Raw genomic sequence first — 114666 nt, forward strand, 5'->3', positions numbered from 1 at the left:
GGGCCGTAGATGGAGCAGTGAGCACGGCGATAACATTTTGCTATCTGCGCGGTGTGTCCACGCGGATCCCCGGCCTGTCGTCGGGAGTGCCGATGAATTCGATACCGTGGGCTTCGAAGTAGGCCTTGAGTTGCACGAGATACCCCTTGCGCGACTTGGGCACGCCAGAAGTTGCTTCGTATCGTTTGATGGTTGCTAGGCCAATTTCTGTGCTTGCTGCGATAACTTGGGTCGTTAATCCCAACGCCGCACGCGCGGCCCTGATTTGCTCCGATGTCAAAATTCCCACTTGCTCTTTTGACACTTTTGGCATCATATTATCCCAATGAAAAAGTTAGCAGAATCAGACTGGCGTACGGAATTCAGTCGCCTCGAGGGCGCATTCTCACCGCACACACTCAGGGCATACTACACCGACATTGCCGCCTTCGTCGACTGGTGTGAAAAACTTGAGTTAGAATGGTTGCCAACAACGTCGGAGATACTGTGCCGTCACCTCAATTGGATGGCGCATAGGGGGCTTAAGTTCACGACCATCCGCCGTCGGCTATACGCCGTCCGTCGCCTCAATATGATTATGGATGCACCGGAGTTGACGCGCGATTTGGGCGTCGACTTGACCGTGCGGCGCATCAGGCGCGCGCAGCCCAACAGACCCGGACAGGCACGCGGCCTGACGGGCGATGTGCTCAAAAGGATGATTTATGCGCAGCCTGACAATCCGTGGGGCCTCAGAAACAAGGCCATATTGTCATTGGGCTACGACTTGCTTGCGCGCCGATCCGAGATCACGGCGCTGCGGACCGACGACGTGACATGGCGCCCCGACGGGACGCTCGAAGTCATCGTGCGCAGGTCAAAGGCCGACCCGTTCGGGATGGGCCGGTTAGCGTTCACGTCGCAACGCTCGGCCGAACTGGTTGGGGAGTGGCTGGCCTGGCGCGGGCCGGAGATCGGGCCGCTGTTTTGCGGGATCTACCAAGGCGTCGCGATCGATCGCGCACTCTCAGGTGCCAGCGTGAAACTCGTTGTCAAAAACGCGGCAAGAGCCGTGGGGTATGACGAGAGTATCGTGGGCGAGTTCAGCGCCCACTCCCTGCGCGTGGGTGCGGCGCAGGATTTGCTCAAAAAGGGACATGACACTGCGGCGATCATGCGGGCGGGCGGGTGGTCAAGCGTGACCGTGTTGGGGCGGTACTTGGCTAAAGCGGAGCATAATGTGTGGGCTTAGCCGCATTATCAGATGGTGCTAGGCGCTGTGTGGTGCTGGCTTAGATCATTGTTCAGACTGGCCGTCGATCGGACCTGACGGCCATTTATTTGTAAGCGTCCGGTGTCGGCGCGGTCTCAGGCGTTTTCGGCCCGCCAGTTCCACGGCATGAGTTCATCGATGCGATTGATCTTGTGATCGGGCAGGCGCTGGAGGACCCATGTGAGCCACGCTTCGGGGTCGACGTTGTTCATCTTGGCGGTTTCGATAAGTGTATAGGCGATGGCGGCTGCCTTTCCGCCGCCGATTGACCCCATGAACAGATAATTCTTCCTGCCAAGGGCAATAGGTCTGATCGACCGCTCACAGGTATTGTTGTCCAGCTCGAGCTGCCCGTCGCTGAGATAGCCGCGCGCTTTGGGCATGCGGTTCAGCGCATATCGGATTGCTTCAGCCAGTTTGGTTTTGCCGGAGATTTTGCGCAGCTGTGCCTGCAACCAAATCTCTAACACATCAAAGACCGGCTTGGCCTTGGCCTGCCGCAGGGTGACGCGCTCTTGCGGGGATTTGCCCCGCGCCTCCTTCTCCACAGCATAGAGCTGTGCAATCTGCTTGATCGCCTGTTGGGCAATGGGAGAACCGGTGCGTTCAACCTCATCGACAAATTTGCGGCGCACATGGACTATGCAGGCCTGTTCGTCAGCCTTGCCCACGCCGAACAGGCCATTGAACCCGGCGAAGCCATCGGCATGGACCGTGCCAGTATAGCCCGCAAGATGGTTGGCGGGATGCTCGCCCTTCCGATCGACGCTGAACAGATACCAGGCGCAGGGGGGTGATGCCCCGCACCACGGACGTTCGTCCCGGACATAACTCCAGAGCCGGGCGGTTTTGGTCTTTGTTGTGTTGGCGCACACCTGCAGCTTTACAGGGGTGTCGTCTGCAAAAAGGGCCGGGCCCGCCCGAACCAGTTTACCGATATGCTCGGCCAGAGGCTCCAGCAGCGCCGTTGTGCGCCCGACCCAGTCGCTGAGCGAGGAGCGGTGCAAATCAACCCCTTCGCGGGCGTAGATCTTAGATTGCCGCTCAAGCGGCAGGTGATCGCAATATTTGCCAACCAGCATGTGCGCCACGAAGCCGGGCCCGGGTCGCCCACGCTCGATCAGGCGCGAGGGCAACGGGGCTTGGGCGAAGGCTTCACAGCAGGTGCAGGCCATACGGGGGCGGATGAACCGGCGCACGATGAAGTGACCTGGGATGTAATCCAGCTCTTGGGTGATATCTTCGCCCACCTGGCGCAGGGTGCTGCCGCAGCCAGTGCATGCCTCGCCGGGTGAGAGGACCTCATCGTGCCGATCCAGGTGATCTGGCAGGGGCTTGCGGCTATGCTGGCGTTTGTTGAGTGGGTCCTCTTCGTCGCCAGGCGACGGCTCGGTGCGTTGATCCTCTGCAGCCTGCGCGATCTCGTCGTCTTCCGGAAGATCGAGGGCCAGTTGATCAATGCCCTCTGACTTAGAACCGAAGCGCGCCTTGCGATGGCCGTGTAGCTCGGCCTTCAGCTTCTCGATTTGGTAGGCTTGAGACTGGATATGCTGGAGCATTTGTGCGCTCACAGCGCGCAGCTCGTCAGGGTCTTCGGGCAGGGATTTGAAGGCGTCCAGCATGGCGCAATCAATACCAGATCGCCCCACATGAGGGAACGCAAAATAGCGCCAAGACCCATGTTTTGTTGGGCTTTACCTCTATCCCGCGACCAGCGGTCGCCACGTCTTTTGCGGCGTCCGCCAGTCGAGCCCTTCCAGTAACATCGACAACTGCGACGAGCTCAAACTGACCTTACCTTCCTTCGCCGCGGGCCAAACAAACCGGCCCTGTTCCAGCCGCTTTGTAAACAGGCAGGCCCCTTGCGTATCCCACCAGATGATCTTCAAAAGATCACCCCGGCGACCACGAAATACAAACATGTGGCCCGAATAAAGATCCTCGGCCAAAACCTGTTCCGCCGGTGCCGCCAGCGTATTGAAACCCCGCCGCATGTCCGTGACGCCGGCCGCCAGCCAAACCCGCGTGTTGCTTGGCACCGGGATCATTGCGCCACTGCCTCGACCATCGCCACGATCGCTGACAGCGCGGTGGCACCCGCCACCAATAAACGAACACCGGGGGCAGCACCAAACCGTGACAGGTCCAGATCGCTTGAATCCGCTCAATATATTGTCTGACGTCAGCACCTGTGGGTCTGATTTGAGGATTTGAACAACGGAGGATTTCTGGTTCATCTTATCGATTAGGAGATCGAGATGATGAAGAAACCTGAAACTTCGAAGGACGCGGCTGACAAGCTGGTCAAGAACATCCGCCGCAAGACTCGCCAGACGTATTCAGCGGAGGAAAAGATCCGCATTGTCCTGGCCGGTTTGCGTGGCGAGGAAAGCATTTCTGTGCTGTGCCGGCGCGAGGGTATTGCCGAAAGCCTGTATTACAGCTGGTCGAAGGAATTTCTCGAGGCTGGCAAGCGGCGGTTGTCAGGTGATACCGCTCGTCAAGCGACGTCGCTGGAGGTGAAGGATTTGCGTTCTGAAGCCTTGGCGTTGAAGGAATGCGTGGCCGATCTCACCCTTGAAAACCGCTTGCTCAAAAAAAGTATGACAGGGGCTGGGGAGGCCCAGGAATGAGGTATCACGCATCAGAGAAGCTGGAAATCATCCGCACTGTCGAAGGGTCGCATCTGCCGACCAAGAAGACGCTTGATATGTTGGGGATCCCGCGCACCACATTTTACCGATGGTATGACCGCTACCTCGAGGGTGGGTTTGATGCCCTGGCGGATCATTCGCCACGGCCAAGATCGATTTGGAACCGCATTCCGCAAGACCGGCGCGATGATCTGATCGAGTTTGCGCTGGAACATGAGGCGCTGACCACGCGGGAGCTTGCGGTCAAATACACCGATGAGAAGCGGTATTTTATATCTGAATCATCGGCTTACCGTATATTGAAAGCGGCTGATCTGATCACGGCGCCCGATTATGTGGTGATCAAGGCAGCTGAAGAGTTTACTGACAAAACCACGGCTATCAACGAGATGTGGCAGACCGACTTCACCTACTTCAAGATTATCGGCTGGGGCTGGTATTACCTCAGCACAATTCTGGACGATTACAGTCGCTATCTCATCGCCTGGAAACTCTGCACAAACATGCGTGCCGAGGACGTGACAGACACGATCGAACTGGCCCTGACGGCATCCGGTTGCGATCAAGCAGTCTTGCGTCACAAGCCGCGTCTGCTCAGTGATAATGGCTCGTGCGACATCTCCGGCGACTTGGCGGAATGGCTGGAGGGACAAAAAATGAAGCACATCCGCAGCGCGCCCTTCCACCCGCAAACCCAAGGCAAGATCGAGCGCTGGCATCAGACAATGAAAAACCGCATCCTCTTGGAAAACTACTATCTTCCGGGCGATCTTGAGCGTCAGATCGGTGCCTTCGTCGAGTATTACAACAACCAGCGTTACCACGAGAGCCTAAACAACGTCACACCGGCCGATGTCTACTTTGGCCGCGACAAAGCCATCCTGCATGAAAGGGAAAAGATCAAAAAGCAGACGATCCACCAACGCCGCTTGCAACATCGAAAACAAGCAGCATAATCAATCACACAAACGAACCTGAGCCTCCAATGCTCAAGCCTTTCTGAAGCCCCATTTTATTTGACGGCGGACACTGAGACGATAAACGGTAACTACAAAACTTAGCTGGTTCACCGCCAAGGACCTTGGCGCAACCTGCAGGATCTGGAGATGGCCACCCTTAGCTGGGTGGATTTATTCAACAACCGGCGACTGCTTGGACCCATCAGAAGCATCCCGCCAGCAGAGGGCGAAGAGAACTTCTATGCACAGCGCGACTTGCTCGATATGGTCACGAGAGATGAAGCTGTAAGTCTCCGATGAAACCGGAGCGATTAAGTAGGCCACTTCGCCCTGATCATTCCTAAGAGACAAATTTGAACCAAGAAAATCGTGTTATGGTTGTCCACAAAAAATCCCTGGAAGATCAGGCCCACATAAAGCGCGAGCGCGGGCAGCATCCTGGACGCCGACTTACTATGCATAATTGTCGATATGACGATGATGGTAGACGCAACAAGGAGTAGAAATGCGAAGAGGGCAAACAAACCGGAGTACAGGAAGAGGGCAATGAATAGATTGTCGACAACAAAGTACTCGAGCTCCGAGCGGGAGAACATTGCAGCTTCGCCGCTACCGAACAGATATTGAAGTAAGGTAAAGCCTGCGACGCGCTCTTGCAAAACGCGCCAATGATCGAAGCGTGCCTTGAGCGAGGTTGAGTCGGTGATGCCAAGCCTTTCAAAGTCCACGAACCCGACAACGGCTGCCAGCGAAAGCGCAAGTGCGATCACCGCAAAAAGTCGGCCCAGCAGCCCACGAATGTCTCGCCCACCGAAGATCTGGCGCTGTGCCCCAAAAACGACTACAGCGGTTGCGACAACGAAAAGAATGTATCCCGAGCGGCTGAATGTGTTGAAAAGCAACCAGAGGCAAACGCCGTACATCATCAACTTCAAAAAGATCAATCGCCTTCGGGAAACGATGTCGAACAGTAACCAACAGAGAACAAAGACGAGGAACTCGGCAAAGCGTGGCGCCGAGTTGAAAAAACTTACCGCGCGCACGCTGCCGCTCGTGAACAGGACGTAGACAAGGCCAAACTCAGTCAGCAGGGCCTCGGAGAGGAACAGGTCCTGGGAAAGGACTTGCAATGTCCCAAACAAGACGCATGCGACGGTAAAGGTAGCAAACAGCGGGATGCGTTCGATCGACAGTGGAACGAACGGAAGGAAGGCAATAAAGACTCCGATACCGAACATGAAGTAGAACGCCCGCAGGGTGCGGGAGAGATCCGCCCCGTCGACCAACTGCAACAGCAATGTGGCGAGCATGCTTATCGATAGCAAAACAATGGGGAAAACGAGCATGCTCGGAAGTTGCTGCGTCCCGAACCGGCCTATGGCCAGAATATATAGGATTTGGACCAGCAAAAGAACACGAAGCGCGACCTGGACGGGAAACAGGGATCCAAGCAGAAAGTCTTGCGCAAAGGCAAGGAAGCCGCTCGCGACGACCAATAGGACAAACCAGCCCATTGAGTGAGCACCGTGGCGTATGGCCTCGGGCTGGTGTGGAAGCTGAAGAGCACTCGCGTAGGTCAAGAAGATCCCCGTATGGCATAAAGAACATCGCCGTATTCGGTCGGAACAGTCCAAAAATTCAAGTTGCGTCGCGTCAGGATAACCCCGGCCAGATGGCCGGCAACTACCGCGAACGATAGGGCTGCAGACGCACCAAGTGTGCCGAAAAAGGGTATGGCAAAAAGCATCGTCGCGACCAGGGAGAGGCTGGCGACGATCGACGTGAAGCGCGCCTCTCGATAGAGATTGGCCATTACCAGCACAGTCCCGGAATGACCGATGGCGGCCGCTATGACTTGGCCTAGAACAAGAACACGCAATTCCGCAGCGTAGCTGGCAAAGTCCGGGCCGAAGAAAGAAAGCCAGAAACCGGCGAAGGCATAGATCGACAGAAGGACCGGCGCCGTGATCGCCATGATAACCAGCGACGTCTGCTGCGCAAGACGGCGCAATACTGCAATATTTCCTGCAGAATGGGCTGCCGCCATCCTCGGCGACATTACGCTGATAACCGCAGAATTGACAATGCTGACCGTGATCGACAACCGGACCGCCACACTGAACCCTGCCACGTGCCTGGCATCTGCAAGGAAACCGAGCAATACAGAGCCGATCCATTGCATGATGATGGACGTGCTGGAGACGACGACAAGCGCGGGAGCGTCGCGCAATATCTGAATGAAGTCCCCCATGACCACCGATCTTTCGACTGTACCAAGCTGGATCGGTTGTGTCCTCCACCATTTCAGGAACGTCAGTGCGGCTAATCCCAATGTTATCCAGGTTGCGATCAACATCGCAGCGGCTGTGGCCGAGGCTCCGACGGGTTGAACCAGCGCCGCCGCGCCAAGCCCGACAACGGTGAAACCGGGAACCGTCGTGTTCTGGTACAAGACAGCGATTGTGGCGCGGTCGACGGCCTTCAGGAACTCTGTGAACAAGCCAAGCAAGGCAAGCGCGGGCAGGCCAAGCCCAAGCAACACGATGCTTGTACTTGTATGATCTCCTCCAAAGCGGGCTTCCGCGAACGGAGCGAAGACCAGCGCGAAGAGCCCCGCAAAGGAAATCGACAGCGCAGTCGTGAGGATTATCCTCACGCGCACCGCACGCGACACCTGCTCAGGTGTCCCGCTGTCGTGCAGAGCAGCAACCTCGCGCAGCCCAGACAACTCACTGCCGAGGCGCGACACCGTCGCAAGAATGGTCATGATGGAATATCCGAAAAGGAATATCCCTGCCTCCACGGCCCCAGTCAACCAGGTGATGGCCAACATCAAGACAAGATTCGCACCTGCACCAAGGATGCGGACGAGTGCAGTCAAGGAGAACCGCTTCAGCATGAGGTCATTTCGACGGCACCCGGCGTGGCGCGCCGCTGCTCAGCGTCGGCGTCGCAGCAAAGGGAAAAAGTGCGATCTCCGTCAGGGCCGGAAAAACGCCGATCCTGGGCGCTAGGCCCAGCATGAATGCTGTGAAGCCCGGCAGTCCCAGCAGACGTTGCAGACCGTGGCGCGCCTGGGCGTCGGCAATTGGGGCAAGAGCTGGATGTGTCGGAGCAAGAGCCCGAATTGCCCTGATCCGGGTCTGTTGACGCCGCCAGAGTGTTCCATTCCGCCCGAAAAGACGGGCAATGCGTTTCATGGTATGTGTTCGTGCGCCGGTCACGTTTCTACCGTGCTGGCGATAACTACCTAGCGGCGCATCCAGAAAAACGACATCGCCAAGCTTGCAGGCAGCGGCAATGATCCAGACCTCGTGGGCGACAAGACTGGGGTCGATCTCTCGGACGGCGCGTGCGAGTTTTGATGTGCCGACCATCGTATGGCCGATTGCAGGGTTGCGAAAGATGAATGCCACCGGATCGCGCCCCTGCAGGGGGCGAATACCCATGGGGGCCAGATACCTCTCGCGGAGCAAATTGCCCGCAGCGTCGATCAGCCTGACGTCGCTGTAGACAAGAGCCGCGTTTTGCGCGCGCAAGACGGAGATCGACCGCGAGAGCTTGTCATTGTCCCAGATATCGTCCTGGTCCGATAGTGCGAAGTATTGCGCTGTTACCTCGTGCAAGAGCAGCGATAGCGACCGCATGAGCCCAACGTTCGTCTGGTTCCGTAGGACCTTGATCCGAGGGTCCTGAGCGGCGAGCTGATTAAGCAGGGCAAAGGATTCATCCGTTGAAGCATCATCGACTGCAATCAGCCGCACCGTCACATCTGACTGTGCAAGAATGCTGGCAACTTGCTCCTGCAAGTAAGCCGCACCATTGTAGACCGGCATGACGACATCGACGGTCGGACCCGCAGCCCAGGAAGCGTCGGCAACCTGTTTGACCCCTGGGTCAATTCTGCTCATACACCCCCCCCTTCACGGTCCGACGCCAGACGATGCGGATCACGTCGGACAGGAAGATCGGGTTCAGCATGTGGAAGAACTGGTTGAGCGTTGACGCAAACGACGTCCGGTCACGCTGTTTCGACAGGAAAGCCCCCCAGAAAACCGAGGCCGGGAACTCATAGGGAAATGCCCCTGCCGGATTGAAACCGGGCACAATGGTCTTGCTGCGTCCCAAGCCCTCCAGAATGCGGGTGATCCGCGTGTCAACCTGATTGAACTGGGCGCGGTCGATCTGCTGGACAAGATAGAGGTTCACCGCCGAGGCGTAGTCGACCTTCTGCTCGCGGCAGACATCGACGAATGCGTCAAGGGTCCCTCTCTCCTCCATAAGGTCAAGATAGCATTTCACGAGGTAATAGCTTTCAATGGTAAAGCTCTTTTCGGGGAAGACGTTGTGGAACAGAATCGCGGTCAGTTCCGCGTGCGGCTGCAGCACCGGCACCGGATAGCCCGCCACATCGGCGATTTCGGTCATCCCGCGCATTCGGCGCGGATCGAGGTAGATGAAATAGTCCGTCGACGGAGAAACGTAGCAGTCAATATAGTAGACGCCGCCTTTTTTGGTCGTGTCGACAACCCCTTCGCCGCCTTCCTCGATCAGCGTGGTCTGGAGCGGAGCCGTCTCCATCCACTTGAACCCGCCGCCGGGGGCGCAGAGGTGATCGCACAAGGCCTTGTGCCGCTTGGCGTCAAAGGGGAACCAGTCGGTATCGTTCGGGGTGGAGGCAAAGGGCTTGATCGACTTGAAGAGTGTCCATTCGCCCGGGGCAGCCTCGTCGAGGCGCCGCGCCAGCTTGGCCACGACGCGGTCGGTCTCACGCCGGCGCGCCATGAGCGAAGCATGCAGTTCGATGGCCTTGGGGCCAAGAGCGACACCGCGCTTTACGCATTCATCAAGAAACAGCAGCCCGACGCGGCTCTTGAAGGCGAATTCGGTGATCTCTTCCAGATTCTCGGGGCTGGGCGTCGCGGTTCCGGTCCCGATCGGCCATCCGATGGTTTGGAAGATCAGGCGAGATTTTTCGGATTTGGTCTTCACGCGGATCTCCCGTTTTGATGGGTCCTGCGATTGTTCCGGTCCCGGGCAACAATATCACTATAAACCGACATGACGGCGGCATCGACCACCTTCGAATCTACTAGCATCAGCGCCCTTGACCGGGCATTCGCACCGAAACGGCGGCGCGGACTTTGCGGTTCATCCAGCAGATCGGACAGTGCCGCAGCAAGGGCTTTGGAATCGCCGGGAGGACAAAGGCGCCCATGGACCCCGTCGTCGATCATCTCGACCGCGCCGCCAGCCGCCGCGGCGATGGTCGCGGCACCGGACAGCAGACTTTCTATCACGACGCCCGGAAACGGGTCGGGGGACACCGATGTGTGAACAGAGATATCGGCCGACCGCAAAAGGGCGGGAATGTCCGAGCGCTCGCCAAGCAGAAGCACGCCGGCCGATGTCGCGCGGCGGCTGACCTGGTCGTGGTACTCCTCCTTGCCTTGGACGGGTCCGCCTGCAAGGGCGAAAACTGCATCGGCGCGCCGGATGGGGGAAAGCTTTTCCACTGCCTCCAGAAAAACATGCTGGCCCTTCCATGGCTCGATCCTGCCGACCATCACGACCAACCTGCCGCCTTTGGGCAGGTCATCGGGCCGGGCGCAGGTCTCCGCAGGATCACGGTCGTCGGCGATCAGGGCTGCATTTCCGAGATCATGGATCACCAGGGCGCGGTGGATCGTATGCGCGAACGGGAAGTAGTGGTCGCGTACGGCGCGCGAAACCGAGATGGAGGTGCCCGAAAGACGCGATATCATGCTGGAAAAGGCGCGGCGCAGCCGGTCGCGCTGCACGATCATTCGGATATGCCAGACCACCGGAATGCCCCGCAGGCGGGCAGCGAGGGCGGGAAGGAAATCATACAGATCGTTCACATGCACGATGTCGGGCCGCTCGCGGCCAAAGAGGCACCAGAAAAACCACAGGCTTCCCGGGGTTCGCAGAATCAGGCGGGCAACCCCCGCAATCCCGCGGCTTGTCTGCGGACGTTCAAACGGGAACAGGAAGACTGGCACGCCGGCCTCGGCATGGCTGTCGAGGATGGGCGTCGCCAGTCGCAGGGCAACAGCCACGCGGCATCCGTGCGCGGGGCGGCCCTGGTCGCGCATGTGGCGCGCCATCAGTGCAAGCACCTTGTCGGCGCCGCCAACGTCGACATTATTGGAATGGACATAAAGCACATAGGGCCGCGTGGATTCTGCCGCTACCTGATCCGCGAGCCAGTCGGCATTCTCGGCGATGGGCAGCGTGCCGTCCCGCACGGTGAAACCGAAGGCCTCGGCGATGGCGTCGTAATAGTGCAGGCGCATGCGCACGTAGTGAATGTCGAAGACATCGTCCTTCCGCGCCATCGAAACTTCCGGCTCGACGCGCAGGAACACTCGCACCTCGGGCAAGGGAATGCGACAGATCTGGGTCTGGGCATATCGCACTACCTCTTCTGGGCTCCAGCCCAGGGCGAGCCCCACATTCACCGCCACGTCGAAAAGATACCTGTCGGCGACGATCGTGCCGGCATCGCGCAGACCAAGGCGCTTGATCCACAACTGCAGCCAATAGTCGAACCAGACCATCGCAAGATAGACCCGCACCGCAAACGGATGACGCGCAGCGAGGGCGTTCTTCTGAGCGATCTCGGCGGCATAGTCGACGCGCTGCGAGGCAAGCCCCGGCTTTGGGCCGTGGCTCTTGCCTTTGCCGCGGCGGCGATCCCACACCAGCTTGAGCGCCGCGCGCACAGGCGCCATCAGATAGCTTTCCGAACCAAGCCAGACCCGCCTCGCCCGTTCGCCGCGACCTTGCAGCCGTTCGACAAGAGCATCCGACAGTGTTGTCTTGCCGCTACCGTCAGTGCCGATGATGCAGACAAGCCGATTCATTCCGTCCCCGAGGCCAGTTCAAGTACCCGCTCGGTGATCCGGTGGGCATTCAGATGATTGGGCAGGCCCGCGGGTCGCGGATTCGCAGCCCCCCGATCCACCCAGTGGACCACAGCCTGCGCGAAATCCTCCGAGGGGGCAAACTCTACCCCAACCGTGCCCGCAAGTACTTCGGGCAGGGCACCAAAGGGTGTCGAGATCACAGGCAGCCCGCAGGCAAGGGCCTCCAAGACTCCCAGCGGCAATTCGATCGCCCCCTCGGTTTCGGGCGGGGGGGTGAAGAGATACAGGTCAGCCGCCCGATAGACATCTGCGATGGCCGGCACAAATCCCCGGTCGATATGAACACCTGCCGCAAGAAGTTCCGCCATCAGGCAGGGGTCCGATTCGAAATAGGGGCTGGCAACCACGACGATATCTATGCGGTCTCCGAGCAGGGCCTTGATCTCGCACAGCCGGTCAAGACCGCGAGAGCGGCGCAGATGGCCGACATGCACCGCAAGCGGCACGCCGTCCCGCCTTCGTGCCGCCCAAACGGGGGCTTGGCCACCGTCGACAAGCCGCTCAGGCGCGATTCCGATGGGCTGCGTCAGCATACGGGCGTCGCTCGCGACCCCGGCAAGGTCGGCACGGGGGCGGTTGCACAGGATCGCATGAGCGCTCCGCCCACCGCACAGCCATCGCGGGCACGCACCAAGGTCAGGTCGGGTCGCCACCCACAGGATACGGGTACGCGACAGGCTGCGCAGAATCCGGCTGACAAGCACGGTGCGCGGCCCGGGTCCATGCGTGAAGATCGTTACCGGCGCCGGTTTCAACAGAAGCCGCGGTAAGCGCGAGAGGGCAACGGCCGGCGGGATGACGGCAACCTCATGGCCCCGGGCACGCATCCCGTCGATCAACGTCTTGGACACGACGTTAATGCCCTCGGCAGGCTCGTCGTAGTATTCGGCAACAACTGTCATGCGCATGGTGCGGCCCGTTCACTAATGATATATTCCGAGCCAGTCCCGTAGCAGGCGGCGGCGGAAATGAATGGCCAACCGCATGCGCGATGATGGCGGACTGGGACAATCGCGGCGACGCACGGCGGCGGAAAAAGGCTGGGCTGGCCCGATCCATTGCCACCTTCCGTCGCCGGCGTAAAGGTGGGCGTGACGATGCTTGCTGAGGATGGTCTTCAACTCCCAGTAATCCAGGGGGCCCTCAGGCCGGTCGTCGAACCATAGCCAGTAGCCGCCCCCGGGGGCTTGTGCAGACAATACGTCAATCCGCGCAACCTCAGTTCTCGCACCGTCAGGCTGCGCCCGGATGGCGCCCTCCAGCATGTCGAGAACACGGGGAGAGCCTTGAAGTACTGCCTTGTCTGCCAGCCGCAGGAGCGGCAGGTCGTCGGGATGGTCGGTCACCACAATGACATCGTGGCCACCATCGGAATTGGTATTGTCCTTGAGCCAGGTTTGACAGGCCCGCGCCTTTGCCTCACCCAGAAGCTCCTGCCAGCCAGGACCCGGCCGTCCGGGCGTGGCAAGGCAGGACTCGGCCCCGACAAGCACCTGCATGTGCCCAGTGTAGACATCGGGCGCGGCAGTCGCGAGGACGATCCGCGCGCCTTGCCGAGCGGTATCGCGCAGCAGGGAGATGACCGGCTGCGACAGGGTGTACGACAGCCGACGAACGGTCCGCTCTACAATCGCCTGCCGAAGGGGTGGCTCTTGCTGCCAGTACCAGTCAAGCGCGCGGCGCTTCATCCCAGCGTGCCCGCCCCCGACCCGACCCAGAGCCCGAGGAGCAACTCGCGCAAACAGGTTCAGCCGCCCGCCGGCACCCGAAAGTGACCAGGCTGACGCCAGGAAGACATGAAAGGAATTGTCCAGCACGAGGGTACCGTCGAGGTCGCAAAAGACCACCAATTGCCTTGCGATCATTCTCTGCCTCGGAAATCGAGGGACCATGGAAACCGCAGCATCACACAATCATAAAGCCGGAAATCGGCCGAGATCGCCGGTGTGGGCCGAGTTTGGGTCAAGACCGCAGTGATGATGCGCACATTGCTCGGCAGCGCCGCCTTCAGCTCAGCCACAATGCACGCGAGCGTTGCTCCGGAATCGATGGCGTCGTCGACGACAAGGACCGATTGCAGGCCTTGCCGCTCTACGGCAGCGGCTACCACCGCAATGTCCCTCCTCAGTTCATCGGTAGGAACCGAGATTGGAACCTTTTTGGTGTAACGTTCCAGCAGCGCGTCTTCGACGCCTCGGAACAAATTTGTTATTGCATAAGGCAACGACGACAAAACGATCTTGATCAGCGTCGTCTTTTTGTAGCTTGTGCTGGGGCGTCGCATCACAACAGAGATCAAGCCCGCAGGGAAATGTTCACTGATCAACCTGCCACAGAGCTCCCCCCCCGTGGCAACACCAACTAGCAGGTCTGGTCGCTCTCCCGCGTCTTTGACTAGCCCTAACAAGCGCTCCATATCCGACTGCAAAGCATCTTGATCCAGCGTCAGAATGCGCCGAGCTGCCTTGTTACCTGATTTCACGCCCATTATACAAATCCCATAAAGCAAGAGCTAGTGTAGCGGGTATGACATTTGCTACCGACTTCCTCTGATGGACCTGCTCTGACCCCCGATAACTCCTCCATCTGATGCTAGAGTCCGGCCTAAGAAGAGGATAAGACCATGAAGAGATCGTCGTTCACTGAGGAGAAGATCATCGGCATCCTGCGAGAGCAGGAAGCGGGTGCGAAGACGGCGGATCTGTGCCCCCGACACGGGATCAGCAGCGCGACGTTCTGCGCTTGGAAGGCCAAGTTCGGTGGGATGGAAGTATCCGACGCGAAGCGGCTGAAAGCGCTCGAAGAGGAGAATGCCCGACTGAAGCAGTTAATTGCGGAGTCGCGGCTTGACCACACTGCGTTGAAGGACCTTCTGTCGCGAAAGTGGTAACGCCCGCCGCCAGGAGTGAAGCCGTCGCGATTCTCGTGGAGCAACACGAGATTAGCGAGCGGCAGGTGTGTGCCTTGATCGGCGCAGACCGGACCTCAATCCAGTAATGCAGCCGACGCCCAGACGATAACGATCTGCGCGAGCGCCTTAGGGTGCTTGCATCCGATACAGTTGCTAGTTCATTCGTCCGTCAGTTTCAACTTTCCAGTCTACAATAGCAGATGTGAGTTCATCAGTTCTTACCCGATCATGCGCTCTCAACCATGCAGGTTTCAAGTTTGTCGAGTTCGTTAGTTTTCGTATGCGATCTGGATGAATTTCAAGTCCTAACAAATTGAATGGCTGCAGCAAATGTGCTGCGATTATCAATATTGTTTCTGGCATAAGTAGCGTTCGGAGCTTGCCAACTCCAGCTTCTTCAAAGGCTCGAACAATGTTCTCTATTGTATATACATGATCATAGCAGGCGTTAAATATTGCAAGCCGTTCTCCCCAGTTTGCGGCAAAGTTCAGGTCGTCAACCAAATGCTTGACATAATAGCAGGCTTTCTTGGTATCCTTCCTACCTGGAAAGACGAATAGGCCCCATTTCACCAGCTTTGCAAGACGAGTGAAATTTCCGCCCTCGCCATGACCGAAAATAACTGCGGGCCGGCAGATCACTAATTTTCGATTAGTGTCACGTTGTAGCCACGAGAGATATACACGTTCCGCGATGAGCTTTGACCAGCCATAAGCGTTTTCGGGTGTCTGCGGTGTTTGCTCCGATTTGCGGTCCTCGCCGGTACCGTAGGTGGCCATGCTGCTGACAAAGACCACATCCACCACGCCGTGCCGTTCAGCAAAGCCGGTCACCGAGATCGCGCCATTTACATTTACATCATAATATTCGTGATCCTGATATTTCGGGATCACGCACAACGCAGCCAAATCGTATATCCGCGCGATTGGCCCGTGTGTCGAAAACCCATCCAGATTGCGCACATCGGCTTTCATATAGGTGACGCCGTCCAGCCGTTCTCGCGGGTCGGCGCGGTCGATGCAGACGATGTCGTTCTCACCGGATCCATGCAGTGCACGGATAAGATGCGTTCCAATAAATCCTGCGCCACCAAAAACTATAATTTTAGAGGGCATGCTTTGGTTTTCTGACATAATTTTCATTACTCGAAGCTAGGTCATGTTGACAAAAGACGCACCCAGAGGTGGATTGAAACGATATCGATGAAGCCCAGAAAGCTTTCGGCTGTTTTGTCGTAGCGGGTGGCGACGCGACGGGCGTTCTTCAGCTTATTGAAGCATCGCTCCACAAGGTTGAGCAGGGAGTATAGCGAATGGTCAATACCGATGCGCATCCTGCGTGATTTTCGCAATGGGATTTGCGTTAGAGCGTCCCTCGCATCCATCGTTTTCCGAATATTGTCAGAGTCATAGCCTCAGTCAGCCAACAGAACTCGTGGCTAAGGCAGGTTATCAGTCATGACCAGATCGAACCCAAGGTAATCAGATGTCTTGCCTGGTGTGATCTCGGTCCTCATGGGCAGGCAGGCTGCATTGACGCGGAGGTGGATCTTGGTCGTAAAGCCACCTCTTGAGCGGCCAACACCCTGTCGCGGAGTCCCCCTTTTGCGCCCGCTGCCTGATGGTGGGCGCGAATGACGGTGCTGTCGATCATCTGAAGGGCATCAGGCACGGCCCCGCTTTGGTTCAGGGCATCCATGGTGCCCTCCCATAACCCAGCCAGCGTCCAGCGGCGGAACTGGCGATAATCGCTTGACCATTTACCAAACTCCTCGGGAAGGTCCCGCCATGGAGCGCCCGTTCGGGCGGTCCAGAAAATCCCATCAAGAACAAGGCGGTGGTTGGTCGGTTTGCGCCCATTCGGCGCCCGGACTGACAAAATGAACCGTTCAAAGAACGCCCATTCCTCGTCTGACATCAGATCTCGTGCCAAGCTGGTCTCCATCGCAGATGTCAGTTTGAATCATGCCTGCGACACGATGTGAATCCCTTTTGTCAACACCGCCTAATGGATTTTTTTGTTTACTCGAAAACTGTGGCTAAAATTAATTTATAAGGCTTGATCAGTAATTTGCGAAAGTCGTGCCTGTCCCACACATTCATACGCTTCAAAGCCTGCACATTTCGCATCGCGCAAGCTGTAGATATTATGCAGATCAGCCATATGCGGACTTTTCATATTCCTCGCTAACTTCTTGAGATCGAGCCCATAAAATTCATCCCACTCAGTCAAAACTACGACCAGATCGGCATCATGCGCCGCAATGTAGGGGTCATCATGCCAAACAACTCCTGGCAAAAGAGCTTCACCTTGAAGTCGCCCTATAATGTCCACCACTCGCACCTCAGCACCACCTTCAAGCAACGCAGGCACAATAGTAAGGCTAGAAGCATCACGCATGTCGTCAGTGTGGGGCTTGAAGGTCACGCCGAACACGGTCACGATCTTGCCAGCAAAGCTGCCATCACACATCATGCGCAGCTTTTCGACCATACGCTGCTTGACGTCATCATTCACGCGAATGACTGTCTCCACGATGGACTGTGGCGCGCGGTGCTCTCTACCGCTATTCGCCAAAGCACGCGTATCTTTTGGAAAGCACGATCCACCGTAGCCAGGACCGGCACGCAAGAATTTCTTTCCAATGCGCTCGTCCAGCCCCATGCCCTTTGATACTTCTTCCACGTCCGCACCGACCCTCTCACAAAGCGCGGCAATCTCGTTAATGAAGCTGATCTTGGTCGCCAAAAAGGCATTGGAGGCGTATTTGATCAATTCGGCCGATTCCAAATCGGTGGTGATGATCGGCACATTGCGCAATTGCAGTGAACTATACATGTGGTCCAAAATGTTGCCGGCACGCTCAGTCTGCACACCCACCACAATGCGGTCGGGCCGCATAAAATCATCAATTGCCATACCCTGGCGCAGAAATTCAGGGTTGGACGCGACATCGCATTCAGCCTGCGGATTGGCCTGCGCGATGATCTGTTTGATTTTCCGGTTTGTTCCCACGGGGACGGTCGATTTCGTGACGATGACTGCATACCCAGTCAGTGCATGCGCAACCTCTTCGACGGCGGCCATGACGTAGCTCAGGTCAGCATGGCCATCGTCGTCCTTCATCGGTGTGCCGACCGCGATGAAGATTACATCAGCGCCATCAACGGCAGACGGCAAATCTGTGCTGAATGACAAACGCCCTGCTTCCACGTTGCTCGCCAAAAGCTCTTGCAGGCCGGGCTCGTAGATCGGTACCTTGCCCTGGCGCAACATCGCGATTTTGGTAGCATTATTATCCACGCAGACCACATCATGCCCCAAATGAGACAAACCCACACCGGAGACGAGGCCGACATAGCCCGTGCCAATCACAACAATACGCATCTACTGGCCCCTCAAACTTCGCGGCTTTGAATTGCGGGCGATGCAAGATGCCCCAACTGGGCCACAAAGCTTTTTGCTGTTGCGGCCAGCCCCTCCTCGAGAGGAACATTGGCCTGCCAGTTCAGCAAGTTCAGGGCGGCAGAGGTGTCAGGCCTGCGCCGCGTTGGATCGTCAATTGGCAATGGCTTGAATGCAATCTTCGCGTTTGCACCAGTTTGGTCCAGAACGCGCTCAGCCAGTTCGAGAACGGTAAACTCTCCCTGACTTCCGATGTTGATCGGTGTCTCAGGAGCCTCAGGTAAATTCATAAGGGCAAAGAGGCCCTCAATCATGTCGTCGACATAACAAAAGGAGCGCGTCTGGGATCCGTCGCCGTATATCGTGAGATCATGGCCAAGAAGGGCTTGGACGATAAAGTTCGACACGACCCGCCCGTCGCTTGGATCCATGCGCGGCCCATAGGTGTTGAATATCCGCGCAACGCGGATGTCGACGCCCAGCTGTCTCTTGTAATCAAAAAAGAGCGTCTCGGCACATCGCTTGCCCTCGTCATAGCAAGACCTCAAACCGATTGGGTTGACGTTGCCCCAGTAACTCTCGGACTGGGGGTGAACCTCTGGATCGCCGTATACCTCAGATGTCGAGGCCTGCAGGATGCGCGCACCTCGCTTATGGGCCAGGTCAAGCATGTTGATGGCGCCAAGGACCGACGTCTTATTCGTCTTGATTGGGTCCGACTGGTATCGAGGTGGCGATGCAGGACAAGCGAGATTGTAAATTTCATCGACGTTGAGGTCGATGGGGAGCGTGATGTCGTGCTCAACGAGATCAAAGCGCTCATGGCCCATCAGGTGCGCAACATTCTCGCGGCGACCGGTGGAGAAATCATCCAGGCAAATGACACGAGCACCCTCTGCTATCAGGCGGTCGCAGAGATGCGAACCAAGAAAACCTGCCCCACCTGTCACGAGGGAGATTTTTCGATGTGTATCAGGTGTCATGCGCAAAGGATCATTTCGAAATGAAGTGAGGGGATGCGTCAGAACGCGTTGCGGTCGCCAAAGACAACGCGGGCAGTGGCAAGCAGGATCTTGATGTCATTGACCCATGTAACGTTGGACGCGTATTCGATGTCGCTGGCCACGCGCGCGGCCATCGCCCCTGTTGTTTCAGTGGGGCCTCTGAGGCCACGGATCTGGGCAAGGCCCGTGATCCCTGGCCGCACCGCGAAGCGACCAACGTAGTCTGGCATAAGAGGGACGAATGCCGCGTCGAGCGCCGTTGGGTGCGGCCTTGGCCCGATGACGGACATCGTCCCATTCAACACATTGATGAGCTGAGGCAGCTCGTCGAGGCTCGTGCGGCGCAGCACAGCCCCCACAGAAGTCACGCGGCGGTCGTTATGGACGGCTTGTTTGAAGGCGGTGCCGTCTTCGGAGACGGTCATCGTGCGAAATTTGTATATCTTGAACGCACGTTGCCCTAGCCCGTGGCGCGTCTGCGTGAAGAGAACACTGCCACGCCCGCTGAGGCGGATCGCTATGGCAATCGTAATAAGGATGGGCAGCAGAACAATGCACAGCGATCCAGCCAGAGCCACATCCATCGCCCGCTTGCCGTACCGCACGTAAAACGTCTCACGGGGAATTGCGACGACATGCGGCTCCGCCACTGCTATCGCCTCTTCCCTCTTGTGACCCCCATCCACGCCTCAGACCCCCGCGCCCGATGGCGACAAGCTCGCCGCCATCAGCGCCCGAAACTCTCCCCCAAACTCTGGGTGCGACGACTCGGCCGCAACAATCGCGCCGAGGTATCCCAAATGCGTGCCGCAGTCGTGGCGCGTACCGTCCAGCGGCAGTGCACCAACGCGCCCGCCGCGGGCCAAGATGTCAATCGCGTCGGCGAGTTGGATTTCACCGCCGCGGCCTGGGCCGAGTGCGGCGAGGACGTCAAAAATCTCTGGGTGGAACACGTAGCGCCCGATGGATGCCAGCGTTGATGGTGCCTGGCCGGGATCCGGCTTTTCAACAAGGCCAGCAATGCTCTCATCATCCGCACCTCGAATAGCGATGCCGTATTTGTGGGCCTCAGTCGGCGGCACGTCTTGCAGCAGAACCTGCGATCGGCCGCTGGCGGCGTAGGCCAAACTGAGCACCGCCGTTGGATTAGTCGCGCGCGGGCTTGGCATGATGAAGTCATCCGCCAGCAGCACCGCAAATGGCTCCTCACCCAAGGCAGGACGCGCGCAGAGCACCGCGTGACCGAGCCCCAGAGGGATGCGTTGGCGGATATAGACGGCGTGGACGTGGTCCGGCAGCGTGTCGCGCACGGCGGCGGCCAGATCGTGCTTGCCCGCCTTCTCCAAAGCCCGTTCCAATTCAGGTGCCGCGTCAAAATGATCCGCAATCGCGCGCTTGGTGCGGCCCGTCACAAAGACGAACTTTGTGATGCCGGCCGCCAGCGCCTCTTCGACCGCGTACTGGATGATTGGGCGATCTATGATCGGCAACAGCTCTTTGGGCATGGCTTTAGTCGCGGGTAAAAACCGCGTACCAAGTCCAGCCACGGGAAAGACGGCCGTGGTCACTGTAAGCGCTTTGCTCAATTCGGATCGCTTTCCAAGATTTCGAGAAGAATGGCGTGGACGAGGATGGCGTGGCCGGCCCCGTCGGGGTCGGGATCGATGCCCAAAAAATCACCGCTGCCGTGCGCCAGCGGCGGCACCGCATATTCAAAGCTGTGGGTGGTCGGGGGCGCTGTGAGGATAAAAGACTGCCAGCCGGAATTGCCAAGGTCATTAGTCGAATAGGCCAGTGCAGCGCGTGCGCCCTCGGGTCCCGACATCGTGACGGAGACGCGCACGACGTTGGCCGCGGCGTCGGCCTCAAACTCATCATCGAGCCGGATAAAGGCGCCGCCGGTTGTCCCCGTCGAGTAGAGCCCCGGCACGTGGCCGGAGATGCGCACAGCGCCGCCCTCATCCGTCATCTCGTGGCCGTGGTACGACCGAAACGCCATCGGTCGCGCGTTTGCGCCGTAAGCCACCGTCCCAACGGTCAGTGTTTCAGCCGGTGTTTCATCCGCGTCAGCCACCGCGGTGTCAGTAACATCTGCGACTTCATCCGCAGCGGGGGCAGCCGCCATCAGCACCTCATCCGGCACAATCACGGGCTCCGCCATCACCGCCTCGAGGATTTCCTGCACGGTCGTGTCAGGCTCTTCGGTGACCTGATCCCCGAAGAATGCGGCTAGGCTCGCGTCAGCGCCCTGCAGTGCCGCGTCATCCAGATTTCCGCCCAGCGTCAGCGACAAGCTATCCACGGGCTCCACCGTTTCGATGGTCGGCCCCGCGCCCAGACGCAGCGGCTCACCGAGGCGCGCACCCATTACGTTGCCGACAGCATTTCCAGTGGCCTCGTCCGAGATCCGCGCGCCCTCGGGCAGCGCAATGACGACACCCGCCCTCAGCAGATCACAATTCTCGATCGTGCTTCTATTGATGCGGCACAAATCATCCCAGCTGACAGGCACACCCGCGATCTGGCGTGCGATGGAGGCAAGTGTGTCGCCCTGCTGCACAGTATATGTCTCCTGCGCAGCAGCGGCACTGGCCATGAGTGCAACGCTCGTGGTTGCGAGGATAAGCGAGCATGTGGCAGTCTTTATCGCGTCAAATTCCCGATAAATCACAACACCGCCCCACCCAATCCCCGTTCCGTGAAATCAATCGCCCAACGCAGATGAACACTTCCGGCACGCCGGCCCCGCCCAGTCGCGCAACGGCTACCGCACGGCGCCTCGCTTGGGGCTACCCGATGTCACGCCATTCATGACACGCAAAACGATCGCGTCCCCATCCTGATCCCGCGTTGACCGCTTAGTGTCAAGTTGAAACCCTTCACGCGACGAAGTGGCACCGCAGCCGAGCCTACATATCGCAGCTTTGTCCCCGCGCAGCCCGTCCGGCAGCCCCTTCACCTCACGCCGATTGCGTCGGCGGCGGGGCCCAGTATCTATTGCCCATAATGAAATATCGGTTGCCCGGAATACGGCACAGAATGCCAGCCCCAGCCTCTCTGCCACTACCCGCGACCCATAACACGGGGGAGTTTCCTGCTGCGCCCGTGACGACGTTTGCCCCCGCCCTGCCCCGTCGAAGCCGTGTCACTTACGCGGCTCGGACCGCGACGGCCGACGTCCGGCGCCCGTTGGTGTCGTTTTAGAACTTGCGGATTGCACAAACCGTTTCAATACGATAGTATCAAAACAATACCTTTTTTGATTCACATTTACGCGCATCACGGAGGCTTCAATGATCAAGCAACTCACCATGGCGACGGCCCTCGTCACAGTCCTCGCAAGCGCAAGCTTTGCCCAGACGGCGGCCGAGTCGGCGCAGTTCGAGACTGCCATTGCATCCGCCGAGGCGGCATGTGCCAGCGGGGGCACCAGTTGCGCTGCCCTGATGGAAGTGGCCATCGCCGCTATCGTCGCGGCGCCCGTCCCCGCAGCCGCCCGGATCCAGCTGGTTGCCAGCGCCGCCGCTCGCGTCACGCAATCGCTGCCCGCAAGCATGGCATCAAATATTGTGGCCGAAATTACCGCCGCCGCCGGACGGCAGGCAACGGACGCCGCCAATAGCATCGTTGCTAGCGCGCCGCCAGCCGAACAAGCGGCAGCCCTCGCCGCCGTGCCTGCCGCGATCGAACGGGTCTCGACATCCGCGACAAACAAAGCTGCAGAGCGCCCCGAGATTGCAGCGCAAGTCGCCTCCAGCGTCATCGAGCAAATTGCGCGCGCGCCAATGACCGCGGCAGCGCGTATCGACGCCGTATCGCGCGCCGCAACCCAAGTAACGGAAGCACTGCCGGCATCCGCCTCGTCCGCAGTTGTCTCTGCCTCGATCACAGTCGTGCTCGAGGCTGCCGCCGCCGCAACGCGCTCCGTCGCCGCTGCCGCGCCGGCCAGTGAAGCGGCAGCCGTGCAGGCGGCCGTGGCGACAGGCAGTGCGACAATTCGAAATGCCGCCGCCGGTCAGGCAGCGCGGCGGCCCGATATCGCAAGCACTATTGCGTCTGTGGTCGAGGTGACAAGCCCGGCAGCGACCGGTCCCACAAATGTGCAGGGCCCCGTGTCGGTACAGGCTCCGGCGGCAAGTCCGACCTAATACGGGTCGCATCCCCTCCGCGCCCTTACACCGCGCGGGCCATACTTTGAAAATAATGAAGAGGGTCCGCCAATCGCGGACCCTTTTTGTATTGGGTCGCACTCGTCTCATTTTGCGGCGGCGTGCGCCTACCCCGAGGTGGCGCGCGGCTTCAGCGCAAAGGCTCGACGCAGGGCTACTTTGCCGCGCGCAGACCGCCTATTGCGCAGGCGCGAGGTATGTATGAGGCTGAAGCCGCGCCAACGTGTCGCCCGCGATCTGGCTAATGGCAGGGGCAGCAGTGCGTGGGATCCCGTCTTGCGCGCCAGCTTTCGTGCGCTTGCCGTACGACCGGCTAGCGCAAGTCCGTCCGGTTTCGCACCACCTTCGCGCGTTAGTTTAATCGGTGCGTTTTGGTTAAAAACCGGTCTATTTGGCGGAACATAATCATCAATAAGAATAAAATAACAAATAGACCGATAACATCCCCAATAATATGGGAGAGCATAATTAACAGGCTCGGAGGCGAGAAATTAAGTGCACTAAATCCTGCAGCACTCATCACTGACCCGAAGACGCCAGCAATCATGACTTGCTGCCAAGAGAACCTGCCAGACGACGCCCAGACGTTTTTGAAAAGACGGCACGCCAGTGTTACGGCTACATAGCAACTGATGAGCGAGACGGCTGTCCCTGAAATGTGATATCCTACTTGGCCAGCACCGTAGGCCAAGACTATCCACATCAAGACCGAACCGGGCAGTAGGTAGATAAATCCCATCCAGCCAAAGAAGAGGAAGGACAGGATCCGAACGCCATGCGGTAAGAATATCAAGCTTCCCAACTCGAAGCCTTGCGGAAACACTGTTTTCTGCACGGGTGCGATCAATAGAATTACAAGCACGAATGATCCGATATAAGCGGCCGTTACACATAGAAATGCTGGCAGAGAAAATGTCATTCAAAAGCTCCAACAAAAAAATTTAAGATAATCAAATTATTAGATATTTCTCACGGTTCAGAATTCAATAAATATTACTTTTAAGATCTCAATGCGTTAATATCGTAAAAATATCTACGCGTTTATCTATATTCCATCACGTCGACCCAACCTCTCACGAGGGGGTCCCGTATCCAGAATAATAGCCGCCGTAGTAATAGGCTTTCTTGCCTCTCCGCTCCATCGAAAGGACGGGCAGGACATGGACCCCAGCATGCATATCGCCGCGAATACGTTCTGCCGCACGCTTGACATCGCGCTGATTGGTGGCGGCATACCGCACCATCATCACGACCAGATCTGCGTAGGGCGTCAGGTAAAGCGTGTCGACCACAGGTAAAACCGGCGCCGTATCAATGACGATCGCATCGAATTCTTTTCGCAATTTATAAAGAAACTGCACGGTGCGGGTGGAGGACACCAGCGTATCTGTCGGCAAGTCAGAGCGTCCACCACCGACCAGAATATCAAGACCAGTCTCTGCCTCGTGGAAATGACATCCCGCAAGGTCAGCATCTGTCGCGCGGCCTGATAATGTATCAAGCAGCGCAGTCGACGCAGGCGCACCAATCCGGTGCGCGATGGACGGCTTGCGCAGATCAAAATCCACCAAAAGGGTTTTTGTGCCGGACAGCGCCAGCGTGCGCGCAAAGGCAATCGCGGCTGTGGTCTTGCCCTCTTCCGGCACAGCCGAGGTGAACAGATAAATCCGCCCCCCTTCGCCCGGGCGCGTAAGCCGCGCGGCCTGCCTGCGGACCTGTCGCAAGCTTTCCGAAAAGCCAGACATCGGCGCCTGCCAGATTTGCGATGTCACATCGCCTTCTTCCGGCGTCGAAATGGCAGGCACTGGCAGCGCCACCGGAGCATTCAAAAGCTCGCGCAGCTGATCCTCTGACGTCACACCGCCAATCAGGAATTCGTTGATAAAGGCCAGGCCAACGCCCACGCCGAACGAAGCCACGATCGCGAGCGCGAGGATCAGCCGGCTGTTCGGAAACGACGGATTGGACGGCATCACAGCACTTGACGCCATCACGGCATCGGAAATCTGCACATCGGCCAGGGTTTCCAACTGCCGCAGACGCCGCAGCAGGTTTTCATAGTCAATCCGTGCGGTCGCACTTTCTTGTTGCAGCCGGTAGAACATCGACAGATCGGCGGAGGGCAAGTCAGAAGCAAGAGCAGCCTCGCGCAATTCGGCGCGCGCGCGCTCTGCGACCTGCGTCAGGTCCGAAATCCCCGCCAGAGACGCGTCTCTGTCGCGCGCCGCCATCTCGCGCAGGCGGTTGTCGACGTTCGCCAATTCAGCCCGCAACGCCGCTGCATCGATCCCGCTTGCACTGGGGTCTGTCTCCAGCTGACGTTGCAATGCTTCGCGTTGTGAGGCCAGTTCAAGGACGGCTGCAGAAAGCAGGTCACTTTGGTCCGCCATAACGCCACGTCCTTCAACGATGGCGCGCAACGCCGCAGATTGCTGCCGCAACCCGTCAAGCTGCCCCTGCGCGAGCGAGAAACGGTCTCTGACCCCGATCAGGTCTTCGCGGTCGCTATTCTCGACAAAATCGGCAACCACATTTTCCAAAAACCGGTCCGCCTCGGTCTGCAACCGTTCCAGTTCTGCTTGCGCATTGTCGATGCGGGGTGCCAGAATATCGCGTGAGGCAAGGATCTGGCGGATTTTGTTTTCGACCTGCCGCGTGGTGTAGATCGAGACAAGCAGGTTGGCCAATTCTGCCGCCCTTTCAGGGTCCTGCGATGTGACCGATACCTCGACAAGATAGGTCAGGCCGCGCCGGCGCACCGCAACGGCATCGCCCACACGCCGCAAGATATCTGTCACCGCAGCGCCCGCCTCTCTTGTTGTGTCGGTCTCTATCCCGAGCCAGGCCATGACCTGCGCGCTGCGTGACACCGTCACACCAAACTCCGGATCGGACACCAGATTTGCCTCTGCGATCAAGGCTAACAGAACGTCGCTTGATTTCAGGATCGCGACCTCGCCTTCGACCTGCGCGGAAATGGCCGCGCTATTGTTCTGCGACGCAACATCTTCGGACAGAACGCCGCGATTTGGCTCGATCGAGACCAGCGCCGTTGCTGTATATTTGGGTGTGACAGCAAACAGATAGATCACAGCCAGCACAATGATGCTGGCGACAGACATGACAATCACGCGGTACTGACGGCGAAGAACACCGATGAATGCGCTGATGTCGATTTGATCATCACCGCGCGGGATGTCTTGATTTGTCATTGTCTGGTGGTCCTATCAGGGTTGTAGACTTCAAAAAATTCGGTGCTGGCGTCGCTTGTGCCGGGCGTCACGCGCAGCGCTGTCAGCCGGTCAGTGGCATAGGCGCCCGTGTCGATGCAGCTGGTCTGACCAATCGTGCGGAGCTGATCTGCAGCGAAGTGCCCAAAAACCAGACGGCCCGCGCCCTGCGACAGGGCCGTGACATCGCCAGCCACGCCCCAGGTCAGGTCAGCAGCGGTCTGGGCCTCATCTGTTTTGGCGGGGTCAAGCCCGGCATGGGTAAAGCGCCAGTCACCCGATCGCACCGCCCGTGGCGCGCGCCTCAGCGTGTCAAGATGCGTGCTTGGGATGCTTGCGCTTAAATATTGCAGCACTTTTTTGCGTGGCATCTGCAAGATGTCGGACTTGGTCAGGTAAATGCCATAGGAATTCAGCGTCGCGCCGCCGCCGTGATCCAGCCAGGCAATATTTGCCTCTGGCCGGTCGACAAAAGCGAGAAACATTTCCTCGTGATTGCCAAGAAGGGTCAAGCGGCGCACGCCTTTGGGCGCAGGCGCGGTCAGGTGATCAAGAACATGCGCGCTGTGCGGACCACGGTCGATCAGATCGCCCAAGTAAAGCAGCACCACGTCACGATAGCGGCGTTGTGTCCAATCCTGCGCAAGCACAGCCTCCAGCGCCGCCAACAAATCGCGCCGCCCATGCACGTCACCAATGGCGTAAATCGCCTCTGGCGGCTGCAAATCCTGCCAAAACGATGGCGCTATCGGCGCGGGGCGGCGTTTAAAAAAAGACATCATGTCCCTCATCCCTTCGCCCCGCGCGACAGGCTGGATGAATTTGGCGCCAGGCCAAGGACGATCACAGCCACGAATAAATAGGCGTTCGCCGGCATCTCGAGCGAGAAGTCGAGCAGCGAATGAAGACCCACGATCACGACTGCGGCAAGGGCAGCATCTGACAGATGTGACACCGGCGTCACGATCTTTGACAGGCTCCGGCGCAGCAAAGCCAGCGCGACAAGCCCCACCAAGAGGATCGGCAAACTGCCCAGAACAATGCCCAACTCGGACCACAGAGCCAGATAGGTGTTATGGGCGAGGTGCCAATCACGGTCGGGGCTGACCGGCAGGCGCTGATAGGCGCGGAATGCCTCGCCAAAATTGCCGAGCCCGACGCCAAGCAGTGGATTTGCGCGGATCATATCGAGAATGTTCAGATAAAGATCGATCCGCACGCTTGCACTGTCCGCAGTGCTCCCAAGGCGTTCTGTGACAGCACCACCATAAAGAAGTGCCACCATGATCAGGCTGAGCCCGCCAAGAATCCCCAGAGCGAGAGCCACGATGCCGGCCAATCCGGTGCGTCCAACAATCCTGCGCAGGCGCAAGATCACCACCACGCTCGCACCGACAAGTGCCACGAACAGCCCCATGCGCGACGCCGTTGCAAAGATGGCAGCAAGGCAAAGCAGCGCAACGGTTGCCAGAACAAGCGAACGCATCCTGCCCTCAAGTGGGCTCGCGCGGTGTCCGCTGCGGTGCTGCCGGCCCACGCCTGTATCGTCCGCAAGCGCGCTCGCCAAGGTCAGGCTCATCCCGATGGCAAGGAATGTTGCAAAGGAATTGCGGTTTACAAAAGGACCGGTGGCAACGCCTAAATAACTGGTCTTTTCGAAAAAAAGCCATTCCGTGCGATCAATGGTGATCAACCCGTAGACCGCGTAAAACAGAAATCCGATGACCAAGACCGTCGCATAGTCAACCGCGCGCTGGCCACGCGTCAGCGCTTGCAACAATGTCCAGCCGAGCGCGGCGTAGGATAATTGCCGGATCAGGCCATAAATGGCATCCGTGTCGGACGCAGCGCCGCCAACAAGCACGACATGCAGACACAGCCCCACCAAAAACACCAGATAAAGCGGGGCCAATCCCGGCACGCCATGGGTCAGAAAGCGGACGTGCCGGTTTGACCGCGCCAAGCTGTATGTTGCGAGTGCTGCGGCAAAAAACAGAACGCTTGCAAACATCAACCACCAATGCGGGCGAAATCCCCCAACCGCCATCGGCGCGATCACAACCACCGCCAGACAGATCGCTGCTGCCAGCCGAACAGGCCATTGCGTCCGTATCCCCGAAATCGCCTTATCCACGGATTTCTCTCCGCAGCGCGTCGAGGAACCTTTGCCGGTCGAGCGCGGGCAATGCGTCCGCGATCCGGTCCACAATGGGGCGAAGGTCTGGCACCTGCGCGTAAAGCGATGCCGCAACGGTCACGCCACGGCCAGAGCCGATCAGAACAGGCAGCTCCCTTTCCAGCAGGCCACCATTTTGCGTCAGTTCCTGCGGCGAAAAGGCAAGAAACCCGATCCGGATACGGTAGACGATCATCGCCAGATCGGTTGGTGCCAGCGTCACAGAGTGCCGCAGCATCCTGTCCACGCCAACAAGATCACCCGCCGCCAGATGCTCAAACGCCAAAACGGCGTATATCTCGGACAATTCAAGCCCTGATGCCCGTGCATGACGCGCTTGCATCGCACAATTTGCGGTAGTTTCTTGTTGTACTTCTGCGGCCTGAAAGGAAAATTGCTGCGCGGTCAAAAGAAAAAGGCAGCTCGACAACAAACGGCGCTGATGACGGCTTCCCGAGGAGACCGGCAAGACAACCGGCGGCACCGTCCAGAACACGACAGCAGACCCATTCTCATCGGGATCGACGAAGGCGGCCGAAAGCTCACGCGATGCAAGGCCCGCGCTCACGGTGCCAAGCGTCACAAGCACGACCATGGCCGTGATGGAAAGGATTACCGTCAGTAGTTTCATTAAGGCACTGTAAACTTTGTTATATTCATGTTTAATGCTTGTATTATGTGATACGAGTCAACCCGATCTAACCTTTACTACCAAAATGCAACTTAATGTCGCCCTAAAGCGACAAAGTCCGGGAGCAGCCCGATGGAACCGGTGGCGGGAATTGGTGCAGGTTTTGCACAAGCGATCCTTGGCATCGCAGACTTGCTGAAAGGGACATCAGCACCCGGCATGGTCGCGCTTGCTCTTTTTGGGGCGACAGGTGGGATGATGCTGGCAGCCCAGATCCTGTTTTGGCGCGCCTGTTCATATCCAAAAGACCTCACATATGTCCTGAAAAGAGAACAGCGCCCCATCACGCGTGCGTTGGTGACTGGCCTTCATATTCCTCTGCCAAAACGAAATTACGGGCCTGTCTCTGCGCGTCAGATGCGAGTTTGGACAGCGTTTTGTGACGAATTTCTGTACACATCCGATGCATCTGGACGCGCAGCCAGCCCGATTGATCCGGCATTGGCGCTGTCGCGCGAGGCGCTTGGTCTGCGTCTTGGGATCTGGCGAATCGTGCCGGGGACACTGGTCGGCATTGGCTTGGTTTTGACGTTTCTTGGTCTGATCGCCGCTTTGCGAGAGGCCGGCGTTTCCATCACAGCATCAGGAAGCGATCCCGATATGGTCAAAAAGGCGCTGTCCGACCTTTTGACGATCGCCAGCGCAAAATTCATCATGTCGCTGGCTGGGCTGACAGGCTCGATTGTGTTCGGCGTTTTTCTGAAGGCCTGGGAGGTGCGGCTCGAAACAATCGCCACCGCATTATCTGACGAGGTGCGAAGCCGGTTGGATGTCGTGACACCAGAGCGCACATTGCAGCAACTGCTTGCATCATCGCACCGCCTAGAGGGGCTACTCAGGACTGCGAAGATCTGATGTTTCAACGCCGCGTCATCAATGATCACGACGAGGAAGAGAGCATCTTCATCTCGATGACGGATTTGACCGTTTCGATGATGCTCTTGCTTGTTATTCTGCTTGGCTTTTTTGCGTCCCAGTTCCGTAGCGCGAGCCTTTTTGATCAAGCCGAGCAAATATCCGAGGAAGTGAGCGCCCTGCGTTTGGCGGCAGCGCAAAAAGACCGCGACATTCGCGTTTTGACGCAATCCATGGCAGCCGTGCAAGCAGCGCTGCTGACATCGCAAGCCGAACGCCTTGCCCTACAGGAAAAGCTGCTGGCAGCTGACACTGCGGCGATAGCGCAAGCTGCACGGTTCACCGAACAAATGGCAGCACAGCAGGCTGAGACCGCCGCGCTGCGATCCGAGACCACGGCGTTGGAGCAGAAAGTCGCAGGTGTCGAGGGTGAGCGTGATCGCGCGCAGTCCGCCCTTGCGCAGGCGACTGCAGAGTTTGAAGACAGCTTGACGATAGCCCTCTCAAATGCAGCGGAACTTGCGGCCCGATTGCAAACAAGCGAAGCCTTGCTTGCAGCAGAACGCGCCCGGGCTGTTGCACGCGAGGATGATCTTGCACGCGCCACCGAAGCCTTATCTGTGCAGCAGGCAAACAATCTTGCATCAGACCAGCTGCGCCTTGCGCATAACACACTTGAAAAGGAGGTCATCGCAGAGGCAGCGAAGGTTGCGGCCTTACAGTCAGAATTACAGGCACTGGAAACCTTGTTAAGCGCCGTCATACAGAGTACGATATTACTCTTGGACAATAGAGCGCCAAAGAGACCGACAGCACCTCTTTCAAAATAAAACGGCGCCACATTGCGATCCCGCCTGTCGAGCATCGGATCAAAACACAGTGGTGGGAGCCTTGGTTGGGTAAAAGACCTGTGGCAGATCACAGGACATACCCTTTGTCATGCCCTACGGCCTCATAAGCTCGATTCGGCCTGCATCAACCAGATAAGTTTCAATTTGGATCTTTATGTGGCACATGTCTTTGCTTAAGATAACAGCATTAAGCATTATGTTCAGCGCGATACGTCCCACAATGAAAAATTGAATATTACCGTGAATACCTATATGCGCGGGTAGTTAGTAAAATGATGGTGGAAGCGGTGACCAACGGCTTGAAGCGCTTAGCGGATCTGCGACAGCTTCTATTGGATATGGAGCGCGATTTTGGGCTAGACGGCCTCCCAGAGCAGGAGACCCGCTTGCTCTATGCAGTGGCTATTCAAACACGTACGAAATCAGAGGTTTCGCTGGCTGAACTGCAAGCGCATCCTTTGACGACTGACATATCGCGCAGTACCTTTTTCCGTGCACTCAAACATCTGGCAGAGTGTGGTTACATCGAAAAAACTAGTGTTGAAAAGCGCGCAGGCTACAAGCTTTTAAAGTAGCGGACTTTCTTATAATGAGCGCGGCAACAGGCGACACAGGATCCCTCGCGAACATACCAACGCGCGAAACGGCGGGTCAGAGCAGTTTACACAGAAGTATCGCAATTTTTCAGAGACACCCAGCGCCCTCCACTCTGAGGCCGCCCATCTTGCGCACATTCTGTGACGGACTGGGTCGAGCTTGAAGAACTCCCGCCTGTTTGCTGCAATCTATACGGATGATCCTCACGGCGTTGAGGTACATATGATGATGCAGGCGCAACTTCACACGCAAATTGACAGGGCGCGACAGCCATGACGCGGCCGATGGTGGTTGCGCGTCACGCCTTGGGCCAAAAGCACATTGCGTTCAAACATAGCGTCAATGTTGCGCATGACGTTGAGCCCGTTCGGCACCAAATAGCGACAACCAAAGCACGCACCGGCCCAAAAGGCGACAAAGTACTGTTGTTGTTTAAGTATTTGGTGCACCCGACTGGATTCGAACCAGTGACCTCTGCCTTCGGAGGGCAGCGCTCTATCCAGCTGAGCTACGGGTGCGGTCACATTTTCTATAGCGACCCCGCTACGGGGTCGCAATGCAAAAACATCAGCTGAACAGATCGTGGCACAGTTCCAACGCGTCGATCAGCACATCGACTTCTTCGACCGTATTATAAAGGCCGAATGACGCGCGGCAGGTCGCCGGCACGCCGATGTGATCCATCAGCGGCATCGCGCAATGCGATCCGGCACGCACCGCCACGCCCTTTTTATCCAGCACAGTGGAAATGTCATGCGCATGCGCGGCACCGTTCAGCGTGAAGGAAAAGATCGCGCCCTTGGTGTCCGACGTGCCTTGCACCTGCACCCAGTTCAGCCCGTCCAGCCGGTCGCGGGCATAATTGCGCAATTGCCGTTCATGTTCGGCGATCTTGTCCATGCCAAGGCCGGTCATGTAATCCAGCGCCACGCCCAGCCCGATCATCTGCACGATGCCGGGTGTGCCTGCCTCGAACATCATCGGCGGGTCATTCCATGTCACGCTGTCGCGCCCGACCTCGCGGATCATGTCGCCGCCCCCCATGAAAGGGCGCATTTCGGCCATCCGTTCGCGGCGCACATAAATCGCGCCGGACCCCGACGGGCCATAGAGTTTATGCCCGGTGATCGCATAGAAATCGCAGCCCAAAGCCTGCACATCCACCGGCATATGCACCGCGGCCTGTGATCCATCGACCAGCACCGGCACGCCCTTGGCATGCGCGCCTGCGGTGATCTTGGCAATATCAACCACGGTGCCCAGCACGTTGGACATATGGGTTACCGCGACCAGCTTGGTTTTCGGGCCGATGGCGTCGATCACCTTTTGCGGGTCCAGATCGCCGCGTGTGTCCACATCGACCCATTTGATCACAACGCCCTGGCGTTCACGCAGGAAATGCCACGGCACAATATTGGCGTGATGTTCCATGATCGACAGCACGATTTCATCGCCCGCTTCCATCCGTGGCATGGCCCAGCCATAGGCGACCATATTGATCCCCTCGGTGGTGCCGGAATTCATGATGATCTCGTCCTCGGACGCCGCATTCAAGAACCTCGCGATGGTGCCGCGCACGGCCTCGTATTTCTCGGTCGCAAGGTTGGATAGGTAATGCAGGCCCCGATGCACGTTGGCATATTCATGGGCATAGGCCTGCGTCACCGCATCGATCACGACCTGCGGTTTCTGCGCCGATGCACCATTGTCCAGATAAACCAATGGCTTGCCATTGACCTGCCGCGACAGGATCGGGAAATCGGCGCGGACTTTTGCGATATCTAGGGTCATATCTGACCTCCGCTTGGGGCGATGCCCAGAACTGTCAGAACGATGCCTGCGATCAGCGCAGTGCCGATCACGGCGAAAATCATCGTGGCAAGGGATTTGCCAAGGCTGTCAAAGCGATGCATCACGTTGACGAAATTGACCATGCAGCGGGTCAGGACCGCCAGCGACACCAGCCCAAAGACCGACGCGATCTGGGGGCTGATCAGCACCAGCAGGACCTGCACGGCCTCAAGCGCGACACTGATCGACTGGAACATGACGATGACGGTCACGCTGTCTTCGACTGTGCCCTGCCCGCCCATCATGCGGCCGACGTGATAGATCGTATAGACCAGCAAAAACAGAAATATGGTGATAATCATGGCATAGCTGAACGGGGTCAGCATCATGCCACCCTGCGCCATCACAGGCATCGGGGATGCGGCCTGCAACAGCGCCAGCATCAGCACGTTCAGCACCGCGACCAGCGCAAGCGCCATCCACATGTTGCCAAGGCCAAGCCGCCAGTCCAGCACCAGCCTTGCGGCTGTGGCCGGATCAATGATCGCCCCCCACAGGGCGCGCGTGGCAGATTGCATCGTGATATTCATGGTCTGCTTTCTGCTTCACGCATTGATTGCACCCAGATGATGGCAAAAGCCGCCAGCCAGAAGGCGCCGACGATATTGGTCTCGATCCCCGGTCCGATGAACCCGCGTGTCATCCCATGCAGCAAGATCGCAGGCGAGGTCGCCAGCATCGTCCAGAACAGGGCGATCCGCGCGCCAAACATCGTGCCTTTGCCGCCCAGAACCCTTGCCACCAGATGTGTGGTACCCGCCAGAAAATACAAGAACAATGGCCAGACCATCAGCCATGCCACAAATTCATAGGCAATCAACCGGTCCAGTGCCGGCACCTCGGCCCCCGGGGCAAGATCGAACCCCGCCGCCAGACGCGACAGGCGCGGCCATTGCGCGATAAAGATCAGAAAACAGGCGATCATCAGATAGGCAATCGCCCGATCCTCCCGCCTGCCCTGATCCAATATGCTGCGCATCACCGCACGCGGCGCGCGCCATGTTCGCACGATGTCGGTGGTGACTGGCATCAGGCCCGCCGCGCCAGCCAGCCTTCCAGCCGGGTCTGCAATTCCTCGGCCAGCGCCTGATCCTCGATTTCGGCCAAGGCTTCGGCAAGGAAAGACAGCGTCAGCAGGTTGCGCGCAGCCTCCATCGGCACACCGCGAGAGCGCAGATAGAACAAAGCCGTCTCGTCAATCGCCCCGGTGGTGGACCCGTGCGAACAGGCCACATCATCGGCATAGATTTCCAGTTCCGGCTTGGCCAGAAACTGGCTGTCGTCATCCAGCAGCAAGGATTGGCTGATCTGATAGCCATCGGTTTTCTGCGCGCCCTGCTTGACCAAGATCTTGCCTTGGAACACGCCAACAGCCCCGTTACGCAGCACCTTTTTGAACACCTGACGGCTTTCGCCGCGCAGCGCATCATGGGTGACGAACACGGTGTCATCATGGTGGAAATCCCCGCCGTCACCGACGCAAGCCCCCGCCACATGGGCCACGGCATCATCGCCACGCATGTCGATCACGCATTCGTTGCGCGTCAACACCCCGTTAAAGGTCAGGGTAAAGGATTTGAACACGGATTCGGCAGCCAATTGCGCGAAACAATGGGTCACGGCACGGCGTTCGTGGTCACTGCCTTGCGCGCGGATATGATGGAACTGGCCAGCATCAGCGATATCCACCTCCAGACAGGTGGACAGGCGCGCGGCACCGGGGCCGGTTTCCAGCAGGGTCAGGCTGGCACCGGCCTCGATCCGGACAAGGTTGTGCAATGTGACATCCGATGTCTCGGATTGGTGCAGATAAACCAGATGCACGGGTTTTTGCACCTTTGCCGTCGCGCGGATCACGATCCCGTCGCTGGCAATCGCGGTGTTCAGCGCCGCCAGCGGGCGTTCCACCGGATGCTGCCCGCGGCTTTCCAGCGTGCCGTACAGATCCTTGGCCCAGTGAATATCGCGCTGCGCGACATCGGCCAGACGGTGGATTTCGATCCCCGCGCCCGCCAGATCATCCGATTGCGCCGCATCAAACACACCGTCCACAAACACCAGCGCGATCCGGTCCACGCCTGCGAACAAAGGCGCTTCGCCATTGTCAAACAAGGCCGCAGGCGGCGCATCCGCCACAATCAGCGATGCAGGATCGGTATAGCGCCAATATTCATCGCGCCGCGTGGGCAGGCCCATCGCCGACAACCGCGCCAGCGCATCGCTGCGCGCCGCCGTGGCCCAAGTCGCCCCCTCGGGCAAGGTGATCCCCGCCAGCCGCGCCAGCGTTGCATCCTGTTTCAGTTTCGCCAAAGCCATCAGGCAGCCCCTGCCAGAATATCGGCATAACCGTTGTTTTCCACCTCGAGCGCCAGTTCCGGCCCGCCCGATTTGATGATTTTGCCATCCGCCAGAATATGCACGAAATCGGGTTTGATATGGTCCAGCAGGCGCTGGTAATGCGTGATCACCAGAAACGACCGGTTTTCAGACCGCAGCGCATTCACACCGTCAGCGACCAGTTTCATCGCATCGACATCCAGACCGGAATCGGTCTCGTCCAGAATGCACATTTTCGGTTCCAGCATCGCCATCTGCAGGATTTCATTGCGCTTTTTCTCGCCGCCCGAAAAGCCGACATTGACGGGGCGTTTGAGCATATCAGCGTCGATCTGCAGATCTTTCGCCTTGGCGCGGACTTCTTTCAGGAAATCTCCCGCACTCAATTCTTCCTCGCCACGCGCTTTGCGCTGCGCATTCACAGCGGTGCGCAAAAAGGTCATATTGCCGACACCGGGGATTTCAACAGGATATTGAAACGCCAAAAACAGGCCGGCTGCGGCGCGTTCTTCGGGCTCCATCTCCAGCAAATCCACACCTTCGAGCATGGCCGAACCCGCCGTGACGGAATAGCCATCCTTGCCAGACAGCACATAAGACAGGGTCGATTTGCCCGACCCGTTCGGGCCCATGATGGCATGCACCTCGCCCGGTTTGATCGACAGCGTCAGACCCTTAAGGATCGTGACATCAGCGTCAGTTTCAAGTTCGGCGTGCAAGTTATTGATTTCAAGCATATTATATTCCTTTATTCACGCGGCGTCAGCCGACCGATCCTTCAAGCGAGATCGCAACCAGCGCCTGTGCTTCCATCGCAAATTCCATCGGCAGGGCCTGCAACACTTCTTTGCAGAACCCGTTGACGACCAAGGCGACGGCTTCTTCCTCGTCCATGCCACGGCTGCGGCAATAAAATAGTTGGTCATCATCCACCTTGGATGTCGTCGCCTCGTGTTCGACCCGCGATGAATTATTCTTGACCTCGATATAAGGCACGGTATGCGCGCCGCATTGATCACCGATCAACAGGCTGTCGCATTGGGTATAATTGCGGCTATTCTTGGCCTTGGGGTGCATCGACACCAGCCCGCGATAGGTGTTCTGCGCCTTGCCAGCGCTGATGCCCTTGGACACGATCCGCGATTTGGTATTCTTGCCCAGATGGACCATCTTGGTGCCGGTATCGGCCTGCTGCATGTTGTTGGCGATGGCGATCGAATAGAATTCACCCTGACTGTCGTCACCGCGCAAAATGCAGCTGGGGTATTTCCATGTGACGGCTGATCCGGTTTCCACTTGGGTCCACATCACCTTGGCCCGGTCACCACGGCAATCGGCGCGTTTGGTGACAAAGTTATAAATCCCGCCCTTGCCGTTTTCATCGCCCGGATACCAGTTCTGCACGGTGGAATATTTCACCTCTGCATCTTCTTCGATGATGATCTCGACCACGGCGGCATGCAATTGCGCGACATCGCGCTTCGGCGCGGTGCAGCCCTCAAGATAAGAGACATAAGACCCCTTATCCGCAATGATCAGCGTGCGTTCAAACTGGCCGGTATTTTCGGCATTGATGCGGAAATAGGTGGACAATTCCATCGGGCAGCGCACGCCGGGCGGAATGTAAACGAACGATCCATCCGAAAACACGGCCGAATTCAGCGTGGCATAATAATTATCCGACTGCGGCACGACCGACCCAAGGTATTTCTTGACCAGTTCGGGATGATCGCGGATCGCCTCGGAAATCGAGCAAAAGATCACGCCGGCCTTTTTCAATTCCGCCTGAAAGGTGGTGCCGACGGAAACGCTGTCAAACACCGCATCCACGGCAACCTTGCGGCCTTCGGCAGGCATGTCTTCGGCGCCTTCAACACCGGCCAAAATAGCCTGTTCCTTCAACGGGATACCCAGCTTGGCATAGGTTGCCAAAAGCTTGGGATCGACATCATCCAAGGATTTCGGCTTAACCGCCATGCTTTTGGGACGGGCATAATAATAAATGTCCTGAAAATCGATCGGCGGATAGCTGACCATCGCCCAGGTCGGCTCATTCATCTTTTCCCAGCGCGTGAACGCCTGCAGGCGCCATTCGGTCATCCATTCGGGTTCTTCGTTCTTAGACGAAATCAGCCGCACGATATCAGGGTTTACGCCTTTGGGGGCGTAATCCATCTCGATCTCGGTTTCCCAGCCGTATTTATAATTGCCCGACAGGGCCGTGACCGCATCGACCGTGTCCTGATCGACGCCTTCTTTTACTTCGATCTTGTCCAAAGCTGTCATCTTCTTCCCCTCATGCCGCGCGCAGACGCGCCCGTTTTTCTGTCCAGGCCTGCACAAAGCGCAAAACCTGATCTTCTGTTGTCTCAAGCCCCAATGACACCCGCAGCGCACCAGCTGCAGCATCGTCATCCAGACCCAGCGCGCGCAAAACGCGGCTTTGTTTTACCTTGCCCGACGAACAGGCCGATCCCGCCGAAACAGCGTATCCCGCCAAGTCCATCGCCATGACCTGCGTTTCACCCTTCCAGCCCGATGTCACAAAACAGCTGGTGTTGGGAAGACGTGGCAGGTCTTTCCCGACAAAAATAGTGTTCTTTTCCGCAGCCTCAATGCCCATTTCTAGAATATTTCTAAACTGGGCGATTTGTTCCCAGCGGCCTGCTGCCAGATCGGCCTGTGCCGCCGCCACCGCAGCGCCCAGACCCGCGATGCCGATCACGTTCTCGGTGCCTGACCGGCGGCCCATCTCTTGGCCACCGCCCCTAAGCTGCGCATTCAGGTCATGGCCGCGCGGCAGGATCAAGGCACCAACCCCCTTGGGGCCACCGAATTTATGCGCCGACAAAAACACCATCTGCACGCCCGCCCAATCATAGGAAAACGGCACGCGACCAAAACCTTGGGTAATATCGGACACCGCCAGCCCTGCGGGCAGGTCCTGCACGATCCCCGTTTCGGAATTGGCCAGCTGCACCGTGCTGCGCGCCGCATCCACGACCTGCACCCGGCCCGCCAGCACCGGCAGCACCGGATCGACCCAGGCATGGACCGCATCATGCTCGACCAAGCTGGCCTGCAACCCGCGTCCGGCCAGCGCCAATGCCGCGGCCTCGGTCGCACCCGAGGTAAAGACAATATCGGCCGTCCCTGCCCCGACAGCCGCGGCAATCTGCGCGCGCGCACGCTCCACAATAGCTTTGGCAGCACGGCCTTCGGCATGCACGCTTGACGGATTGCCCACCGCATCCATCGCCGCAATCATCGCGGCGCGCGCCTCGGCCCGCACAGGCGTTGTGGCATTATGATCCAGATAGACCCTCATCGCGTCACGCGCGCCCAACTATCCCGGCAAGGCCCCGGATCACATCCGGGGCGCGGGCTGCCCCCCTGACAGCGCTCAATCTTCATCGACGATCTCGAACAAGGCCGGCACGGCCGGACAAGGGGCCAGCGAATTGCTGACGACATCCGACAGGCGCGCCTGATGCAGGAACACATAAACATGCGCGCTTAACCCTTCCCACAACCGGTTGGTCAGTGATTGCGCGCGACTGCCTGAGGCCCCGCCCGACGCCCCCGCCCCCTTGTGCATCGCCGATACGGTTTCATCCACAGCGCCCAAAATCTCAGCCACGCGAATCTCGGACGCGGGGCGCGACAGACGATACCCACCGCCCGGCCCGCGCACGGAATCAACTAGCCCGGAGCGGCGCAGCTTGACGAACAATTGTTCCAGATACGGCAAGGATATATCCTGCCGCTTCGATATCTCGGTCAAATTAACCAACGCATCGGCGGGCTGCAGGGCCAAATCAGCCAACGCAACCATCGCATAACGGCCTTTGGTGCTCAACTTCATGCGCGCGCGCCCCGTTCCATGCCAGCAAATACATTGACGGCGCACGGCTGCGTCATTACTTCACCGTGAACCAGACTTGGGTTAACCCATAGTTTAGAATCCTTCTAAGGTGCCTGATAGTTTTCGTCAAGATTGCTGTCGCCACCCAACCAGCGACGGAACACCGCCATGCCCGAAGTCATTTTCCCCGGACCCGAAGGGCGCCTTGAAGGGCGCTATCATCCGCAAAAGGACCGTGACGCCCCGATCGCCATCGTCCTGCATCCGCATCCGCAATTTGGCGGCACGATGAACAACCGCGTGGTTTATAACCTGCATTACGCTTTCTATAACCTCGGTTTCACCGTGCTGCGGTTCAATTTCCGCGGTGTCGGGCGCAGCCAGGGCGAATATGACCAGGGCGTGGGCGAATTGTCCGATGCGGCATCGGCGCTGGATTATCTGCAAGCGATGAACAACAATGCCAAACATTGCTGGGTCGCAGGGTTTTCCTTTGGTGCCTGGATCGGGATGCAGCTTTTAATGCGGCGGCCCGAAATCACCGGCTTCATCTCGGTCAGCCCGCCTGCGAATATGTATGATTTCAGCTTTCTGGCACCCTGCCCGGCCTCTGGCCTCGTCATCAACGGCAGCAGCGACCGGGTCGCGCCGCCGCAAGACACCGTCAATCTGGTCAACAAACTGCATGAACAAAAGGGCATCACCGTCACCCATGACGAAGTCGCCGGTGCTGGCCATTTCTTTGAAGACCCGCATATGGACCCGATGATCGACACGGTGAAAACCTATGTCCGGCGGCGTCTGACCGAAAACACGCGTTAGGCAATGGCCAACACGCCTCTGGACAAGCGTAGCGCTGCACCAGCCGACCGGATCGCAGCGCAACTGGCCTTTCTGACCGAGGCGTGCAAACTGAAATCCGTGCTGCGCGCCACAACGCTGTGCGATGGCTCACGGCGCGAAAACAGCGGCGAACACAGCTGGCATATCGCGCTTTACGCGCTGGTGCTGGGCGATCAGGCACAGGCGGATGTGAACATCGACCGCGTGATCCGGATGCTGTTGATCCACGATCTGGTGGAAATCGACGCAGGCGACATGCCGGTCCACGGCACGCATGACGCGGCGGCACAGGCGCAGATCGAACAGATCGCCGCTCGCCGCATCTTCGGTTTGCTGCCGCCCGATCAGGCACAGGATTTCCGCGCGCTCTGGGACGAATTCGAAGCGGCAGAAACCCCCGATGCGATCTTTGCCAAATCCATCGACCGCGTGCAGCCGGTGATCGCGAACCTTGAAACCGGCGGCGGCACATGGCCTGCCTATGGCGTCACCGCCGCCCAGCTTGAAACCCGCGTCGGGGCAAAGGTCGCGCGCGGCGCGCCCGCCCTATGGTCCGCGCTCAAACACCGGATCGATGCCTGGTTCGCCGCACGGGCCTCATCGTTGGAGTAAAAATATCCCGGGGTCCGCGGCTGGCCCCGGTCCATGTGGGCAACAAATCGCCAAGGCCCCTATACAAACAGCACAAGCAGGCGTAGGGCGCGTGGTTTACACTGCCCCAGAAAGCACCCGATTGATGACGACGATGATCCCGACCCTTGCTGCCGCCCTGTCCGCCCAAGGCTATACCGACCTCACACCCGTGCAGGTGGCGGTGACAGATGCAGCAGTTGCCGATCAGGATCTGCTGGTCTCGGCACAGACCGGATCGGGCAAGACGGTGGGCTTTGGCCTGGCCATCGGCCCGACCATCCTGCCCGAAGACGGGCTATTCGGCCCCGCAGGCCGCCCGCTGGCCTTGGTCATCGCGCCAACGCGTGAACTGGCCTTGCAGGTCAAACGCGAATTGCAATGGCTGTATGCCGGCACCGGCGCTGTGCTGGCCTCTTGCGTCGGCGGCATGGATTTCCGCGATGAGAAACGCAGCCTGGAACGCGGCGCGCAGATTGTCGTCGCCACGCCGGGGCGGTTGCGCGACCATATCATGCGCAACACGATCGATCTGTCCGACATCAAGGCCGTCATCCTCGATGAAGCTGACGAGATGCTGGATCTGGGCTTCCGCGAAGATCTCGAATTTATCCTCGACCAAGCCCCGCCCAGCCGCCGTACCTTGATGTTCTCGGCCACCGTACCTGCGGCTATCGCGAAACTGGCGCAATCTTATCAAAAGAACGCCGTACGCGTGGCCTCGACCTCCAAGGAAAGCCAGCACAGCGACATCGAATACCGGGCCCTGACCGTGGCCAACCACGATATCGACGCGGCCATCATCAACGTGCTGCGGTTCTACGACGCCCCCAATGCCATCGTCTTTGCCAATACCCGTGCCATGGTGACCCGCCTGACCACGCGGCTGGCCAATCGCGGTTTCGCCACAGTGGCGCTGTCGGGCGAGCTGAGCCAGACCGAGCGCACCCATGCCCTGCAAGCGATGCGTGACGGGCGTGCGCGGGTTTGTGTGGCCACCGACGTGGCCGCGCGCGGTATCGACCTGCCAAACCTTGAACTGGTGATCCACGCCGAATTGCCGACCAATGCCGAAATCCTGCTGCACCGGTCCGGGCGCACAGGCCGCGCCGGTCGCAAGGGCATTTCCGCGATGATCGTGCCTGCGAAAATGAAACGGCGCGCGCAGAACCTGCTGACATGGGGCAAGCTGCAGGCGACGTGGGCGCTGCCACCCACCGCCGATGAAGTCACCGCAAAAGACGAAGACCGCCTGCTGACCGATCCGGTCTGGTCGGAAACCTTTACCGACAGCGAACAGGAATTCGCCGCGCGCCTGCTGGCGCAACATGCGCCCGAAAAAATCGCCGCCGCCTATCTGCGCCTTTACGCAGGCAAACAATCCGCGCCAGAGGAACTGAGCGACTACAAGGACGGCCCCGCCGCCCCCGACCGCAAAGGCGATCCCGACCGCCCCCCGCGCGACCACAAATCCTTTGGGCCCTCGCGCTGGTTCCGCGTCGATGTGGGCCGCGACGGCAAGGCCGAGGCACGCTGGCTCTTGCCGATGATCTGCAAGGCCGGTGGCATCACGAAAACCGAAATCGGCGCGATCCGCATCCAGCCCGATGAAACCTTTGTCGAAATCTCCGAACCGGCCGTGGCAGGTTTTCTTGCCGCCATCGGCCCCGATATGGTGCTGGAAAATCAGGCAAAATTGTCTGCCATCGACGGCGCGCCACAGATCGGTGACCGCGGCCCGCGCACAACAAAGCGCGATTATGATACCCCCAAACCACGCCGCCACGCGCCGCAGGGTCAGGATGCGCCGCCACCATCCGCACAGGCCGATATCGCCCCGATCCAGCCGATCCCCGGTGCCGCAGACGACGATCAGGCCCGCAAACCGCGCCACAAGCCGGGTCAGAAACCCGAACGCCGCGACCACGGCGATGCGCTGGTGGCCTATGGCGCCAAGCCCGCCTATAAAGGCAAATCCGACAAGCCGCCCTATAAGGACAAATCCGACGACAAACCCGCTTGGAAAGGCAAATCCGACAGCAAGCCCCCCTATAAGGCCAAGTCGGATGACAAGCCTGCCTATAAAGGCAAATCGGACGGTAAACCCGCCTACAAGGGCAAATCGGATGATAAACCTGCGTGGAAAGGCAAATCCGACAGCAAGCCTGACGGCAAACCCGCCTGGAAAGGCAAGCCTGATGACAAAAAACCCGGCGGTTTCGCCCGCGCGGGCAAGCCGTCTTTTGGCAAGCCATCCTTTGCCAAGCCTGATGGCAAGCCACGCCCTTCGGCCACCGACACGACCAAGCGGTTCACCCCGCCCGGTGGTGCTGCCAAACCGCGCAAACCGGCAGGCAAAGCCGGCATGACTGGCCCCAAGCGCGGCAAGCCTTAATATTTCAGGGTGCGACGAGAACGGCGCGCTTGGTCGGGCGGGATGGTGAAAATCACCCTTCCGGCTGCAAAAGCGCAAACAAGCAGCAGCGACGGACCACCCAGATCGCCCATCGTCGCACAAACCCGGTGTCATGGATTTTTGCCAGCATCTGACACCGCTGGCGTTCTTTCGCGCGCGCGTTAAACTCGTGCCATGCCAGCGCTAGAGACAATCCGCAATATTGGTCCCGCTGTTGCCGCGTCACTGCGCGCGGCGGGCATCATGGATTCACAAACCCTGCAGGCAATCGGCGCGGATGCGGCTTATGCGCGCCTGCTTGCAAATGGTGCGCGGCCGCATTTCATTGCCTATTACGTTCTGCATATGGCACTGCAAGGCAGACCATGGAACGATTGCAAAGGTGCCGAAAAAGACGCGTTGCGCGCACAATTCGACAACTTGAAAGCGCGCTATTGCGACAGCGGCCAAAGCGAGCTGGAAAAGATGCTGAACCAGATCGGCGTGGTGCCGGCACAAAAAAAGCCGCCCGCGTGATGCGGACGGCCCGTAGGTCGGGGTTCACCCCGACCTGACCCGGCGAACGCCGACTTATCCGACGAGTTCGAGACCCGAAAAGAAGAAAGCGATTTCTTCGGCAGCCGTTTCCGGCGCATCCGACCCATGGACCGAGTTTTCGCCGATCGAAAGCGCGAATTCCTTGCGGATCGTGCCGGGGGCTGCATCGGCAGGGTTGGTGGCACCCATCACTTCGCGGTTCTTGGCAATGGCGTCTTCACCTTCCAAAACCTGCACAACGATAGGTTCGGAAATCATGAATTCACACAGCTCGCCAAAGAATGGCCGGTCTTTGTGAACGCCGTAAAATTGCTGCGCCTGTGCCAGTGTCAGGTGAATCCGCTTGGACGCGACAATGCGCAGGCCTGCTTCTTCGAATTTGGCAACAATCGCACCGGTCAGGTTACGCTTGGTCGCATCGGGTTTGATAATCGAGAATGTGCGCTGGATCGCCATTTTTCAGTGTCTTTCATGGTTTGGGTTGAACTGCCTGCCCACTAGCATGCGCGCCATGGCATGAAAAGGGTCGCATCCGCAGCGATAGATCATTTCCCCCGATTGACCCCGCCCTTGGGATCAGGCAAGGCAAGCGCATGTTGAAAATCTCCGATCTTACCTATTCCGTTGAAGGCCGCACATTGGTCGAAAACGCGACTGTCACCATTCCCACCGGCCACAAGGTCGGCCTTGTGGGGCGCAACGGGTCGGGCAAGACCACCCTGTTCCGCATTATCCGCGGCGAAATGGTGCTGGACACCGGCAGCGTCAGTATTCCCAAAGGCTGGAAAATCGGCGGCGTGTCCCAAGAAGTTCCCGGCAATGAAGTGTCATTGATCGACACCGTGCTGCGCGCTGATACCGAACGCGAGGCGCTGTTGGCCGAGGCCGAAACCGCCACCGACCCGTCGCGCATCGCCGAAGTGCAGACGCGTCTGGCCGATATTGACGCCTGGTCGGCAGAGGCCCGCGCCGCCACGATCCTCAAAGGTCTGGGGTTCACCCATGAAGAACAACAAATGCCCTGTTCGGCCTTTTCGGGCGGTTGGCGGATGCGGGTGGCTTTGGCCGCCGTCTTGTTCAGCGAACCTGATCTGCTCTTGTTGGACGAACCGACAAACTATCTCGATCTCGAAGGCGCGCTCTGGCTCGAAGCTTATCTCGTCAAATACCCCCACACCGTGCTGATCGTCAGCCACGACCGCGAATTGTTGAACCGGTCGGTCGGCGGCATCCTGCATCTGGAAGAAAAGGGGCTGATCTATTACACCGGCACCTATGACATGTTCGCCAAACAGCGCGCCGAAAAACGCGCGTTGATGGCCTCTGCCGCCAAGAAACAAGACGCCAAGCGCGCGCATCTGCAGGCCTTTGTGGACCGGTTCAAGGCCAAGGCGTCTAAGGCCAAACAGGCACAAAGCCGCGTCAAGATGCTGGAAAAGATGGAAACCATCCGCGCCCCCGAAGACGCCGCGCGCACCGTTTTCACCTTTCCCGAACCCGAAGAATTGTCGCCCCCCATCATCGCCACCGAAGGGGCCGCGGTGGGGTATGGCAACACAATCGTGCTGCATGACCTGAACCTGCGCATCGATCAGGACGACCGGATCGCCCTGCTGGGCCGCAACGGCGAAGGCAAATCCACCCTGTCGAAAATGCTGTCGGGGCGGCTTGATGTCGCGCGCGGCAAGATGGTGACATCGAACAAGCTGCGCATCGGGTTTTTCGCCCAGCATCAGGTCGATGAACTTTACGTCGATGAAACCCCACTCCAGCATCTGATGCGCGAACGCGCCAGTGAAGGACAGGCGCGGTTGCGCGCACGTCTGGCGGGGTTCGGCCTTGGTGCCGATCAGGCCGAAACAGAGGTCGGGCGCCTGTCAGGCGGGCAAAAGGCGCGTCTGTCGCTGCTCTTGGCGACCCTGCCCGCGCCACATCTGTTGATCTTGGACGAGCCGACCAACCACCTTGATATCGAAAGCCGCGAGGCGCTGGTCGAGGCGCTGACCGCCTATTCCGGCGCTGTGATCCTTGTCAGTCACGACATGCATCTGTTGTCGATGGTGGCCGACCGGCTGTGGCTGGTCAAGGGCGGCCATGTCACGTCCTATGACGACGATCTGGAGGCGTATCGCCGCCTGCTTTTGACGCCCGACAAGCCCGCCGAAAAGGACAAGCCCAAGGCCAAAGCCGCGCCCAAACCCACGCGCGACGAAATCCTCGCGCTGCGCGCTGATGTGCGCAAGAACGAAGAGCGTGTGACCAAGATCAACGAAATGCGCGACAAACTGGCCAAGAAACTGGCCGATCCCGCGCTTTACGAAGACACAAAGGCAGGCGAGCTGGCCACCTGGAACAAGAAATACGCCGAAGTGATGGACGGTCTGAACCGGGCCGAGGCGATGTGGATGGCCAGCCTTGAAAAGCTGGAAAAAGCGCAAAACGCATGACCGAACTGCCCGCCCTCATCGCGGCCTTCACCACGATGTTCATCATCATGGACCCCCCCGGTCTGGTGCCTGTGTTCATCGCGCTGACCCAAGGCATGAGCGCCGAACAACGCCGCGCCATCGCCGTGCGCGCCTGTATCGTGGCAGGCGTGCTGATGATCCTGTTCTTGTTCGTGGGCGAGGCGGTGCTGGGCTTTATCGGCATTTCAATGGATGCATTCCGCATTGCGGGCGGTATCCTGCTCTTTCTGACAGCGCTTGATATGCTGTTCCAGCGCAGACAGGCGCGGCGCGCGGATAATGCCGCCGAAGGTCAGGCCGAACATCAGGATGATCCGTCGGTCTTTCCGCTGGCGCTGCCCTTGATCGTGGGACCGGGGGCGATCACGACGATCATCCTGCTGGCTGGCAATGCCACATCCGCCGCCGATTTCGGCGCGATTGCAGGTGTGCTGATGGCGGTGCTGCTGATCACCTTTCTGGCCTTTCTGGTCGCCCCCACGATCGAACGGGCCTTGGGCAAGACCGGATTGAACATCGTCACCCGTGTCTTGGGCATGTTGCTGGCGGCTTTGGCGGTGCAATTCGTGCTGGACGGGCTGCGGGGCTTTGGTATCGGCGGATAAGCCCTATATGGTGCAGCATGACCACTGACCAGATCATGCAACTGACCTATCTTGTGCTGCTGGGGGCCGCCATCGGCGGGTCTGCCATCGTCGCGGGGCGCAACAACCTTGGCCGGATGGCACAACAGGCCGCGATCTGGGTGCTGATTTTCATTGGCGTGATAGGGGCTTACGGGCTGTGGGGCGACATCAGCCAGAACGTCACTCCGCGCCAGACCGCCCTGTCCGATGGCCGCATCGCCATGCCGCGCGGTACGGGCGGGCATTATTTCGTTGAAATCGCCGTGAACGACACACCGGTGCGCTTCATCGTCGATACCGGTGCCAGCCATGTCGTGCTGTCCGAACGCGACGCACGGCGCGTTGGCATTGATCCCGCAACACTGACCTATTCGGGCATGGCGATCACGGCCAATGGCGCTGTGCGCACTGCCCCCGTCACATTGGACACAATGACATTGGGCGGTATCACCGACGGCCCGGTACGGGCCGTCGTCAACGGCGGCGACATGCAAGACAGCCTGCTGGGCATGTCCTATCTGGGCCTTTATGACCGGATCGAGATTTCCGACGGCACGATGGTGCTGACAAGATGATCCGCGCGCTGACCCTGATCTTGCTGCTGGCCGCCTGCGCCCCCGCGCCACAATTGCCCAAAGATTTCGACGCAAGCTTTCCGTTTTAAAAACTTTCAAGCCTCCAGCGGGGATATTTGAACTCGGAAGATGCAAAAAAAATCCACATCTTCTTATTTCCAAAAATACTCATCTTCCTCCGCGACTTGATCTTAGATCAAGTCAGGAAAAGGGGCAAAGCCCCTATCCACCCGCACTGCGCGCGTCACGTTCCGCCTTCTTGACCCAGCGCCCATCCTCTTGCGCCCAATATTGTGCGGCGATGCCTGCATCGGTCAGGGTTTTCCATTGCAGGCGCGCCTGCGCCTTGGCGTGTTCGGCGCTGTCGAACAGGATGCAGGCGCGCGCAAGCAGCAACGCCTCCTCTGCGCTCACCGCCGCACCACCCACCGCCATCACGCAGGCGAAACCAGCGGCAGGCAGATCGCCCAGCAGGATCGGTTGATCCGCGTCATGCGGCCCGCCTGCCAGCCCGTGCGGCAGGAAATGATCGACCGGCCCCTGCCAGAGCGCCGCGTCCAGCTGCGCTAGCAGCGCGGGATCCGTGCCGCGCACCAGAACCCGCCAGCCCTGCCCGCGCGCCTTGTCCAACAGCATCGGCAGGGTCGTTTCCAGCGGCGCGCCTTGCAATTCGTAGAAAAAGACCGCGCCCATCTAAGCCTCGAAATTGTCCGCGATCAGCCGGTTCAGCGCCATGACGCCCCAGCCGGTCGCCCCCGCAGGGGCCAGTGCGGTTTCGGATTTCACATGCGCCACCCCGGCGATGTCCAGATGGCACCATGGCACGTCATCCTTGACAAAGCGTTGCAGAAATTGCGCCGCTGTGATCGCCCCCGCATACCGCCCACCCACGTTTTTCATATCCGCGATCTGCGATTTGATCAGCGCGTCATAGGGTTTGGCCAAGGGCATCCGCCATGCGCCTTCGCCTTCGGCCTCGGCGGCACGCAAAAACTGGGCGCAAAGCGCGTCATCATTTGAAAACAGCCCTGCATTTTCATGCCCCAAAGCCACCAGAATAGCGCCGGTCAGCGTGGCGAGATCGATCATCGCGCAGGGTTTGAACTTGTCTTGCGCATACCATAGCACATCGGCCAGAACGAGCCGCCCTTCTGCATCGGTGTTGATAATCTCGACACTATCGCCTTTCATGGACCGCACCACATCGCCCGGCCGCGTGGCTGATCCTGACGGCATGTTTTCCACCAGCCCCACGAGGCCCACGACATTGGCGCGCGCCTTGCGCAGGGCCAGCGTCCGCATCACGCCTGCCACAACACCTGCGCCGCCCATATCCATGGTCATTTCTTCCATGCCGGCGGCAGGTTTGATGCTGATCCCGCCGGTGTCGAACACGACGCCCTTGCCCACCAACGCAAAAGGCGCATCGCCTGCCTTGCCGCCGTTCCACGACATCACCACCACCTTGGACGGGCTGTCCGATCCCTGCCCCACGGCCAAGAGCGTGCGCATCCCGAGCCGGACCAGATCCGGCTCCTCCAGGATCTCGACATCAAGCCCTAATTCCTGCATCGCCGTCAGCCGTGCGGCGAAATCATCGGTCGTCAGCACATTGGCGGGCTCATTGGTCAGATCACGGGTAAAGAACACGCCTTCGGCGATCGCGGCCATCGGGGCTGCGGTTTTTGCCACGGATTCGGGATCGGCGACCATGAAACACACTTTGCAGGGGGCGGGCTTGTCGCCGGTTTTATGCGTGTCGAAATGATAGCCGCGCAACGCCAGCCCAAGTGCAATATCGGCCGCGCGCGGCGTTGTGCCGGCCAGCACGGTCAGATCCTGCCCGTTCTGCGCCTTGGCCAGCTGCGCGCCGGCCTTGCGCGCCTCGGCCACCGAGGGGCGGCGCGCCAGCTTGACCACGCAAAGCGCATCGGCTGCCAGCCCCGCCGGATAGCTGATCACGGCCAGATCGCCCGCCGCCATCTTGGTGAACCTGTCGCTGTGGATCAGGCGGTCCAGCGCCTTGCGCGTCAGGCTGTTGAGCTTGCGCCCGGCTGTATCCATCCGGCCATCCATATCCACGAAAACGGCGATCTTGCCCGCCGCCGTGGCGATCTGGTCAAGGTCGGTATCGGCAAATCGGATTTCTGCGGGGATGGGCATGGCGGCTCCTGTCGGGTGATGTGATCAGCGATACCTAGCCCGCAGGCCCGCCAAAGGCCAGTTAGCTGTTCAACCCGGCTCCGGCTTAGGCTAGTTTGCCGCAAGGGCAGAGCAAGAGGATCCAGCGTTTGGCACGATTTGACAGGTATATGCTGTCCCAGCTGATCATGCTGTGCGGATTTTTCGGACTGGTGCTGGTGCTGGTCTATTCGATCAACCGCGCGGTGTTGCTGTTTGACCAATTGATCGCGGATGGCCAATCGGCGGGGGTCTTTGTCGAATTTACCGCGCTGACGCTGCCATCGGTGATCCGGCTGGCGCTGCCTTTGGCGGCTTTTGCCGCCGCGATCTATGTCACCAACCGGATGACCAACGACAGCGAATTGGTCGTGGTGCAGGCGACGGGCTATTCGCTGTTCCGCATCGCGCGGCCGGTGTTGTATTTCGGGCTGATCGTGGCGCTGCTGATGTCCTTGCTGATGCATTTTCTGGTCCCGCGCAGCGCCGCGCAACTGGCCCTGCGCCAGACCGAAATCGCGCGCAACGTCACCGCCCGCCTGCTGACGCCCGGCACATTCACCGAACCGATCGCGGGTGTGACCTTTTACATCCGCGACCTGAGCCCCGACGGTGAATTGTTCGACCTGTTTTTGTCCGATACCCGCGGGATCGAGGACCAAGTCACCTATACTGCGTCGCGGGCCTTTCTGGTGCGCGAGGCGCAGGAAACCCAGCTGGTGATGATCGACGGCATGGTCCAGACCCTGCGTCTGGCCGACCAGCGGCTGTTCACCACACGCTTTGCCGAATTCTCTTATAATGTCGGGGGCTTGCTGGCCCCTGTGACACAGGCGGGGCGGCGGGCATCGCATCTGTCCACTTGGGAGCTGTTGCACCCGACACCCGCGCTTGTCGCCGAAACCGGAAGTTCCGCAGCGCGCATGATCGCGGACGGGCATGACAGGTTCAGCCAATCATTGCTGGGCATGGTGGCGGCGCTGATCGGTTTTGCCACGCTGATGGTGGGCAGCTATAGCCGGTTTGGTGTCTGGCGGCAGATCGTGGCGGCGATTGCGCTGATTGTGGTGGTCAAGGCGCTGGAAACCGCCGGGCTGAACGCAGCACGCGCCGATGCGCAGCTGTGGTTTCTGACCTATCTGCCCGGTGCCGGCGGGTTGGTCATCGTGTGGTGTTTGTTGTTCTGGGCCAGCCGGCCCTATCTGTTCAAGCGCCGCCCCAGCGCAGGGGTGCCCGCATGATCCTGCACCGCTACTTCGCGCGCCGGTTCCTGATGACCTTTCTGGGGGTGCTGGCGGTATTTTTTCTGATCATGCTGTTTCTTGATCTTGTCGAACAATCGCGCCGCTATGCCAGTGCCGAAGCGGGGTTGCGCGACCTGCTGACGCTGACGCTGCTGAATATCCCGCGTGCGATTTACGAAATCCTGCCGCTGATCATGATCCTTGCGGCGATCGGGCTGTTTTTGGGGCTGGCACGGTCATCGGAATTGGTGGTGACACGCGCAGCAGGGCGTTCGGCGCTACGCGCCATATTGGCACCTTTGGCGGTGGGGCTGTTGATCGGGATCGTTGCGGTTGCAGTGCTGAACCCCATCGTGGCGGCGACATCCAAAGAATACGAGGCCCGCGGCGGCGCCTTGCGCGGCAATGCCTCGGCCCTGTCGATCGGGTCATCCGGCTTGTGGCTGCGCCAGGGCGCCAGTGACGAACAAACCGTGATCCGCGCGGCAGGGGCCAATCTGGACGGCACGGTTCTGACCGACGTGACATTCCTGACCTTTACGCCCGATGTCGGGCCTGCGCGGCGCGTCAATGCCGCCTCGGCGGTGCTGACAGATGGTGCTTGGGTGCTGCGCAATGCCAAGGTCTGGACCTTCGGTGGCACCCTGACGCCAGAAGCAGGGGCCGTCACACAAGCCACAATGCGTATCGCGTCAACGCTGACACCCGACCAGATCCGCGACAGTTTCGGCACGCCCTCGTCGATCCCGATCTGGCAATTGCCCGCCTTTATCGACCGGCTGCGCGAGGCGGGTTTTTCCGCGCAGCGCCATCTGGTCTGGCTGCATAGTGAAATCGCACAGCCGGTATTCCTGATGGCGATGGTGATGATCGGGGCCAGTTTCACGATCCGCCACCAGCGCGGCGGGCGCACAGGGCTGGCGGTGATGACAGCCATCTTGCTGGCCTTTGTGATCTATTTTATCCGCAATTTCGCGCAGGTGCTGGGCGAGAACGGGCAATTGCCCGCCGCCTTGGCCGCATGGGCGCCACCGCTGGCGGCGATGGCGCTGTCGCTTGGCATCTTGCTGCATAACGAGGACGGCTGATGCGCTGGCTGGTCCTGATCCTGCTGCTGCTGCCGCAGGTGGCGCGCGCACAGAACGTGGCAACGCTGGTCGCGGATCATGTCACGCTATCGGCCGATGACCGGCTGATCGCCAGCGGCAATGTCGTGGCGTTTTTCGATGGCACCCGGCTGCGCGCCAGCCAGATCATCTATGACCGCAGCGCCGACCGGCTGATCATCACTGGCCCGATCACCTTGCAGGATGCGGCGGGCGATGTGCTGACCGCTGACAGTGGCGATCTGGACCCACGGCTGGAAAACGGCATCTTGCTGGGGGCGCGGATCGTGCTGGACCAGCAATTGCAACTGGCCGCCAACCAGATCGACCGGCGCGACGGGCGGTATTTGCAACTCTATCGCAGCACGGCGTCATCCTGCCGGGTCTGTGGCACCCGCGCGCCTTTGTGGGAAATCCGCGCTGAAAAGGTGACGCATGACACGCTGGAACAACAGCTATATTTCGAAAACGCCACCTTTCTTGTGCGCGGCCTGCCCTTGTTCTGGCTGCCCGCCATGCGCCTACCCGATCCGACACTGGACCGCGCGACGGGGTTCTTGATACCGCGCCAGCGCAGCACCAGCCAATTGGGCACCGGGATCAAGCTGCCCTATTTCATCACGCTGGGCGATCATGCCGATATGACCCTGTCGCCTTATGTCTCGGCGCAGACGCGCACAATGGAACTGGAACTGCGCCGCGCCTTTGCCAGCGGATCAGTGACGGTTCGCGGTGCGGTCAGCGATGACACGTTGCAAGACGATCTGCGGTCTTATCTGTTCGCCACTGGCTCGTTCAGCCTGCCCGACAACTACAAGCTGCAATTCAATGTCGAAACCGTGTCCGACAAAGCCTATCTGCTGGATTACGATTATGACGACAAAGACCGGCTGGAAAGCGGGCTGAGCCTTGTGCGCGTCACCAACACCAGTCTGAACGAATTGCGGTTCAGCTATTTCCAGACCCTGCGCGAGGTTGAAACCAACGCATCGCTGCCGCCGATCATCGGCGAGGTGCGGCGCGAGGCCCGCATGCAGCCCGGTTTTGGCGGCACGCTGAGCTATGCGACCAGCATCGATACCGCCTATCGCCCCGATACCACCGATGGCAGCGCGGGGCGTGATGTGACCCGCGCGGGCGGGCGCGCGGATTGGCGGCGCGACGTGATCTTGCCGGGCGGGTTTGTGGCCACGGCACAGACCGGCCTGCGCGGCGATATCTATCAGGTGCGCGACGACAGCGCCTATCCCGGCACCGATCTGCGCCTTGTGCCCAGCGGCTTGGCCACCTTGCGCTGGCCGCTCGCGCGGCAGGTGGGGGCGCGGCAGCGGGTGGCGCGGCATCTGATCGAACCCACGCTGACGCTCAGCTGGGCCGCGGTTCATGGCGCATCCCCCCCCAACGAGGACAGCACCCGCAGCGAATTTGACCCCGCCAACCTGTTCGATCGCAGCCGTTTCACCGGGCAGGACGCGGTCGAAACCGGCACCCAATTGGCTGCAGGGCTGACATGGACACGGCTGGGACCGGCGGGCGGCGCGTCGTCGCTAACCTTCGGGCGGGTGTTTCGCGACCGCGCGCAGCCGGATTTCACGCCCTCCTCTGGTCTGGACGGCACGGATTCGGATTGGCTGGTGTCGGGGCAATATACGACAGCGGGCGGGTTCTTGATCGAATTGCGCGGGCTGTTCGACGACGATATCGAAACCACCCGCACCGATGGCCGCGCCCGCTGGAGCAACGAGCGTCTTGCCGTCGGGGCGACCTATATCTGGCAGGGACGCGATCAGGCCGAAAACCGGTTTGACACGATTTCGGAATGGACGCTGGATAGCGGTTTCCAGCTGACCGAGACGCTGCGGATGTCGGCGGATGCGCGCTATAACGTGGCGGCTGACCGGCCGGTGCAGGCAGGCTTGGGTTTCACTTGGCAAAACGAATGTGTGACCCTCGCGGTTTCCGCCTCGCGCCGGTACACGGCATCCACTAGTGTTGATCCGACCACCACTTTTGGGCTAGTCGGATCATTGTCGGGGTTTTCCACCGGTCGGTCCGCCAAAGGCCCCGCCGCCCAATGCCGGCAATGACAAGAAAAGAGGACCGCATGCGTGCATTTTCGACTTGGACTGCCGTTCTGGCGCTGGCGCTGGGCCTTGGTCAGCCTGCGACCGCGCAGAACCAATTTGCCCCCGCGATCACGGTGAACGAACGTGTCATCACGCAATATGAGCTGACCCAGCGCATCCGCCTGCTCGAGGTGTTTGGCACCCGTGGCGATATCGCACAGGCCGCGCGTGACGCGCTGATCGCGGACCGGCTCAAGCAGCAGGAAATCGACCGCGTCGGGCTGCAGGTCCCGCCAGAGGCGATCAATGCCGCGCTGGATGAATTCGCGGGCCGTGCCGATATGGATCTGGCGCAATTCAATGCAATGTTGGCACAGAACGGCGTCGATGCCGTTACTTTGCGCGATTTTGTCAGCATCGGCGTCACATGGCGTGAATATGTCCGCGCGCGGTTCAACCGCGAGGTCACCGTGACCGATGCCGATATCGCGCGCGCGCAGGGCCAGATCGGCCGCGCCACCAGCGAGATGGAGGTCTTGCTCAACGAAATCATCATCGCCGCCCCGCCAGAGATGGCCGACCGCGCCGCACAGGCCGCCGACCAGATTGCGCAGATGCGGTCCTTTGCCGATTTCGAGGCTGCCGCGCGGCAGGTGTCGGCGCTGCCATCGCGCGACCAGGGCGGGCAGCTGGATTGGTTGCCGATTGCGAATTATCCGCCACAATTGCAAAGCCTGATCCTTGATCTGGACACTGGCGAAGTGACCGAACCGATCATGATCCCCAACGGGATCGCGCTGTTCCAGATGCGTGGCAAGCGCGAGGCCCTGCGCCCCGCCGCCGCCCCTGCCAGCATTGATTACGCCGCCTATTTCATTGCCGGTGGCCAGAGCGATGCAGCCCTGCAAATGGCCCGCGATATCGCCAATAATGTCGATACCTGTGATGATTTATACGGTGTCGCGCGCAACCGGCCCGCCGATGTGCTGGACCGCCGCACCCTGCCGCCTGCCGAGATCGCACAGGATATCGCGCTGGAACTCGCCCGGCTTGACCCGAATGAAGTATCCACCAACCTCACCCGCGATAATGGCCAGACGCTGGTGTTTTTGATGCTGTGCCAGCGCAATGCGGCCGGTGCGGCAGAAACCGACCCCGACGCGCTGCGCAACCAGATCCGCGGGCAACGCCTGACAACGCTGGCCGATGCGCTGGTCGAGGATCTGCGCGCGCAGGCTGTGATCGTCGCACGATGAAACCCATTGCGATCAGCTGCGGCGAACCGGCAGGGATCGGGCCGGAAGTCGCGGCCAAGGCCTGGGCTGCACTGCGCCATGATCTGCCGATGGTCTGGATCGGGGATCCCGCGCATCTGCCTGCTGGCACGCCGGTGCGGGTTGTGGACGACCTGAACGGCATCACCCCTGATGCAATGGCCGTGCTGGCGCGCAATTTCGGCAGCCCCGCTATCGCAGGCCAGCCCAACCCTGCCCATGCACAAGGCGTCATTGACGCGATTGCCACCGGGGTGGATCTGGTCCGCTCCGGTCAGGCCAGTGCGATCTGTACCGCGCCGATCCACAAGGCCGCGCTGATCGCGGGCGCGGGTTTCGCCTATCCGGGCCATACAGAATATCTGGCGGCATTGGCGGGGGTGGACCGCGTGGTGATGATGCTGGCCTGCGAGGGGCTGCGCGTTGTGCCAGCGACGATCCATATCTCGCTGGAGAAGGTGCCGGAAACACTGACGGCAACCTTGCTGACCGATACGATCCTGATCACCCATGCCGCCCTGCGCCGCCAGTTCGGGATTGCGGCCCCCCGCATCGCGGTGGCAGGGCTGAACCCACATGCGGGCGAGGATGGCAAGATGGGGGATGAGGAGATCACAACCATCACCCCCGTGCTGGACGCGCTGCGCGCCGAAGGCTTGGATATTTCCGGCCCCCATTCTGCCGATACGATGTTTCATGCCGCCGCCCGCGCGCGCTATGACGTGGCGATCTGCATGTATCACGATCAGGCCCTGATCCCGATCAAGACCATCGATTTCGCGGGCGGCGTGAATATCACGCTGGGCCTGCCGTTGATCCGCACCTCGCCCGATCATGGCACGGCGTTTGACATTGCGGGCCTTGGCGTCGCGGACCCTGCGTCAATGATCGCGGCGTTGCGGCAAGCCGAGAGGATGGCAAAAAACGTTGATGCCTCCGGCGGGGATCACCCTGATTTGCCGCAGGCAATTCACGGCGCTCGGAAGATGGCATGAGCGGGATTGACGATCTGCCGCCACTGCGCGAGGTGATTGCGCGCTATGACCTGGCGCCGAAGAAATCATTGGGGCAAAATTTTCTTCTGGATCTGAACCTGACCGCGCGCATCGCGCGGCTGGCAGGGGATCTGGCGGGGGCCGATGTGCTGGAGATCGGCCCCGGCCCCGGCGGGTTGACGCGCGGCTTGTTGGCGTCCGGCGCGCGCCGGGTGCTGGCGATCGAGAAAGACCCCCGCTGCCTGCCCGCCCTAGCCGAGATAGCCGCCCGCTTTCCGGGCCGTTTGCAGGTGATCGAAGGCGATGCGCTGGCGATTGATCCGCTGGAATATCTGCAAGCCCCGATCAAGGTGGCCGCCAACCTGCCCTATAATGTCGGGACAGAATTGCTGGTGCGCTGGCTGACGCCGCAGGTCTGGCCGCCGTTTTGGGATAGCCTGACGCTGATGTTCCAGCGCGAGGTCGCGGAACGCATCGTGGCCCAGCCCGGTGGCAAAGCTTACGGGCGGCTGGCGCTGCTGGCGCAATGGCGCGCGGATGCGAAAATCGTGATGAACCTGCCGCCCGAGGTATTCAGCCCGCCGCCCAAGGTGCATTCGGCGGTCGTCCATCTGACCGCCCTGCCCGCGCCGCGCTATCCCGCCGACCCGGCCGTGTTGAACATGGTAGTGGCTGCCGCGTTCAACCAGCGCCGCAAGATGCTGCGCTCGGCGCTGAAATCCGTCAGCCCCGCGATCGAGGATCATTTGCAAGAGGTCGGCATCAAGCCGACAGAACGCGCCGAACAGGTCGGGCTAGAGGCGTTTTGTGCGCTGGCGCGCAGCCTGAAAGCCGCGCGCTAGGGTCTATTCGGCAGCTTCGGGCGTTGTTGCAGCGCCGTCGCGGTTGTCGGGGCGCGGCTTGCGCGGGGCGCGGGGCTTGCGCGCACGCTGTTGCGGCTTTTCTTCGGGGGTTTCGACCAGACCCGCATCGGGGCCTTGCGCGCCCAGATCATCGGTCTCGCGCGGGTCGGGGCGCTCAACGGCAGCAGGCTGGTCATTGCCGGCTTGTTCTTGTGCCTGCATCCGGTCGTTGCGTTCCTTGTCGCGTTCGGCCTGCCGTTCGCGGTTCTGCGCTTCGAGTTCGTCGCGGCGCTGGTCAACCTCGCGCTGCGCTTCGGCCAGAAGACGGGTGTAATGTTCAGCATGCTGGGCAAAGTTTTCCGCATTCACCCGGTCATTGGACAATTGCGCATCGCGGTGCAGCTGGTTGTATTTTTCAATGATCTGCTGGGGCGTGCCGCGCACCTTGCCATCGGGTCCCGAGCTTTCGAAAACGCGGTTGATGATGTTTCCGCCCGAAGGACGTGGCGTGCGGTTCTTGTTGCGCGACCGTGACTTGGATGATCTCATTGATATGCTTTCGAGCCTTTGGCAGACCTTGCGCTGGCGCTGTATCGCGCAGCGGCGCGTCATTGATGTGGTGGCCTTGGAATGTTTTGGCAACTGATCGGAGAGAGAATAATACTCTCGTACCCATCCGATACACCGCACTAAGCATGGCAGGCCCGGCAAGACAAGTCAAAATTGCCGTCACCTGCCAGAATAGCGGCCAAGCGCCGCGATCAGGCCGCAGCTGCGCCCCAGCGCCCGGCGATCCCGCGGTCGCGTCCGTCCAGATCGGGGATCACGCGCAGGTCGGTGAACCCCGCCGCGCGCAACAGGGCGCTGACATCTGACGCCTGTGTCGGCCCGATTTCCACGATCAACCGACCGCCCGGTGCCAGATGCGCCCCTGCCCCCGCCGCGATGATCCGGTAGTACGACAGCCCGTCAGCACCGTCGGTCAGGGCCAGATGCGGCTCGTGCAGGCGCACCTCGGGTTGCAGGCCGGCCATTTCGGTTGCCGCGATATAGGGCGGGTTCGACACGATCAGATCAAAGCTGCCAGTGACGGCGGTGAACCAGTCGGACCTGACCAATGTCGCGCGCTGATCCAGCCCAAGCGCGCTGCGGTTCTGCGCCGCCACCGCCAATGCGGCATCCGACAGATCGACGCCCAGCCCTGTCGCCTGCGGACGCGCCGCCAGCAGCGACAACAAGATGCAGCCTGATCCGGTGCCAAGGTCCAGAACATGCGCGAAAGGGTCTGCCAAAGCCGCTGTCACGATGGCTTCGGTGTCAGGGCGCGGGTCCAGCACATCGGGTGTCACGATGAAGCGGTGGTCATAAAAGTCGCGGTAGCCCAGCAGATGCGACAAGGGCGCGCGCGCGGCACGGCGCGCCACGAGCGCGGCAAAATGCGCGCTATCCCCCGTCACATGCGCCCAGATCAGGCGCGATTCGTGACCGGGGTCCCCGACCCCGGCTGCGCCAAGCTGCGCATGACCCTGGTTCATGGCCGCCTGATCTGCCGCCGTCATATCCCAGAACCGCCCACCTGCGAAAAATCCGCTCACGCGCCCATCTCGGCCAAAAGCGCTGCCTGCGCTTCGGATTGCAGCGCGTCGATGATCGTATCCAGATCGCCCGCCATCACCTGCCCCAGCGAATAAAGTGTGAGGTTGATCCGGTGATCGGTCAGCCGCCCTTGGGGGAAATTATAGGTGCGGATACGCTCAGATCGGTCGCCCGACCCGACCTGCGCTTTGCGATCGGCCGATCTTTCGCCATCGATCCGCTGGCGTTCCAGATCGAACAGCCGCGTTTTCAGCACTTGCATCGCGATTTCACGGTTGCGGTGCTGCGATTTTTCCGCGCTGACCACGATCAAGCCGGTCGGGATATGCAAGATCCGCACCGCCGAATCGGTGGTGTTGACATGCTGGCCGCCCGATCCGCTGGCGCGCATCGTATCGATGCGCAGGTCATTCGGATTGATCTGGATATCAACATCCTGCGCCTCGGGCAAAACGGCGACGGTGGCGGCGGATGTATGAATGCGCCCGCCGCTTTCGGTTTCAGGCACGCGCTGGACACGGTGAACACCGCTTTCGTATTTCAGCCGGGCGAACACACCTTCACCCGCGACGCGCGCCACGACCTCCTTGATCCCGCCCAATTCGGTCTGGCTCTGCTCGAGGATCTCGAAGCGCCAGCCCATGTTTTCGGCATAGCGTTGATACATCCGCAACAGATCGCCCGCAAAAAGCGACGCCTCGTCCCCGCCGGTGCCAGGGCGGATTTCGAGCAAGGCAGGGCGCGCATCGGCGGCATCTTTCGGCAGCAGCGCCAGTTGCACGGCATGCTCGGATGCGGCCAGCGCGGCCTTCAGCTCCGGCAGCTCATCTTCGGCCAGCGCGCGCATTTCGGGGTCTTTGAGCAACGCCTGCGTATCAATCATCTGCGCCAACAGGTCCTTATAGGCGGTCACTGTGTCCACCACGGGGCGCAATTCGGCATATTCGCGCCCAAGGGCCGCGATATCCCCGCCATGGGCGGCATCCGACATCTTGGCTTCCAGAAACCGGAAACGGTCGATGATCTGTTCGATTTTGTCAGCGGCTATCATGGCGCCCCGATTGGCCGATCAAGGGGCCGTGGTCAAGGGGCCAAGCTGGTCCAGCCAATCCAGCACCCGCGCGCGGTTCACCCCCATATCCGCTTGACCAAAGGTCAGACGGCCATGGATTACCAGCAAATCGCCCTGCACCGCGACGGTTGTGTGGTCGGGAAAACCCCAGATCAGCGACCGTGTCTGATAGGTCATCATCCCCGCATCCACACTGCCCGCGATGGCCCGCGTGCGCGGTGTGGCGCGCGCGATGGTGTCAATTGCAGCCAGTACCTGCGCTGGGTCAGCGGTGATCTGGCGGACCGCCATGAACCCGCCGGTGGCCATCACATCGCCCGCAGATGCAACCGCGGCGATCTGATGCCAACGCGCAGCATCGGTCGGGGCAAGACGCACATAGGCCATCAGCCCAAGGATCACGATGCCCAGAACCACCAAGGCGCGGACCATGATGGTCAGCATCGGACAGCGCTTTGCGCCATGGCCACACAGCACAAGCATCGTGTACATTCAAAAAATAACATCACTTTTTCCTTTTGTTCCAAAGCGTTAGACAGCAAAGCTCCATCGCCACATGCGCACCGGCAATCGCCGTAGCCCCGGTGGTGTCATAAGGCGGCGAGACTTCGACAATATCACCGCCTACCATATTGATCCCCGCCAGATCGCGCAAAATCGCTGCCGCCTGCCAACTGGCCAACCCGCCCCAGACCGGCGTGCCGGTGCCAGGCGCAAAGGCCGGGTCCAATGCGTCGATGTCAAAGGTTACATAGGCCGGATGATCCGCCACGATCCCGCGCACCTCGGCCACGACATCGGCGACACCGCGTTCATGGCAGGACCGCGCATCGATGTAACGCATGCCCATATAATCATCACATTCGGTGCGGATGCCGATCTGGACCGAGCGCGCCGGGTCCACCAGACCCAGCTTGACCGCCTTGTACATGAACGTGCCATGATCAATCCGCGCCATATCATCATCGAACCACAAATCCGAATGCGCATCAAACTGGATTACCGACAGCGGCCCGTATTTTGCGGCATAGGCACGCAGGATCGGCAGGGTGATGAAATGATCGCCACCCAAGGTCACGCTGGCCGCCCCTGCGCCCAGAATCCGCGCGATATGCGCCTCGACCAGCGCCGGCACGCCCGCCACATTGGCGTAATCAAACGCCATATCGCCGTAATCTACGATGGAAAACTCCGACAAAGGATCAAACCCGTCCCAGCCATAAGGCGGATCATAGGGCTGCAAACACGACGCCTCGCGGATCGCGCGCGGACCAAAGCGCGCACCGGGGCGATGGGTGACCGCCTGATCAAACGGCACGCCCGTTACCACCAGATCAACCCCTGTCAGGTCCTTGGTATAGGCCCGGCGCAAAAACGACACCGCCCCGCCAAAGGCATTCTCGAACGCCAAACCGCGCCGGTCCTGCCGTGTAAAGGCCAGATCAACCTGCCCTTTCGCATCTTCCAAAGCCATTCTTCACACCTTCTTATTTCCAAAAATACTCCCGCCGGAGGCATCAAAGGTATCACGCGACCGGCAAGGCACGCTCGACAATGCGGGCAAAGAACGACGCACCCACAGGCGACAGCGCATCATCGAAATCATACCCCGGATGATGCAGCCCCGCCGTGTCCCCATTGCCAACAAACAGATAGGCCCCGGGGCGCTGGTGAAGCATATAGGCGAAATCCTCGGCCCCCATTTCAGGGGCGGCATCCGCAACGACATCGGCCGAAATCTCGCGCGCGACGTCGGCGGCAAAGGCGGTCTTGTCGGGATCATTGACTGTCGCAGGATAGCCGATCTCGTAATCCAGCGTCGCCGTGACGCCATAGGATGCGGCCTGCCCAGCCACGATCCCTTCCAGACGGTCCCTGACCATGGCCTGCACCGCAGGATCGAATGTGCGCACCGTGCCGTTGATATAGCCGGTATCGGGGATCACATTATCCACCGTGCCAGTGTGGATCTGCGTGACCGAGACGACCAGCTGGTCAAAGGCGAAATGGTTGCGGCTGACGATGGTCTGGATCGCGCTGACGATCCCCACGCAAGCAACCACCGGATCAGCGGTGTCATGCGGCATGGCCCCATGGCCACCGCGGCCTTTGACATGGATATGGAACGTGTCCACCGCCGCCATGATCGGGCCGGGGGTGGTGTAAAACGCCCCCACAGCCGTGCCGGGGGCATTGTGCAGGGCGTAAACCTCGGCCACGTCGAATGTATCAAGGATCCCTGCGTTAACCATCACCTCTGCACCGCCACCGGCCTCTTCGGCGGGCTGGAAAATCAGCGCGACACGGCCTGCAAAATTGCGCGTCTCGGCCAGATATTTTGCCGCCCCCAGCAGCATGGTCGTATGTCCGTCATGGCCGCAGGCATGCATCGCGCCCTTGACGGTGGATGCGTAATCCAGCCCCGTCACCTCCTCCATCGGCAGCGCATCCATATCGGCACGCAGCCCGATGGTGCGGCCCGCACCCTGCCCGTTGATGATGGCGACAATGCCGCTGGTGGCGATTCTCTCGTGGATTTCATCGACCCCGAAATCACGCAGCTTTTGCGCGACAAAGGCCGCCGTCTGGTGGCAATCGAACTGTAATTCGGGATGCGCGTGCAGGTGCCTGCGCCAGCCTGTCATCTCTGCGGTGAAATCGGCGATACGGTTGATGACGGGCATGGGATGGTGCTTTCCTTGACTTGGCAATAGGGTCAGTTGATCCCAAGTTGAAGGTGGCTGCAATGGCGCAAGATGCCCTGATCCATGACCCTGACGGCGGTATGCAGCGTCTTTTGGAAATCATGCGCCGGTTGCGCGACCCGGCCACGGGCTGTCCTTGGGATATCGTGCAGGATTTCGACACGATCGCGCCCTATACGATCGAAGAAGCCTATGAGGTCGCAGATGCCATCGCCCGCGCCGACTGGCCCGACCTCGAAGGCGAATTAGGCGATCTGTTGCTGCAAACCGTCTATCACGCGCAAATCGGGGCCGAGGCCGGGCATTTCACCTTTGATAGCGTGGTGCGCAATATCGCCGACAAGATGGTCGCGCGCCATCCGCATGTCTTTGGCGATCACAACCGCGACAAAACGGCCGACCAGCAGGTCGCCGATTGGGAAAAGATCAAGGCCGCCGAGCGCGCAGACCGCGCGCAGGGCGGTGTGCTCGACGGGGTGGCGCTTGGGCTGCCGGCGCTGATGCGCGCGGTCAAACTGCAAAAACGCGCCGCGCGGGTCGGGTTCGACTGGCCCGACACATCGCATGTGCTGGACAAGATCATCGAGGAAGCAGGCGAGCTTGTCGCCGCGCGCGACACCATGACCCAGACCGAAATCACCGATGAAATGGGCGATCTGTTATTCGTGCTGGCCAATTTGGCGCGCCATCTGGGTGTCGACCCAGAGGCGGCGCTGCGCGGCACCAATGAAAAATTCACCCGCCGTTTCAGAGGGATCGAAGCCGCATTGGCCGCACAGGGCAAAACCCCCGCCGATAGCGACCTTGCCGAAATGGATGCGCTGTGGGACGCGCAAAAGGCGCTCGAAAAGGGCCGAAAATAGCCCGACTAAAATATTCAGGTATTGACCCAAGTAAAAGAGTCGGGTTTACAGGCGCCAGTTCAACCAAGGAGTCTTCCCATGAACCTGCGTCACATCCTTTTGGCCAGCACCTGTGCCGCCATCGCCGGGCCTGCCATCGCCGATGTCAATATCTACACCACCCGTGAACCCGTCCTGATCCAGCCGGTCATGGATGCGTTCACCGCCGAAACCGGCATTGCCGTGAACCTGTCCTACATTGATGACGGTCTGGTCGAGCGTCTGACCGCCGAAGGCGCGCGTTCGCCCGCCGATCTGGTGATGACAGTCGATATCGCCAACCTTAAGCAGATCGTTGATGCCGGTGTGGTGCAGGCAGTGGAAAGCGATGTTCTGAACGCGGCGATCCCTGCCGAGCTGCGCTCGGACGAAAACCTGTGGTTCGGCCTGACCACCCGCGCGCGGATTATCTACGCCTCGAAAGACCGCGTGGCCGATGGCGAAGTCACCACCTACGAAGACCTGACCAGCGACAAATGGGAAGGTCGGATTTGTTCGCGTTCCGGCCTGAACAATTACAGCCTTGCACTTCTGTCTGCGGTGATCGCGCATAAAGGCGAAGACGGCGCGCGTGAATGGGCCGCTGGCCTGCGCGAAAATCTGGCCCGCAAGCCCGAAGGCAACGACCGCGCGCAGGTCCGCGCGATCTGGGCCGGTGAATGTGACATCAGCCTTGGCAATACCTATTACATGGGCGGCATGTTGGCCGATCCCGAACAGCAGGAATGGGCCAATTCCGTGCGCATCATTTTCCCGACATTCCAAGATGGCGGCACCCATGTGAACGTGTCCGGTGTGGCCATGACGCAATCCGCCCCCAACCGTGACGAAGCCGTGCAATTGATGGAATTCCTTGTCTCGCCAGACGCGCAGGCGATCTATGCGGAAACCAACCACGAATACCCTGTGCTGGCAGGTGCGGCGCGGTCCGAACTGGTATCCAGCTGGGGTGAATTCACGCCAGATACGGTCGATCTGAACGCACTGGCCGCGAACCGTCCGGTATCTGTGCGGATCACCGAAGAAGTGAATTTCGACGGCTAACGCCGATAAGAAAAGCTGGGGGGCTGTCGGCCCCCCAGACCCCCCCGAGGATTAACGTCAAATCGCGCTTTGCGCGAATTGACGGGCTCGGAAGATGGGGGTTTCCATTTCGATAATGTTTCGGCAGGTTTTGCCGTAACGGGGGGAATGGATGGATATTTCAACAGCAGTGGTGATTGTGACGGGCGGCGCATCCGGTCTGGGGGCGGCGACGGCGCAGGCCTTTGTGGCCGCAGGCGCGCAGGTGACGATCTTTGATCGCGATCCGGCGGGTGCAGATTTTGCAGCACAGATAGGCGCAGGATTCGCGCAGGTCGATGTCACCGATGAGGCCAGCGTGAGCGCGGGGTTGGATCAGGTCGCGGGTCTGAATGTTGTGGTTAATTGCGCAGGCATCGCCACGGCCGAAAAGACGCTGGGCCGCGATGGCCCGCACCGGCAGGACAGCTTTGCACGCACGATCGACATCAATCTTTGTGGCACGTTCAATGTCGCGCGCCTTGCCGCCGCACGCATGGCGCAGGGGGGCGTGATCATCAACACGGCCTCTGTCGCGGCGTTTGACGGGCAAAAGGGCCAGGCCGCCTATGCCGCGTCCAAGGCGGGCATCGCCGGTCTGTCCTTGCCCATGGCGCGCGATCTGGGGCGCAACGGCATCCGCGTGATGGCCATCGCACCGGGGATTTTCCGCACGCCGATGCTGGTATCACTGGGCGAAGATGTGATGGCAGGGCTGGCCAAGGATGTCATTTACCCTGCCCGTCTGGGCGATCCGGCAGAATTTGCCGCATTGGCGCGGTTCATCGTGGAATGCGATTACCTTAACGGCACCACGATCCGGCTGGACGGCGCGTTGCGGATGCCGTGATCAGCCTGCGGCTTTTTCTTCCAGCGCCAGCCATTCGTCTTCGGCATCCGACAGCTGCATCTGCCGCGCGATCAATGCATCGGTGGCCTTGGCGAATTTCACCGGATTGTCAGTGAACAGCGCCGGATCGGCGAGCAATTCTTCCAGCTTGCCGATTTCCGCTGTCAGGGTGGCGATCACCCCGGGCAGCGCGTCAAGCCGGTGTTTTTCGGTAAAGGAGAGCCCGCCGCTGGTTTTCTTTTCGGCCGGTTTGTCTTTTTTCGCCAAAGGCTTGGTGGCTGTGGCGCTTTCGGTGAAATCGCCGCCGCGCTGGTCGCGGTAATCCGTCCAACCGCCCGGATAGACGACGGCCTGCCCATTGCCTTCCATCGCGATGGTGGTCGTCGCCACGCGGTCCAGAAAATCGCGGTCGTGGCTGACCAGCAGGACCGTGCCGTCATAATCGCCCAGGATGTCCTGCAACAGATCCAGCGTTTCGATGTCCAGATCATTGGTCGGTTCGTCCAGCACCAACAGGTTGCTTTCGCGCGCCATCAGCCGTGCCAGCAACAGCCGCGCCTTTTCACCGCCCGACAGCGACCTGACCGGCGCACGCGCCTGTGCTTCGTCAAACAGAAATTCCTTGAGGTATCCCACCACATGTTTGGGTGTGCCGCGCACCATGATCTGGTCGGATTTGCCCGACACCCCCAATTCAGGGTCAGAGGCAAGGTTTTCCCACAATGTCATATCGGGGTTCAGCGCCGCACGGGTCTGGTCAAAGACCGCGATATCGAGTTTCGTGCCAAGCTTGACCTGCCCTGCATCCGGTTCAACCTGACCCAGCAACATCTTGATCAAAGTGGTTTTTCCGACACCATTGGGCCCGACAAAGGCGATCCGGTCACCGCGCTGCACAGTCAGGTCCAGCCCCTGCACAATGCTTTTGCCGTCAAAGGATTTGCTCAGACCGAAACATTCCACGACCTTGCGCCCCGATGTGGACCCGCCGTCAAACGCCATCGCCGCCGTGCCTTGACGCCGGATCTGCCCTGCCTTTTCGGCGCGCAGATCCTGCAAGGCCCGCAGACGGCCCTGGTTGCGGGTCCGGCGCGCGGAAATACCTTCGACGGCCCATCGCGCCTCGGCCTTGATCTTGCGGTTGAGTTTGTGGCGCTGCTGGTCTTCGTCTTCCCAGATCTTGTCGCGCCATTCCTCGAACGCATCGAACCCCTGTTCGGCGCGCCGCACAGCGCCACGGTCGATCCACAATGTCGCCCGCGTCAGCGCGCGCAAAAACGCGCGGTCATGGCTGATCAGCACAAAGGCGGCGCGGGTCTGCTTGAGTTCGTTTTCCAGCCAGGCGATGGCCTCGATATCCAGATGGTTGGTCGGCTCGTCCAGCAACATCAGTTCTGGGGCTTCGGCCATCAGCTTGGCAAGTGCCGCACGGCGGCGCTCCCCGCCAGATGCGGTGGCAACAGCACCGTCAGGGTCGAATTTCAGCCCTTCGGCGACCATATCAACCTTATAGGCTTCCTCTGGCGGCAGGCCAGAGGAAGCATATTCACCCAAAGTGGCGAACCCCTCCATCGTTGGGTCCTGTTCCATATAGCCGACCTGCACGCCGGGCGATGCAACGCGGGTGCCGCTGTCAGGCAGAACAAGGCCCGCCATCACCTTCATCAAAGTGGATTTGCCCGATCCGTTGCGCCCGACAAGCGCCACACGGTCGCCCGGCTGGATCACCAGCGACAGGTCGGCAAAAACAGGATCGCCGCCAAAAGTCAGGGCGATATCGGAAATCTGGAGAAGGGGTGCGCGTGCCATGCCCGCCTGCTATTGCGTGGCTTGCGCCAGCGCAAGGGGTTTCAACGCGCGCCCATCACCGCGCGCAAGGCGCGGGCGCGCGCCGGTGGCACGGCGGCGATATCAAGGCAGGTAAACACATGCAGCGTGTTCATCTGCCGGTCCACCACGGCGTGATCGCTGACCCAGCCGCCCATCGCAAGATAGGATCGCAACAGCGATGGCAGCGGGGCTGTGCCATCGCCCTGCCCGATCAGGGCCACAGTCTCGGGGGCTTTGACGCCGGGGCGCAGATGCGCAGGCCCCTGATGCTGGGCCGCCAGCCGCGCGAAACCCGTGCCATACAGTGCAGGATCGGTGCCGGTGAAACTGGTGCAGCCCATCATAATCTGCACGCCGTGGTCATCCACGAGCTGCGCAAGCGCGCCCCAGGCCACACGCACGACATCGGCGTCCAGCACATCGGCGGCAATGCAAAACCGGCCCATTTCCATCATCGGGGCTTGCTGTGCGGCCAGGCCGGACAGGTCGTAAAACTGCGCCGCATAGCTTTGCGCGACATCCGCGCCCTGTGCCATCAACATGATCCGCGCGGCGGCAACCAACCGGCCTGCCGCATCCTCGATCATCAGATGGCGGCAGCGCGCGTCAAAAGCATCGCTGTCCAGACCGGGCTTGCCGAAAAAACACGCGTGCCGCAGCTGCTGACACGCGGCCAGATCTGCAGGCGCTGTTGCCAGACGGGTGCGGTACCGGCCGATTTCGAATGCGATTGTCATGGCCTGCCTTGGCGATTGCATGCTGGTGCCCTACCTTATGCGCAACAGACGAAAAAGGAATATGACATGGATAAGATCATCAAGACGGATGCCGAATGGCGCGCACAGCTGTCCGATCTGGCCTATAAGGTCACGCGCAAACACGGGACCGAACGTGCGGGCACGCATGATGATTTCCCCAAGAATAACGGCACCTATCTGTGCATTTGCTGTGGGGCGCCCTTGTTCGACCAAAGCGCCAAATTCGAAAGCGGCACAGGCTGGCCATCGTTTTATCAGCCTATCGACCCCGCACAGGTCGAAGAATCGGTGGACCGGGGGTTTTTCATGACCCGCACCGAAGTGCATTGCGCCCGCTGCGATGCGCATCTTGGCCATGTCTTTCCTGATGGGCCGGCCCCAACCGGGCTGCGGTATTGCATGAACGGTGTCGCGCTTGGCTTTGAACCTGCGGATTAAAACCCGCCGCCCTCCGCGCCAAGAAAACTGCCCGCGTCGATCCGGCCAAACGAGCCGAGCAGCTGTTCCAGCACCCCGATATCCTCGATCCCGTCATCGGTGACACGGCGGTCCAGTTGCACGATCCGCCCGTCCTGCAACGTATAGCGGGTGACGTTGCGCACGCGCTCGGCGCTATCAAAGCGTACGGCAATGACCGTGCGGTCTACCTCTTTGGGGGCAAAAGGACCGATGCGGTCGAACTGGCTGGCGACATAATAGATCGTATCACTGCGCATCCCGCCATCCGATGTCGGCGCACCAAACAGGGTCACGACATCGGCCCGCGTAGTCTGGCCGATCTGGACCTGCGCCAATTCACGCGCAGCGGGGGCAAAACCGTTGAACCGGGTCATCGGCGTGCAGGCCGTGACTGCCACCACCGCCGCCACAAACCCAGAGACCCGCAGGCTGGCGCGCAGTTTGGTCATGTTCATATCAGGCCCCTTGCTTTGGCATCCGATGCCTTTTATCCCCCCTACAACACCACCCGCCCCTGATCAAGAATCGAAAGCAGCCTTGCCCCAGATGCCACAGTCACTCTTGCGTTTGGCCGATCTTGCCGCGTCGCGCGGGACCAGCTTTGCGCTGACCCCCGATGCGGCTGAACGCCATGCCATCGCCGATACGCTCGGGATCGTGGGGATCAAGAAACTGCGCTTTGCAGGCACGCTGACCCCGCAAGGGCGCAAGGATTGGGTGCTGAGCGCTGATTTGGGCGCGACCGTGGTGCAGGATTGCGTCGTCACCCTTGACCCCGTCACCAGCCGGATCGACGAAACATTGACCCGCCAATACCTGTCCGACCTGCCAGAGCTGACCGGCACCGAGGTTGAAATGCCCGAGGATGACACAGCCGAACCGCTGCCCGACACAATCGACCTTTACGCCGTGCTGACCGAGGCGCTGGCGCTGGCGCTGCCGCTTTATCCACGCGCAGCAGGGGCCGCATTGGAGCAAACAATCTATACCGAAAAAGGCGTCACACCGCTGACCGATGAAGCGGCCAGACCTTTCGCAGGGTTGGGCGCGCTGCGTGACAGCCTGAAAGACACCGACGACTAAAGCGCCCTTCTTTCACCATCATTGTCGTAAAAATATCCCCGCCGGAGGCATCAACTGTGGCGTAGCCACAGGCAGACCCAGGCAAATCAGGCAAAAAAGGGTTGCGCCGGGCGTTTATCGCAGTATTTAAGCGGCCTCTTTCACACTGCGTCTCGACAGGGCTGCCAGATTGGCGTAGACGCCCCCAAGATGCACAAATCAGGGCCGCGCGCCCGACTATCATAGGGTTCCGTCATGGCCGTCCAGCAGAATAAAGTTTCCAAATCCCGCCGCAACAACCGGCGCGCGCACGACTCGCTTGTCGCTGCAAATCCAAACGAATGCGACAACTGCGGTGAAATGAAGCGTCCGCATCACGTTTGCCCGTCCTGCGGCCATTACGCGACACGCGAAGTCGTCGCCTCCGTGACCGCGGTCGATCTGGACGAAGACGCAGCATAAGCTGTAACGCAGGCACAACAGCATGATACAGCGCCAGACGGGATCAGTCTCGACACCGGCCAATGTGCTTTCTGTTGATGCCATGGGTGGTGACAAAGGGCCTGCAACCGTGGTTGCGGGCCTTTCGAAGTTTCTGAACGCCACACCCGGCGCGCATGCCTTGCTGCATGGCCCCAAGGCGGAACTTGACCCCTTGGTCGCATCCCACAATATCGCGGCCCGCGTGACGGTGCATGACGCGTCCGATGTCGTAAAGATGTCGGACAAGCCCAGCCATGTGCTGCGGCATGGCAAGAAAACATCCATGTGGTCGGCGATTGACGCCGTGCGCGACGGTCAGGCCGCGGTGTGCATATCCTGCGGCAATACAGGTGGGTTGATGGCGCTGTCGATGCTGCGCCTGCGCAAGGCCGAAGGCGTGAACCGCCCTGCCATTGCCTGCCTGTGGCCATCGCGCAATCCGGCCGGTTTCAACGTGATGCTGGATGCCGGTGCCGATATTCGCGCCGATCAGGATGATTTGCTGACCTATGCGCTGATGGGGGCCGCCTATGCGCGCAACGGGCTGGATATCGCGCGCCCGCGTGTCGGCCTGCTCAACGTCGGGACCGAGGAACATAAAGGCCGCGCCGAGCTCAAGGTCGCACATGAGCTGATCGCGCGCGCCGCCGACAAGGGCGAGTTTGATTATGTCGGATTCGTCGAAGGCGGTGATCTGCCCTCCAACAAGGTGGATGTCATCGTCACCGACGGGTTCACCGGCAATGTCGCGCTGAAAACCGGCGAAGGCACCGCCACGCTGGTCAGCGAATTGTTGCGCGGCGCGATGATGGGCAATCCTTTGTCGATGCTGGGTGCCTTGCTCGCGCGCGGGTCCTTGCGCCGCCTGCGCAAACGGATCGACCCGCGGCGGGTGAATGGCGGCGTGTTTCTGGGGCTGAACCAGACCGTGATCAAAAGCCATGGCTCCGCCGATGCGACAGGCGTCGCCGCCGCGCTGCATCTGGCCTACCGGCTGGGGCAGACCGGCTTTTCTGACAAACTGGCGGCGCGGGTTGCATCCGCCGCCGCACTTGCCCAAGATCAGGGCCAAGAAAGTGCCGCCGAAGCGGGCAGCAACAACACAGGCGATTAACACGATGACACGGCGCGCAGTGGTCAGGGGCATCGGGCATTACCTGCCCGACAGGATCGTTCCCAACAGCGAGTTTGAAAAGACGCTGGACACATCCGACGAATGGATCAAAACCCGTTCAGGTATCGAAAGGCGGCATTTCGCGGCCGAAGGCCAGACCACGTCCGACCTTGCGATCCATGCCGCCAAGGCCGCGCTGGCCATGGCCCAGATCGCCCCCAATGACATTGATGCCATCGTTCTGGCAACATCGACATCCGACCTGACGTTTCCGTCCACGGCGACGATGGTGCAACATGCGATTGGAAATACCACAGGCTATGCCTTTGATATTCAAGCGGTTTGCGCAGGATTCGTTTATGCGATGTCAACCGCCAACGCGCTGATCACATCAGGCCAGGCCAATACCGTCATGGTGATTGGCGCGGAAACCTTCAGCAAGATCCTCGATTGGACCGACAGGGCCACCTGCGTGTTGTTCGGGGATGGTGCTGGCGCGCTGATCCTGTCGGCCGAAGACGGCGACGGCAGCACTGCTGACCGGGGTATCCTGTCTGTCGATCTGAATTCGGACGGCCGTTACAGGGATATGTTGTACGTTGATGGTGGTGTCTCGACCCAGACGACCGGCGTCGTGCGCATGGAAGGCCGCGAGCTGTTTCGCCATGCCGTCGAAAAACTGGCCCAGACCGCCGATACCGCCCTGCACAAAGTCGGGCTGACCGCCGATGACGTGGCCTGGGTCGTGCCGCATCAGGCCAATATCCGCATCATTCAGGCCACGGCCAAGAAACTGGGCGTCGGCATGGACCGTGTGGTCGTCACTGTACAGGACCATGGCAATACATCCGCCGCCTCGATCCCGCTGGCGCTGTCTGTTGGCGTGGCCAATGGTCAGATCAAGCGCGGTGATCTTGTCGTGACCGAGGCGATTGGCGGCGGTCTGGCATGGGGGTCGGTGGTGCTGCGCTGGTAAGATCGGAAATGGCCGATTCTGCCTTGCATAACCCTGTTCCAAGCCCTTGTTATTGACTCTGAAATTGGCCCGCGCCAATGTGGTGCGAAATCGCGGGGAAACGATCTATGGCGGATAAGACACTGACACGCATGGACCTGGCTGAAGCTGTCCATAACGAAGTGGGCCTGTCGCGCAACGACAGCGCCGATCTGGTGGAAAGCGTGCTAACGCATGTATCCGATTCGCTGGTGGCGGGGGATACGGTCAAGATTTCATCCTTTGGCACCTTTGCCGTGCGCGACAAGGCCGCCCGCGTCGGGCGCAACCCCAAGACCGGCGAGGAAGTCCCGATCCATCCGCGCCGCGTGCTGACCTTTCGGCCATCACATCTGATGAAGGATCGCGTCGCATCCGGCAATAAGTCCTGATCCATGGTGAAAGCCCGCGAAGCCTTTCGCACGATATCCGAAGTGGCGGAATGGTTGGACACGCCCACCCATGTGCTGCGCTTTTGGGAAACCAAGTTCAGCCAGATCCGCCCTGTCAAAGGGGCAGGTGGCCGGCGCTATTACCGCCCCAGCGACATGGATCTTTTGGCCGGTATCAAGCAATTGCTGCATGAAGACGGGCTGACCATCAAAGGCACCCAGAAACTGCTGCGCGACAAGGGCGTGAAATACGTCGCCATGCTGGGGCCGCGCGTGGACGGCGGATCGGATGACACGGAGCTGTCCGAGGATGCTCTGCTGGCCGACCAAGGCGATGCGGTGCCGGACCTCGACGATATGCTGCCAGATCAGATGGATCAGCTGCTTGAACCGGTGACACAGATTGTGCCGCCGCCGCTGGCCGCGCCAGCTGCACCACCGCAGCCCCTGCAAACGGCCCTGCCCTTCGATGATATCGCACAGCCGCGCCTTGCCGTCTTTCCGGCACCGCCCGACGGGTTGCCGGATGTTCCCGCCCGCCTGATCGGGCGTGCGCCGCTGCATGCGGGTGCCTTGCACGCACAGGCAGCCCGTATCGCGCCGGTGTTGGCGCGGCTTGACGCGGTCCGCGACCGGATGCGGCACGGCTGAACAGCGGTTACGCCAAAAAGATTTCGAGCCTCCGGCGGGGATATTTAGGCTCGGATGATGATGCTTTTCGGGCTTGTTCCTGCGCCAGATTCCAGTATGAACACGCCTAGTCGGGCTATAGCGCAGCCTGGTAGCGCGTCCGTCTGGGGGACGGAAGGTCGCAGGTTCGAGTCCTGCTAGCCCGACCAATACGGCGTTTCAGGACAGACCTGAAACAACACCTTTCGCCTTTGCGCGATGCGAAAGGCCGCGATAGGGAAGCAGTTTTTCCCAAACGCTTATCATCGCCCGCTTGCGTTTACGCGCAGCGGGCGTTTTGGTATCTGCAAGGGCCAAGGGGATGATTTTCATGCAAAACGGTGTTCTGGCAGACCATCAGATCCGCGCGCTGATCGCGCAGGGTGCGATCCGTGCCAGCGCCCCGATCGACGCGGGTCAGGTGCAGCCTGCCTCGCTTGATCTGCGGCTGGGGGCCATAGCCTACCGCGTGCGCGCGTCATTTCTGGCAGGGCGCAGCCGGACGGTGACCGAACGGCTGGCGGATTTCCAGATGCATGCGATTGATCTGACCGGCGGGGCCGTGCTGGAAAAAGGCTGCGTCTATGTTGTCCCCTTGATGGAAAGTCTTGCGCTGCCGGCGGGGATGACGGGGGCGGCCTCGGCGAAATCATCCATCGGGCGGCTGGATCTGCTGACACGCATCATCACCGATCACGGTGTCGAATTCGACCGCGTGCCTGCCGGATATGACGGCCCGCTCTTTGTCGAGATTTGCCCGCGGTCGTTTTCGGTCGTGGCGCAGCCCGGCCAGATGCTGAACCAGATCATCTTCCGCCAGGGCAAGACCATCATGTCCGACGAGGACCTGCGCGCATTGCATGCCACAACCCCCATCGTGTCGGGTGATCCGGTGATTTCCGATGGCTTGGGCTTTTCGGTCGATCTGCGCCCCGAGGCGGGCAATCTGGTCGGCTACCGCGCCAAGCCGCATACAGGCGTGATTGATCTGGCCAAGCTGAACCATTACGACCCCGCCGAGTTTTGGGAACCAGTGCATACCGATACCGGCTGGATCATCCTTGATCCGGGGGCGTTTTACATCCTTGTCAGCCGCGAGGCGATTGTCATCCCGCCGATGCAGGCCGCCGAAATGGCGCCCTATCTGGCGATGGTGGGCGAATTCCGCGTGCATTACGCGGGCTTTTTCGACCCCGGTTTCGGCTATGCTGCCGCAGGCGGGGCCGGATCACGCGGGGTGCTGGAGGTGCGCTGTCACGAGGCCCCTTTCGTGCTGGAACACGGGCAAGTCGTGGGGCGGCTGGTTTATGAACATATGGCCGCCCTGCCCGCAGCTTTGTACGGGCAGGCGATCCAGTCCAATTATCAAGGACAGGGGCTCAAGCTGTCCAAGCATTTCAAACCTAGCGCATGAAACGGCGCAGCAGGCGCAGGCCCTGTTGCAATTGCTTGCCCTGACCCGCGCCGGGGGCGGGTTTGTCCGCCTGCCCGCCGCCTTTGGACAGCATCTGCATCCCTTTACCGATGCCGCGGTTCATGACCTGCCGGACGACCATGTTGATCAAGCGGTTCATGTTCATCGTTACTCTCCTTCACACCAAACAGGGGCGACGGTAGCGCAGAATCGTTAATCTTCAAACAGCTCTGATTGATCAGCATCGCCGTTGTCGTCGCCCGGATCGCCCAAGGCGACCGTGCCGGGGGGCGGGCGGTTTTCCAACAGCCCAGCGGCGCGCAATTCCTTTATTCCGGGCAGGTCGCGGGCGTTTTCCAGCCCGAAATGGTCAAGGAAAGCTTGTGTCACCACAAAGGTCACGGGCCGCCCCGGTGTCATCTTGCGCCGGCCGAGCCTGATCCATTCCATCTCGATCAGCTGGTCGATGGTACCACGGCTGACACTGACGCCGCGGATTTCCTCGATCTCGGCGCGCGTCACCGGCTGGTGATAGGCAACGATGGCGAGCGTTTCGATCGCCGCGCGCGACAATTTGCGGGTTTCGACGATTTCCTTTTGCATGAGGAACCCAAGGTCCGGCGCCGTGCGGATCGCCCAGGCATCGCCGATACGCACCACATTGACGCCGCGCCCTTCGTAACGTTTGCGTAAGTACGCCAACGCCTCGGCCGGGTCGCAGCCATGCGGCATCCGCCCGATCAGGTCTTGCACGGTAACGGGGTCTGCGGTGGCGAACAGGATCGCCTCGACCATGCGTTCCTGTTCGCCCATCGGGGGCGCATCAAACAGACTGTCGTTTTGCGGTTTAGCCATGGCGCGGTTCTTTCTTGCGGATCTGGATCGGCGCGAATGTGTCGCCTTGCCGGATTTCGATCTTGCCTTCCTTGGCCAGTTCCAGTGATGCGGCAAATGTCGCCGCCGTGGTGGACCGCCTGCGTTGCGGGTCCGCGTCCCAGCCATCGGGCAGATAGCTGACGATATCGGTCCAGTCACCGGCAAAGCCGATCAGATGGCGCATCCGTTCCAGCGCCTGTTCCATCGTCATCACATGCGCGCGGTCCAGCACGAAGGGCCGGAAATCATCGCGCGTGCGGATGCGGGCGTAACCCTGCATCAGGTCCAGCAGCGTCGCGGTATAGCGGATGCGGCGCACGCGCTGCACGTCCTCGGTAATGCCGCGCGCGAAAAAATCGCGCCCCAGCTGGTCACGGGCCATCAGTTGCGCCGCCGCCTCGCGCATCGCGGACAGCCGTTCTAGCTGGAACGCCAGATGGGCGGCCAATTCTTCGCCCGATGGCCCCGCCTCGCGCGGGTCAGGCGGCAGCAACAGCCGTGATTTCAGAAACGCGAGCCAGGCCGCCATCACCAGATAATCGGCGGCCAGTTCCAGCCGCAGTGCCTTGGCCTGTTCGACAAAGGCCAGATATTGCTGCGCCAGCGCCAGAATCGAGATCTGGCGCAGATCGACCTTTTGGGTGCGCGACAGGGTCAACAGCAGATCGAGCGGCCCTTCGAAGGCACCGACATCGACAATCAGCGCCTCGGCGGCAACGCGGGCGCTGATACGGTCGGTATCTTGCTCAAATTCATCGGGCTGCATCGGACCTCACGCCATCAGCGTTTCAAATTCGGCCTCTAATGCGGTGATGTCAATCGTTTCGGGTGTCTTGCGCAGGGCGAGCGCGCGATTGGCGCGGATAACCGCCCGTGCCGACATGGCACCGGCGGCCTGTGCCACATCAGTCATCTCTCCCATATCACCATTGCAATGCAGGATCAGGTCACAGCCCGCGGCGATGGCGGCATGGCTGCGGTCGGTCACCGAACCTGCCAGCGCCTGCATCGACAGATCATCGGTCATCAGCAAGCCGTCAAACCCGATCTGGTCGCGGATCACCTGCATCATCACCGGCGATGTGGTGGCAGGCCGGTCGGGGTCAAGCGCGTCAAACACGATATGCGCGGTCATGCCCAAGGGCAGATCGCGCAATGCCTTGAATGGCGCGAAATCATGGGCGGTCAGGTCATCAACGCTGGCACTGACGCGCGGCAAGGCCAGATGGCTGTCAGCCTGCGCGCGCCCATGGCCGGGGATATGTTTGAGCACCGGCAAAACACCGCCCGCCAGCAATCCATCCGCACAGGCGCGCGCCGCAGCGATCACCGTTGGCACATCACGGCCATAAAGGCGGTTTTGCAGGAACGGATGGGTCGCATCCTCGGCCAGATCGGCCAAGGGGGCGCAATTGACGTCAATGCCGACAGACAGCAAATCATGCGCAATCAACCGGTAGCGCAGCCATTGCGCGCGCAAAGGGTCAGCAGCGCGCGCCATCTGGTCCAATGCGGGCAGGTAGTCGCGCCAATGGGGGCTGCGCATCCGCTGCACCCGCCCCCCCTCCTGGTCGATCAGAATTGGCGCCGCGCGGCCCACGGCATCGCGCAGATCGCCGGTCAGGCGGCGGATCTGGTCAGGCGTGTCGATGTTGCGTGCAAACAGGATAAAGCCGAACGGGTCAGCGTCACGGAAAAACCCGCGTTCCCACGGCGTGATGTCGAGCGCGGCTGGGCCGAAAATCGCCGCGGTCTGCATGACCTAATTGACCACAACCGCGATACATTCCGCACCTTCGGCCTGCAAGGCGGCGCAGAACCGGCGGGCATCGTCGCGGTCGGCAAAGCCGCTGGCGCGCAACCGATACCATGTGCCACTGCTTTGCGTGCTGACCTGCACGACGCGTTCACGCCCGTTCATCAGCGCACCAAAGCGGGATTCAAGCCGCGCCCATTCTTCGGCCGCCAAGGCCGGTGACGAAAACGCGCCCAATTGCACCAGATCGGTGCCAGTGGCGAAACTGACCGTGGTCACCGGCACTTCTGTGGTGCTGGCGCGGGTGATCGCAGGCGCCGGTGCCGGCGCCGGGCGCAAGGATGCAGGCCGCAGGATCGGGCGCAGCGAGACCGCAACACCCGGCACAGAGGCAGGCACACGGTCCATGGCAGCGACATCGCTGCGGGCTTCAGCCTCGGTGATTTCGGCGACCATGGCCAAAACATCCTCGACCGTGGTGCCCATGGTCTGGGCAGGCACGGCAATGGCATCGGCATCGGGCAACAGGGCCACGGGCTGCATGATTTCCTCGCCCACGTCATCAACAGCGGCCATTGGCCGGGCCTCGAGGTCTTCGCGGGCCAGGCCTGGCATCCGTGGGGCCAGCACAAGCCGGTCCTCGGGCGCTGCCGCCTCGCCCATGGCGACCAATTCATTGACGGACAAACCGACATGGCGCGCAATATCACCGCCTGGATCATCAGGCAGCACCCGCATCTCGCCTTCCATGGCGCGGACCACGGGGATGCCCGTGACATCACGCATGATCAGCTGATAACCCCAATAACCAATGCCAAAAATCAAGGACAAGGACACCAACGCGCCCGTGGCATTAACCCAGGGTTGCGCAGGTCCACTGCCCGATTGCGGGGCAAGCCCCTGCTCGTAAGTCGCCATCACTGCCTCACTGCCCGCGCCATTTGCGGCTTGTCGGGTCGTCTGCTCTGCCTTGACCGGCGGGCTGCGTTAGCGCATTTCCTCTGCCGGTGTGACGCCTAGAATACCCAAACCGTGCGAAATAACAATCGCAACAGCCCGGATCAGCGCAATTTTCGCTTGTGTTGTATCAGAATCACCCATCTGCAGGAACCGCAGGGACGCATCGTCATTGCCACGGTTCCACAAAGCATGGAAATCCGACGCCAGATCATACAGATAAAACGCGATCCTGTGGGGTTCATGGCCCTTGGCCGCGATTTCCACCAGACGCGGCCATTCGGCGATCTTGCGCGCGACGGCCAGCTCGGCCTCGTGGGTCAGACCGGACAGATCGACCGCAGCCAGCGTGGCGTCATCAACCGCGACACCGGCATCCTGCGCCTTGCGCAACACCGAATTGACCCGCGCATGGGCATATTGGACATAAAAGACAGGGTTATCCTTGGATTGTTCCAAAACCTTTGCAAAATCGAAATCCAAAGGCGCGTCATTCTTGCGCGTCAGCATGTGAAAACGGGTCACGTCAGGGCCAACCTCGTCCACCACATCGCGCAGCGTGATGAATGTTCCGGCCCGTTTCGACATCTTGAACGGCGCGCCGTTCTGGTACAGCTTCACCAATTGGGTCAGCTTGATATCCAGCGGCACCTTGCCATCCGACAACGCTGCAACTGCCGCCTTCATCCGTTTGACATAGCCACCGTGATCGGCCCCGAACACGTCGATCAGCGCATCAAAGCCGCGCTGCACCTTGTCATAATGATAGGCGATATCGGGCGCAAAATAGGTCCAGGCACCGTCCGATTTCTGCACCGGCCGGTCCACGTCATCGCCGTGGGCGGTGGATTTGAACAGGGTCTGTTCGCGCGGTTCCCAATCTTCGGGCGTCTTGCCCTTGGGGGCTTCCAGCACGCCTTGATAGATCAGGCCCTTGGCATCAAGCTCTGCAATCGCTTTCTCGATCAAGCCACTGCCGTACAATGATTTTTCGGAATAGAAACTATCCATCTCGATACCCAGCTGCGCCAGATCGGCACGGATCAGCGCCATCATCGCATCGGTCGCAAACAGGCGGACATCGTCCAGCCAGACATCTTCGCTTTGGTCCAAATACTCAGATCCGACCTTCTCCTTCAGCGCCTCGCCCACGGGGATCAGGTAATCGCCGGGATAGGACCCTTCGGGCCAGTCCACGGTCAGGTCATGCGCCTCGACATAACGCAGATAGACCGACCGCGCGAGCACATCGACCTGTGCGCCGCCATCATTGATGTAATATTCGCGCGTCACATCATAGCCTGCGTAATCGAGCAGGCTGGCCAGCGCATCGCCGAACACCGCACCACGGGTATGGCCCACATGCAACGGGCCGGTGGGGTTCGCGCTGACATATTCGACCAGCATCCGCTGCCCCTGCCCCAATCTGGACCGGCCAAAACCTTTATCCGACAGCGCCGATTTTACGATGCCCTGCCAGGCGGCAGGCACCAGATGCATGTTCAGAAATCCAGGCCCTGCAACATCGGCGCTGGCGATCAGCGGGTCCGCGGCCAGTTTCACCGCCAGCGCATCGGCGATCGCACGCGGGTTCAGGCCCGCAGGTTTGGCCAGCACCATCGCAGCATTCGTTGCCATATCGCCATGTGCGGCATCGCGGGGCGGTTCGACCGCGACGGCATCCAGCGCCAGCCCCTGCGGCAAGGCGCCATCGGCAACCATCTGGTCAAGACAGGCCAGCACACGGCCCCGCACATCAGCGAAAAGGTTCATTTTATCGGTCCATTTTTGATCCGGCAGGTGTATCACCCCCGCCGCCCGCGTCAATTCCCGTCGATCACCCCGGGTGGGATGGTTTCGCCGCCAATCAGGCGTTTGTGTTCCTGAATGGCAAAACGGTCAGTCATGCCTGCGATGTAATCGGCCACGATCCGCGCCAGCGCGGTGCGGCCCTGCGCATCGGCCACATCCTTGCGCCATTGCTTGGGCAGCTCGTCCGGGTTGTCCATGAAGAACGGGAATAATTCGTTAACCATGTTCGTGACAACGACCCGCATTTCGACCACCGCAGGCGCACGGTACATGCGGTCGAACAGGAATTGCCGGATCACTTTCAGATCGGTCCAAAGGTCGGGTGAAAACTGGATCACCATGCGCCCGGCGTGGCGGATATCATGCACCGATCTGGGGTTCAGATCGGCCAGATTGCGGCGGCTGACAGCGATCACATCCTCGACCAGCACGCCAAAGAACCGGCGCAACGCCTCGTGCCGGCGGCGGTAGTAATTCAGGCCGGGGTATTTCGCATCGACCCGCGCGAAACAATCGCGCAGGATCGGCAGGGCGGCAAGATCATCGGTGCTGAACAGTTCTGCACGAAGTCCGTCGTGCAAGTCATGGTTATTATAGGCGATATCGTCTGAAAGTGCAGCCACCTGCGCCTCGGCACTGGCATGGGTGTGCAGTTCCAGATCGTGGCGCGCATTATAGGCGGCCAGCGCATAGGGGATGTCGCCCACAACCGGCCCATTATGTTTGGCGATGCCTTCCAGCGTTTCCCATGTCAGGTTCAGCCCGTCCCATTCGGCATAATGCCGTTCCAGATCGGTGACGATCCGCAGGGCCTGCGCATTGTGGTCGAAACCGCCGTAAGGTTGCATCAGCGCATCCAGCGCCTCTTCGCCGGTATGCCCGAACGGTGTGTGGCCCAGATCATGTGCCAAGGCGACAGCCTCGGTCAGTTCCACGTTCAGCCCCAAGGTCGCGGCGATGGTGCGCGCGACCTGTGCCACCTCGATCGAATGGGTCAGGCGGGTGCGGAAATAATCGCCTTCATGTTCGATGAAGACTTGGGTCTTGTGTTTGAGCCGCCGGAAGGCCGAGGCATGGATGATCCGGTCACGGTCGCGCTGGAACGGCGAGCGAAAGGTGCTTTCTTCTTCTGCATAAAGCCTGCCGCGTGGATTGGCCGGATCGGTCGCATAGGGCGCTGTCATTTGTTTGCCTGTTGTCGGGTTTGCCTGACATGCCTATATGTCAAAGATGAACAATCCGAAAGGCGATGCAATGCTTACGCTTCCTCCCCAAGTCACGCCGCGTGCTTTTGAACGGCTGGCGGAAATTGGCGCTGCCGCGCAAGGCAAGGCCCTGCGCATCGCGGTCGAAGGCGGCGGTTGTTCGGGGTTTCAATATGAAATTGATCTGGACGAGCCAAAGGACGACGATCTGATCCTGTCGGACAAAGGCGAAACCGTGGTGATCGACGCCATTTCGCTGCCGTTCCTGACCGATGCTGTGATCGATTTTTCCGAAGAATTGATCGGCGCACGGTTCGTGATCAACAATCCAAATGCATCCTCGTCCTGTGGCTGCGGCACATCGTTTGCGATGTGATGAAGATCGCGACATTCAACATCAACGGCGTCAAGGCGCGGATCGAAACCCTGTGCGATTGGCTGGACGACAGCGCACCAGACGTGGCGATCCTGCAAGAGATCAAATCGGTCGATGACGGCTTTCCCCGCCAGTTGATCGAGGATCGCGGCTATACGCTCGAAACCCACGGGCAAAAGGGGTTCAACGGGGTGGCGATCCTGTCGAAACTGCCGCTGGAGGATGTGACCCGTGGCCTGCCCGGTGATGATGCCGACGAACAGGCCCGCTGGATCGAGGCGACAGTGGTTGGCGATGTCGCGGTGCGGATTTGCGGGCTATACCTGCCCAACGGAAACCCCGCGCCGGGGCCGAAGTTTGACTATAAGCTCGCATGGATGGAAAGGTTGCTGGCGCGCGCCACCGCGCTGCTGGCCGACGAGATGCCCGCGCTGATGGCGGGGGATTACAACATCATCCCGCAAGGAATGGACGCCGCAAGGCCTCAGGTCTGGCGCGACGATGCTTTGTTCCGGCCTGAAAGCCGTGCCGCCTATCGCCGTATCCTGAACCTTGGTTTTACCGAGGCGTTCCGCACGCTGGAACCCGGCGCGGGACATTATTCGTTCTGGGATTATCAGGCCGGGGCCTGGGAAAAGAACAATGGTATCCGCATCGACCATTTCCTGCTGACCCCGCAATGCGCGGATCTGCTGGCGGGGGCCTGGATCGAAAAAGACCTGCGTGCGCGCGACAAACCGTCGGATCATGTGCCGGTCTGGGTGGAACTGCGCCCCTGACGGGGCTGGTGGCCTTCGGCGAGGATATTTTTAAACAGATGAAGTTGTCACGTCGTGGTCATAGAGCCAGCCAAGGCGGTTGATAAACGCGTCTGGCGCAATTTTACCAAGTGTTTTCAGCCCTAGATGCGCCACACGCCGTGGGGCGCCGGACAGGTGATAATTGCGCGCATTGGCGTTGGCGGCGGCGATGGCGCGGCTGACGCGGGGGCGGCGGGCGGATTGATAGGCGTGCAGCGCCTGCGCCAGATTGGGCTGCGCATCGGTGATCTGTGCGAGGGTAAAGGCATCTTCAATCGCGAGATTAGCGCCTTGGGCCAGAAACGGCAGCGTCGGATGGGCGGCATCACCCAGCAGCGCGATTTGGTCATTGTGCCAATGATCCGCCACCTTATGGCGGAACAGGCCCCAAAGATTGCAGGCATCGACCCCCGCCAGAAGATCCTGCAACGGTGCGGCGCAATCGGCGAAGGCTGCGCGCAGATTGGCGGGGTCATCACCGTGGTGCCAACCTTCGGCGGCCCAAATGTCGCGTTCCTGCACGGCAACGATATTCAGCCGGTTCCGAGCCAAAGGATAGGTCACGACATGCCGCCCCGGTGCCATCCAGATTTGTGCGACGGGTGGCACGTTGGCGGCGGGAATGATCGCGCGCCAAGCGACCTGTCCGGTGAAAAACGGAGCATCCGCAGTGTTCAGCACAGGCCGGATCACTGAATGCAACCCATCGGCGCCAAGCGTCAGATCTGCGCCAGATAAACCATCCGCTGTCACATCCGCGATCCGCGCGTTCAGCACGATGCGCACGCCCGCCGCGGCGCAGGCCTGCGCCAGCAGACCGATCAAATCGGCGCGGTGCACGAAGCGGTACGGCGGGGTCTGGCGGGTCAGGTCAAAGCGCGCGATGGCCCGCCCGCTGAGCGCATCCACCGGTTTGACAGCTGTAGCGCGCAGACCGGACTGGTCCAGTGCATCCGCCAGCCCAAGAGCTGCAAGCGCACGCGCGCCATTGGGGGTGAGTTGCAGGCCTGCGCCCACCTCGGCAATGGCGGGGGCTTGTTCGTGGACAGTGACCTGTGCGCCTTGGCGTGCAAAGGCCAAGGCCGCGGTCAGCCCGCCGATCCCGCCGCCAATGATGGCAATGCTGCGTCCGGCATTGGCCCCCACATCAATCGTCGCGGTGGACTTTTTCACGCCGTTCGTGGCGTTCTTGCGCTTCAAGGCTCATCGTGGCGATGGGGCGCGCATCCAGACGCTTGAGCGAAATCGGCTCGCCGGTGATTTCACAATAGCCGTATTCGCCATCGTCGATTCGGCGCAGCGCGGCGTCGATCTTGTTGACCAGCTTGCGCTGGCGGTCGCGGGTGCGCAACTCGATCGACCTGTCGGTTTCTTCAGAGGCGCGGTCTGCCACATCGGGGATATTGCGGGTCTGGTCTTTCATCCCCGCCACGGTGTCGCGGCTGTCTTCGAGGATCTCCGCCTTCCAATCCAGCAACTTGCGGCGGAAATATTCGGTCTGGCGTTCGTTCATGAAAGGTTCGTCATCGGCCGGACGATAATCGTTCGAAAGAAACACTTCGGCTTTCATCGCATTTTCCTTGTCTGGCGATCGGGTAACGCGACCACAGGCCATGCAGCAACGGTCCCAATTCCAGCGCCGTGTACCCTTTTGGCCTTGCCATGTCACCCCCTGAATTGATCTGCGGGGCGGGTGTTGCCGATCGTCGTAGACCTGCTAACTTGCGCAGAAATCAAAGGGTAAAGATCATGCAGTTCACCGGCACCGACAGCTATATCGCGACCGACGATCTGAAGATGGCGGTCAATGCTGCGGTCACGCTGGAACGCCCTTTGCTGGTCAAGGGTGAACCCGGCACCGGCAAGACCGAACTGGCCCGTCAGGTCAGCGCCGCGCTTGGCCTGCCGATGATCGAATGGCACATCAAATCCACCACCAAGGCGCAGCAGGGCCTTTATGAATATGACGCCGTGAGCCGGTTGCGCGACAGCCAGCTGGGTGATGCGCGGGTCAACGATGTTGCCAATTACATCAAGCGCGGCAAGCTGTGGCAGGCCTTTGCCGCCCCGGGCCGTGTCGTGCTGCTGATCGACGAGGTGGACAAGGCCGATATCGAATTTCCCAATGACCTGTTACAAGAACTCGACCGGATGGAATTCCATGTCTACGAGACCGGCGAGACCGTGCGCGCGATCCACCGGCCCATCGTGATCATCACATCCAATAATGAAAAAGAACTGCCCGACGCCTTTTTGCGGCGCTGTTTTTTTCATTACATCCGGTTTCCCGACATCGAGATTCTGCGCCGGATCGTGGCGGTGCATCATCCGCAGATCAAGGATGCCTTGCTGACCACCGCGCTGACCCAGTTTTATGACATCCGCGACACGCCGGGGCTGAAAAAGAAGCCATCTACGTCAGAAGTGCTGGATTGGCTGAAACTGCTGCTGGCCGAGGATCTGACCCCCGAAGACCTGCGCCGTGACGGGGCCGATGCGCTGCCGCGCCTGCATGGCGCATTGTTGAAAAATGAACAGGATGTGCATCTGTTCGAACGACTTGCCTTCATGGCGCGTGGCAAAAGGTGATCACGCGGCACCCTGATCCGGCCTCTACGTGCCTGACCATGCGCATGAGGGGCGCGCCGTCTGCCCTGCCGATCCTTAAATATCTGTGCCTGCTTGGCGTGCTTGTGTTGGCCGCCTGCACGCCACAACTGCGCGTGGCAGGGCCTGAGGGGGTCGCGCCGGTCCGCTTGGATTTTCCCGCGATGCGCAGCTTTGCCGCCGCCAGCCCCGGCCCCGCGCGCCGCCCCAATGCGCAGATCGCGCGCGATTTTTCCGATCTGAGCTTTCAGCTTGAAAGCGGGCGGCCGATCCCGCTGTTCACCCGTTTTGAAGGGCCGGTCACGGTGGCGTTCAACGGCCCTGTCCCCGCGCAACTGGCCGCCGATCTTGACGGTCTGCTGGCGCGGCTGCGCGCCGAGGCGGGGATTGATATCAGCCAGATCACGGGCGGCGATGCAACGATCCGGATCGAGCTGGTAGCGCCACGCCAGTTGCGGCAGGCCGCCCCAGGTGCGGCCTGTTTCGTGGTGCCGCGGGTCCGCGACTGGGCCGCATTGCGCCGCAACCGCCAAAGCCCGCTGATTGACTGGACCACATTGCAGGTCCGCGAACAGGCTGCTGTGTTCATCCCCAATGATGCAACCCCGCAGGAAATGCGCGATTGTCTGCACGAGGAACTTGCACAGGCGCTGGGGCCGCTGAATGACCTGTATCGCCTGCCCGATTCCGTGTTCAACGATGACGACATGCATGCCGTGCTAACCGGTTTCGACATGCTGATCCTGCGCGTCACCTATGCGCCCGAATTGCGCAGCGGCATGACCCCGCCAGAGGTGATGGCGCGGGTGCCGGGCATTCTGGAACGGATCAACCCTGCGGGCGCGGGCGGCGCAGCACCGCTCACCGCGGCCACGACCCGCGACTGGACGCAGGCGATCATCATCGCCTTGGGCGGCACCGCATCGCGCGGGGTCCGCCAGCAAGCCGCGGCGCATGCGGTGGCCATCGGTCAGGCGCGCGGCTGGACCGGCACGCGCGCGGGGTTTGCGCAATATGTTTTCGGCCGGTTGCAGATTGGGACCGACCCGTCACTGGCCTTGGGCGCGTTCAATGCCGCGACCCGCGCCTATGCGGGCGATCCGAACCTGCGCATCCAAGCTGCACATGTGGCACAACAGCAGGCCGCCTTTGCCTTGATCGCGCGCGATCCAGAGGCGATACTGGCCCTGACAGGCCCGGCCATCACCGTGGCGCGCCAGCATGAAAACGCAGCCCTGCTGGCCGTGCTGATGATGTTGCGCGCCGAAGCTTTGGACCTGCAGGGCCAACCCGAAGCCGCAATGGCGCTGCGGCTGGACAGTCTGGGATGGGGGTTATACGGGTTCGGCGACAGGGACGCGGTGATTGCACGGCTTAATGAAATCGCCAGCCTGTCGCGCCTGCCAAGCTGAACCCATAGAAAGGTGTCACGATGATCTATCCACTGTCCGGGCTGCTGATCGGGGCCGCCATCGGCGCTTGGCGCGCAAAGGCGAACGGCGGCAAGCCGCTTGATATGCTGCAATGGGGCGCGGCCTTTGGGATTGCGCTGGGGCTGGTTGGGTTGTTCGTGCTGATCTTCGTCGAACGCAGCCTGCTGTGACCTGATGTTCTTGCCGTTTTTCGACAATCTGCGCAAAGCCGGACTGCCGGTCAGCTTGCGCGAATTCTTGTCGTTTCTGGAAGGCATGAAATCAGGCCTTGCGACTTATGATGTCGAGGCGTTCTATTTTCTGGCCCGCACCGTGATGGTCAAGGACGAACGCCACCTCGACCGGTTCGACCGCGCCTTTGCCACAAGTTTCGAGGGGCTGGAGGCGATCCCTGCCGAGGCCGTGCTGAACGCCATCGATATCCCGGCCGATTGGTTGGAAAAACTGGCCGAAAAGCACCTGAGCGCGGATGAAAAGGCCGAAATCGCGGCGCTTGGCGGGTTTGACAAGCTGATGGAGACCCTCAAGCAGCGGCTGGCCGAGCAGAAAGGCCGCCATCAGGGCGGGTCGAAATGGATCGGTACGGCGGGTACATCGCCATTCGGGGCCTATGGTTATAACCCCGAAGGCGTGCGTATCGGGCAGGATCAAAGCCGCCACCAGCGCGCGGTGAAAGTTTGGGACAAGCGCGAATTCCGCAATCTCGACGACAGCGTCGCGCTTGGGACGCGCAATATCAAGGTGGCGCTCAAACGCCTGCGCCGCTGGGCGCGCGACGGCGCGCCAGACGAGCTGGACCTGCCCGGCACAATCCGCGCGACGGCGGAACATGGCTATCTGGATGTCAAAACCCGCCCCGAACGGCGCAATGCGGTCAAGGTGCTTTTGTTCTTGGACATCGGCGGGTCGATGGACCCGCATATCAAGGTGGCTGAGGAATTGTTCAGCGCCGCGAAATCGGAATTCAAGCATTTCCAGCATTTCTATTTCCACAATTGTCTTTACGAAGGGGTGTGGAAGGACAATCGCCGCCGCTGGGATGCGCAGACACCCACATGGGATGTGCTGCATACCTACGGGCCTGATTACAAATGCATTTTCGTGGGTGACGCCAGCATGTCACCCTATGAGATCGCCTATCCGGGCGGGGCCAATGAGCATATGAATGCAGAGGCCGGCGCCGTCTGGCTGGCCCGCGCGCGCGATCAGTGGCGCGATACGCTTTGGATCAATCCGGTCGAGGAACGCCAATGGCCCTACACCCAGTCGATCGGCATGATCCGCGAGATTTTCGGCGCGGAGCGGATGGTGCCGATGACGCTGGACGGGATCAACCGCGGCATGAAGGCGCTGGTGGGATAAAAAACTTTTGGCGCGCCGCGCGGGAGTATTTTTGGAAATAAGAAGCCGGGCGCGACAAAGCGGGCCATTGGCAAGCCGGGCCGCGCGCGCCATATCGGGACCATGATGAAATTTTTGCCGATCTTCCTTGCGCTGGTTTACGGATACGCGATGTTTCGCTTTTCGGTGTGGCGGACTGCGCGCGCATTGGACGACAAATCGACCGAACTGGCCGATCCGATGATCAAGGTGTTGATGGACCGGATGGCCAAGGCGCTGGGGATCGACCGGATCCGTGTGCATATTTACGAGATCCCGCAGGTCAACGGGCTGGCGGCCCCTGACGGGCGGATTTTCATCACACGGGGATTTTTCAACAAATACCGCGCGGGCGAGGTTTCGTCCGAGGAGATGGCCAGCGTGATCGCGCATGAATTGGGCCATGTCGCTTTGGGCCATTCGCGCCGCCGGATGATCGATTTTTCCAGCCAGAATGCGATGCGCACTGCGCTTGCGATGATCTTTAACCGGTTTCTGCCCGGCATCGGGCCGTGGATTGCCGGCGCGCTGATCAGTCTTGTCGCTGCGCGTCTGTCGCGCGATGACGAATTCGAGGCGGATGCCTATGCCTCGGCCTTGCTGGTCAAGGCGGGGATCGGCACAGGGCCGCAGAAAACGCTGTTTGCCAAGCTGGAAAAGCTGACCGGGGCGCATGGCGCCGCCACCCCCGCCTGGATGCTGAGCCATCCCAAGACCGCCCTGCGCATCGCGGCGATCGAGGCGCATGAAGCCAAGTGGCAGGCGCCCTAGCGCGCGGTCAGCGCCTTGCCCAACCTTGGCAGACGCGCCTTTTTCAGCAGCGCGCGCAGGGTCCAGTCCTGACCTGAGAGGCGCTGCGCCTCGGCCAGCACGCCGTCTGCCACACTTTGCACGGGTTGCGGCGCATGCTGCCACAGGTCCAGCAGGAAATTGTCGGGGTCCAGCCGTTGCAGACCTTCGTCGTCCAGAATGTTGCGCGGGAAATCCTTGGCGTTCATCGTCAGGATCGCGTCACAGGACCCTGCGACGGCCGCGGCCAGAACGTGGATATCGCCGGTATCAGGCAGCCAGAACCGCCGTTCGATACCCGTATCATAGCGGATGTTTGCACCTGGAAAGCGCGCTGCTAATGCAGCGATTTCGCCCCGCGCCCAGATTTCCTGCGCCGGGCCAAGCTTGGCTGCGACCCGCGCCCATTCCTCCAGCACCCGCGCCGACCAGCGCGGCGCGAACAGCCCTTGCGCCGCGCAGCCCAGCACCATTTCCCGCATCACCGTGGGATAGAGCACACAAGCGTCGATCAGCACCTTCATAGGCGGAAGAACACGGCTTTCAGATAGCCGCTTTCGGCCAGATGCGGCATCAGCGGGTGGTCGGGTCCGGCGAAACCGGTATGGATGATCTGCCCACGCCGCCCTGCCCGCCCGATCCCGCGTGCCGATGCATTGCGGAACTTGGTCAGATCCACCGCATGCGAGCATGAACACAGCGCCAGATACCCATCCGGTGCCACCAGCGGTGCCGCCAGACGCGCCACCCGTTCATAGGCGCGCAATCCCGCCTCGAGCGCGGCCTTGCCCGGCGCAAAGGCAGGGGGATCGCAGATCACAACATCGAATTGCGCGCCTTCCTCGGCCAGGGCAGTCAGCACGTCGAAGGCATCGCCCTTGCGGGTGCTGAACCGGTCTGCCACGCCCATCGCGGCGGCACCCTGTTCGGCCAGATCAAGCGCCGGCGCAGAGCCATCTATCGCCAGCACCGATGCTGCCCCCTGCGCCAGTGCCGCAAGCCCGAAGCCGCCGACATGGGCAAAGACATCCAGCACCCGCGCATCGCGCGAAAGCCCTGCGGCAAAGGCATGGTTGGGCCGCTGGTCAAAGAACAGGCCGGTTTTCTGCCCGCCCATGATATCGGCCAGATAGGTCGCGCCATTCATTGGCACCGCAACGGGCGCTGTGGGGGCATTGCCGGCCAACACATCCATCCGCTCTGCCAGCCCTTCCAGCGCACGGGTCCGGCCGGTGCCGTTCATAATGACAGTTGTGACGCCGGTGACATCCTGCAAAGCCGCGACCAGCGGCGCAATCAGCACATCGGCCCAAGCCGCATTGGGCTGCACCACGGCAATATCGCCGAATCGGTCGATGATGACGCCGGGCAACCCGTCAGCCTCTGCATGGATCAGCCGGTAGAACGGCTCGGGATAGACCCGCGCCCGATGCGCCAGCGCCCGGCTGATCCGGGCGGCGAACCAGGCCTGATCAATCACGGCCTCGGGGTTCTGGTCCAGCATCCGGCAGATGATCTTTGACGCGGGGTTGACCGCAACGACACCCATCGGGGTGCGGTTCGCATCTTCCAGCAGCGCGATGCTTCCCGCGGGCAGGCCGCGGGTGCGCCGGTCAGTCACCAGTTCATTGGCGTAAACCCAAGGATAGCCGTGGCGGATCGCCCGCGCCTCGGCCTTGGGGATGAGGCGCACTGTGGCGCGGTCGGATGCATCATGTTGTGTCATTCGCTGTCACTAGCGAAGGGCATTGTCCATGAAAAGACCCGATCGCAGCCTCAGCGCAATTGGTCAGCCAATACCGAAGTCAGGAAATCGGTGACGCGGACCTTTTGGGTGGCGCCCTGTGCGTCGAGTTGGGCATTGATATTGCCGCCCCACGCCTCAAGATTTGCAACAACGCGCCGCTTCGGCTCGATCACGGTGCCGATGTCAGCATCGCGCACCGTCAGATCAAAGACGATGTGATGAACGCCGCCGGTCGAAAATTCCGCACGGCGGGTCACGCCATGGAACCTGACTAGCGTAATGTCCAATGCGACCGGCCGGTCGCCAGCCCTGGTGGCAACGATATTGCGCGCCGCCGCCTCTTGGAACATCGCCGCGATCTGCGCGATCCGGTCACCCGGCGCATCGCCATGCCAGACGATGTCAGCCTGTGGATATATGCTGTTTTCTTCGGATATTGTCAGGTCGGCCAAAGCGCTAAAATTCACCCCGGCAAGCCGGTAATCGCGCGCGATGTCCTGACGGGGATCACCTTGTACGGTTCCAGCCGGGGCACAGGCCGCAAAGGCGCCAAGCAACGCCAATACACTCAAAAATCTTTGAAACATGACTACTCTTTCATCTCAACACACACACCAACAGGCATGCTATATAAAAAGTGCCCTCTTATTGCAACGACAAGAAATACCAGCCTTGGGAAATCAGGGTTCGGCATGGGCCGCGCCCTTGTTAGCGCTAACACAATCTGTTAGAGAGGCGACAACAAAAAGCCGAGGACCAAGATGCCGCTACACCCGACCATCGCCGCCGTCACCGACCGTATCCGCGCAAGGTCCGAAGGGCCACGCCGCCGCTATCTGGACACGATGGCGCGCGCCGCCGCCGAAGGCCCGCGCCGGGCGCACCTGACCTGTGGCAATCAGGCCCATGCCTATGCCGCGATGGGCGATGACAAGGCCGCGCTGACCGCCTCCAGTGCAGGCAATATCGGGATCATCACCGCCTATAACGACATGCTGTCGGCGCATCAGCCGTTCGAGACATACCCCGACAAGATCCGCGCCGCCGCGCGTGCTGCGGGTGGCACAGCGCAGGTTGCAGGCGGCGTGCCTGCGATGTGCGACGGTGTGACCCAGGGCCAGACCGGTATGGAATTGTCGCTGTTTTCACGCGATGTGATCGCGCTGGCCGCAGGAGTAGGCCTGTCGCATAACGTGTTCGATTCCGCCATCTATCTGGGTGTCTGCGACAAGATCGTCCCCGGCTTGGTGATCGCCGCGGCGACCTTTGGCTATATCCCCGGCGTCTTTGTGCCTGCGGGGCCAATGGTTTCGGGCCTGCCCAATGACGAAAAGGCCAAGGTGCGCCAGCAATTCGCCGCGGGTGAAATCGGGCGCGACGCGCTGATGGCAGCAGAAATGGCCAGCTATCACGGGCCGGGCACATGTACCTTTTATGGCACCGCCAATACCAACCAGATGCTGATGGAATTCATGGGCCTGCATATGCCCGGCGCGTCTTTCGTCAATCCCGGCACGCCTTTGCGCGAGGCGCTGACCGTGGCCGCCACCGAACGCGCGCTGGCGATCAGCGCGCTTGGCAATGCCTATACGCCGGTCTGCGACGTGCTGGATGAACGGGCCTTTGTGAACGGGCTGGTCGGGCTGATGGCGACCGGGGGGTCCACCAATCTGGTGATCCACCTGCCTGCCATGGCGCGCGCGGCGGGTGTGATCCTCGATCTGCAGGATTTTAGCGACATATCCGCCATCACGCCGCTGATGGCCAAGGTCTATCCCAACGGGCTGGCCGATGTGAACCATTTCCACGCCGCCGGCGGGCTGGCCTATATGATCGGGCAATTGCTGGACGCGGGGCTGTTGCACGACGACACGGTGACCATCGCAGGCAAGGGTCTTGCACATTACACGCGCGAACCAAAACTGGCAGAGACTGGCGTCATCTATGCAGACGGGCCAAAGATTTCTGCCAATGACCGCATCCTGCGGCCCGCCGCCGACCCGTTTCAGGCCTCTGGTGGGTTGATCCAGCTGCAAGGCAATCTGGGGCGCGGCGTGATCAAGACATCCGCAGTCGCCCCCGAACGGCACATCATTCAGGCACCTGCGCGGATCTTCCACACCCAGGAATCGGTAAAAGACGCGTTCAAAGCCGGTGAATTCACCAGCGACACAGTGATCGTCGTGCGCTTTCAGGGGCCGAAATCGAACGGCATGCCCGAATTGCACAGCCTGACCCCGATCCTCGCGGTGCTGCAAGACCGCGGGCACAAGGTCGCGCTGGTCACTGACGGGCGCATGTCGGGCGCATCTGGTAAGGTGCCATCAGCCATCCATGTCTCGCCCGAGGCCGCGGACGGCGGCCCGATCAGCCTGATCCGCGACGGCGATATAATCCGGCTTGACGCCACCACCGGCACAATCGCGGTGCTGGACGTGGACCTTGCCACCCGCAGCCCAGCCACCGCCGATCTGACCGGCAATGGCACCGGCGTCGGGCGCGAATTGTTCGAAATCTTCCGCCGCAGCGTGGGGCCTTCTGCCGACGGGGCGGGCGTCGTCGTCTGACGCCCCCCATTTCTTATTTCCAAAAATACTCCCGCCGGAGGCAGCGCAGTGCCTGCGGCCATAGCTTCAGAAAGACTGGACATGACCCCTCAGGATGCTTCCGCCGCCGCAATGAAAATCTGCCTCCTCGCCCCGGTGATCCCGGTTCTGGTGATCAGTGATGCCAGCTGCGCCGCGGACCTCGCGCGCGCGCTGGTCGCAGGCGGGCTGCCCGCGCTTGAAGTGACCTTGCGCACGCCAGCCGCCCTCGACGTGATCCGCGAAATGGCGGGTGTGGCGGGCGGGCATGTCGGCGCAGGCACGTTGCTGACCACGCGTGATGTCGAAAACGCCAAGGCGGCAGGGGCGACCTTTGGCGTTGCCCCGGGCGCCACTGACCGGCTGCTGGACGCCTGCGAGGCGAACGATCTGCCGCTTTTGCCCGGTGCGGCGACCGCCTCAGAAGCGATGCGCCTGCTGGAACGCGGCTATAGCGTGCAAAAATTCTTTCCCGCCGAGGCCAATGGCGGCGCTGCCGCGCTCAAGGCCATTGGCGCGCCGATCAGCCAGGTGAAATTCTGCCCCACCGGCGGCGTGACCCTGCAAAACGCGCCCGCCTATCTGGCGCTGTCCAACACATTATGCGTGGGCGGGTCATGGGTGGCCCCCGCAGATCTGGTGCAGGCCGGCGACTGGGCGGGGATCACCGCATTGGCCGCACAGGCAGCGGCGCTAGCGCGCGGATAAGACGGTATTTTCACCTTGCGTTAGGAATTACCCCCTATCCAGAACAGCGTAAGGGAATAGGGACTATTCATGCTGGCTCGGTGGTCTGTTGCGTGGCGCATCAACAGCGGCTTTGTCGTGCTGGCGTTGCTGATCATCGCCCTGTCGGTGGCTGCCGTTCGGGCGGTGGATAACCTGCGCAGCGATTTTGCCACCAGCGGCCAGATCGCGGCGCAGAACATGGCGGTAGGCGGGTTCATCCGGCAGATGCAAGCCGCTGAACGCACCGTACGGGCCTATGGCGCAGCCCCAACTGACGCCATGGCGCAGGCCGTTGCCGCTCATCTTGCGGCACTGCGCGATAATCCCGCGCTATCTGCGGCCTTTGCGCCCAGCACCGCAGCACGCACGGAAATCGACGCGGTATTGGCGCTGGCGCAGGATTACGCGACGACATTTACCCAGATCAGGGACCTGCGTGCCGCCGCCACCAACCCCGGCATCGCCCTGCAGGCAAAGGTGCAAGACATGCACGGCGCCCTGCGCAGCATCACCAACAGCGTCGGCGTCTCTGGCCGGCCACAGCTGGTGCAGGCCGCACAGACAGCGATGCACAGTTTCGATACCGCCACGCTGCATCTGGACAGCTATCTTGCCTTGCGCAACGACGATGACGGGCGTGCGGCGCGCGCGGCGCTTGATACCTTTGGCGCGGCGATGGCGCAGCTGGCACAGGCGGGCGCTGGTGCCTATCTGCAAAACCAGATCGCCCAGATCGCGGACGCTGTCCCCGCGCTGATCACGGATTTGGATCGCTACGCAGCCAGTATGACGCAGGCCGACAGGCTGGAAAGCACCGTACTGGCCCCGCTGGGGCAGCTGGTTCTGGACCGGCTGAATGCGCTGCTCCGCCAGATCGCGCAGGCCGGACAGGCCCATGATGACGCCAGCGCCAGCTTGCTGGCGGATTTGCGCAAACTTATCCCAATGATGGGTCTGCTCACTGCTCTGCTGGCCCTGCTGGCCGGGTATCTGGTCGCACGCGGCATCACTCACGCGATCACCCGACTGGTAGAGGCCACCAACAGGCTGGCGGCGGGCGATACCGCGACAGCCGTGACCGGCGGCGACACAGACCACGGGTTAGGACGATTGGCGCTGGGTTTGGACGCGATCCGCGCGACACAGATCGCACAGGCAAATGCGGATGCGGCGCAAAATGCACAACAACGCGACCAACAACAGGTGATCGACATGTTGCAATCGCAGCTGGTACGTTTGGCGGCGGGTGATCTGACCGTGCAGATCGATCAGCCCTTTGCCCCCGCCCATGACAACCTGCGCCAGGATTTCAACAGGGCAACCGATGCATTGCGCGCGCTGATCGGGCAGATGTCCCAGACCGCCGGGCTGGTCGCCGTGCAAACCCGCCAAGCGACATCGGCCACAGCGGCCTTGTCACAGCGCATAGAAAAGCAAGCGACGACGCTGGACCAGACCAGCGCCGCGCTGGGCCAGCTGACAGCAAGCCTGCGCGCGGTCGCCGGTGATGCGCGCACAGTCGACAGCACAGTGACCGCCGCGCGCGCGCAGGCCACCAACAACAGCGATGTCGTGGCGCAGGCCGTCGCCGCCATGGCCAAGATCGGCGATTCGTCACAGCAGATGTCGCAGGTGATCGGGGTGATCGAAGATATCGCCTTTCAGACGAACCTGCTGGCGCTGAATGCAGGGGTCGAGGCCGCGCGCGCCGGTGACGAAGGGCGCGGCTTTGCCGTGGTCGCCGCCGAGGTGCGCACCTTGGCCCAAAAATCGGCAGAGGCGGCCAAACAGATCACCGCATTGATCGCCCGCAGCGGCAAACAGGTGCAACGCGGAACGGACCTTGTTGGTACCGCAGGCAGCGCGCTGTCGGATATCAGCACGCAGGTTGGCGAAATCGCCGCCCTGACCACGCGCATCGCCGCCGGCACCCAAGATCAGGCCACGGCTCTGTCGCGCATCACGACGGGCGTGACCGAGCTGGATCAGATGACCCAGCACCAATCAACAATGATCCACGATGCCAGAACGCGCGGCGCACAGCTCGATCAGGCGGCGGCGATGCTGACCGACCTGACGGGCCGCTTTGCCACCGGCCGCACTCCCGCCCCATTGCTGACCGAAACGGCGATCATCCCGCTCGAGGCGGCGATTGGGCGCACAAGTGCCACGCTCTTGCATCCGCCCTTCAAATCATCGCAACGCAAGGCGCCGGTACCAGATGTTTAACCGCTTGCCCTAGCTATCGGCGCGCAACCGTGCATCGCGCCCGCCACGCCGCCGCGGCGGGGCGGCCATTGGCACAGCCTGCTGCAAAGTGCGCGTCATCGGGTGGCCGGCTGGCGCATCCGCATGCCGCGTCAGCACCGCGCGCACCGCGACACCGATGTCTTGCCCGTCCGGCAGGCCCAGCACCCAATCCAGAAAAATTGACCGACACTCGGCCTCGGTAATGCCATCAATGCAAAACGCTTCGCGGATCAGGGCCTTGGTGTCATGCAGATCACCCTTCATCCGGTTCCTTTCAGACGGCGGCTGATGATGACATCTGCGGCCTTGTGCAAACGGGTCATCTGCGCCAGCAGCGCGTCCAACCCTTGGGTGTCAGTTTCACGCAGGATCATCCGGCGCGCCCCTTCGCCCAGATCATTCGGGTCAAGCCCGCCCCCTGTCAAGAGCTTGACCGCCGCCTGCAATTTCCACAACAGCCGGGCGGCATCACACAGGGCCTGCGCATCCGCCGCATCCAGCCAGCCCGCGGCGACCCCGGCGTGCAATTGCGCATCCACATCACGCGCAGGACTGCCCGCGATCAGCGCCGCTGTCTGCGCGCATAATTCGATATCCTGCAACCGGCCCGGCCCGGTCTTGGCATCCCAAGCCTCGCCCGGCCCCTTGGCCTGCGCCAGCCGCATGCGCATTTCGGCCACATCGGCGACAACCGGCGCCCCCTGCCCTTTGCGCACCAACAGATCGCGGCGAAACGCCTCGATCGCGGCGCAAAGATTGGCATCACCCGTGATCGGGCGCGCGCGTGTCAGCGCCAGATGTTCCCAGGTCCAGGCATCGGTGTTCTGGTAATCGACGAAAGCATCCAAGGATGTGGCCACCGGCCCCTGCCGCCCCGACGGGCGCAGCCGCATATCCACCTCGTAAAGCCGCCCCGCCGCCATCGGCACGGCCAGCGCGGTGATCAAGGCCTGCGTCAGCCGCGCGAAATAGGCCCGCGTTGCCAAAGGGCGCGGCCCGTCAGAAGTTTCAACCCCCGCAGGGTCATAGATCACGATCAGGTCAAGATCGGACCCCGCGTTCAGCCGCGCCGCGCCAAGCGATCCCATCGCCACAACCGCCACGCCCCGCCCGGGCGGGGGGCCGTGTTTGCGCGCGAATTCCGCCACGATCACCGGCCAGAGCGCGGCAATCACCGCCTCGGCCAGATCGGCATATTGTGCGCCGCTGCCGACAGCGTCGATCAGCCCGCGCAGATGATGCACCCCGATGCGGAAATGCCATTCGCGCGCCCAGGTCCGTGCCGCGATCAGCTGGCTTTCGTAATCGGGATGGGTCGCCAGCACCGCGCCCAATTGATCGCGCAGCGCGGCCATGCCGGGCCATGGGTCAAAGAACGCGCCGCCGATCACCGCATCCAGCACGGCCGCATTGCGCGACAGATATTGCGCCAGCGCCGGCGCCGTTGCCGCGATATCGACGATCAGCCGGGTCAGTTGCGGATTGGCCTCGAACAGCGAAAACAATTGCACTCCGGCAGGCAGCCCCGCCAGAAAACCGTCAAATTGCGCCAGTGCTTCGTCCGGGCGCGCGGCCTCTTGCAGGCTGGCCATGATCTGCGGGATCAGCCGGTCGAAAATCTCGGTCGCGCGCGGAGATCGCAGCGCGGGATAGCCTTGCCAGCGCGCCACAACCTCCTGCCCCCAGGTGATCTGCGGTTTGGGTTTGGCATCGGGGGCAAAGAACCCTTCGGTCAGCACATGCACATCGGCAAGGCGGCGGGTCAGGTCGTGGCGCAATTCCGCGACATCGCGCCCCATGAAGGCCGCGAGCCTGTCGAACCCCGCCGCATCCTGCGGCAGATGATGGGTCTGCGCATCGGCGAACATCTGCACGCGGTGTTCCACCTCGCGGTGGTGGCGGTAGTGATCGAGCAATGTGTCAGCCACATCCGCCCCGATCCAGCCCGCCCCCGCAAGCGCATGAAGCCCTTCGCCGGTGCCACGCAGGCGCAGCGCCGGATCGCGCCCGCCTGCAATCAACTGGCGGGTCTGGGTGAAAAATTCAATCTCGCGGATACCGCCGCGCCCCAGTTTCATGTCATGCCCTGCCAGCGCGACCGGCCCGCCCAGCCCCTTGTGATCGCGGATTTTCAGCCGCATGTCATGGGCGTCCTGAATGGCCGCGAAATCCAGATGCTTGCGCCAGACAAAGGGGCGCAGGGTTTGCAGGAACCGCGCGCCAGCCGCCTGATCCCCCGCACAGACCCGCGCCTTGATATAGGCCGCGCGTTCCCATGTCCGACCCACGCTTTCGTAATAGCGTTCTGCCGCTTCCATCGACAGACAGACCGGCATCACCGAAGCATCGGGGCGCAGCCGTAGATCGGTGCGGAACACATAACCGCCGTCTTTGACCTCGGACAGGATCGCCGTCATCCGGCGGGTCACGCGGATAAAGGCGGTGCGCGCCTCGAACACATCCTCGGGGGCGAAACGGCTGTCGTCGAACAAACAGATCAGGTCGATGTCAGAGGAATAATTCAGCTCATGCGCGCCCATCTTGCCCATCGCCAGCACGACCATGCCTGCGGCGTCCTGCGGCGCGCCGAGGGGGAGTTTTCCGCGCGCAACCTCGGCCGCGACCAGCCGCGTGACACAGGCCGCAACCGCCGCATCGGCAAAGCGGGTCAGCGTGCCGGTCACGGTTTCCAAAGGCCATACACCGCCCAGATCGGCCAGTGCCGCAACCAGCGCGATGCGCCGTTTCATCTGCCGCAGATGGATTGGCAGCGCGTCCAGCGTGACGGAGTCAAGCTGGACCAGCAAACCGTCCACCGCCGCTTCGGGATCATCGAGCGCGGCAGGCAGCCAGTCTTTTTCTTGCCGCATCAACCCTGCCAGATAGGGGCTGCATCCGGCAGTCCCGGCCAGCAAGGCACTGATTTCGGGCGCAAAGGCGGGCAGTTGCGTCAGCATATCCGCACCAAGCGCGGCGTCATACGGACGAGGGCAACGGGTGATGCGGCGGGCAATGCTCATGCGCTGCACATTGGGTGCAATCGGGGGGCTGGTCAATCGCCAACACCCCGCTAAGCTGCCCCAAACAGGAGCATGACAGATGAGCAAAAGCCTGACCCGCGTCATCCGCGCACTGCAAGATCACGGGGTCCAGATCACCCCGCTGGAAATGGACGAGCAGACCCGCACAGCACAACAGGCCGCCGATGCCGCAAACTGCGCGCTGGACCAGATCGCCAAATCGGTGATTTTCGCAGGCCAGACCAGCGGGCGCGCGATCTTGTTCATCACCGCGGGCGGCAATCAGGTGGATAGCAGCAAGGCAAGCGTGGCCGCGGGCGAGCCTTTGGCCAAGGCCGATGCCGGTTTGATCCGCGCGCAGACCGGTTTTGCCATCGGCGGTGTTGCCCCCATCGGGCATTTGACGCCGGTGCGCGCCTTTTTCGATGCGCGCCTGCTGGATTTCGCGCAAATCTGGGCGGCTGCAGGCACGCCACGGCATATATTCCCCATAGCGCCGCAGCAATTGTTGCAGATTTCCGGCGCGCAGATTGCTGATTTCATTGCCTGATTTGTCATGATGTAAAAAACCTTTACATCACCTCTTGCAAAATATGGGCGGCTTTCCGATATCTGTGATGTGAAACACATTCACATCCACCCTGCTGCCTTGAAGGAGAGCATGATGACCACGAACACAGCCCAGACTTACGACACCAGCCCCGGTTTTCTTGCCCGGACCGAGGCTTGGCTTGATGCGCGCGGCAAAGGCGCCTGGATCGCCGCGATGGTGCTGGGCTTTATTGTGTTTTGGCCCGTGGGTCTGGCGCTTTTGGCCTATATGATCTGGGGCAAGGGCCTTTTTGCGGGGTCCTGCCGCAAGACTGGCAAGTCGTCCATCACCATGACCAAATCCAGCGGCAACGCAGCTTTTGACGCCTACCGCAATGAAACCATCCGCCGTCTGGAAGACGAGCAGCACAAGTTCGAGGCTTTTCTCAAGCGGTTGCGCGATGCCAAGGACAAGGCCGAATTCGACGCCTTCATGGATGAACGCGAACGCAAGGCCGCAGCAAAATCTGCCATGGCACCCGACGCGCCACAGGTCTGACACAGGCCAATTCCCCCGAACGGCCCGCCACGGCGGGTCGTTTTGGTAAGAGGCGCGCATTAACGCAGCGTGTGACACAGGGCTTGGCGCGCGGGCGCAGGGTTGTTAAGCTTCGTGAAACCATACGGGTTCATTCATGCGCCACACCCTTCCAATCGCCCCGCAGTTCTATGTGACAGCGCCGCAGCCTTGCCCCTATCTTGCGGGCCGGATGGAACGAAAGCTGTTCACAGCCCTGCAAGGCGACAACGCGCCGAAACTCAACGATTCGCTGTCAAAACAGGGGTTCCGGCGGTCGCAAAACGTGCTCTACCGGCCGTCCTGCGCGGAATGTTCGGCCTGTATGTCGGCACGGATCAATGTGGCCGCGTTCACGCCTTCGCGCAGCCAGCGCCGTGTTCTGGCGCGCGCGCATCACCTGCACCGCCGCGCGACATCGCCCTGGGCGACCGAGGAACAATATGACCTGTTCCGCGCCTATCTCGACAGCCGCCATGCCACGGGCGGGATGGCAGATATGGATATGTTCGAATTTGCCGCCATGATCGAGGAAACGCCGATCCGGTCGCGCGTGATCGAATATACCGATGCGGGGGTTTTGCAGGCGGTCTGTCTGACAGATATTCTCGATGACGGGCTGTCGCTGGTCTATTCCTTCTTTGATCCCGCGCTCGAACGCTTGTCGCTTGGCACCCATGTCATCCTTGACCATGTCAAGATCGCGCAGGAAATGGACCTGCCTTATGTCTATCTGGGCTATTGGGTGCCGGGCAGCCCCAAGATGGGCTATAAGGCGAAATTCGCAGGGCTGGAGGTGTTTCGCGGCGGCACATGGTCACCGCTGACCGCGCCCGACAGTTTCGACACAGCCCTGCATCCTTTGTCCTCCGAACCCATCGCCGAACAGGTCGCCAAGATCAACCTGCCCGACGGGCGCAGCTAGCCCATCAGCCCAGCAGGTTGGGCAGGATCGTCACCACCCAAGGGAAAAACGCAAGGATCAGCAGCGCGCCGATCTGGATGCCGATGAACGGCAGCACCCCGCGATAGATCTGGCCCGTGGTGATGGACTTGGGCGCCACACCGCGCAGATAGAACAGCGCAAACCCGAATGGCGGCGTCAGGAACGAGGTTTGCAGGTTCACCGCGATCATGATCGTCACCCATTTGGGATCAAACGTGCCGCCATAGATCACCGGCCCGACAATGGGGATCACGATGTAGATGATCTCCAGAAAATCCAGCACGAACCCAAGGATGAACAGCACGAGCATGACCAGCAAGAACACCTGCCATTCATTGTCGAACGACCGCAGGAATTGCTGGATATAATGTTCCCCCCCGAAAGAGATCAGCACAAGGTTCAACAATTGCGACCCGATCAGGATGGCAAAGACCATCGCCGTCACCTTGGCGGTTTCGCGCACGACAGGTGCCAGAACGCCGCCCGCCAGCAGCACCCAACAGGCCCACAAAAGCCCGAACATCGCGTAAAGGAACGCGCCGAATGCCACCAGAAAGGCGATCCTGTCTTCCAGCGGCACCACCTCGCGGCCCATGCGCATGTCGAAATTATACCCCACCAGCAGCATCACGATGATCGCCCCCGCCGTCAGCAGCACGATGCGCGGTGACAGGCCCTGATCCTTGCGCTTGCGATACGCCGCCAGCAGGATCGCCCCGCCCGCACCCAAGGCTGCGGCTGGTGTCGGGTTGGTGATGCCCCCGATGATCGACCCCAGCACCGCCACGATCAGCACCAGCGGCGGAAAGATCACCCGCAGAATATCGTTCTGCCCCATATAACCAAAGGCGACCCGCAGCCCCCGATAGGCCACCAGCAGCGGTAGCGCGATCAGCAAAACCGTCCCCCCCGGCGTCGTCAGCGGCGAAACAAGCAGCACATCGACCAGCAGTAACAGCCCGATCCCCCCTGCCCCGATCAGCAAGGGCCGGTGGTCGGCCAGCGGCGCCACGCCGCGCGCCACGGCCAACATCAGCCCCATGATCACGGCGGCAACGGCAATGCCGGTCCCGATGGGCGGCGCGTCAACGGCGCGCTGCGCGACCCTCTCGGCGCGTTCCTCTGGCGAAAGTTGTCGTGCCTGTGTCACGCCACCGGCGGCGTCGATCTGCGCCTGTTCGGCAAGGGCGCTGTCCCATGCCGCTTGGCCATGCAGGGCGATCATGCTGTCGGCGCAGGCGGGGCTGACGCGGGTGCGCAATGATGCGGATTGGCCTGCATCGGTGAAACTGCCCACCAGCACCGACTGGCTACCCACAACGCCTGCCCCGTTCAGCCCGATCACCAGCCCGATGATCCCCACAGGCACCGCCAGAAACCATGTCAGTTTATCGTTGCGGCTGCCGGTCTTGGTGCCGGTACCTGCGCTGAATTGCACGGCGGGGGCCTTGGTCGGGTTCAGCAGGGCAAAGACAAAGGCATAAAGCGCGTAAAGCACCGCCAGCATGATCCCGGGCAGCAAGGCCGCCTGAAACAACGCGCCCACCGACACCACCGCAGGCTTGCCCAGATAGGTCAGCGCGTCATTGCACCCCGCCAATTGCGCGCGCTGTTCTTGTGCCGTGGCGTATAGATCGCCTGCCAAGGTGCCCAACAGCACGATCACGATGGAGGGTGGAATGATCTGCCCCAAGGTGCCGGACGCCGCGATCACCCCCGTGGCTAATTGCGGCGAATAGCCGTTTTTCAACATCGTCGGCAGCGCCAGCAGGCCCATCGTCACGACAGTGGCGCCCACGATCCCTGTCGAGGCCGCCAGAAACGCACCAACGATCACGATCGACACGGCAAGCCCCCCCGGCAACGGGCCGAACACCCGCGCCATCGTGGTCAGCAATTCATCCGCGATGCGCGAGCGTTCCAGCACGATGCCCATCATCACGAACATCAGCACCGCCAGCAAAATCTCGATGGAATTGCCCGCCAGCACCTTTTCATTGATCCGGTTGACCATGAACCCGATGTTGCGGTCCAGCGCCGTTTCCCAGCCCTGCGGGAACAATGGCGCCTCAAACCGGGGCAGATCAGGATAGCGGAACACCGAAATCGTATCCGGGCGCACGCCCTCGGCGATCAGGGCGCGATAGGCGTCAGAGCGCATATCGACACCAGCATGGACCAGCAGACCGGACGAATCCAGCGCAGCAATGATCGCAAAAGACATCACCGCCGCCCCGCTGATCGCAAAGGCCACGGGAAATCCCGACAGGATCCCCGCAAACAGCGTCAGGAACAGGATGATGATGCCGATCTCGATGCCGTCTAAGCCGAAAAGCATGATACGTCCGCCTTGTTAATGTATCTTGGCTGAAAGATCGGCGATCTCGTCGCCGGTCTTGTCTTTATCAAGGTATTTGGCCTCGCTGGCCTCGCCTTCTTTGCGTTCCAGCAACGACCGGTAAAACACCGCGACCGCCTGCAACAGCACCATGAAGGTGAAGACCAGCAGCAGGATCTTGAACAGGAAATAGGCGTCAAAACCGTTTGCCGATGTGCTGATCGTTTCGATATTCCACTGGAATGCCTGCGACCGCGTCATCAACCGATCGAGCGTGTCAGACGCCGATGCGTTGGGCAGCACCAGATGCCGCCACATGAAAAACCAGCCATAGATCCAGATCACGATGGCGGATGGCACCATGAAAAACAGCGCGCCGAACATGTCGACACAGCGTTTGGCGCGAAAACTCATCGGCGCATAGAGCAGATCGACCCGCACATGCCCGCCCTGCACAAAGGTATAGGTCGCGCACAGGGTAATGACGATGGCGTTATAAAGCTTCAGCTCGTCCGACCACCAGCTGACGGGGCGTTCAAAGGTCACGCCCAACCCGATGCTGATGTCAGAGACCGCGAAAATGCCTTGCAGAAAGATGATGACGATCTGTTGCAGCACCATCAACAGCCCTGCCCATGCCGCGGCCCGCCCGACGCTGTTGGCAAAGCCTTCCAGCACGCGCACGCAGCGCCACATGAAGGCATTAAAAATCAGCCCTGCGATGGTGACGACCGCAAAGATCACCAGCACCGCAAAGAACAATTCAACCGAGGCCCCGTAATAGATGAACCGCGCCAGCGCCTGTTTGGCGGCGGGGTCCATCGGGCCATTGATCTGCGGCACCCAAGACAGCCACAGGCCGGGGTTCAGCAGCGCGAAACCGATGTTGTAAAAGGCTGCGATCAGCTGCGCCGCGATCCAGCCAAAGGCGTTGCCGCCCCATGCCTCCACCAGTCCCATGATCTATCCCCGTTTATTCTTGCACCGATGCAAAGAAGGCCCGCAGCACCCGCGCGGGCCTTCTTTTGGCGTTGCATACCGGCGATGCCGGCCTTGCGCCTAGGCCTTCAGGCGGTTGCGCTGTGCCAGATAAGCACCTTCGGAAATGCTGGACCATTGCGCCGAGCTGCGCATCGAGGCGAAATAGCTTTCGTGGCATTTCGCATAGATCGGATCACCCAACGCTTCGGCGACGACTTCGTCGGCGGCGGCGCTGAACGCATCCCAGATCGGGTCCGCAAATTCGAGCACTTGCACGCCACCGGCCTGCAAACGCGACAATGCAGCGGCGTTACGGGCCATGAACAGCGACATCGTCCAGATGCTGCTGGCGCGGCTGGCGTTTTGCACGATCGATTGCTGCGCCGGCGTCAGGCTTTCGTAGACATCAAGGTTCAACACCAGGTTCAGGTTCGGCCCCGGCTCGTGGAAACCGGCGGTGTAATAGAATTTGGTGATTTCCTGGAAACCGGCGGTTTCATCAGCCCAAGGCCCGATCCATTCGGTCCCGTCAATCGCCCCAGAGGCCAGCGCCTGATACACTTCAGCGCCCGGCAGGTTCTGGACCGATGCGCCCAGCTTGCCCATCACCTGACCACCCTGCCCCGGCATGCGGAAACGCAGACCCTGGAAATCTTCGGGGCCGTTCATTTCCTTGGCAAACCAGCCACCCGATTGCGGGCCGGTGTTGCCTGCCGAAAATGCCTTGAGCCCAAAGATCGAATACAATTCGTCAGCCAGCACATCGCCACCGTCGTGGTTGATCCAATTGGAATATTCCATAAAGGTCATGCCGAACGGGATCTGCGAAAAGAACGAAAACGCAGGGTGCTGGCCAAGGAAATAGTAATCCACGCCGTGATACATATCGGCCTGACCAGCGGCGACGGCGTCGAACACTTCGAACGCGCCGACCAATTCGCCCGCGGCCTTGAGATCGACGGTGACCTGCCCGTCGGTCATTGCGGTGATCATATCGGCGCAATATTGCGCGCTGTCATGCACACCGGCAAGGCCACGACCCCAGGTCGTCACCAGCGTCAGGGTACGGTTGCCCTGCGCCTAGGCAGGCGCGGCCAGCGCTGTCGCTGCAGCGGCAGAGCCGCCAATCGCTGAATTCTTCAAGAAAGACCGACGGTCCATAAAATCTCCTCCCAGAAGGTTTTGGCGGGGTCATGCAACATGCACGATCTGCTCAAGGTTGTCGTAAACCTTTTTTAACCACATTCGAAATACAAAAGAAATACAAAACAACCGGCTAAATCTTCTCGGGCTTTAAAAGCCAACCGCAGTCACTGCAGGCTTTGAACGCTGAACTTTGCACGCCACCAGACCAAAGGCGGCCGCCCCTTTTGACGGGGGCGACCTGACTGTCCCCCGGGAGAGAAGGATCAGTTTTCCAAGCTGGCCTGAATACCCGCACGCACGATCGAGAACCATTCCCCCGTCAGGCGCAATTGTTCCAGCCCCGCGTTCATCGCAGGCAGGGCGGCATTGGCCTCGGGGTTGGTCTTGGCCACAAAGACATGCAGCGTCGCGGTCGTGGTCAGCGCATCCAGCGACACGACCCTTTCGGAAATCGCCAGGCTGCGCATGTCATCTTCGGCAGGCAGCGCATCATAGGTGACGACATCGACAGCGCCCGCTTCGAGCAGGCGCCAGCACTCCAGCTGACTGACCCGCGTCATCGTGATCTCTGGTTCTGTCAGGCCTTCGGCTTCCATGTCAAAGGTGAACCATGCATCGGGCCGACAGATTCGCGCGCCCAGCAGATCGGCATGGTCTGTCGCGCCGTCATAGGGGCTGCCCGCCAGCGTGTAATACCCGACCAGCGCGTCATAGAACGGGTCGGAATGGTTGAAATCGGTGCAGCGATACGCATTGGGCGGCGACAGGATTTCAACGCGGTCGCAATCGGGCTTGAACCACGGAAAGGCCATATCGACAGCGCCCGACGGCAGCAGGCTGTCCAGCTGCGCGTTCCAATCGTTCACGAAGAAGAAATTGACCTCTTGTGCGGGATTGCCCAGCTCGAGCGCGCGCAGCACCAATTGGGTGAACAGCCCGCCGCCGGGCAAGTCCTTGTCGGTGAATGGCGCATAGCCGCTTGCTGTCACGATGCGCAGCGGGCGGTCGGCTGTCACCGGTACGAGCGCTGCGGCTTGGTTGGCCGCGGGCGCCGCAGATGGCAATGACCCGTCCGCGCAAGGGATCGTGATCACCTGCCCGGTTTCAACCAGATTGGGTGACCGCAGAACATGCGCATTGGCGTTGAACAACACCTGAAAACCGCCTTGAACCCCCGTCGCTTTGGCGATCTTGCTCAGCGTATCGCCTCGGACGATCGTGTACCGGCTGCATAAGTCCTGCGCCTGAGCTGCGTGACTACCGCCCAGCACCAGACCGGCCGATATCGCTAGCGCCATGGCCAAAGCCGAAGCGGTCTTGAATGCCATACCCGTCGTGGTCACCATGGGGTTTGCCTTTCTATGGTCGGTTTCCTGTCCCTCGACTATCCCGCAGAAAAAGGCGAAATGTTGACCAAATCTGCGAAAAGACCGATCTGGACCGCCCAGACCGCTGCTTTGTTGTCGAATGCGACCGATCCATTGGCGCGGGTCATTTCAGCGCCTCACGCATTCGTGGCGCGTTCAGGGTTGTTTTCAGGGGGCCAAGGCTGGTCTAACGTCGCAGGAACGCGAAAAGGATGACATGATGACCGACCACAAACCCTATACCCCCCCCAAAGTCTGGACATGGGACGCCGAAAGCGGTGGCAAATTCGCCAGCATCAACCGGCCCATCGCAGGCGCGACCCATGACAAGGACCGCCCGCAGGGCGAGCATCCGCTGCAACTTTATTCGCTGGCGACACCCAATGGCGTCAAGGTCACTGTCATGCTCGAAGAATTGCTGGCCGCAGGTCACAAGGGCGCGGAATATGACGCCTGGCTGATCGACATCAACAAAGGCGACCAGTTCAGCAGCGGTTTTGTGGGCGTGAACCCCAATTCCAAGATCCCCGCCTTGTTCGATAGTGACACCGGCCTGCGCGTGTTCGAAAGCGGCGCGATCCTGCTGTATCTGGCGGAAAAATTCGGGGCGTTCCTGCCTACGGACATCGCAGGCCGGACCGAGACGCTCAACTGGCTGTTCTGGCTGCAAGGCTCTGCGCCCTATCTGGGCGGCGGGTTCGGGCATTTCTACGCCTATGCGCCGGAAAAATTCGAATATCCGATCAACCGTTTCGCGATGGAAACCAAGCGCCAGCTGGATGTGCTGGACCGGCAATTGGCCGATCACGCCTATATCGCGGGTGACAGCTATACGATTGCGGATATGGCGATTGCGCCGTGGTACGGGCGGCTGGTCAAAGGCGGGGCTTATGGCGATGCCGCGACCTTCCTTGATACGGCATCTTATAAAAACGTGAACCGTTGGGCTGATGCGGTTCTGGCACGGCCTGCCTATATCCGCGGGCAAAAGGTCAACCGCACATGGGGCGAGCCGCATGAACAGCTGCCCGAACGGCACGCGGCCAGCGATTTCGACACATAAACAGACTGTTGCGGTCCGGCGATAGCGGGGGTGAATTTCGCCCCCGCCCTTGCGCCTGACGGGCAATGGCCCCATGTCCGCCCGACAAAGGTGGAGTCCGCATGTTAACTTATCTTATTCTGATCGGCGGCTTGCTTGGCCTGTTTCTGGGTGGAGACTGGCTGGTCAAAGGCGCAAGCGGTCTGGCGCTGCGCTTTGGCGTGGCACCGATAATCGTCGGCGCAGTTGTCGTGGGCTTTGGCACATCGACACCTGAATTGCTGGTGTCATTGCAAGCGGCGCTGGGCGGGCAGCCGGGCATCGCCATCGGCAATGTCATCGGGTCCAATATTGCCAATATCCTGCTGGTGCTGGGAACGGCGGCGCTCATCGGGCCGCTGGTTTTGACCTTTGCAGATGTCCGCAAAGATCTGCTTTGGATGACAGGCGCGGTCTTGTTCCTGCCCTATGCCTTCTGGTCGGGCGAGGTGAGCCATGTCGAAGGGCTGGTGTTGATCGGCGCACTGGCGGTTTATCTGTTCATCAGCCTGAAAGGATCGCGGGGCGAGGTAGACGACATCGACGCCCCCACCAGCCTGTGGATCGGTGGCGGGCTGACCATACTGGGTCTGGTCACGGTCATGGTCGGCGCGCATTATCTGGTGCAAAGCGCCAGCATCATCGCCCGCCAGTTCGGCGTGTCAGAGGCGATGATCGGGCTCAGCATCGTGGCCATCGGCACATCGCTGCCGGAACTTGCCACCACGGTGATGGCCGCGATCCGCGGCGAACGCGATATCGCGCTGGGCAATATCGTGGGGTCCAACATTTTCAACATTCTCGCCATTCTGGGGATCACAGCGGTGGTGACACCTATTCCGGTCGATGCGCGGTTCTTGAACGTGGACACGCCTGTCGTGATCGGGATCACGCTGTTGTTGCTGGCGCTGGTCTATTTCGTCGGCCGGATGAACCGGCTGGTCGGGGGCGGGATGCTGGTGGCCTATGTCGCCTATATCGCCCTGACGGCCGGTCTCTGAAAGAAAGTTGCGACAAAACACCTTTTTGCGACATTTTCTCCAGCGGGGCGGTTGACCGCCCTGCGAAGTCGCTCTAGAACCTGCCACAGCAAAAGGAAATATGATGATTGTCGTCGTACTAATCGTGGATCACATGCGCATGGGCCGGTAACGGATTTTCCATAATGACCCCATGCGCCCCCGACAAAATCGGGGGTTTTTTTATGCCGGATGCAACGAAACGGATAGGACACCAGAGCAATGAGCAAAACCATGACCGGCGCAAAAATGGTCGTACAGGCCCTGATTGATCAGGGCGTGGATGTCGTGTTTGGGTATCCCGGCGGGGCCGTCCTGCCGATCTATGACGAATTGTTCCAGCAGGAAAAGATCAAGCATGTGCTGGTGCGCCACGAGCAGGCCGCCGTCCATGCCGCCGAAGGCTATGCGCGCTCAACCGGCAAGCCGGGTGTGGCGCTGGTGACATCCGGCCCCGGTGCAACCAATGCTGTGACCGGCCTGACCGATGCGCTGATGGATAGCATCCCGATCATCGTGCTGACCGGCCAGGTGCCGACCTTCATGATCGGGTCAGATGCGTTCCAAGAGGCCGATACAGTCGGCATCACGCGGCCCTGCACCAAGCATAACTGGCTGGTCAAGGATACCGAGAAACTGTCAGCCACCCTGCACGAGGCGTTTCACGTCGCCCTGTCCGGCCGCCCCGGCCCGGTGCTGATCGACATTCCCAAGGATGTGCAATTCGCCACTGGCACCTACACCGAGGCACGCCAGGTCGAAACCCATTACAATCCCCAGGTCAAAGGCGATCTGGCGATGATCACCGAATTGGCCAAGGCGATGGAAACCGCCAAACGGCCCGTGTTCTATACCGGCGGCGGCGTGATCAATTCCGGCACTGCCGCGTCGCAATTGCTGCGCGAACTGGTGGCGGCGACCGGTTTTCCGATCACCTCGACCCTGATGGGTCTGGGGGCCTATCCGGCCTCGGGCGACAATTGGTTGGGGATGCTGGGGATGCATGGCCTGTATGAGGCCAATATGGCGATGCACGACTGTGATCTGATGATCAATATCGGCGCGCGCTTTGATGACCGGATCACGGGGCGAATCGACGCCTTTAGCCCACGCTCGAAAAAGGCACATATCGACATCGACGCCTCCTCGATCAACAAGGTGGTGCATGCCGATTTCCCGATCCTGGGCGATGTGGCCCATGTGCTCGAAGATTTGCTGAACGTCTGGAAGGCCCGCGGGCGCAAGACCAACACCGAAGGTCTGGCCAAATGGTGGGGCCAGATCAAGGAATGGCGCGCTGTCGATTGCCTGAAGTTCACCCAGCAAGGCAAGATTATAAAACCACAATATGCGTTAGAGCGGCTCGAAGCCCTGACCAAAAAGCACGACCGCTATATCTGCACCGAGGTTGGCCAGCACCAGATGTGGGCCGCGCAATATCTGGGGTTCGAGGACCCCAACCGCTGGATGACATCGGGTGGCCTTGGCACCATGGGCTACGGTTTTCCCGCATCCATCGGCGTGCAAATGGCCCATCCGGACGCGCTGGTCATCAACGTGGCAGGCGAGGCGTCGTGGCTGATGAACATGCAAGAATTGGGCACAGCGATGCAGTACCGTTTGCCGGTCAAGCAATTCATCCTCAACAACGAACGGCTGGGCATGGTGCGGCAATGGCAGGAATTGCTGCATGGTGAACGCTATTCCTCCAGCTGGTCGGAATCCCTGCCCGATTTCGTGAAACTGGCCGAGGCATTCGGCGCCAAGGGCATTTTGTGCAGCGATCCTGACACGCTGGATGATGCGATCATGGAAATGCTGACCCATAAAGGGCCGGTCCTGTTCGATTGTCTGGTCGAAAAGCATGAAAACTGCTTCCCGATGATCCCGTCGGGCAAACCACATAATGAAATGCTGCTCGGCGATGCCTCGACAAAGGATGCCATCCAGGCCGGTGGCGCGGTGCTGGTGTAAGCCAGATCAATTCAAGGATAAGGACACCAACATGTCACCGCTGAAAATCAAAAAAGGCTCGACCAGCCATTCCGCCTATGACCTGCGGCCGAGCTATTCCGACACGGTGGAACGGCACACTCTGGCCGTTCTGGTGGAAAACGAACCGGGTGTGTTGGCCCGCGTCATCGGGCTCTTCGCTGGCCGCGGCTATAACATCGAAAGCCTGACCGTCGCCGAAGTCGACCATCAGGGCCACCGGTCGCGCATCACCATCGTGACCACCGGCACACCGCAGATCATCATCCAGATCAAGGCGCAGCTGGGCCGCATCATCGACGTGCATAAGGTCAACGACCTGACCGTCGAAGGGCCAAGCGTGGAACGTGAACTGGGGTTGTTCAAGGTCGCAGGCAAAGGCGAACACCGCGTCGAAGCCCTGCGGCTGGCCGATATCTTCCGCGCCAATGTGGTGGACAGCACGCTGGAATCCTTCGTGTTCGAAATCACCGGCACGCCCGAAAAAATCGACGCTTTCGCCGATCTGATGCGCCCCTTGGGCCTGCAAGAGGTGGCCCGCACCGGTGTCGCCGCCTTGTCGCGGGGCGCGGTCTGATCCGCCGCGCTGCGCGCGCCGGAGGCCTCCGGCGGGAGTACTTATAGAAATAAGAAGCTGCGGATCAACGCCTCTCGCGGCTTCTTATTTCCAAAAATACTCCCCGCGCGGAGCGCACCGAACATCGCGCAGAGATGTGACGGATCAACGCGGCAGGATGCCCGCCGCCTCGCCCGCGGCGATCTCTGCGGCATCAAGCAAGCCATCGCCATTGATATCGAGCGCAGCGAAATTGTCTTCGGACACTTCGGGGGCCGCGGCCTGCACTTCGGGGAAACTGTACTGCCCGTCGCCATTCACATCGATCGCCGTCGATTGCGCCAAGGCGGGCAGCGCCAAAAGCAGGGCAGCGGGGATCAGCAGGTATCTGGACATTGTCGCCTCCACAGTCTGTTTGATACATTCTATCTGGGCATTTTCTACGCCGAATACCAGTGCCTGCCGATCACTTAGCCGCGCGCCCTTGCCCCCGCCGCGCGCAGCGGACAAGCTGTGCGCAGCTGACCAAGGATTGCATCATGACACCGCGCAAGATCATTATCGACACAGACCCCGGGCAGGACGATGCCGTGGCGATCCTGCTGGCCCTCGCCTCGCCCGAGATCGACCTGCTGGGAATCACCGCCGTGGCGGGCAATGTGCCGCTGCCGCTGACCGAAAAGAACGCGCGCATCGTGTGCGAACTGGCGGGCCGGCCCGATGTCCGGGTTTTTGCCGGCTGTGACCGCCCGCTGTCGCGCCCATTGGTCACGGCGGAACATGTGCATGGCAAGACCGGCCTTGACGGCCCGCAAATGGCAGACCCCACGATGCCGTTGCAGGATCAGCATGCCGTTGATTTCATCATCCAGACGCTGCGCGAAGAACCAAGCGGCACGGTGACCTTGGTCCCTGTTGGCCCCTTGACCAATATCGCCACCGCGTTCCAGCGCGCGCCTGATATCATCGCGCGTGTGCGCGAAATCGTGCTGATGGGTGGCGCCTATTTTGCGGTGGGCAACATCACGCCGGCTGCGGAATTCAACATCTATGTCGATCCCGAAGCAGCCAAGATCGTCTTTGCCGCCGGTGTGCCGCTGGTCGTCATGCCGCTGGATGTCACGCATAAGGCGCTGACCACGCGCGCGCGGATTGATGCCTTCCGCGCGATGGGCACCCGCGTCGGCGATATGGTCGCCGCCTGGACCGATTTTTTCGAACGTTTCGATATGGCGAAATACGGATCAGAGGGCGCGCCTTTGCATGACCCCTGCACTGTCGCCTATCTGATCGACCCCAGCCTGTTCAGCGGCCGGCTGATCAATGTGGAAATCGAGACAGGGTCGGAGCTGACCCTCGGCATGACCGTGGCCGATTGGTGGGGCGTCACCGACCGCCCCAAGAACGCGCTGTTCATCGGCGATATTGATGCCGAAGGGTTTTATGCGCTGCTGGCAGAAAGACTGGCGCGGTTATGAAAATCGCCTTTGACAACAGCTATGCCGCCCTGCCCGCGCAGATGTTCACGCCGCAATTGCCGACGCCTGTGGCGGCGCCCGCGATATTCGCGCGTAATGACGCATTGGCCGCAGTGCTGGGCATTGATCTGCACGCGCCCGATGCCGCACAGATATTCGCAGGCAACCATATTCCGGCAGGGGCCAGCCCGATTGCCACCGTCTATGCCGGCCACCAGTTTGGCCATTGGAACCCGCAACTGGGTGATGGCCGCGCGATCCTGTTGGGCGAGGTTGTGGGCAGCGACGGCATCCGCCGCGATATCCAGCTCAAAGGGGCCGGTCCCACCCCCTATTCGCGGTCGGGAGATGGCCGTGCCTGGCTGGGTCCCGTGATGCGCGAATATCTGGTGTCAGAGGCGATGGCCGCCCTTGGCGTGCCGACCACCCGTGCGCTGGCGGCTGTCACCACGGGCGAGGATGTGTACCGCGAAACCCGCCTGCCAGGGGCCATCATCACCCGCGTGGCGCAGAGCCATATCCGCGTCGGGACCTTCCAGTTTTTCGCCGCGCGCAAGGATGTCGACGCCCTGCGCGCCCTGACCGATCACGTCATCGCGCGCCATTACCCGCAGGCGGATGGGCCTGCAGCCTTGCTCGATGCCGTGATCGCCCGCTCTGCGCGGTTGATCGCGCGCTGGATGGGGCTGGGGTTCATCCATGGGGTGATGAACACCGACAATGTCAGCATCGCAGGCGAGACGATTGATTACGGCCCCTGCGCCTTTGTCGATGATTTCGCACATGGCGCGGTGTTCAGCGCCATCGATCAACAGGGCCGCTATGCCTATGGCAACCAGCCACAGATCGGGGCCTGGAACATGGCGCAATTTGCCACGGCGCTGATCCCTCTGATGGCTGACCGCGACCGCGCGGTGCAGGATTTCACCGCTGCCGTGCAGGGCTTTGCCCCGATCTATGCCCATGCCTGGTTGCAGGTTTTCGCGGCCAAGCTGGGAATTGCCGATCCCACGCCAGAGGATGCGGCCCTTGTCACTGACCTGTTGAACCTGATGGCGCAGGATGGCGCGGATTTCACCGCGACCTTTGCGGCGTTGTCGGATGGTCAGGCGCGCGACCAGTTCATCGACCACGATGCCTTTGATGTTTGGGCGACACGCTGGCGGGCGCGCCAGTCGCCACAAGCCGCAGAGATCATGGCAGGCGCCAATCCGCGCGTCATCGCGCGCAATCATCAGGTAGAGGCCGCGATTGCAGCGGGCGTTTCAGGCGATTTTGCCCCATTTGACGCGCTGCTGGCGGCGGTGACGCAGCCCTACACCGACAATGCCGCGTTTTCACGGCCACCCAGCCGCGATGAGCGTGTGACGCGAACGTTTTGCGGGACCTAAGAGGGTGAGGCCCCGGAT

The 114666-nt window shown here is 60.7% G+C and carries 111 protein-coding genes, 2 tRNA genes and 4 pseudogenes; 53 read left to right on the plus strand and 64 right to left on the minus strand.

Features of this window, described 5'->3' with window-relative positions; genetic code table 11:
- Positions 1-40 precede the first annotated feature (40 nt).
- A complete protein-coding gene (locus SKA53_RS04850; protein ID WP_131494580.1) occupies positions 41-313 on the minus strand; it encodes a transcriptional regulator in 273 nt (90 codons plus the stop codon).
- A gap of 12 nt (positions 314-325) precedes the next feature.
- On the opposite strand from SKA53_RS04850, the gene SKA53_RS04855 reads away from it, so the two are divergent.
- Positions 326-1231 (plus strand): tyrosine-type recombinase/integrase, encoded by a 906-nt coding sequence (locus tag SKA53_RS04855; protein WP_007204950.1) that lies wholly within the window; start codon positions 326-328, stop codon positions 1229-1231.
- Positions 1232-1347: 116 nt separating this feature from the next.
- Here the strand turns inward: SKA53_RS04855 and tnpC are convergent, their stop codons facing one another.
- On the minus strand, positions 1348-2874 hold the full coding sequence (tnpC, locus tag SKA53_RS04860; protein ID WP_007204951.1) for an IS66 family transposase: 1527 nt from the start codon (positions 2872-2874) through the stop codon (positions 1348-1350).
- Positions 2875-2952: 78 nt separating this feature from the next.
- Positions 2953-3300 (minus strand): IS66 family insertion sequence element accessory protein TnpB, encoded by a 348-nt coding sequence (gene tnpB / locus SKA53_RS04865; RefSeq protein ID WP_007204952.1) that lies wholly within the window; start codon positions 3298-3300, stop codon positions 2953-2955.
- Positions 3301-3510: 210 nt separating this feature from the next.
- On the opposite strand from tnpB, the gene SKA53_RS04875 reads away from it, so the two are divergent.
- A protein-coding gene (locus SKA53_RS04875) for an IS3 family transposase (RefSeq protein ID WP_110549007.1) occupies positions 3511-4862 on the plus strand; the annotation gives its coding sequence in 2 pieces (ribosomal slippage) (positions 3511-3847 and positions 3847-4862; 1353 coding nt in all).
- A gap of 57 nt (positions 4863-4919) precedes the next feature.
- A pseudogene (locus SKA53_RS15165) lies at positions 4920-5165 on the plus strand (hypothetical protein); the annotation flags it as partial.
- 11 nt (positions 5166-5176) lie between these two features.
- On the opposite strand, the gene SKA53_RS04880 reads toward SKA53_RS15165, so the two are convergent.
- From SKA53_RS04880 to SKA53_RS04915, 8 genes are all read right to left on the minus strand, one after another.
- Positions 5177-6379: a hypothetical protein gene (locus tag SKA53_RS04880; RefSeq protein ID WP_007204956.1), complete on the minus strand. Its 1203-nt coding sequence runs from the start codon at positions 6377-6379 to the stop codon at positions 5177-5179.
- A 62-nt stretch (positions 6380-6441) separates the two neighbouring features.
- The gene (locus SKA53_RS04885) at positions 6442-7764 is read right to left on the minus strand and encodes a lipopolysaccharide biosynthesis protein (RefSeq protein WP_007204957.1); all 1323 of its coding nucleotides are present in this window, start codon (positions 7762-7764) and stop codon (positions 6442-6444) included.
- Positions 7765-7768: 4 nt separating this feature from the next.
- Positions 7769-8776 carry a glycosyltransferase family 2 protein gene (locus tag SKA53_RS04890; protein ID WP_007204958.1) on the minus strand — a complete coding sequence of 336 codons (1008 nt, stop codon included), beginning with the start codon at positions 8774-8776 and terminating at the stop codon, positions 7769-7771.
- The gene (locus SKA53_RS04895) at positions 8763-9857 is read right to left on the minus strand and encodes a hypothetical protein (RefSeq protein ID WP_007204959.1); all 1095 of its coding nucleotides are present in this window, start codon (positions 9855-9857) and stop codon (positions 8763-8765) included. The genes SKA53_RS04890 and SKA53_RS04895 overlap by 14 nt, the downstream gene beginning before the upstream one ends.
- Positions 9854-11752, minus strand: coding sequence for a glycosyltransferase (locus SKA53_RS04900; protein WP_007204960.1), 1899 nt, complete (start codon positions 11750-11752; stop codon positions 9854-9856). Before SKA53_RS04900 ends, SKA53_RS04895 begins: the two co-directional genes overlap by 4 nt.
- On the minus strand, positions 11749-12723 hold the full coding sequence (locus tag SKA53_RS04905) for a glycosyltransferase (protein WP_007204961.1): 975 nt from the start codon (positions 12721-12723) through the stop codon (positions 11749-11751). Before SKA53_RS04905 ends, SKA53_RS04900 begins: the two co-directional genes overlap by 4 nt.
- A 15-nt stretch (positions 12724-12738) precedes the next feature.
- The gene (locus SKA53_RS04910; RefSeq protein WP_007204962.1) at positions 12739-13680 is read right to left on the minus strand and encodes a haloacid dehalogenase-like hydrolase; all 942 of its coding nucleotides are present in this window, start codon (positions 13678-13680) and stop codon (positions 12739-12741) included.
- Positions 13677-14303: a phosphoribosyltransferase family protein gene (locus SKA53_RS04915; RefSeq protein WP_007204963.1), complete on the minus strand. Its 627-nt coding sequence runs from the start codon at positions 14301-14303 to the stop codon at positions 13677-13679. The genes SKA53_RS04910 and SKA53_RS04915 overlap by 4 nt, the downstream gene beginning before the upstream one ends.
- 135 nt (positions 14304-14438) lie before the next feature.
- On the opposite strand from SKA53_RS04915, the pseudogene SKA53_RS15690 reads away from it, so the two are divergent.
- Positions 14439-14809, plus strand: a pseudogene (locus SKA53_RS15690) (transposase); the annotation flags it as partial.
- A 70-nt stretch (positions 14810-14879) separates the two neighbouring features.
- Here SKA53_RS15690 and SKA53_RS04925 read toward each other — a convergent pair.
- From SKA53_RS04925 to SKA53_RS04960, 7 genes and pseudogenes are all read right to left on the minus strand, one after another.
- Positions 14880-15869 carry an NAD-dependent epimerase/dehydratase family protein gene (locus SKA53_RS04925; protein ID WP_007204965.1) on the minus strand — a complete coding sequence of 330 codons (990 nt, stop codon included), beginning with the start codon at positions 15867-15869 and terminating at the stop codon, positions 14880-14882.
- Positions 15870-15883: 14 nt separating this feature from the next.
- A pseudogene (locus tag SKA53_RS15170) lies at positions 15884-16671 on the minus strand (IS5 family transposase).
- Positions 16672-16776: 105 nt separating this feature from the next.
- The gene (locus SKA53_RS04940) at positions 16777-18114 is read right to left on the minus strand and encodes a UDP-glucose dehydrogenase family protein (RefSeq protein ID WP_007204969.1); all 1338 of its coding nucleotides are present in this window, start codon (positions 18112-18114) and stop codon (positions 16777-16779) included.
- Positions 18115-18125: 11 nt separating this feature from the next.
- Positions 18126-19115, minus strand: a complete 990-nt coding sequence (locus SKA53_RS04945) for a UDP-glucuronic acid decarboxylase family protein (RefSeq protein ID WP_050752665.1) — start codon at positions 19113-19115, stop codon at positions 18126-18128.
- 38 nt (positions 19116-19153) lie between these two features.
- Positions 19154-19786, minus strand: a complete 633-nt coding sequence (locus SKA53_RS04950) for a sugar transferase (protein ID WP_207327921.1) — start codon at positions 19784-19786, stop codon at positions 19154-19156.
- Between the two features lie 39 nt (positions 19787-19825).
- Entirely contained in the window at positions 19826-20704 is an 879-nt protein-coding gene (locus tag SKA53_RS04955) for a UTP--glucose-1-phosphate uridylyltransferase (RefSeq protein WP_040483137.1), read from the minus strand.
- A gap of 14 nt (positions 20705-20718) precedes the next feature.
- Positions 20719-21732 carry a LysM peptidoglycan-binding domain-containing protein gene (locus SKA53_RS04960; protein WP_007204973.1) on the minus strand — a complete coding sequence of 338 codons (1014 nt, stop codon included), beginning with the start codon at positions 21730-21732 and terminating at the stop codon, positions 20719-20721.
- A gap of 697 nt (positions 21733-22429) precedes the next feature.
- On the opposite strand from SKA53_RS04960, the gene SKA53_RS04965 reads away from it, so the two are divergent.
- On the plus strand, positions 22430-23284 hold the full coding sequence (locus SKA53_RS04965; RefSeq protein ID WP_007204974.1) for a hypothetical protein: 855 nt from the start codon (positions 22430-22432) through the stop codon (positions 23282-23284).
- Between the two features lie 373 nt (positions 23285-23657).
- Here SKA53_RS04965 and SKA53_RS04970 read toward each other — a convergent pair whose 3' ends face one another.
- From SKA53_RS04970 to SKA53_RS04990, 5 genes are all read right to left on the minus strand, one after another.
- Positions 23658-24224 (minus strand): hypothetical protein, encoded by a 567-nt coding sequence (locus SKA53_RS04970; RefSeq protein WP_007204975.1) that lies wholly within the window; start codon positions 24222-24224, stop codon positions 23658-23660.
- Between the two features lie 154 nt (positions 24225-24378).
- On the minus strand, positions 24379-26517 hold the full coding sequence (locus tag SKA53_RS04975; RefSeq protein WP_007204976.1) for a GumC family protein: 2139 nt from the start codon (positions 26515-26517) through the stop codon (positions 24379-24381).
- Positions 26514-27317, minus strand: a complete 804-nt coding sequence (locus SKA53_RS15010; RefSeq protein WP_050752667.1) for a metallophosphoesterase — start codon at positions 27315-27317, stop codon at positions 26514-26516. The genes SKA53_RS04975 and SKA53_RS15010 overlap by 4 nt, the downstream gene beginning before the upstream one ends.
- A 5-nt stretch (positions 27318-27322) precedes the next feature.
- Positions 27323-28669: an O-antigen ligase family protein gene (locus SKA53_RS04985; protein ID WP_007204978.1), complete on the minus strand. Its 1347-nt coding sequence runs from the start codon at positions 28667-28669 to the stop codon at positions 27323-27325.
- Entirely contained in the window at positions 28662-29342 is a 681-nt protein-coding gene (locus SKA53_RS04990; protein ID WP_040482801.1) for a hypothetical protein, read from the minus strand. Before SKA53_RS04990 ends, SKA53_RS04985 begins: the two co-directional genes overlap by 8 nt.
- 501 nt (positions 29343-29843) lie before the next feature.
- On the opposite strand from SKA53_RS04990, the gene SKA53_RS15405 reads away from it, so the two are divergent.
- From SKA53_RS15405 to SKA53_RS05005, 3 genes are all read left to right on the plus strand, one after another.
- The gene (locus tag SKA53_RS15405; protein ID WP_131494581.1) at positions 29844-30257 is read left to right on the plus strand and encodes a hypothetical protein; all 414 of its coding nucleotides are present in this window, start codon (positions 29844-29846) and stop codon (positions 30255-30257) included.
- Positions 30257-31087, plus strand: coding sequence for a hypothetical protein (locus tag SKA53_RS05000; RefSeq protein WP_007204981.1), 831 nt, complete (start codon positions 30257-30259; stop codon positions 31085-31087). The genes SKA53_RS15405 and SKA53_RS05000 overlap by 1 nt, the downstream gene beginning before the upstream one ends.
- A 293-nt stretch (positions 31088-31380) precedes the next feature.
- Positions 31381-31683, plus strand: a complete 303-nt coding sequence (locus SKA53_RS05005) for a MarR family transcriptional regulator (RefSeq protein ID WP_007204983.1) — start codon at positions 31381-31383, stop codon at positions 31681-31683.
- 463 nt (positions 31684-32146) lie between these two features.
- On the opposite strand, the gene SKA53_RS05010 is transcribed toward SKA53_RS05005, so the two are convergent.
- From SKA53_RS05010 to SKA53_RS05050, 9 genes are all read right to left on the minus strand, one after another.
- Positions 32147-32223 (minus strand) — tRNA-Arg (locus SKA53_RS05010).
- Positions 32224-32272: 49 nt separating this feature from the next.
- Entirely contained in the window at positions 32273-33496 is a 1224-nt protein-coding gene (locus SKA53_RS05015; RefSeq protein ID WP_007204985.1) for a cysteine desulfurase, read from the minus strand.
- Complete coding sequence (locus tag SKA53_RS05020; RefSeq protein WP_007204986.1) at positions 33493-34086, minus strand: YIP1 family protein; 594 nt, start codon at positions 34084-34086, stop codon at positions 33493-33495. Before SKA53_RS05020 ends, SKA53_RS05015 begins: the two co-directional genes overlap by 4 nt.
- Complete coding sequence (locus tag SKA53_RS05025; RefSeq protein WP_007204987.1) at positions 34083-34586, minus strand: hypothetical protein; 504 nt, start codon at positions 34584-34586, stop codon at positions 34083-34085. The genes SKA53_RS05020 and SKA53_RS05025 overlap by 4 nt, the downstream gene beginning before the upstream one ends.
- Complete coding sequence (locus SKA53_RS05030; protein ID WP_007204988.1) at positions 34586-35872, minus strand: SufB/SufD family protein; 1287 nt, start codon at positions 35870-35872, stop codon at positions 34586-34588. Before SKA53_RS05030 ends, SKA53_RS05025 begins: the two co-directional genes overlap by 1 nt.
- A complete protein-coding gene (gene sufC, locus SKA53_RS05035; protein ID WP_007204989.1) occupies positions 35872-36630 on the minus strand; it encodes a Fe-S cluster assembly ATPase SufC in 759 nt (252 codons plus the stop codon). The genes SKA53_RS05030 and sufC overlap by 1 nt, the downstream gene beginning before the upstream one ends.
- 25 nt (positions 36631-36655) lie before the next feature.
- Complete coding sequence (gene sufB / locus SKA53_RS05040; RefSeq protein ID WP_007204990.1) at positions 36656-38179, minus strand: Fe-S cluster assembly protein SufB; 1524 nt, start codon at positions 38177-38179, stop codon at positions 36656-36658.
- Between the two features lie 10 nt (positions 38180-38189).
- On the minus strand, positions 38190-39221 hold the full coding sequence (locus SKA53_RS05045; RefSeq protein WP_007204991.1) for a cysteine desulfurase family protein: 1032 nt from the start codon (positions 39219-39221) through the stop codon (positions 38190-38192).
- A gap of 75 nt (positions 39222-39296) precedes the next feature.
- On the minus strand, positions 39297-39758 hold the full coding sequence (locus tag SKA53_RS05050) for an Rrf2 family transcriptional regulator (RefSeq protein WP_007204992.1): 462 nt from the start codon (positions 39756-39758) through the stop codon (positions 39297-39299).
- 168 nt (positions 39759-39926) lie between these two features.
- Between SKA53_RS05050 and SKA53_RS05055 the strand changes: the two genes are divergently transcribed.
- The 4 genes from SKA53_RS05055 (at position 39927) to SKA53_RS05070 (ending at position 44163) form a co-directional block, all read left to right on the plus strand.
- Positions 39927-40580 (plus strand): alpha/beta hydrolase, encoded by a 654-nt coding sequence (locus SKA53_RS05055; protein ID WP_007204993.1) that lies wholly within the window; start codon positions 39927-39929, stop codon positions 40578-40580.
- A 3-nt stretch (positions 40581-40583) separates the two neighbouring features.
- Positions 40584-41213 carry an HD domain-containing protein gene (locus SKA53_RS05060; protein WP_007204994.1) on the plus strand — a complete coding sequence of 210 codons (630 nt, stop codon included), beginning with the start codon at positions 40584-40586 and terminating at the stop codon, positions 41211-41213.
- Between the two features lie 133 nt (positions 41214-41346).
- Positions 41347-43626, plus strand: coding sequence for a DEAD/DEAH box helicase (locus tag SKA53_RS05065; protein WP_040483140.1), 2280 nt, complete (start codon positions 41347-41349; stop codon positions 43624-43626).
- Between the two features lie 195 nt (positions 43627-43821).
- Complete coding sequence (locus SKA53_RS05070) at positions 43822-44163, plus strand: TfoX/Sxy family DNA transformation protein (RefSeq protein WP_007204996.1); 342 nt, start codon at positions 43822-43824, stop codon at positions 44161-44163.
- A gap of 54 nt (positions 44164-44217) precedes the next feature.
- Here the strand turns inward: SKA53_RS05070 and ndk are convergent, their stop codons facing one another.
- Positions 44218-44640, minus strand: a complete 423-nt coding sequence (gene ndk / locus SKA53_RS05075; protein WP_007204997.1) for a nucleoside-diphosphate kinase — start codon at positions 44638-44640, stop codon at positions 44218-44220.
- 137 nt (positions 44641-44777) lie between these two features.
- Here ndk and SKA53_RS05080 point away from each other — a divergent pair, with 137 nt between their 5' ends.
- Genes SKA53_RS05080 through SKA53_RS05095 form a run of 4 tightly spaced genes read left to right on the plus strand, consistent with a single transcriptional unit; the run spans position 44778 to position 47942 of the window.
- The gene (locus SKA53_RS05080) at positions 44778-46631 is read left to right on the plus strand and encodes an ABC-F family ATP-binding cassette domain-containing protein (protein ID WP_007204998.1); all 1854 of its coding nucleotides are present in this window, start codon (positions 44778-44780) and stop codon (positions 46629-46631) included.
- Positions 46628-47257, plus strand: a complete 630-nt coding sequence (locus SKA53_RS05085; protein ID WP_007204999.1) for a MarC family protein — start codon at positions 46628-46630, stop codon at positions 47255-47257. The genes SKA53_RS05080 and SKA53_RS05085 overlap by 4 nt, the downstream gene beginning before the upstream one ends.
- 17 nt (positions 47258-47274) lie before the next feature.
- Positions 47275-47853: a retropepsin-like aspartic protease family protein gene (locus tag SKA53_RS05090; protein WP_007205000.1), complete on the plus strand. Its 579-nt coding sequence runs from the start codon at positions 47275-47277 to the stop codon at positions 47851-47853.
- A complete protein-coding gene (locus SKA53_RS05095; protein ID WP_007205001.1) occupies positions 47850-47942 on the plus strand; it encodes a hypothetical protein in 93 nt (30 codons plus the stop codon). Before SKA53_RS05090 ends, SKA53_RS05095 begins: the two co-directional genes overlap by 4 nt.
- 133 nt (positions 47943-48075) lie before the next feature.
- On the opposite strand, the gene SKA53_RS05100 is transcribed toward SKA53_RS05095, so the two are convergent.
- On the minus strand, positions 48076-48546 hold the full coding sequence (locus tag SKA53_RS05100) for a DNA polymerase III subunit chi (protein WP_007205002.1): 471 nt from the start codon (positions 48544-48546) through the stop codon (positions 48076-48078).
- Positions 48547-50016, minus strand: a complete 1470-nt coding sequence (locus tag SKA53_RS05105; protein WP_007205003.1) for a leucyl aminopeptidase — start codon at positions 50014-50016, stop codon at positions 48547-48549.
- 149 nt (positions 50017-50165) lie between these two features.
- Here SKA53_RS05105 and SKA53_RS05110 point away from each other — a divergent pair, with 149 nt between their 5' ends.
- From SKA53_RS05110 to rsmA, 6 genes are read left to right on the plus strand one after another with little or no spacing between them, the layout of a single operon-like run.
- Positions 50166-51275, plus strand: a complete 1110-nt coding sequence (locus SKA53_RS05110; protein WP_007205004.1) for an LptF/LptG family permease — start codon at positions 50166-50168, stop codon at positions 51273-51275.
- The gene (lptG, locus tag SKA53_RS05115; RefSeq protein ID WP_007205005.1) at positions 51272-52366 is read left to right on the plus strand and encodes an LPS export ABC transporter permease LptG; all 1095 of its coding nucleotides are present in this window, start codon (positions 51272-51274) and stop codon (positions 52364-52366) included. The genes SKA53_RS05110 and lptG overlap by 4 nt, the downstream gene beginning before the upstream one ends.
- Complete coding sequence (locus tag SKA53_RS05120) at positions 52366-54471, plus strand: LPS-assembly protein LptD (RefSeq protein WP_007205006.1); 2106 nt, start codon at positions 52366-52368, stop codon at positions 54469-54471. The genes lptG and SKA53_RS05120 overlap by 1 nt, the downstream gene beginning before the upstream one ends.
- A gap of 17 nt (positions 54472-54488) precedes the next feature.
- A complete protein-coding gene (locus SKA53_RS05125) occupies positions 54489-55706 on the plus strand; it encodes a peptidylprolyl isomerase (protein WP_040482803.1) in 1218 nt (405 codons plus the stop codon).
- The gene (gene pdxA / locus SKA53_RS05130) at positions 55703-56719 is read left to right on the plus strand and encodes a 4-hydroxythreonine-4-phosphate dehydrogenase PdxA (protein ID WP_007205008.1); all 1017 of its coding nucleotides are present in this window, start codon (positions 55703-55705) and stop codon (positions 56717-56719) included. The genes SKA53_RS05125 and pdxA overlap by 4 nt, the downstream gene beginning before the upstream one ends.
- The gene (gene rsmA / locus SKA53_RS05135) at positions 56716-57561 is read left to right on the plus strand and encodes a 16S rRNA (adenine(1518)-N(6)/adenine(1519)-N(6))-dimethyltransferase RsmA (RefSeq protein WP_007205009.1); all 846 of its coding nucleotides are present in this window, start codon (positions 56716-56718) and stop codon (positions 57559-57561) included. Before pdxA ends, rsmA begins: the two co-directional genes overlap by 4 nt.
- Before the next feature lie 3 nt (positions 57562-57564).
- On the opposite strand, the gene SKA53_RS05140 is transcribed toward rsmA, so the two are convergent.
- The 6 genes from SKA53_RS05140 to SKA53_RS05165 form a co-directional block, all read right to left on the minus strand.
- Positions 57565-58110: a DUF4167 domain-containing protein gene (locus SKA53_RS05140; RefSeq protein ID WP_040482804.1), complete on the minus strand. Its 546-nt coding sequence runs from the start codon at positions 58108-58110 to the stop codon at positions 57565-57567.
- 212 nt (positions 58111-58322) lie between these two features.
- Complete coding sequence (prmC, locus tag SKA53_RS05145; protein ID WP_007205012.1) at positions 58323-59156, minus strand: peptide chain release factor N(5)-glutamine methyltransferase; 834 nt, start codon at positions 59154-59156, stop codon at positions 58323-58325.
- Positions 59153-60208 carry a peptide chain release factor 1 gene (gene prfA / locus SKA53_RS05150; RefSeq protein ID WP_007205013.1) on the minus strand — a complete coding sequence of 352 codons (1056 nt, stop codon included), beginning with the start codon at positions 60206-60208 and terminating at the stop codon, positions 59153-59155. Before prfA ends, prmC begins: the two co-directional genes overlap by 4 nt.
- Before the next feature lie 18 nt (positions 60209-60226).
- Entirely contained in the window at positions 60227-60673 is a 447-nt protein-coding gene (locus SKA53_RS05155; protein ID WP_050752710.1) for a DUF1499 domain-containing protein, read from the minus strand.
- A gap of 61 nt (positions 60674-60734) precedes the next feature.
- Complete coding sequence (gene speB, locus SKA53_RS05160; RefSeq protein WP_007205015.1) at positions 60735-61703, minus strand: agmatinase; 969 nt, start codon at positions 61701-61703, stop codon at positions 60735-60737.
- 52 nt (positions 61704-61755) lie between these two features.
- Complete coding sequence (locus tag SKA53_RS05165) at positions 61756-62913, minus strand: M20 aminoacylase family protein (protein WP_007205016.1); 1158 nt, start codon at positions 62911-62913, stop codon at positions 61756-61758.
- A 62-nt stretch (positions 62914-62975) separates the two neighbouring features.
- On the opposite strand from SKA53_RS05165, the gene mazG reads away from it, so the two are divergent.
- The 3 genes from mazG (at position 62976) to SKA53_RS05180 (ending at position 65748) form a co-directional block, all read left to right on the plus strand.
- Entirely contained in the window at positions 62976-63797 is an 822-nt protein-coding gene (mazG, locus tag SKA53_RS05170; protein ID WP_007205017.1) for a nucleoside triphosphate pyrophosphohydrolase, read from the plus strand.
- Between the two features lie 78 nt (positions 63798-63875).
- On the plus strand, positions 63876-64880 hold the full coding sequence (locus SKA53_RS05175) for a Fe(3+) ABC transporter substrate-binding protein (RefSeq protein WP_007205018.1): 1005 nt from the start codon (positions 63876-63878) through the stop codon (positions 64878-64880).
- 151 nt (positions 64881-65031) lie between these two features.
- On the plus strand, positions 65032-65748 hold the full coding sequence (locus SKA53_RS05180; RefSeq protein WP_007205019.1) for an SDR family NAD(P)-dependent oxidoreductase: 717 nt from the start codon (positions 65032-65034) through the stop codon (positions 65746-65748).
- On the opposite strand, the gene SKA53_RS05185 is transcribed toward SKA53_RS05180, so the two are convergent.
- The gene (locus tag SKA53_RS05185) at positions 65749-67557 is read right to left on the minus strand and encodes an ABC-F family ATP-binding cassette domain-containing protein (protein ID WP_007205020.1); all 1809 of its coding nucleotides are present in this window, start codon (positions 67555-67557) and stop codon (positions 65749-65751) included.
- Positions 67558-67598: 41 nt separating this feature from the next.
- A complete protein-coding gene (locus tag SKA53_RS05190; protein ID WP_040482805.1) occupies positions 67599-68315 on the minus strand; it encodes a GNAT family N-acetyltransferase in 717 nt (238 codons plus the stop codon).
- Between the two features lie 66 nt (positions 68316-68381).
- On the opposite strand from SKA53_RS05190, the gene msrB reads away from it, so the two are divergent.
- Positions 68382-68774 carry a peptide-methionine (R)-S-oxide reductase MsrB gene (gene msrB / locus SKA53_RS05195; RefSeq protein ID WP_040482806.1) on the plus strand — a complete coding sequence of 131 codons (393 nt, stop codon included), beginning with the start codon at positions 68382-68384 and terminating at the stop codon, positions 68772-68774.
- On the opposite strand, the gene bamE is transcribed toward msrB, so the two are convergent.
- Positions 68771-69250, minus strand: coding sequence for an outer membrane protein assembly factor BamE domain-containing protein (gene bamE, locus SKA53_RS05200; protein ID WP_007205023.1), 480 nt, complete (start codon positions 69248-69250; stop codon positions 68771-68773). The genes msrB and bamE overlap by 4 nt on opposite strands.
- 91 nt (positions 69251-69341) lie before the next feature.
- On the opposite strand from bamE, the gene SKA53_RS05205 reads away from it, so the two are divergent.
- The 7 genes from SKA53_RS05205 to SKA53_RS05235 all read left to right on the plus strand — a co-directional run bounded on the left by SKA53_RS05205 (position 69342) and on the right by SKA53_RS05235 (position 73679).
- Positions 69342-69878 (plus strand): YceD family protein, encoded by a 537-nt coding sequence (locus tag SKA53_RS05205; protein WP_040482807.1) that lies wholly within the window; start codon positions 69342-69344, stop codon positions 69876-69878.
- 234 nt (positions 69879-70112) lie between these two features.
- Positions 70113-70319, plus strand: coding sequence for a 50S ribosomal protein L32 (rpmF, locus tag SKA53_RS05210; protein WP_007205025.1), 207 nt, complete (start codon positions 70113-70115; stop codon positions 70317-70319).
- A gap of 22 nt (positions 70320-70341) precedes the next feature.
- Complete coding sequence (gene plsX / locus SKA53_RS05215) at positions 70342-71454, plus strand: phosphate acyltransferase PlsX (RefSeq protein ID WP_007205026.1); 1113 nt, start codon at positions 70342-70344, stop codon at positions 71452-71454.
- 4 nt (positions 71455-71458) lie between these two features.
- On the plus strand, positions 71459-72430 hold the full coding sequence (locus SKA53_RS05220) for a beta-ketoacyl-ACP synthase III (protein ID WP_007205027.1): 972 nt from the start codon (positions 71459-71461) through the stop codon (positions 72428-72430).
- A 107-nt stretch (positions 72431-72537) separates the two neighbouring features.
- A complete protein-coding gene (gene ihfA / locus SKA53_RS05225) occupies positions 72538-72840 on the plus strand; it encodes an integration host factor subunit alpha (RefSeq protein WP_007205029.1) in 303 nt (100 codons plus the stop codon).
- Between the two features lie 3 nt (positions 72841-72843).
- Positions 72844-73491 carry a MerR family transcriptional regulator gene (locus tag SKA53_RS05230; protein ID WP_007205030.1) on the plus strand — a complete coding sequence of 216 codons (648 nt, stop codon included), beginning with the start codon at positions 72844-72846 and terminating at the stop codon, positions 73489-73491.
- 111 nt (positions 73492-73602) lie between these two features.
- Positions 73603-73679 (plus strand) — tRNA-Pro (locus SKA53_RS05235).
- Between the two features lie 10 nt (positions 73680-73689).
- On the opposite strand, the gene SKA53_RS15515 is transcribed toward SKA53_RS05235, so the two are convergent.
- Entirely contained in the window at positions 73690-73842 is a 153-nt protein-coding gene (locus SKA53_RS15515) for a hypothetical protein (protein ID WP_007205031.1), read from the minus strand.
- Between SKA53_RS15515 and SKA53_RS05240 the strand changes: the two genes are divergently transcribed.
- Positions 73841-74923: a 2'-deoxycytidine 5'-triphosphate deaminase gene (locus tag SKA53_RS05240; RefSeq protein WP_007205032.1), complete on the plus strand. Its 1083-nt coding sequence runs from the start codon at positions 73841-73843 to the stop codon at positions 74921-74923. The genes SKA53_RS15515 and SKA53_RS05240 overlap by 2 nt on opposite strands.
- On the opposite strand, the gene SKA53_RS15520 is transcribed toward SKA53_RS05240, so the two are convergent.
- From SKA53_RS15520 to SKA53_RS05270, 7 genes are all read right to left on the minus strand, one after another.
- On the minus strand, positions 74913-75089 hold the full coding sequence (locus SKA53_RS15520) for a hypothetical protein (protein WP_007205033.1): 177 nt from the start codon (positions 75087-75089) through the stop codon (positions 74913-74915). The genes SKA53_RS05240 and SKA53_RS15520 overlap by 11 nt on opposite strands.
- 47 nt (positions 75090-75136) lie before the next feature.
- Complete coding sequence (scpB, locus tag SKA53_RS05245) at positions 75137-75778, minus strand: SMC-Scp complex subunit ScpB (RefSeq protein WP_007205034.1); 642 nt, start codon at positions 75776-75778, stop codon at positions 75137-75139.
- Complete coding sequence (locus tag SKA53_RS05250; protein ID WP_007205035.1) at positions 75771-76565, minus strand: segregation and condensation protein A; 795 nt, start codon at positions 76563-76565, stop codon at positions 75771-75773. The genes scpB and SKA53_RS05250 overlap by 8 nt, the downstream gene beginning before the upstream one ends.
- Before the next feature lie 6 nt (positions 76566-76571).
- Positions 76572-77558, minus strand: a complete 987-nt coding sequence (locus SKA53_RS05255; RefSeq protein WP_007205036.1) for a glycoside hydrolase family 3 N-terminal domain-containing protein — start codon at positions 77556-77558, stop codon at positions 76572-76574.
- A 3-nt stretch (positions 77559-77561) separates the two neighbouring features.
- Positions 77562-78473, minus strand: coding sequence for an SPOR domain-containing protein (locus SKA53_RS05260; RefSeq protein WP_007205037.1), 912 nt, complete (start codon positions 78471-78473; stop codon positions 77562-77564).
- A gap of 69 nt (positions 78474-78542) precedes the next feature.
- Positions 78543-80285, minus strand: a complete 1743-nt coding sequence (argS, locus tag SKA53_RS05265; RefSeq protein ID WP_040482808.1) for an arginine--tRNA ligase — start codon at positions 80283-80285, stop codon at positions 78543-78545.
- 50 nt (positions 80286-80335) lie between these two features.
- Positions 80336-81508, minus strand: a complete 1173-nt coding sequence (locus SKA53_RS05270; RefSeq protein ID WP_007205039.1) for a deoxyguanosinetriphosphate triphosphohydrolase — start codon at positions 81506-81508, stop codon at positions 80336-80338.
- Positions 81509-81578: 70 nt separating this feature from the next.
- On the opposite strand from SKA53_RS05270, the gene SKA53_RS05275 reads away from it, so the two are divergent.
- Both SKA53_RS05275 and xth read left to right on the plus strand, forming a co-directional pair.
- Entirely contained in the window at positions 81579-81905 is a 327-nt protein-coding gene (locus SKA53_RS05275; RefSeq protein WP_040483145.1) for a HesB/IscA family protein, read from the plus strand.
- Positions 81905-82684 carry an exodeoxyribonuclease III gene (gene xth, locus SKA53_RS05280; RefSeq protein ID WP_007205041.1) on the plus strand — a complete coding sequence of 260 codons (780 nt, stop codon included), beginning with the start codon at positions 81905-81907 and terminating at the stop codon, positions 82682-82684. Before SKA53_RS05275 ends, xth begins: the two co-directional genes overlap by 1 nt.
- Before the next feature lie 30 nt (positions 82685-82714).
- Here xth and SKA53_RS05285 read toward each other — a convergent pair whose 3' ends face one another.
- Both SKA53_RS05285 and dksA read right to left on the minus strand, forming a co-directional pair.
- On the minus strand, positions 82715-83878 hold the full coding sequence (locus SKA53_RS05285) for an FAD-dependent monooxygenase (RefSeq protein ID WP_007205042.1): 1164 nt from the start codon (positions 83876-83878) through the stop codon (positions 82715-82717).
- Positions 83853-84275, minus strand: coding sequence for an RNA polymerase-binding protein DksA (dksA, locus tag SKA53_RS05290; RefSeq protein ID WP_040482810.1), 423 nt, complete (start codon positions 84273-84275; stop codon positions 83853-83855). Before dksA ends, SKA53_RS05285 begins: the two co-directional genes overlap by 26 nt.
- Before the next feature lie 179 nt (positions 84276-84454).
- Between dksA and SKA53_RS05295 the strand changes: the two genes are divergently transcribed.
- The 5 genes from SKA53_RS05295 (at position 84455) to SKA53_RS05310 (ending at position 88896) form a co-directional block, all read left to right on the plus strand.
- Positions 84455-85294 (plus strand): AAA family ATPase, encoded by an 840-nt coding sequence (locus SKA53_RS05295; protein WP_007205045.1) that lies wholly within the window; start codon positions 84455-84457, stop codon positions 85292-85294.
- Between the two features lie 44 nt (positions 85295-85338).
- Positions 85339-86724: a DUF2927 domain-containing protein gene (locus SKA53_RS05300; protein ID WP_007205046.1), complete on the plus strand. Its 1386-nt coding sequence runs from the start codon at positions 85339-85341 to the stop codon at positions 86722-86724.
- A 20-nt stretch (positions 86725-86744) separates the two neighbouring features.
- Positions 86745-86915, plus strand: a complete 171-nt coding sequence (locus SKA53_RS15525) for a hypothetical protein (protein WP_007205047.1) — start codon at positions 86745-86747, stop codon at positions 86913-86915.
- A gap of 4 nt (positions 86916-86919) precedes the next feature.
- Entirely contained in the window at positions 86920-88107 is a 1188-nt protein-coding gene (locus tag SKA53_RS05305; protein ID WP_007205048.1) for a vWA domain-containing protein, read from the plus strand.
- Between the two features lie 102 nt (positions 88108-88209).
- Positions 88210-88896: a M48 family metallopeptidase gene (locus SKA53_RS05310; RefSeq protein ID WP_007205049.1), complete on the plus strand. Its 687-nt coding sequence runs from the start codon at positions 88210-88212 to the stop codon at positions 88894-88896.
- Here the strand turns inward: SKA53_RS05310 and SKA53_RS05315 are convergent.
- The 3 genes from SKA53_RS05315 to SKA53_RS05325 are packed head-to-tail and all read right to left on the minus strand — an operon-like array spanning position 88893 to position 91248.
- Positions 88893-89438 carry an RSP_2648 family PIN domain-containing protein gene (locus tag SKA53_RS05315; protein ID WP_007205050.1) on the minus strand — a complete coding sequence of 182 codons (546 nt, stop codon included), beginning with the start codon at positions 89436-89438 and terminating at the stop codon, positions 88893-88895. The genes SKA53_RS05310 and SKA53_RS05315 overlap by 4 nt on opposite strands.
- A complete protein-coding gene (locus tag SKA53_RS05320) occupies positions 89435-90640 on the minus strand; it encodes an RSP_2647 family RNA methyltransferase (RefSeq protein WP_007205051.1) in 1206 nt (401 codons plus the stop codon). The genes SKA53_RS05315 and SKA53_RS05320 overlap by 4 nt, the downstream gene beginning before the upstream one ends.
- 50 nt (positions 90641-90690) lie before the next feature.
- On the minus strand, positions 90691-91248 hold the full coding sequence (locus SKA53_RS05325; RefSeq protein WP_007205052.1) for a DUF6778 family protein: 558 nt from the start codon (positions 91246-91248) through the stop codon (positions 90691-90693).
- Positions 91249-91422: 174 nt separating this feature from the next.
- On the opposite strand from SKA53_RS05325, the gene edd reads away from it, so the two are divergent.
- From edd to SKA53_RS15015, 3 genes are all read left to right on the plus strand, one after another.
- Positions 91423-93228 (plus strand): phosphogluconate dehydratase, encoded by a 1806-nt coding sequence (edd, locus tag SKA53_RS05330; RefSeq protein WP_007205053.1) that lies wholly within the window; start codon positions 91423-91425, stop codon positions 93226-93228.
- 81 nt (positions 93229-93309) lie between these two features.
- The gene (gene eda / locus SKA53_RS05335) at positions 93310-93954 is read left to right on the plus strand and encodes a bifunctional 4-hydroxy-2-oxoglutarate aldolase/2-dehydro-3-deoxy-phosphogluconate aldolase (RefSeq protein WP_040482811.1); all 645 of its coding nucleotides are present in this window, start codon (positions 93310-93312) and stop codon (positions 93952-93954) included.
- Between the two features lie 69 nt (positions 93955-94023).
- Positions 94024-96204, plus strand: a complete 2181-nt coding sequence (locus tag SKA53_RS15015; RefSeq protein WP_007205055.1) for a methyl-accepting chemotaxis protein — start codon at positions 94024-94026, stop codon at positions 96202-96204.
- Between the two features lie 9 nt (positions 96205-96213).
- On the opposite strand, the gene SKA53_RS05345 is transcribed toward SKA53_RS15015, so the two are convergent.
- Entirely contained in the window at positions 96214-96489 is a 276-nt protein-coding gene (locus SKA53_RS05345) for a hypothetical protein (protein WP_007205056.1), read from the minus strand.
- Positions 96486-99245, minus strand: coding sequence for a glutamine-synthetase adenylyltransferase (locus SKA53_RS05350; RefSeq protein ID WP_007205057.1), 2760 nt, complete (start codon positions 99243-99245; stop codon positions 96486-96488). The genes SKA53_RS05345 and SKA53_RS05350 overlap by 4 nt, the downstream gene beginning before the upstream one ends.
- Positions 99246-99324: 79 nt before the next feature.
- On the opposite strand from SKA53_RS05350, the gene SKA53_RS05355 reads away from it, so the two are divergent.
- The 3 genes from SKA53_RS05355 (at position 99325) to SKA53_RS05365 (ending at position 101278) form a co-directional block, all read left to right on the plus strand.
- A complete protein-coding gene (locus SKA53_RS05355) occupies positions 99325-99795 on the plus strand; it encodes a YbaK/EbsC family protein (protein ID WP_007205058.1) in 471 nt (156 codons plus the stop codon).
- A gap of 111 nt (positions 99796-99906) precedes the next feature.
- A complete protein-coding gene (locus tag SKA53_RS05360) occupies positions 99907-100335 on the plus strand; it encodes a DUF2852 domain-containing protein (protein ID WP_007205059.1) in 429 nt (142 codons plus the stop codon).
- A 136-nt stretch (positions 100336-100471) separates the two neighbouring features.
- Positions 100472-101278, plus strand: coding sequence for an arginyltransferase (locus tag SKA53_RS05365; protein WP_007205060.1), 807 nt, complete (start codon positions 100472-100474; stop codon positions 101276-101278).
- 4 nt (positions 101279-101282) lie between these two features.
- Here the strand turns inward: SKA53_RS05365 and SKA53_RS05370 are convergent, their stop codons facing one another.
- The 4 genes and pseudogenes from SKA53_RS05370 to SKA53_RS05385 form a co-directional block, all read right to left on the minus strand.
- Complete coding sequence (locus SKA53_RS05370) at positions 101283-103637, minus strand: TRAP transporter large permease (protein WP_007205061.1); 2355 nt, start codon at positions 103635-103637, stop codon at positions 101283-101285.
- Between the two features lie 15 nt (positions 103638-103652).
- Positions 103653-104597, minus strand: coding sequence for a TRAP transporter small permease subunit (locus SKA53_RS05375; RefSeq protein ID WP_007205062.1), 945 nt, complete (start codon positions 104595-104597; stop codon positions 103653-103655).
- A 99-nt stretch (positions 104598-104696) separates the two neighbouring features.
- Positions 104697-105779, minus strand: a pseudogene (locus SKA53_RS05380) (TRAP transporter substrate-binding protein).
- Positions 105780-106027: 248 nt separating this feature from the next.
- Positions 106028-107110: a LysM peptidoglycan-binding domain-containing protein gene (locus SKA53_RS05385; protein WP_007205064.1), complete on the minus strand. Its 1083-nt coding sequence runs from the start codon at positions 107108-107110 to the stop codon at positions 106028-106030.
- Positions 107111-107351: 241 nt separating this feature from the next.
- On the opposite strand from SKA53_RS05385, the gene yghU reads away from it, so the two are divergent.
- The 4 genes from yghU to ilvN all read left to right on the plus strand — a co-directional run bounded on the left by yghU (position 107352) and on the right by ilvN (position 111800).
- Positions 107352-108194 (plus strand): glutathione-dependent disulfide-bond oxidoreductase, encoded by an 843-nt coding sequence (gene yghU / locus SKA53_RS05390; RefSeq protein WP_040483148.1) that lies wholly within the window; start codon positions 107352-107354, stop codon positions 108192-108194.
- Positions 108195-108295: 101 nt separating this feature from the next.
- On the plus strand, positions 108296-109213 hold the full coding sequence (locus tag SKA53_RS05395; protein ID WP_007205067.1) for a calcium/sodium antiporter: 918 nt from the start codon (positions 108296-108298) through the stop codon (positions 109211-109213).
- Positions 109214-109453: 240 nt separating this feature from the next.
- A complete protein-coding gene (locus SKA53_RS05400; protein ID WP_007205068.1) occupies positions 109454-111205 on the plus strand; it encodes an acetolactate synthase 3 large subunit in 1752 nt (583 codons plus the stop codon).
- Between the two features lie 31 nt (positions 111206-111236).
- A complete protein-coding gene (gene ilvN, locus SKA53_RS05405; RefSeq protein WP_007205069.1) occupies positions 111237-111800 on the plus strand; it encodes an acetolactate synthase small subunit in 564 nt (187 codons plus the stop codon).
- A 144-nt stretch (positions 111801-111944) separates the two neighbouring features.
- Here the strand turns inward: ilvN and SKA53_RS05410 are convergent, their stop codons facing one another.
- Positions 111945-112175, minus strand: a complete 231-nt coding sequence (locus SKA53_RS05410; RefSeq protein ID WP_040483149.1) for a hypothetical protein — start codon at positions 112173-112175, stop codon at positions 111945-111947.
- A 143-nt stretch (positions 112176-112318) separates the two neighbouring features.
- Between SKA53_RS05410 and SKA53_RS05415 the strand changes: the two genes are divergently transcribed.
- Together SKA53_RS05415 and SKA53_RS05420 are read left to right on the plus strand one after the other, a co-directional pair.
- Positions 112319-113257 carry a nucleoside hydrolase gene (locus SKA53_RS05415; protein WP_007205071.1) on the plus strand — a complete coding sequence of 313 codons (939 nt, stop codon included), beginning with the start codon at positions 112319-112321 and terminating at the stop codon, positions 113255-113257.
- Positions 113254-114648 carry a protein adenylyltransferase SelO gene (locus tag SKA53_RS05420; RefSeq protein ID WP_007205072.1) on the plus strand — a complete coding sequence of 465 codons (1395 nt, stop codon included), beginning with the start codon at positions 113254-113256 and terminating at the stop codon, positions 114646-114648. Before SKA53_RS05415 ends, SKA53_RS05420 begins: the two co-directional genes overlap by 4 nt.
- Positions 114649-114666 lie beyond the last annotated feature (18 nt).

This window comes from Yoonia vestfoldensis SKA53 (assembly GCF_000152785.1).
In the GTDB taxonomy this organism is placed as follows: Bacteria; Pseudomonadota; Alphaproteobacteria; order Rhodobacterales; family Rhodobacteraceae; genus Yoonia; species Yoonia vestfoldensis_A.

Coding starts and splice junctions, on each gene's coding strand:
- SKA53_RS04850 (WP_131494580.1), bottom strand. CDS start 313: ATGCCAAAAGTGTCAAAAGAGCAAGTGGGAATTTTGACATCGGAGCAA.
- SKA53_RS04855 (WP_007204950.1), top strand. CDS start 326: ATGAAAAAGTTAGCAGAATCAGACTGGCGTACGGAATTCAGTCGCCTC.
- tnpC (WP_007204951.1), bottom strand. CDS start 2,874: ATGCTGGACGCCTTCAAATCCCTGCCCGAAGACCCTGACGAGCTGCGC.
- tnpB (WP_007204952.1), bottom strand. CDS start 3,300: ATGATCCCGGTGCCAAGCAACACGCGGGTTTGGCTGGCGGCCGGCGTC.
- SKA53_RS04880 (WP_007204956.1), bottom strand. CDS start 6,379: ATGGGCTGGTTTGTCCTATTGGTCGTCGCGAGCGGCTTCCTTGCCTTT.
- SKA53_RS04885 (WP_007204957.1), bottom strand. CDS start 7,764: ATGCTGAAGCGGTTCTCCTTGACTGCACTCGTCCGCATCCTTGGTGCA.
- SKA53_RS04890 (WP_007204958.1), bottom strand. CDS start 8,776: ATGAGCAGAATTGACCCAGGGGTCAAACAGGTTGCCGACGCTTCCTGG.
- SKA53_RS04900 (WP_007204960.1), bottom strand. CDS start 11,752: ATGAATCGGCTTGTCTGCATCATCGGCACTGACGGTAGCGGCAAGACA.
- SKA53_RS04905 (WP_007204961.1), bottom strand. CDS start 12,723: ATGCGCATGACAGTTGTTGCCGAATACTACGACGAGCCTGCCGAGGGC.
- SKA53_RS04910 (WP_007204962.1), bottom strand. CDS start 13,680: ATGATCGCAAGGCAATTGGTGGTCTTTTGCGACCTCGACGGTACCCTC.
- SKA53_RS04915 (WP_007204963.1), bottom strand. CDS start 14,303: ATGGGCGTGAAATCAGGTAACAAGGCAGCTCGGCGCATTCTGACGCTG.
- SKA53_RS04925 (WP_007204965.1), bottom strand. CDS start 15,869: ATGAAAATTATGTCAGAAAACCAAAGCATGCCCTCTAAAATTATAGTT.
- SKA53_RS04940 (WP_007204969.1), bottom strand. CDS start 18,114: ATGCGTATTGTTGTGATTGGCACGGGCTATGTCGGCCTCGTCTCCGGT.
- SKA53_RS04945 (WP_050752665.1), bottom strand. CDS start 19,115: ATGACACCTGATACACATCGAAAAATCTCCCTCGTGACAGGTGGGGCA.
- SKA53_RS04960 (WP_007204973.1), bottom strand. CDS start 21,732: ATGGCCAGTGCCGCTGCTGCGCAGGAGACATATACTGTGCAGCAGGGC.
- SKA53_RS04965 (WP_007204974.1), top strand. CDS start 22,430: ATGATCAAGCAACTCACCATGGCGACGGCCCTCGTCACAGTCCTCGCA.
- SKA53_RS04970 (WP_007204975.1), bottom strand. CDS start 24,224: ATGACATTTTCTCTGCCAGCATTTCTATGTGTAACGGCCGCTTATATC.
- SKA53_RS04975 (WP_007204976.1), bottom strand. CDS start 26,517: ATGACAAATCAAGACATCCCGCGCGGTGATGATCAAATCGACATCAGC.
- SKA53_RS15010 (WP_050752667.1), bottom strand. CDS start 27,317: ATGATGTCTTTTTTTAAACGCCGCCCCGCGCCGATAGCGCCATCGTTT.
- SKA53_RS04990 (WP_040482801.1), bottom strand. CDS start 29,342: ATGAAACTACTGACGGTAATCCTTTCCATCACGGCCATGGTCGTGCTT.
- SKA53_RS05000 (WP_007204981.1), top strand. CDS start 30,257: ATGTTTCAACGCCGCGTCATCAATGATCACGACGAGGAAGAGAGCATC.
- SKA53_RS05005 (WP_007204983.1), top strand. CDS start 31,381: ATGATGGTGGAAGCGGTGACCAACGGCTTGAAGCGCTTAGCGGATCTG.
- SKA53_RS05015 (WP_007204985.1), bottom strand. CDS start 33,496: ATGACCCTAGATATCGCAAAAGTCCGCGCCGATTTCCCGATCCTGTCG.
- SKA53_RS05020 (WP_007204986.1), bottom strand. CDS start 34,086: ATGAATATCACGATGCAATCTGCCACGCGCGCCCTGTGGGGGGCGATC.
- SKA53_RS05025 (WP_007204987.1), bottom strand. CDS start 34,586: ATGCCAGTCACCACCGACATCGTGCGAACATGGCGCGCGCCGCGTGCG.
- SKA53_RS05030 (WP_007204988.1), bottom strand. CDS start 35,872: ATGGCTTTGGCGAAACTGAAACAGGATGCAACGCTGGCGCGGCTGGCG.
- sufC (WP_007204989.1), bottom strand. CDS start 36,630: ATGCTTGAAATCAATAACTTGCACGCCGAACTTGAAACTGACGCTGAT.
- sufB (WP_007204990.1), bottom strand. CDS start 38,179: ATGACAGCTTTGGACAAGATCGAAGTAAAAGAAGGCGTCGATCAGGAC.
- SKA53_RS05045 (WP_007204991.1), bottom strand. CDS start 39,221: ATGAGGGTCTATCTGGATCATAATGCCACAACGCCTGTGCGGGCCGAG.
- SKA53_RS05050 (WP_007204992.1), bottom strand. CDS start 39,758: ATGAAGTTGAGCACCAAAGGCCGTTATGCGATGGTTGCGTTGGCTGAT.
- SKA53_RS05055 (WP_007204993.1), top strand. CDS start 39,927: ATGCCCGAAGTCATTTTCCCCGGACCCGAAGGGCGCCTTGAAGGGCGC.
- SKA53_RS05060 (WP_007204994.1), top strand. CDS start 40,584: ATGGCCAACACGCCTCTGGACAAGCGTAGCGCTGCACCAGCCGACCGG.
- SKA53_RS05065 (WP_040483140.1), top strand. CDS start 41,347: ATGATCCCGACCCTTGCTGCCGCCCTGTCCGCCCAAGGCTATACCGAC.
- SKA53_RS05070 (WP_007204996.1), top strand. CDS start 43,822: ATGCCAGCGCTAGAGACAATCCGCAATATTGGTCCCGCTGTTGCCGCG.
- ndk (WP_007204997.1), bottom strand. CDS start 44,640: ATGGCGATCCAGCGCACATTCTCGATTATCAAACCCGATGCGACCAAG.
- SKA53_RS05080 (WP_007204998.1), top strand. CDS start 44,778: ATGTTGAAAATCTCCGATCTTACCTATTCCGTTGAAGGCCGCACATTG.
- SKA53_RS05085 (WP_007204999.1), top strand. CDS start 46,628: ATGACCGAACTGCCCGCCCTCATCGCGGCCTTCACCACGATGTTCATC.
- SKA53_RS05090 (WP_007205000.1), top strand. CDS start 47,275: ATGACCACTGACCAGATCATGCAACTGACCTATCTTGTGCTGCTGGGG.
- SKA53_RS05095 (WP_007205001.1), top strand. CDS start 47,850: ATGATCCGCGCGCTGACCCTGATCTTGCTGCTGGCCGCCTGCGCCCCC.
- SKA53_RS05100 (WP_007205002.1), bottom strand. CDS start 48,546: ATGGGCGCGGTCTTTTTCTACGAATTGCAAGGCGCGCCGCTGGAAACG.
- SKA53_RS05105 (WP_007205003.1), bottom strand. CDS start 50,016: ATGCCCATCCCCGCAGAAATCCGATTTGCCGATACCGACCTTGACCAG.
- SKA53_RS05110 (WP_007205004.1), top strand. CDS start 50,166: ATGCTGTCCCAGCTGATCATGCTGTGCGGATTTTTCGGACTGGTGCTG.
- lptG (WP_007205005.1), top strand. CDS start 51,272: ATGATCCTGCACCGCTACTTCGCGCGCCGGTTCCTGATGACCTTTCTG.
- SKA53_RS05120 (WP_007205006.1), top strand. CDS start 52,366: ATGCGCTGGCTGGTCCTGATCCTGCTGCTGCTGCCGCAGGTGGCGCGC.
- SKA53_RS05125 (WP_040482803.1), top strand. CDS start 54,489: ATGCGTGCATTTTCGACTTGGACTGCCGTTCTGGCGCTGGCGCTGGGC.
- pdxA (WP_007205008.1), top strand. CDS start 55,703: ATGAAACCCATTGCGATCAGCTGCGGCGAACCGGCAGGGATCGGGCCG.
- rsmA (WP_007205009.1), top strand. CDS start 56,716: ATGAGCGGGATTGACGATCTGCCGCCACTGCGCGAGGTGATTGCGCGC.
- SKA53_RS05140 (WP_040482804.1), bottom strand. CDS start 58,110: ATGAGATCATCCAAGTCACGGTCGCGCAACAAGAACCGCACGCCACGT.
- prfA (WP_007205013.1), bottom strand. CDS start 60,208: ATGATAGCCGCTGACAAAATCGAACAGATCATCGACCGTTTCCGGTTT.
- SKA53_RS05155 (WP_050752710.1), bottom strand. CDS start 60,673: ATGCTGACCATCATGGTCCGCGCCTTGGTGGTTCTGGGCATCGTGATC.
- speB (WP_007205015.1), bottom strand. CDS start 61,703: ATGGCTTTGGAAGATGCGAAAGGGCAGGTTGATCTGGCCTTTACACGG.
- SKA53_RS05165 (WP_007205016.1), bottom strand. CDS start 62,913: ATGCCCGTCATCAACCGTATCGCCGATTTCACCGCAGAGATGACAGGC.
- mazG (WP_007205017.1), top strand. CDS start 62,976: ATGGCGCAAGATGCCCTGATCCATGACCCTGACGGCGGTATGCAGCGT.
- SKA53_RS05175 (WP_007205018.1), top strand. CDS start 63,876: ATGAACCTGCGTCACATCCTTTTGGCCAGCACCTGTGCCGCCATCGCC.
- SKA53_RS05180 (WP_007205019.1), top strand. CDS start 65,032: ATGGATATTTCAACAGCAGTGGTGATTGTGACGGGCGGCGCATCCGGT.
- SKA53_RS05185 (WP_007205020.1), bottom strand. CDS start 67,557: ATGGCACGCGCACCCCTTCTCCAGATTTCCGATATCGCCCTGACTTTT.
- SKA53_RS05190 (WP_040482805.1), bottom strand. CDS start 68,315: ATGACAATCGCATTCGAAATCGGCCGGTACCGCACCCGTCTGGCAACA.
- msrB (WP_040482806.1), top strand. CDS start 68,382: ATGGATAAGATCATCAAGACGGATGCCGAATGGCGCGCACAGCTGTCC.
- bamE (WP_007205023.1), bottom strand. CDS start 69,250: ATGAACATGACCAAACTGCGCGCCAGCCTGCGGGTCTCTGGGTTTGTG.
- SKA53_RS05205 (WP_040482807.1), top strand. CDS start 69,342: ATGCCACAGTCACTCTTGCGTTTGGCCGATCTTGCCGCGTCGCGCGGG.
- rpmF (WP_007205025.1), top strand. CDS start 70,113: ATGGCCGTCCAGCAGAATAAAGTTTCCAAATCCCGCCGCAACAACCGG.
- plsX (WP_007205026.1), top strand. CDS start 70,342: ATGATACAGCGCCAGACGGGATCAGTCTCGACACCGGCCAATGTGCTT.
- SKA53_RS05220 (WP_007205027.1), top strand. CDS start 71,459: ATGACACGGCGCGCAGTGGTCAGGGGCATCGGGCATTACCTGCCCGAC.
- ihfA (WP_007205029.1), top strand. CDS start 72,538: ATGGCGGATAAGACACTGACACGCATGGACCTGGCTGAAGCTGTCCAT.
- SKA53_RS05230 (WP_007205030.1), top strand. CDS start 72,844: ATGGTGAAAGCCCGCGAAGCCTTTCGCACGATATCCGAAGTGGCGGAA.
- SKA53_RS05240 (WP_007205032.1), top strand. CDS start 73,841: ATGCAAAACGGTGTTCTGGCAGACCATCAGATCCGCGCGCTGATCGCG.
- SKA53_RS15515 (WP_007205031.1), bottom strand. CDS start 73,842: ATGAAAATCATCCCCTTGGCCCTTGCAGATACCAAAACGCCCGCTGCG.
- SKA53_RS15520 (WP_007205033.1), bottom strand. CDS start 75,089: ATGAACATGAACCGCTTGATCAACATGGTCGTCCGGCAGGTCATGAAC.
- scpB (WP_007205034.1), bottom strand. CDS start 75,778: ATGGCTAAACCGCAAAACGACAGTCTGTTTGATGCGCCCCCGATGGGC.
- SKA53_RS05250 (WP_007205035.1), bottom strand. CDS start 76,565: ATGCAGCCCGATGAATTTGAGCAAGATACCGACCGTATCAGCGCCCGC.
- SKA53_RS05255 (WP_007205036.1), bottom strand. CDS start 77,558: ATGCAGACCGCGGCGATTTTCGGCCCAGCCGCGCTCGACATCACGCCG.
- SKA53_RS05260 (WP_007205037.1), bottom strand. CDS start 78,473: ATGGCGACTTACGAGCAGGGGCTTGCCCCGCAATCGGGCAGTGGACCT.
- argS (WP_040482808.1), bottom strand. CDS start 80,285: ATGAACCTTTTCGCTGATGTGCGGGGCCGTGTGCTGGCCTGTCTTGAC.
- SKA53_RS05270 (WP_007205039.1), bottom strand. CDS start 81,508: ATGACAGCGCCCTATGCGACCGATCCGGCCAATCCACGCGGCAGGCTT.
- SKA53_RS05275 (WP_040483145.1), top strand. CDS start 81,579: ATGCTTACGCTTCCTCCCCAAGTCACGCCGCGTGCTTTTGAACGGCTG.
- xth (WP_007205041.1), top strand. CDS start 81,905: ATGAAGATCGCGACATTCAACATCAACGGCGTCAAGGCGCGGATCGAA.
- dksA (WP_040482810.1), bottom strand. CDS start 84,275: ATGAAAGCCGAAGTGTTTCTTTCGAACGATTATCGTCCGGCCGATGAC.
- SKA53_RS05295 (WP_007205045.1), top strand. CDS start 84,455: ATGCAGTTCACCGGCACCGACAGCTATATCGCGACCGACGATCTGAAG.
- SKA53_RS05300 (WP_007205046.1), top strand. CDS start 85,339: ATGAGGGGCGCGCCGTCTGCCCTGCCGATCCTTAAATATCTGTGCCTG.
- SKA53_RS15525 (WP_007205047.1), top strand. CDS start 86,745: ATGATCTATCCACTGTCCGGGCTGCTGATCGGGGCCGCCATCGGCGCT.
- SKA53_RS05305 (WP_007205048.1), top strand. CDS start 86,920: ATGTTCTTGCCGTTTTTCGACAATCTGCGCAAAGCCGGACTGCCGGTC.
- SKA53_RS05310 (WP_007205049.1), top strand. CDS start 88,210: ATGATGAAATTTTTGCCGATCTTCCTTGCGCTGGTTTACGGATACGCG.
- SKA53_RS05315 (WP_007205050.1), bottom strand. CDS start 89,438: ATGAAGGTGCTGATCGACGCTTGTGTGCTCTATCCCACGGTGATGCGG.
- SKA53_RS05320 (WP_007205051.1), bottom strand. CDS start 90,640: ATGACACAACATGATGCATCCGACCGCGCCACAGTGCGCCTCATCCCC.
- SKA53_RS05325 (WP_007205052.1), bottom strand. CDS start 91,248: ATGTTTCAAAGATTTTTGAGTGTATTGGCGTTGCTTGGCGCCTTTGCG.
- edd (WP_007205053.1), top strand. CDS start 91,423: ATGCCGCTACACCCGACCATCGCCGCCGTCACCGACCGTATCCGCGCA.
- eda (WP_040482811.1), top strand. CDS start 93,310: ATGACCCCTCAGGATGCTTCCGCCGCCGCAATGAAAATCTGCCTCCTC.
- SKA53_RS15015 (WP_007205055.1), top strand. CDS start 94,024: ATGCTGGCTCGGTGGTCTGTTGCGTGGCGCATCAACAGCGGCTTTGTC.
- SKA53_RS05345 (WP_007205056.1), bottom strand. CDS start 96,489: ATGAAGGGTGATCTGCATGACACCAAGGCCCTGATCCGCGAAGCGTTT.
- SKA53_RS05350 (WP_007205057.1), bottom strand. CDS start 99,245: ATGAGCATTGCCCGCCGCATCACCCGTTGCCCTCGTCCGTATGACGCC.
- SKA53_RS05355 (WP_007205058.1), top strand. CDS start 99,325: ATGAGCAAAAGCCTGACCCGCGTCATCCGCGCACTGCAAGATCACGGG.
- SKA53_RS05360 (WP_007205059.1), top strand. CDS start 99,907: ATGATGACCACGAACACAGCCCAGACTTACGACACCAGCCCCGGTTTT.
- SKA53_RS05365 (WP_007205060.1), top strand. CDS start 100,472: ATGCGCCACACCCTTCCAATCGCCCCGCAGTTCTATGTGACAGCGCCG.
- SKA53_RS05370 (WP_007205061.1), bottom strand. CDS start 103,637: ATGCTTTTCGGCTTAGACGGCATCGAGATCGGCATCATCATCCTGTTC.
- SKA53_RS05375 (WP_007205062.1), bottom strand. CDS start 104,597: ATGGGACTGGTGGAGGCATGGGGCGGCAACGCCTTTGGCTGGATCGCG.
- SKA53_RS05385 (WP_007205064.1), bottom strand. CDS start 107,110: ATGGTGACCACGACGGGTATGGCATTCAAGACCGCTTCGGCTTTGGCC.
- yghU (WP_040483148.1), top strand. CDS start 107,352: ATGACCGACCACAAACCCTATACCCCCCCCAAAGTCTGGACATGGGAC.
- SKA53_RS05395 (WP_007205067.1), top strand. CDS start 108,296: ATGTTAACTTATCTTATTCTGATCGGCGGCTTGCTTGGCCTGTTTCTG.
- SKA53_RS05400 (WP_007205068.1), top strand. CDS start 109,454: ATGAGCAAAACCATGACCGGCGCAAAAATGGTCGTACAGGCCCTGATT.
- ilvN (WP_007205069.1), top strand. CDS start 111,237: ATGTCACCGCTGAAAATCAAAAAAGGCTCGACCAGCCATTCCGCCTAT.
- SKA53_RS05410 (WP_040483149.1), bottom strand. CDS start 112,175: ATGTCCAGATACCTGCTGATCCCCGCTGCCCTGCTTTTGGCGCTGCCC.
- SKA53_RS05415 (WP_007205071.1), top strand. CDS start 112,319: ATGACACCGCGCAAGATCATTATCGACACAGACCCCGGGCAGGACGAT.
- SKA53_RS05420 (WP_007205072.1), top strand. CDS start 113,254: ATGAAAATCGCCTTTGACAACAGCTATGCCGCCCTGCCCGCGCAGATG.